105 protein-coding genes, 3 tRNA genes and 1 other RNA gene are annotated in these 97,491 nt (G+C 42.9%); 49 read left to right on the top strand and 60 right to left on the bottom strand.

The annotated features are described in order from the left end of the window. A partial coding sequence (locus KAU88_06060; protein MCK4478072.1) for a hypothetical protein occupies positions 1-251 on the bottom strand: 251 nt, incomplete at its 3' end. A gap of 341 nt (positions 252-592) precedes the next feature. Here KAU88_06060 and KAU88_06055 point away from each other — a divergent pair. Then, positions 593-1,321 carry a hypothetical protein gene (locus KAU88_06055; protein ID MCK4478071.1) on the top strand — a complete coding sequence of 243 codons (729 nt, stop codon included), beginning with the start codon at positions 593-595 and terminating at the stop codon, positions 1,319-1,321. A 160-nt stretch (positions 1,322-1,481) separates the two neighbouring features. Here the strand turns inward: KAU88_06055 and KAU88_06050 are convergent, their stop codons facing one another. After that, positions 1,482-1,745 (bottom strand): hypothetical protein, encoded by a 264-nt coding sequence (locus KAU88_06050; GenBank protein ID MCK4478070.1) that lies wholly within the window; start codon positions 1,743-1,745, stop codon positions 1,482-1,484. A gap of 232 nt (positions 1,746-1,977) precedes the next feature. On the opposite strand from KAU88_06050, the gene KAU88_06045 reads away from it, so the two are divergent. Further along, positions 1,978-2,793, top strand: a complete 816-nt coding sequence (locus tag KAU88_06045) for a hypothetical protein (GenBank protein ID MCK4478069.1) — start codon at positions 1,978-1,980, stop codon at positions 2,791-2,793. Between the two features lies 1 nt (position 2,794). Continuing rightward, on the top strand, positions 2,795-3,751 hold the full coding sequence (locus tag KAU88_06040) for a nucleotidyl transferase AbiEii/AbiGii toxin family protein (GenBank protein ID MCK4478068.1): 957 nt from the start codon (positions 2,795-2,797) through the stop codon (positions 3,749-3,751). A 69-nt stretch (positions 3,752-3,820) separates the two neighbouring features. Here the strand turns inward: KAU88_06040 and KAU88_06035 are convergent, their stop codons facing one another. From KAU88_06035 to KAU88_06010, 6 genes are all read right to left on the bottom strand, one after another. Further along, positions 3,821-5,164: a tyrosine-type recombinase/integrase gene (locus KAU88_06035; protein ID MCK4478067.1), complete on the bottom strand. Its 1,344-nt coding sequence runs from the start codon at positions 5,162-5,164 to the stop codon at positions 3,821-3,823. A gap of 59 nt (positions 5,165-5,223) precedes the next feature. Further along, positions 5,224-5,528: RNase P RNA component (gene rnpB, locus KAU88_06030), an RNA gene on the bottom strand. Positions 5,529-5,753: 225 nt separating this feature from the next. Then, positions 5,754-6,881: an NAD(P)-binding protein gene (locus KAU88_06025; protein MCK4478066.1), complete on the bottom strand. Its 1,128-nt coding sequence runs from the start codon at positions 6,879-6,881 to the stop codon at positions 5,754-5,756. A gap of 272 nt (positions 6,882-7,153) precedes the next feature. After that, positions 7,154-7,366: a hypothetical protein gene (locus KAU88_06020; GenBank protein ID MCK4478065.1), complete on the bottom strand. Its 213-nt coding sequence runs from the start codon at positions 7,364-7,366 to the stop codon at positions 7,154-7,156. A 312-nt stretch (positions 7,367-7,678) separates the two neighbouring features. Then, positions 7,679-8,956: an ABC transporter permease gene (locus KAU88_06015; GenBank protein MCK4478064.1), complete on the bottom strand. Its 1,278-nt coding sequence runs from the start codon at positions 8,954-8,956 to the stop codon at positions 7,679-7,681. Further along, positions 8,949-9,680, bottom strand: a complete 732-nt coding sequence (locus KAU88_06010) for an ABC transporter ATP-binding protein (GenBank protein MCK4478063.1) — start codon at positions 9,678-9,680, stop codon at positions 8,949-8,951. Before KAU88_06010 ends, KAU88_06015 begins: the two co-directional genes overlap by 8 nt. 128 nt (positions 9,681-9,808) lie before the next feature. Here KAU88_06010 and KAU88_06005 point away from each other — a divergent pair, with 128 nt between their 5' ends. Continuing rightward, positions 9,809-10,987 carry an MFS transporter gene (locus KAU88_06005; GenBank protein ID MCK4478062.1) on the top strand — a complete coding sequence of 393 codons (1,179 nt, stop codon included), beginning with the start codon at positions 9,809-9,811 and terminating at the stop codon, positions 10,985-10,987. A 146-nt stretch (positions 10,988-11,133) separates the two neighbouring features. Here KAU88_06005 and KAU88_06000 read toward each other — a convergent pair whose 3' ends face one another. Both KAU88_06000 and KAU88_05995 read right to left on the bottom strand, forming a co-directional pair. Further along, entirely contained in the window at positions 11,134-11,337 is a 204-nt protein-coding gene (locus KAU88_06000; protein MCK4478061.1) for a hypothetical protein, read from the bottom strand. A gap of 59 nt (positions 11,338-11,396) precedes the next feature. Beyond that, positions 11,397-12,044 (bottom strand): PAC2 family protein, encoded by a 648-nt coding sequence (locus KAU88_05995; protein ID MCK4478060.1) that lies wholly within the window; start codon positions 12,042-12,044, stop codon positions 11,397-11,399. 106 nt (positions 12,045-12,150) lie between these two features. Between KAU88_05995 and KAU88_05990 the strand changes: the two genes are divergently transcribed. From KAU88_05990 to KAU88_05965, 6 genes are all read left to right on the top strand, one after another. Continuing rightward, positions 12,151-12,229, top strand: a tRNA-Met gene (locus KAU88_05990). Between the two features lie 249 nt (positions 12,230-12,478). Next, positions 12,479-12,886 (top strand): nickel-responsive transcriptional regulator NikR, encoded by a 408-nt coding sequence (gene nikR, locus KAU88_05985; protein MCK4478059.1) that lies wholly within the window; start codon positions 12,479-12,481, stop codon positions 12,884-12,886. Positions 12,887-13,069: 183 nt separating this feature from the next. Continuing rightward, positions 13,070-13,468, top strand: a complete 399-nt coding sequence (gene hypA, locus KAU88_05980; protein MCK4478058.1) for a hydrogenase nickel incorporation protein HypA — start codon at positions 13,070-13,072, stop codon at positions 13,466-13,468. A gap of 2 nt (positions 13,469-13,470) precedes the next feature. Then, positions 13,471-14,208: a P-loop NTPase gene (locus KAU88_05975; protein MCK4478057.1), complete on the top strand. Its 738-nt coding sequence runs from the start codon at positions 13,471-13,473 to the stop codon at positions 14,206-14,208. 97 nt (positions 14,209-14,305) lie between these two features. Then, complete coding sequence (locus KAU88_05970; GenBank protein ID MCK4478056.1) at positions 14,306-14,932, top strand: GNAT family N-acetyltransferase; 627 nt, start codon at positions 14,306-14,308, stop codon at positions 14,930-14,932. A 24-nt stretch (positions 14,933-14,956) separates the two neighbouring features. Further along, on the top strand, positions 14,957-15,571 hold the full coding sequence (locus KAU88_05965; GenBank protein MCK4478055.1) for an NAAT family transporter: 615 nt from the start codon (positions 14,957-14,959) through the stop codon (positions 15,569-15,571). Positions 15,572-15,583: 12 nt separating this feature from the next. Here KAU88_05965 and KAU88_05960 read toward each other — a convergent pair whose 3' ends face one another. The 9 genes from KAU88_05960 to KAU88_05920 form a co-directional block, all read right to left on the bottom strand. After that, on the bottom strand, positions 15,584-16,813 hold the full coding sequence (locus KAU88_05960; protein MCK4478054.1) for a phosphoglycerate kinase: 1,230 nt from the start codon (positions 16,811-16,813) through the stop codon (positions 15,584-15,586). A gap of 68 nt (positions 16,814-16,881) precedes the next feature. Next, entirely contained in the window at positions 16,882-17,895 is a 1,014-nt protein-coding gene (gene gap, locus KAU88_05955; protein MCK4478053.1) for a type I glyceraldehyde-3-phosphate dehydrogenase, read from the bottom strand. A gap of 104 nt (positions 17,896-17,999) precedes the next feature. Next, a complete protein-coding gene (locus KAU88_05950) occupies positions 18,000-19,346 on the bottom strand; it encodes an FAD-dependent oxidoreductase (protein MCK4478052.1) in 1,347 nt (448 codons plus the stop codon). A gap of 14 nt (positions 19,347-19,360) precedes the next feature. Next, positions 19,361-19,762 carry a glycine cleavage system protein GcvH gene (gcvH, locus tag KAU88_05945; GenBank protein MCK4478051.1) on the bottom strand — a complete coding sequence of 134 codons (402 nt, stop codon included), beginning with the start codon at positions 19,760-19,762 and terminating at the stop codon, positions 19,361-19,363. A 379-nt stretch (positions 19,763-20,141) separates the two neighbouring features. Beyond that, positions 20,142-20,402: a 50S ribosomal protein L23 gene (locus KAU88_05940; protein MCK4478050.1), complete on the bottom strand. Its 261-nt coding sequence runs from the start codon at positions 20,400-20,402 to the stop codon at positions 20,142-20,144. A 2-nt stretch (positions 20,403-20,404) separates the two neighbouring features. Next, positions 20,405-21,178 (bottom strand): 50S ribosomal protein L4, encoded by a 774-nt coding sequence (locus KAU88_05935; GenBank protein ID MCK4478049.1) that lies wholly within the window; start codon positions 21,176-21,178, stop codon positions 20,405-20,407. 27 nt (positions 21,179-21,205) lie between these two features. Beyond that, complete coding sequence (locus KAU88_05930) at positions 21,206-22,213, bottom strand: 50S ribosomal protein L3 (GenBank protein ID MCK4478048.1); 1,008 nt, start codon at positions 22,211-22,213, stop codon at positions 21,206-21,208. Between the two features lie 45 nt (positions 22,214-22,258). After that, positions 22,259-23,047 carry a hypothetical protein gene (locus tag KAU88_05925; protein MCK4478047.1) on the bottom strand — a complete coding sequence of 263 codons (789 nt, stop codon included), beginning with the start codon at positions 23,045-23,047 and terminating at the stop codon, positions 22,259-22,261. A gap of 26 nt (positions 23,048-23,073) precedes the next feature. Beyond that, a complete protein-coding gene (locus KAU88_05920) occupies positions 23,074-23,931 on the bottom strand; it encodes an RNA-binding protein (protein ID MCK4478046.1) in 858 nt (285 codons plus the stop codon). Between the two features lie 106 nt (positions 23,932-24,037). Between KAU88_05920 and KAU88_05915 the strand changes: the two genes are divergently transcribed. The 9 genes from KAU88_05915 to gatE all read left to right on the top strand — a co-directional run bounded on the left by KAU88_05915 (position 24,038) and on the right by gatE (position 35,090). Further along, on the top strand, positions 24,038-25,141 hold the full coding sequence (locus tag KAU88_05915) for a bifunctional phosphoglucose/phosphomannose isomerase (GenBank protein ID MCK4478045.1): 1,104 nt from the start codon (positions 24,038-24,040) through the stop codon (positions 25,139-25,141). Between the two features lie 95 nt (positions 25,142-25,236). Next, the gene (gene glyS / locus KAU88_05910; GenBank protein MCK4478044.1) at positions 25,237-26,982 is read left to right on the top strand and encodes a glycine--tRNA ligase; all 1,746 of its coding nucleotides are present in this window, start codon (positions 25,237-25,239) and stop codon (positions 26,980-26,982) included. A gap of 84 nt (positions 26,983-27,066) precedes the next feature. Continuing rightward, positions 27,067-27,726, top strand: coding sequence for a DUF47 family protein (locus tag KAU88_05905; GenBank protein ID MCK4478043.1), 660 nt, complete (start codon positions 27,067-27,069; stop codon positions 27,724-27,726). A 28-nt stretch (positions 27,727-27,754) separates the two neighbouring features. Beyond that, positions 27,755-28,300 carry a tRNA-intron lyase gene (gene endA, locus KAU88_05900; GenBank protein ID MCK4478042.1) on the top strand — a complete coding sequence of 182 codons (546 nt, stop codon included), beginning with the start codon at positions 27,755-27,757 and terminating at the stop codon, positions 28,298-28,300. Positions 28,301-28,419: 119 nt separating this feature from the next. Continuing rightward, entirely contained in the window at positions 28,420-28,593 is a 174-nt protein-coding gene (locus KAU88_05895) for a 30S ribosomal protein S30e (protein ID MCK4478041.1), read from the top strand. 82 nt (positions 28,594-28,675) lie between these two features. Then, positions 28,676-30,205, top strand: coding sequence for an amidohydrolase (locus tag KAU88_05890; GenBank protein MCK4478040.1), 1,530 nt, complete (start codon positions 28,676-28,678; stop codon positions 30,203-30,205). Between the two features lie 55 nt (positions 30,206-30,260). Continuing rightward, the gene (locus KAU88_05885) at positions 30,261-31,853 is read left to right on the top strand and encodes a tRNA uridine(34) 5-carboxymethylaminomethyl modification radical SAM/GNAT enzyme Elp3 (GenBank protein ID MCK4478039.1); all 1,593 of its coding nucleotides are present in this window, start codon (positions 30,261-30,263) and stop codon (positions 31,851-31,853) included. A gap of 47 nt (positions 31,854-31,900) precedes the next feature. Then, positions 31,901-33,202, top strand: coding sequence for a Glu-tRNA(Gln) amidotransferase subunit GatD (gene gatD / locus KAU88_05880; protein ID MCK4478038.1), 1,302 nt, complete (start codon positions 31,901-31,903; stop codon positions 33,200-33,202). Continuing rightward, positions 33,147-35,090, top strand: a complete 1,944-nt coding sequence (gatE, locus tag KAU88_05875) for a Glu-tRNA(Gln) amidotransferase subunit GatE (protein MCK4478037.1) — start codon at positions 33,147-33,149, stop codon at positions 35,088-35,090. The genes gatD and gatE overlap by 56 nt, the downstream gene beginning before the upstream one ends. Positions 35,091-35,246: 156 nt before the next feature. Here gatE and KAU88_05870 read toward each other — a convergent pair whose 3' ends face one another. From KAU88_05870 to KAU88_05840, 7 genes are all read right to left on the bottom strand, one after another. After that, positions 35,247-35,663 (bottom strand): DUF1893 domain-containing protein, encoded by a 417-nt coding sequence (locus KAU88_05870; GenBank protein MCK4478036.1) that lies wholly within the window; start codon positions 35,661-35,663, stop codon positions 35,247-35,249. Between the two features lie 43 nt (positions 35,664-35,706). After that, a complete protein-coding gene (locus KAU88_05865) occupies positions 35,707-36,132 on the bottom strand; it encodes a formylmethanofuran dehydrogenase subunit E family protein (protein MCK4478035.1) in 426 nt (141 codons plus the stop codon). A 20-nt stretch (positions 36,133-36,152) separates the two neighbouring features. After that, a complete protein-coding gene (locus KAU88_05860; GenBank protein MCK4478034.1) occupies positions 36,153-36,737 on the bottom strand; it encodes a hypothetical protein in 585 nt (194 codons plus the stop codon). 186 nt (positions 36,738-36,923) lie between these two features. After that, positions 36,924-37,835, bottom strand: a complete 912-nt coding sequence (gene nadA / locus KAU88_05855) for a quinolinate synthase NadA (GenBank protein MCK4478033.1) — start codon at positions 37,833-37,835, stop codon at positions 36,924-36,926. A gap of 154 nt (positions 37,836-37,989) precedes the next feature. After that, a complete protein-coding gene (locus KAU88_05850) occupies positions 37,990-39,117 on the bottom strand; it encodes an MFS transporter (protein ID MCK4478032.1) in 1,128 nt (375 codons plus the stop codon). A gap of 330 nt (positions 39,118-39,447) precedes the next feature. Then, positions 39,448-40,485 carry a polyprenyl synthetase family protein gene (locus KAU88_05845; GenBank protein MCK4478031.1) on the bottom strand — a complete coding sequence of 346 codons (1,038 nt, stop codon included), beginning with the start codon at positions 40,483-40,485 and terminating at the stop codon, positions 39,448-39,450. A gap of 64 nt (positions 40,486-40,549) precedes the next feature. Continuing rightward, entirely contained in the window at positions 40,550-40,894 is a 345-nt protein-coding gene (locus KAU88_05840; GenBank protein ID MCK4478030.1) for a PadR family transcriptional regulator, read from the bottom strand. A 229-nt stretch (positions 40,895-41,123) separates the two neighbouring features. On the opposite strand from KAU88_05840, the gene KAU88_05835 reads away from it, so the two are divergent. The 5 genes from KAU88_05835 (at position 41,124) to KAU88_05815 (ending at position 44,961) form a co-directional block, all read left to right on the top strand. Beyond that, the gene (locus tag KAU88_05835; protein ID MCK4478029.1) at positions 41,124-41,525 is read left to right on the top strand and encodes a PadR family transcriptional regulator; all 402 of its coding nucleotides are present in this window, start codon (positions 41,124-41,126) and stop codon (positions 41,523-41,525) included. A gap of 341 nt (positions 41,526-41,866) precedes the next feature. Further along, entirely contained in the window at positions 41,867-42,322 is a 456-nt protein-coding gene (locus tag KAU88_05830; protein ID MCK4478028.1) for an amidohydrolase family protein, read from the top strand. A 95-nt stretch (positions 42,323-42,417) separates the two neighbouring features. After that, a complete protein-coding gene (locus KAU88_05825; GenBank protein MCK4478027.1) occupies positions 42,418-43,383 on the top strand; it encodes an ATP-binding cassette domain-containing protein in 966 nt (321 codons plus the stop codon). 45 nt (positions 43,384-43,428) lie between these two features. After that, a complete protein-coding gene (locus tag KAU88_05820) occupies positions 43,429-44,178 on the top strand; it encodes an ABC transporter permease (GenBank protein MCK4478026.1) in 750 nt (249 codons plus the stop codon). Further along, positions 44,179-44,961, top strand: coding sequence for an ABC transporter permease (locus tag KAU88_05815; GenBank protein MCK4478025.1), 783 nt, complete (start codon positions 44,179-44,181; stop codon positions 44,959-44,961). 28 nt (positions 44,962-44,989) lie between these two features. On the opposite strand, the gene KAU88_05810 is transcribed toward KAU88_05815, so the two are convergent. The 3 genes from KAU88_05810 to KAU88_05800 all read right to left on the bottom strand — a co-directional run bounded on the left by KAU88_05810 (position 44,990) and on the right by KAU88_05800 (position 46,294). After that, positions 44,990-45,616: a DUF2085 domain-containing protein gene (locus KAU88_05810; protein ID MCK4478024.1), complete on the bottom strand. Its 627-nt coding sequence runs from the start codon at positions 45,614-45,616 to the stop codon at positions 44,990-44,992. A 108-nt stretch (positions 45,617-45,724) separates the two neighbouring features. Further along, positions 45,725-45,922, bottom strand: a complete 198-nt coding sequence (locus tag KAU88_05805) for a PLDc N-terminal domain-containing protein (GenBank protein ID MCK4478023.1) — start codon at positions 45,920-45,922, stop codon at positions 45,725-45,727. A 216-nt stretch (positions 45,923-46,138) separates the two neighbouring features. Further along, complete coding sequence (locus tag KAU88_05800) at positions 46,139-46,294, bottom strand: hypothetical protein (protein ID MCK4478022.1); 156 nt, start codon at positions 46,292-46,294, stop codon at positions 46,139-46,141. Positions 46,295-46,389: 95 nt separating this feature from the next. Here KAU88_05800 and KAU88_05795 point away from each other — a divergent pair, with 95 nt between their 5' ends. Together KAU88_05795 and KAU88_05790 are read left to right on the top strand one after the other, a co-directional pair. Further along, complete coding sequence (locus tag KAU88_05795) at positions 46,390-48,096, top strand: hypothetical protein (GenBank protein ID MCK4478021.1); 1,707 nt, start codon at positions 46,390-46,392, stop codon at positions 48,094-48,096. An 834-nt stretch (positions 48,097-48,930) separates the two neighbouring features. Beyond that, positions 48,931-49,389 (top strand): hypothetical protein, encoded by a 459-nt coding sequence (locus tag KAU88_05790; protein ID MCK4478020.1) that lies wholly within the window; start codon positions 48,931-48,933, stop codon positions 49,387-49,389. 153 nt (positions 49,390-49,542) lie between these two features. Here KAU88_05790 and KAU88_05785 read toward each other — a convergent pair whose 3' ends face one another. Beyond that, on the bottom strand, positions 49,543-50,829 hold the full coding sequence (locus KAU88_05785) for a hypothetical protein (protein MCK4478019.1): 1,287 nt from the start codon (positions 50,827-50,829) through the stop codon (positions 49,543-49,545). Positions 50,830-51,001: 172 nt separating this feature from the next. Between KAU88_05785 and dapA the strand changes: the two genes are divergently transcribed. The 4 genes from dapA (at position 51,002) to KAU88_05765 (ending at position 57,533) form a co-directional block, all read left to right on the top strand. After that, positions 51,002-52,480 (top strand): 4-hydroxy-tetrahydrodipicolinate synthase, encoded by a 1,479-nt coding sequence (gene dapA / locus KAU88_05780; protein ID MCK4478018.1) that lies wholly within the window; start codon positions 51,002-51,004, stop codon positions 52,478-52,480. Between the two features lie 471 nt (positions 52,481-52,951). Continuing rightward, a complete protein-coding gene (locus KAU88_05775) occupies positions 52,952-55,621 on the top strand; it encodes a UvrD-helicase domain-containing protein (GenBank protein ID MCK4478017.1) in 2,670 nt (889 codons plus the stop codon). Positions 55,622-55,838: 217 nt separating this feature from the next. After that, positions 55,839-56,309 (top strand): tRNA (N6-threonylcarbamoyladenosine(37)-N6)-methyltransferase TrmO, encoded by a 471-nt coding sequence (gene tsaA, locus KAU88_05770; GenBank protein ID MCK4478016.1) that lies wholly within the window; start codon positions 55,839-55,841, stop codon positions 56,307-56,309. A 156-nt stretch (positions 56,310-56,465) separates the two neighbouring features. Beyond that, positions 56,466-57,533 carry a hypothetical protein gene (locus tag KAU88_05765; GenBank protein ID MCK4478015.1) on the top strand — a complete coding sequence of 356 codons (1,068 nt, stop codon included), beginning with the start codon at positions 56,466-56,468 and terminating at the stop codon, positions 57,531-57,533. A 298-nt stretch (positions 57,534-57,831) separates the two neighbouring features. On the opposite strand, the gene KAU88_05760 is transcribed toward KAU88_05765, so the two are convergent. The 4 genes from KAU88_05760 to KAU88_05745 all read right to left on the bottom strand — a co-directional run bounded on the left by KAU88_05760 (position 57,832) and on the right by KAU88_05745 (position 62,032). Then, complete coding sequence (locus KAU88_05760; protein ID MCK4478014.1) at positions 57,832-58,356, bottom strand: 2-oxoacid:acceptor oxidoreductase family protein; 525 nt, start codon at positions 58,354-58,356, stop codon at positions 57,832-57,834. Further along, entirely contained in the window at positions 58,353-59,174 is an 822-nt protein-coding gene (locus KAU88_05755) for a 2-oxoacid:ferredoxin oxidoreductase subunit beta (protein ID MCK4478013.1), read from the bottom strand. The genes KAU88_05760 and KAU88_05755 overlap by 4 nt, the downstream gene beginning before the upstream one ends. After that, the gene (locus KAU88_05750; protein ID MCK4478012.1) at positions 59,171-60,319 is read right to left on the bottom strand and encodes a 2-oxoacid:acceptor oxidoreductase subunit alpha; all 1,149 of its coding nucleotides are present in this window, start codon (positions 60,317-60,319) and stop codon (positions 59,171-59,173) included. The genes KAU88_05755 and KAU88_05750 overlap by 4 nt, the downstream gene beginning before the upstream one ends. Before the next feature lie 90 nt (positions 60,320-60,409). Continuing rightward, a complete protein-coding gene (locus KAU88_05745; protein MCK4478011.1) occupies positions 60,410-62,032 on the bottom strand; it encodes a hypothetical protein in 1,623 nt (540 codons plus the stop codon). A gap of 174 nt (positions 62,033-62,206) precedes the next feature. On the opposite strand from KAU88_05745, the gene KAU88_05740 reads away from it, so the two are divergent. The 3 genes from KAU88_05740 to KAU88_05730 all read left to right on the top strand — a co-directional run bounded on the left by KAU88_05740 (position 62,207) and on the right by KAU88_05730 (position 67,067). After that, positions 62,207-63,625, top strand: a complete 1,419-nt coding sequence (locus tag KAU88_05740) for a TldD/PmbA family protein (GenBank protein MCK4478010.1) — start codon at positions 62,207-62,209, stop codon at positions 63,623-63,625. Further along, positions 63,622-64,944 (top strand): TldD/PmbA family protein, encoded by a 1,323-nt coding sequence (locus KAU88_05735; protein ID MCK4478009.1) that lies wholly within the window; start codon positions 63,622-63,624, stop codon positions 64,942-64,944. Before KAU88_05740 ends, KAU88_05735 begins: the two co-directional genes overlap by 4 nt. Before the next feature lie 74 nt (positions 64,945-65,018). Next, the gene (locus KAU88_05730) at positions 65,019-67,067 is read left to right on the top strand and encodes a PqqD family peptide modification chaperone (protein MCK4478008.1); all 2,049 of its coding nucleotides are present in this window, start codon (positions 65,019-65,021) and stop codon (positions 67,065-67,067) included. 104 nt (positions 67,068-67,171) lie between these two features. Here KAU88_05730 and hxlB read toward each other — a convergent pair whose 3' ends face one another. The 12 genes from hxlB to KAU88_05670 form a co-directional block, all read right to left on the bottom strand. Then, the gene (gene hxlB, locus KAU88_05725) at positions 67,172-67,765 is read right to left on the bottom strand and encodes a 6-phospho-3-hexuloisomerase (protein ID MCK4478007.1); all 594 of its coding nucleotides are present in this window, start codon (positions 67,763-67,765) and stop codon (positions 67,172-67,174) included. A gap of 97 nt (positions 67,766-67,862) precedes the next feature. After that, positions 67,863-68,651 carry an energy-coupling factor transporter transmembrane protein EcfT gene (locus KAU88_05720; protein ID MCK4478006.1) on the bottom strand — a complete coding sequence of 263 codons (789 nt, stop codon included), beginning with the start codon at positions 68,649-68,651 and terminating at the stop codon, positions 67,863-67,865. Continuing rightward, the gene (locus KAU88_05715) at positions 68,648-69,466 is read right to left on the bottom strand and encodes an ABC transporter ATP-binding protein (GenBank protein ID MCK4478005.1); all 819 of its coding nucleotides are present in this window, start codon (positions 69,464-69,466) and stop codon (positions 68,648-68,650) included. Before KAU88_05715 ends, KAU88_05720 begins: the two co-directional genes overlap by 4 nt. Next, positions 69,463-70,311, bottom strand: coding sequence for an ATP-binding cassette domain-containing protein (locus KAU88_05710; protein ID MCK4478004.1), 849 nt, complete (start codon positions 70,309-70,311; stop codon positions 69,463-69,465). Before KAU88_05710 ends, KAU88_05715 begins: the two co-directional genes overlap by 4 nt. Before the next feature lie 141 nt (positions 70,312-70,452). Beyond that, on the bottom strand, positions 70,453-71,244 hold the full coding sequence (locus tag KAU88_05705) for a site-specific integrase (GenBank protein ID MCK4478003.1): 792 nt from the start codon (positions 71,242-71,244) through the stop codon (positions 70,453-70,455). A gap of 132 nt (positions 71,245-71,376) precedes the next feature. Continuing rightward, positions 71,377-72,243: a hypothetical protein gene (locus KAU88_05700; protein ID MCK4478002.1), complete on the bottom strand. Its 867-nt coding sequence runs from the start codon at positions 72,241-72,243 to the stop codon at positions 71,377-71,379. A 197-nt stretch (positions 72,244-72,440) separates the two neighbouring features. Beyond that, entirely contained in the window at positions 72,441-72,821 is a 381-nt protein-coding gene (locus tag KAU88_05695) for a hypothetical protein (protein ID MCK4478001.1), read from the bottom strand. Further along, positions 72,818-73,033, bottom strand: coding sequence for a hypothetical protein (locus tag KAU88_05690; protein ID MCK4478000.1), 216 nt, complete (start codon positions 73,031-73,033; stop codon positions 72,818-72,820). The genes KAU88_05695 and KAU88_05690 overlap by 4 nt, the downstream gene beginning before the upstream one ends. Before the next feature lie 3 nt (positions 73,034-73,036). After that, entirely contained in the window at positions 73,037-73,213 is a 177-nt protein-coding gene (locus tag KAU88_05685) for a hypothetical protein (protein MCK4477999.1), read from the bottom strand. Between the two features lies 1 nt (position 73,214). Next, complete coding sequence (locus tag KAU88_05680) at positions 73,215-73,622, bottom strand: hypothetical protein (protein MCK4477998.1); 408 nt, start codon at positions 73,620-73,622, stop codon at positions 73,215-73,217. Positions 73,623-73,681: 59 nt separating this feature from the next. Beyond that, positions 73,682-74,089: a hypothetical protein gene (locus KAU88_05675; protein MCK4477997.1), complete on the bottom strand. Its 408-nt coding sequence runs from the start codon at positions 74,087-74,089 to the stop codon at positions 73,682-73,684. After that, positions 74,082-74,939, bottom strand: a complete 858-nt coding sequence (locus KAU88_05670; protein MCK4477996.1) for a hypothetical protein — start codon at positions 74,937-74,939, stop codon at positions 74,082-74,084. Before KAU88_05670 ends, KAU88_05675 begins: the two co-directional genes overlap by 8 nt. Positions 74,940-75,013: 74 nt before the next feature. On the opposite strand from KAU88_05670, the gene KAU88_05665 reads away from it, so the two are divergent. The 4 genes from KAU88_05665 to KAU88_05650 all read left to right on the top strand — a co-directional run bounded on the left by KAU88_05665 (position 75,014) and on the right by KAU88_05650 (position 77,102). Next, complete coding sequence (locus KAU88_05665; GenBank protein ID MCK4477995.1) at positions 75,014-75,205, top strand: hypothetical protein; 192 nt, start codon at positions 75,014-75,016, stop codon at positions 75,203-75,205. Continuing rightward, a complete protein-coding gene (locus KAU88_05660; protein MCK4477994.1) occupies positions 75,202-75,591 on the top strand; it encodes a hypothetical protein in 390 nt (129 codons plus the stop codon). The genes KAU88_05665 and KAU88_05660 overlap by 4 nt, the downstream gene beginning before the upstream one ends. Positions 75,592-76,272: 681 nt before the next feature. Then, entirely contained in the window at positions 76,273-76,761 is a 489-nt protein-coding gene (locus KAU88_05655) for a GNAT family N-acetyltransferase (protein ID MCK4477993.1), read from the top strand. A 38-nt stretch (positions 76,762-76,799) separates the two neighbouring features. Further along, the gene (locus tag KAU88_05650; GenBank protein ID MCK4477992.1) at positions 76,800-77,102 is read left to right on the top strand and encodes a hypothetical protein; all 303 of its coding nucleotides are present in this window, start codon (positions 76,800-76,802) and stop codon (positions 77,100-77,102) included. A 35-nt stretch (positions 77,103-77,137) separates the two neighbouring features. Here the strand turns inward: KAU88_05650 and KAU88_05645 are convergent, their stop codons facing one another. Together KAU88_05645 and KAU88_05640 are read right to left on the bottom strand one after the other, a co-directional pair. Continuing rightward, positions 77,138-77,635, bottom strand: a complete 498-nt coding sequence (locus KAU88_05645) for a hypothetical protein (protein MCK4477991.1) — start codon at positions 77,633-77,635, stop codon at positions 77,138-77,140. 117 nt (positions 77,636-77,752) lie between these two features. Further along, positions 77,753-78,475, bottom strand: a complete 723-nt coding sequence (locus tag KAU88_05640; protein ID MCK4477990.1) for a hypothetical protein — start codon at positions 78,473-78,475, stop codon at positions 77,753-77,755. Positions 78,476-78,954: 479 nt separating this feature from the next. Here KAU88_05640 and KAU88_05635 point away from each other — a divergent pair, with 479 nt between their 5' ends. Continuing rightward, positions 78,955-81,228 (top strand): hypothetical protein, encoded by a 2,274-nt coding sequence (locus KAU88_05635; protein MCK4477989.1) that lies wholly within the window; start codon positions 78,955-78,957, stop codon positions 81,226-81,228. Between the two features lie 220 nt (positions 81,229-81,448). Here the strand turns inward: KAU88_05635 and KAU88_05630 are convergent, their stop codons facing one another. Further along, positions 81,449-82,708 carry an MBL fold metallo-hydrolase gene (locus tag KAU88_05630; GenBank protein ID MCK4477988.1) on the bottom strand — a complete coding sequence of 420 codons (1,260 nt, stop codon included), beginning with the start codon at positions 82,706-82,708 and terminating at the stop codon, positions 81,449-81,451. Between the two features lie 320 nt (positions 82,709-83,028). Between KAU88_05630 and KAU88_05625 the strand changes: the two genes are divergently transcribed. Next, complete coding sequence (locus KAU88_05625) at positions 83,029-83,628, top strand: LURP-one-related family protein (protein MCK4477987.1); 600 nt, start codon at positions 83,029-83,031, stop codon at positions 83,626-83,628. A gap of 170 nt (positions 83,629-83,798) precedes the next feature. Then, positions 83,799-84,608 carry a class I SAM-dependent methyltransferase gene (locus tag KAU88_05620; GenBank protein MCK4477986.1) on the top strand — a complete coding sequence of 270 codons (810 nt, stop codon included), beginning with the start codon at positions 83,799-83,801 and terminating at the stop codon, positions 84,606-84,608. 63 nt (positions 84,609-84,671) lie between these two features. On the opposite strand, the gene KAU88_05615 is transcribed toward KAU88_05620, so the two are convergent. The 7 genes from KAU88_05615 to KAU88_05585 all read right to left on the bottom strand — a co-directional run bounded on the left by KAU88_05615 (position 84,672) and on the right by KAU88_05585 (position 88,461). Further along, on the bottom strand, positions 84,672-85,283 hold the full coding sequence (locus KAU88_05615; protein MCK4477985.1) for a GNAT family N-acetyltransferase: 612 nt from the start codon (positions 85,281-85,283) through the stop codon (positions 84,672-84,674). Positions 85,284-85,337: 54 nt separating this feature from the next. Next, on the bottom strand, positions 85,338-85,805 hold the full coding sequence (locus KAU88_05610; GenBank protein ID MCK4477984.1) for a hypothetical protein: 468 nt from the start codon (positions 85,803-85,805) through the stop codon (positions 85,338-85,340). Positions 85,806-85,886: 81 nt separating this feature from the next. Further along, positions 85,887-86,879 carry a DHH family phosphoesterase gene (locus KAU88_05605; GenBank protein ID MCK4477983.1) on the bottom strand — a complete coding sequence of 331 codons (993 nt, stop codon included), beginning with the start codon at positions 86,877-86,879 and terminating at the stop codon, positions 85,887-85,889. Further along, the gene (locus KAU88_05600) at positions 86,861-87,163 is read right to left on the bottom strand and encodes a DUF3194 domain-containing protein (protein MCK4477982.1); all 303 of its coding nucleotides are present in this window, start codon (positions 87,161-87,163) and stop codon (positions 86,861-86,863) included. Before KAU88_05600 ends, KAU88_05605 begins: the two co-directional genes overlap by 19 nt. 16 nt (positions 87,164-87,179) lie before the next feature. Further along, a complete protein-coding gene (locus KAU88_05595; protein ID MCK4477981.1) occupies positions 87,180-87,545 on the bottom strand; it encodes a prefoldin subunit beta in 366 nt (121 codons plus the stop codon). Between the two features lie 77 nt (positions 87,546-87,622). Further along, positions 87,623-87,886, bottom strand: a complete 264-nt coding sequence (locus KAU88_05590; GenBank protein ID MCK4477980.1) for a hypothetical protein — start codon at positions 87,884-87,886, stop codon at positions 87,623-87,625. Beyond that, the gene (locus KAU88_05585; protein ID MCK4477979.1) at positions 87,883-88,461 is read right to left on the bottom strand and encodes a hypothetical protein; all 579 of its coding nucleotides are present in this window, start codon (positions 88,459-88,461) and stop codon (positions 87,883-87,885) included. Before KAU88_05585 ends, KAU88_05590 begins: the two co-directional genes overlap by 4 nt. 192 nt (positions 88,462-88,653) lie before the next feature. On the opposite strand from KAU88_05585, the gene KAU88_05580 reads away from it, so the two are divergent. Then, positions 88,654-88,730: transfer RNA gene (locus KAU88_05580), tRNA-Gly, on the top strand. Positions 88,731-88,926: 196 nt separating this feature from the next. Continuing rightward, entirely contained in the window at positions 88,927-89,328 is a 402-nt protein-coding gene (locus KAU88_05575; GenBank protein ID MCK4477978.1) for a single-stranded DNA-binding protein, read from the top strand. A 623-nt stretch (positions 89,329-89,951) separates the two neighbouring features. Here KAU88_05575 and KAU88_05570 read toward each other — a convergent pair. Next, positions 89,952-90,110, bottom strand: a complete 159-nt coding sequence (locus KAU88_05570) for a hypothetical protein (GenBank protein ID MCK4477977.1) — start codon at positions 90,108-90,110, stop codon at positions 89,952-89,954. Between the two features lie 148 nt (positions 90,111-90,258). Between KAU88_05570 and KAU88_05565 the strand changes: the two genes are divergently transcribed. Further along, positions 90,259-91,341, top strand: a complete 1,083-nt coding sequence (locus KAU88_05565) for a DUF11 domain-containing protein (GenBank protein ID MCK4477976.1) — start codon at positions 90,259-90,261, stop codon at positions 91,339-91,341. Between the two features lie 112 nt (positions 91,342-91,453). Here KAU88_05565 and KAU88_05560 read toward each other — a convergent pair whose 3' ends face one another. After that, a complete protein-coding gene (locus KAU88_05560; protein ID MCK4477975.1) occupies positions 91,454-91,648 on the bottom strand; it encodes a DUF3096 domain-containing protein in 195 nt (64 codons plus the stop codon). A 225-nt stretch (positions 91,649-91,873) separates the two neighbouring features. Between KAU88_05560 and KAU88_05555 the strand changes: the two genes are divergently transcribed. The 3 genes from KAU88_05555 to KAU88_05545 all read left to right on the top strand — a co-directional run bounded on the left by KAU88_05555 (position 91,874) and on the right by KAU88_05545 (position 95,774). Beyond that, the gene (locus tag KAU88_05555; protein MCK4477974.1) at positions 91,874-92,500 is read left to right on the top strand and encodes a LysE family translocator; all 627 of its coding nucleotides are present in this window, start codon (positions 91,874-91,876) and stop codon (positions 92,498-92,500) included. A 208-nt stretch (positions 92,501-92,708) separates the two neighbouring features. Further along, positions 92,709-92,999 carry a GYD domain-containing protein gene (locus KAU88_05550; protein ID MCK4477973.1) on the top strand — a complete coding sequence of 97 codons (291 nt, stop codon included), beginning with the start codon at positions 92,709-92,711 and terminating at the stop codon, positions 92,997-92,999. A 93-nt stretch (positions 93,000-93,092) separates the two neighbouring features. Then, positions 93,093-95,774: a bifunctional acetate--CoA ligase family protein/GNAT family N-acetyltransferase gene (locus KAU88_05545; protein ID MCK4477972.1), complete on the top strand. Its 2,682-nt coding sequence runs from the start codon at positions 93,093-93,095 to the stop codon at positions 95,772-95,774. A gap of 7 nt (positions 95,775-95,781) precedes the next feature. Here KAU88_05545 and KAU88_05540 read toward each other — a convergent pair whose 3' ends face one another. Beyond that, positions 95,782-96,516 (bottom strand): HAD family hydrolase, encoded by a 735-nt coding sequence (locus KAU88_05540; protein MCK4477971.1) that lies wholly within the window; start codon positions 96,514-96,516, stop codon positions 95,782-95,784. 79 nt (positions 96,517-96,595) lie between these two features. Here KAU88_05540 and KAU88_05535 point away from each other — a divergent pair. The 3 genes from KAU88_05535 (at position 96,596) to KAU88_05525 (ending at position 97,088) form a co-directional block, all read left to right on the top strand. Further along, positions 96,596-96,673, top strand: a tRNA-Gly gene (locus KAU88_05535). Between the two features lie 3 nt (positions 96,674-96,676). Then, positions 96,677-96,961, top strand: coding sequence for a GrpB family protein (locus KAU88_05530; GenBank protein ID MCK4477970.1), 285 nt, complete (start codon positions 96,677-96,679; stop codon positions 96,959-96,961). A gap of 28 nt (positions 96,962-96,989) precedes the next feature. After that, positions 96,990-97,088, top strand: coding sequence for a GrpB family protein (locus KAU88_05525; GenBank protein MCK4477969.1), 99 nt, complete (start codon positions 96,990-96,992; stop codon positions 97,086-97,088). Between the two features lie 142 nt (positions 97,089-97,230). On the opposite strand, the gene KAU88_05520 is transcribed toward KAU88_05525, so the two are convergent. Further along, on the bottom strand, positions 97,231-97,491 hold a 261-nt coding region (locus tag KAU88_05520; GenBank protein ID MCK4477968.1), incomplete at its 5' end, for a hypothetical protein.

Here is a 97,491-nt window from a genome sequence, read left to right as displayed (position 1 = left end):
CCTTGAACAGTGTAGCCTGCCCCATCAACCACAATGTCGTCCCTCTCAACCACAATTTCATCATAAATATCGTCAGTGAAAGTATAGGTGATATTGTCACTGCTTGAAATAGGTGCTGTGTCAGGGTCAACGCTTCCGTCAGCCCTAATGTAAATAGTTGCAGTCGCTCCTACAGGTTGAATACTAAAAGCCAAGGCTAACATGCTTGTTAAGAGAAGAATAACCATTATCCCTGAAAACGTTCGCTTCATCCTTAAACCCAACACGTAACACTACACGGTGGAAGCTAATTATCGTTTATGGAAGAAAGTTCTATTCAATGTCAATGAAATCCTTAAAGGCTACGGCATGAGAGCAGATGATGAAATGGTAGAATAGAACTGAATTTATAATATCTATTTCCCATAAGTAAACCATTTTAGGCGATTCTCTTTAATTTAAGAATGTGGTTTTCGTGGTCTCTAAAACCTGGATGTTGTGCGAGTTTCTTCTTGCTTTCTTTTTAGGTTTGGGCTTATGGGTATCGTGTTTTCTTTTAAGGCTGTTTAACTATTTTTATGTCAGCACTGTTTTCGCTCTGTTGCTCATAGCGATGATTGTTGTCTTTTGGGCTGCCACAGGATTTGCTCATCTTGGAGTCTTGCGAGAACTAAAGGATGACATGAGGAAAAGGATAGTGATCTTGCTTACTTACGTGATTTTGGGCACATCAAGTGTTTTGCTAATAACTGTTTACAACTTTGTGCACCCGCTTAATGCACATAGAATCTATCTCTCCTCGCATTCCCCTATTTTCTTCTTCGAAGGTGGACCACTCATGTTATTTTTGTTCACTTGGGGATGCTCAGTTTCTCTTTTGGCATTAGGCTTCATCGGTCTTACTGCCAGAGAAAAACGACTTGAAGACCACTTTCTTTGTGGCAAATATCTCGGGGAATTCGGGATGGTTCTCTGTGTTGTTGGAATGCTTTTGCCAATCTCAACAGCTGTATTTTCCTATTTCTTCCGCTTTCTTGAGAGTGTTCCGTCTGGTCCCGCGGGAATTTGGGTGTTTCCATATCTGCCTCACGGAATCGTTCTATTCTGTGTAGGTGCACTGTTCTTGGCAACAAGTGTGATTCTGTCTAGACGTCTAGCATTCTCGAGCAATCAGCTTGGCATATGGAGATTAGTCGGTGGTTCAGTATTGCTTTTTGTTTGGTTGTTGTCTCCAGAATGGTTGGCTTACCTCTTTGGATTTGCGGCGATGTTTTTTTCGATTTCAACAGCCTCACACTTCATCATATTTCCTTTACAATCGGAGAAAGTATGGAGGACATAGTTTTGAATAGGACTCTTGGATATGGAGAAGATGCTCTTATTTTGTGAGCATTGAGACACAAAATAAACGACATTTTAAAAGCTTACATTGAATCAGTTGTAACCATTCTTTAGTATGAACCGGTCATTAGACAGCTCTTTAACAAGGTTCCAACCTTCACTCATATAATTAGCTTTTGTTCTCCTTGAACTATTGTGATTTCACTTTTTCTGCAGTTTCCTTTTCCATTATAATTATTCACGCTGTTTCTTTCGTCGCTTTCTTTGTGGGATTCAAGGCTTAGCTTCTTGATCTCTTCAAGCGCTTCATCCACACGTTCATACTTGGCTAACGTCTCTTCAACCTTCTTTATTCTATCCTCAGAAAAGCCTAGAAGCTGCTTTAGGAGTAAGCTTAACCAAATCGTCAGGCCTTTTTCCAGCAAACCTACACAACGCCTTCAAAGTTATGCAAACATTCTCACGAGTCCGCTCACTTCGCACCTTGCGACCATAATGCCTCCACTAACATGCTAGCGCTTGCAGATTTTTTAATGTAGTATGCCAATTTTTGGGTAACAGCATTAATTTTTGCAAATTCTTCTAGGCGGCAACTTTTAAATATTTTAATGTGGTATGCCATAAAATGGGTAACTACTTTAAAAAGCGTGAAAAAACATGGCAACAAAAACTGAGGCATTATACAATGTTCTTCTATCGATGAAAGTGGTAAGTTTTGACGACATCGTAGAAAAAGCCTTAAGCATTATCAAAGCCACTTCCAGCCGCAGATACATTTACCGCAAATACGTAAACAGACTGGTTGAAAGCGGCAAGCTTCAACGAGTCCGAAGGGGATTATACATAGTTTTATCGCCTCTTGAAGAACCAAAAAGACATGTAGTAGACAAACTTTTAATTGCCTCCAAAATCAGAGACGAATACTATTTGGGCTTCCACACGGCACTAGAGTACTACGGATGTGCGAGCTCTTTCTACAATGAAGCCTGCGTATGTGTGAAAGCAAAGGACAGATTTGACCCGTTCCAGTATAGACGTTTCAGCTTTAGACCAGTATTCGTCGAAGATGTTACCCTACAAGTAGAGAAAAAACACTACCAAGGAAGCCTCCTGAAGGTTAGCAGCAAAGAGAGAACATTCATCGAGTGTGTCAACAGGGTTCAATATGCCGGAGGATGGGAAGAATGCATCAAAAGCCTACAAGGCCTTGGAGGCATTGACACGCAAAAGCTACTAACCATGCTGGGCAAGTGCAGAAGTGACATCTTGTTTAGACGAGTTGGCTACGTCCTAGAACTCCTAAAAAGGAGTTCACCATTCTATGAACACGTAAACAACCACTTATTGAATGAAGTCGAGAAGCGGATTACGAGGCCGCCACGGTACCTGATATACGGAGCGAAAGGTGCCTTGAACAGAAGATGGAATCTGTACATTCCAAAAGGTTTTGAGGAAAAACTTAGAGGCGTCTAAATTGAAAAGAGAGTATGACTTTAACGAGCTTGCACTCAAACATGGCTTTGACGTTCGTGAAATAGAAAAAGTCTGTAGAATTTCTGACTTCCTTGAAGACATTTCAGCCATAAAATTCCTTAGGGACCGCCTCTCCCTTTATGGCGGAACAGCCTTCACGTTTATCTACTCGAAGGAAATCCTACGTCTCTCCACCGATTTGGACCTAAACTACCGCCACTTAGACATGAAGGACTGGGGAGAAGTAAGAAGCGAAATTGACGAGAGAATGAAAGCTCTACTCTACAGACAAAGATACGAAAAATCCAACATAGCCATAAGCCCAAGTTATCCGCTGTCGAGAATCACCGTAAAATACACGAATACTCTTGGAACAAAGGATAACTTCACCATCGAGACAGGATACATGAGAAGAATCCCGATCCTCAAAACGGACACACTGGCAGCTTTCAAACATGTAGGCACACAGGAAACATTCCCGATAAAAACTCCAATAAAAGAGGAGCTCTTCGCGAACAAATGGTGCACCCTTCTCTATCGAGGAACACCAAGAGACCTCTTCGATGTTTACAAAATGACGCCAACGAAAATGGACCCCGAAGTATTCCGAAAATGCGCAATCATTGATAGTCTAATGCGCAGAAAACCAAGGCTCTACGAGATTAACATTGAGGAGACAATCAGCGGAATTCCCATAGACTCCAGCCTGAGAAACTTGTTGCAGACAAGGAAACTTGCGGAATACAACTTCAACGAGATGAAGGAAAAAACCACAAAATTCAGCAACGAAGTAATCGCAAATCTAACAAAAAATGAGGTGAAGGCGATTAGCCAATTTTTTGAACTTAAAGCATTTGAGCCAAACTTAGTCGATGAAAAAGGAATTTTCCACGAAAAGATAAAGGCGCATCCTGCTATCTTGTGGGCTCTGGCTAAACTGACCCAACACATGCTTTGATGATTTGGCAGGCAAAAGTCTGCTATTTGCTGAACTTTCCACGATATACTAGACATTTAGAAGTTCGTGCTAGTCAAAGCTTTTCTTTAATACAAAACGGTCATCAGACAATTCTTTCACTAGATCCCAGCCGTCAGTTAAGGATCTGACGAGCCTTTTCTCCCCTCTGACTACTTGGACTTCATGCTTCTTGCAGTTATCCTCAACATCACAGTCTTCGTGGCTATTTCTTTGATTGCGTACTTTGTGGGGTTGAAGGCTTAGCTTCTTGATCTCTTCAAGTGCTTCGTCTACTTTTTCGTACTTGGCTAGGGCTTCTTCAACTTTCTTTATTTTCTCGTCTGAAAACCCAAGTAGCTTCGCCATGTCTACAACTTGTTTCTTTCTTAATTGTTCGATAGAAGTGTGCACGTGTGCCCAATTCAGTTTCATATATCTCTGAGCTAGGACGTCTACGTTTGCGTTGTGATATGGCGCCTTGGCTCCTGGAAGCTTGTGCCCCATCAGATACTCTTTGTCATCTTCAGCCATTTGTCCCCCGTCGACATACCCACTGTCTAGAACAGATCTGAATGTTTTCCTTAGACTATGAGCTCTTACGGTATGCCACTTCTTGATTCCTGCTCTCCGAGCAGCTTTCTTTACAATCCTCGTTAAATGCCATTGGTCCATGGGCTTCTTCAGCCGATCCTCTTTGCTTAAGCTTCTTGAATCAGAAGGAAACAGCAGCTCGTCCTCTTCGGTCTTTCCACGTTTTTCCCTTCTCCAATTCACATATTGTCTTAATGCCTCGCTTGCCTCAGCGCCGAAGAATGTCCAGTAATCCACGCCTTCCTTGCAGGCATCTGGGAGTACCTTTCTAAGCTCACTGGTTATGTGGACTCTTATTGGAAATCCTTCGCTTTCCAGCTGATCCTTAACCATTTCATACGTCAAAGCTCTTAACGCACTATTCCTCAAGCCAGATTGAAAAAGGCACAAAATTATTGCCCTCCACTTCAAGCCGCAAACAGTAGCCATTCTGTAAACTTCTTCCTTATTAGGCACATATTCAGGTCTCTTCATAATTCTGTAGGAACTGTCAAGTTCTAACTCCTCGAGCTTAAACTTGTTAGCCTTCAAAAAACTCTTCAAAGCCTTCATAGCATTCAAAGCCGTGCTGTTCTTACCATCATCACTAAACCTGTCACAAAAGCTTTGAACCTTAGAAGCCACATCGTCCTTTGGCAACTTGACAAAAGCGTCAGGGGAAAGTCCTGTAAACTTAACAAACCAAGCCAGCAACTTGAAATAGGCCATTGAAGTTGAGACGGATCCTCTGCGACGCAACCTGCGAATCCACATCTCGACACTAGCATACTCAGAAGTTCTCCAATCAGAATCTAACTTCAGCAACTCTTCAAAGAACCGCATTTCAACTCAAAAAACTAGTGCAGCAGAGATATTTAAAGGTTCCCAACCTTCTAGGGCTGGTGTGCTGGTCGTAACCCGCCTTCTGTTCAAAGATGGCATTCAGCTAATCGGGCTACCCACGCTTCATGCAGTCCTCATAAGCGTCTATTTGCCCTTTCACCTTGCAGGACAGCCGTTTCACCGCTTCACATCCAGCATCCTTCAGCAACTTATCATGCATCATCGTCACACGCATGGATGGACGTTTCGTTTCTGTTCTGTTGCCAGGACTCTCGCCCTACATCCTTAACGGATATTGCAAGTCTGCACGGTGGACGGAGTTTCCTCAAGCTTTCAGTAAGCTCGGAGCCATCCGCCAGCTCACCAGCCCTCAAAAAATAAGATAGTTACGGCGTCTCTTAAAGTTTAAACTCGCAAATACAAAAATCAACGTTGCCCCGCTCCCATGCACGCGCCACTTATGTAAATAGTACCAAGCCAGAGCAAAATGTCAACAATTACTAATATCCGAAGAAAATATCGAAACCTTATTTCTCTCTACCCAAGTTTACGCACGCTCGCATATATTACTGGGCCGCATGTACGCGCGTCAACTCGATGTTATAATGTTACGAACATATTCAGATAGGATTTTTGGTAATTCATGAAGTATTCTTTTATAAAACATTTGATGCTCTAATTCATGATTTATTATATCACATATTATCTTGCCATGGGATCTACTACCAGCAGCTAATCTAACCGATATCTCAAGAACATGAGTGTTGTACAACAGATCTCTTAGCTTTATTGCTGCTATCAAGTTTTGCCCATACTCGGTCCTCCAAAAAGTATCGAAAAGAGCAATATCACCCTTTTCTAATGCTCTCGCAAGCAATTCGCCATCCCATAAAGCATAAAGTATACCCTCGCCAGTAATAGGATCAACATGACCCGCAGCATCACCAATTAGCCCCCAATTATCACCTGCACAGGGAAGTCTTAAGAACCCCGGATCTTTTACGGAGGGTATAGTTGCTGCCCATTCAGAAATGATTTTTAAACCACGATAATGAACCCTAGTAAATCGATTCAAAACTGGTTTTAAGCACTTTCCATACCTAAAATCGCTTCCTATTCCTATGCTTGTATGGTCTTCTCTTGGGAAAGACCATATGAAACCAGGGATATCTTCTAGGTATTTTATCAACATAGGCTTACGTCCTGTCACAAAATAACCAAAGCATATTCCTAGATTCTCAGGAGGTATACGACCTAGAATTTTCCTTCGCACTGTAGAGTTAACGCCGTCTGCTCCAATCAGAAACTTTGACCTAATTTTCCTTCTTTTAGTTGCCAATACCCAATTTGTATCTTCTCTTGTGATGGTCAAAACTCTTTCCTTTATATGTACTGACCCTGCATCTATTGCTGTATCCAGAAGAAATCTGTCTAATTGCATTCTCGAGATATTCATTCCAATCTTCCCGAAAACGGGAGCTTTCGCTCCTTTAGGAGAAACTAAACAACATCTATTAACATAGATTTTTGATTTTGGAACATTATGCAATATTGGAAATTTTCTAAGCGCAAAAGGAGAAACCCTTCCACCACAAGGTTTTTCGCGAGGGTGAGAGGCGTCAAAGATTGATGGGTAACTACCATGTTTCGCCAGATTGTATGCGCAGAAGGCACCAGCAGGTCCACCACCAACAATAGCTATTTCAATATGTTCCATAACTACACATGCATCCTAAGCTTTAGTTGCTTTGCCTTTTATTTGCGTTGGGGCCATTCACATATGCTCGCGATATTTGGAATCAATGGTGGTTTTGGCTGACTATCGGACTATGTATAACAAATCTTGCCTCCACTTTCTTCGCATTTTGGTATCGTCGTATGCATACCTCTATAGCCTTTTCTTTATTTTACCTTTGATGAAGCTCTGTTACTTGGACCATCTCCTCTCGCAACAAAAACTCCAATATTCCCTCCGACAACTTCTGAGATCTATGCAACTTCTTTATGGAAAAATCCAGGACAGAGTATGAAGGAATCGACTTTTTCTTTTCTGACAAGGTTTCTGCACACTTCAACTGCTTGTTTTTGACTCTTGACCACAACCACAAAGAGTTTACACTTTGAAGTCTTGACAACACATATATTCTTCTCTGGATCAGCATCAGAAGCATGAGCCAGAAAAAAACCTCTTTTGAATGCCACTCTCATCAACTCCATTTCAGTGCACTAAAAGGTATTCAAAGTGAAATATTTATGCGTGCGCAAAAACGTTATGCATGAAGCCTCTTTTCCCTATGCAAGCCCTATTTTCCCTTCCTGCATCCTAAAAAAAATACGCACATACGTATACTATTATAACAATAATGATAACTCAAACCCCTATGCCCTTTTATGTCCCATATGCTCCTCAGTAACTGCCCTGTAATCAGTGGAATGCTTCTGCATGTCAGTGTTGGGTGGCATGGCTCAGCGCAGCGTTAATTTTGGGGGGGCTTAAAGTTTGAACCTTGGATGCTAGCTTTTCTTCTTTCCAAGCCTTAAACCTCTGAACTTCAACTTTGCAGTCAAAATCTTTTCTGTGGCAAACAGTTTTGCAGCTATGTAAAGCAAGGCAACCGTGAATATTGCAACGTAGACAACACCAAAAACCGCAGTTAAATAGTTTCCAGTGAGAGTAGCCTGTGCTGCTAGCATTGGATGAGTATACGGAATGGCAAGCAGAACGATCCTGGCTACTAAAGGTAGAGAATTGAAGTCAGCAAACATGATGATGAACATGGGTAGCATAATAATGACATTAAGATAGCCGACGACTGACTGCGCACCTCGAACATCCTCTGCAAAAGCCGATATAATTATCGCTAAAGCAAGAGCTGAAAGGAGAGACATGAAAACCGAAGCTCCTAGAATCAGGTATCCCAGAGGAGTTGGAGCCAAACCAATAGCTGCAAGGTCTACTGAAACACCCATGTCGCCCATAACCATGAAGGACCCCATGTAATAGTTAAACCCTATAATGATGGCGATAGCGCCTACAGCTGCCACGATAGTTGATCCTGCGAGCTTTCCAAACAATATAGTAAAACGGCTTATAGGCAGACTTAACAGCGTTTCAAGAGTCTTCTCTTCCTTTTCCGATGCCACGGAAGTTGCAGCAATTTGCATAGAAAAAACAAGCAATATACTTATGGTAATAGGCAAAGCGAAAACTTGCGAGTACATTATGCTGAAGAGCACGCCAGGCGGGACATCTGTAGGTTTACCTTTAATAATTGACTTTGATGCCGTTTGAAATGGATTGGGCGCCAACTGCCTTTTGAAGGCCTCCAAATACCCACTGACAACTGAGGAACTCGCCGTCTCAGCGATTCCGCCACTGCCAGTAAAAACACTGTAAACTTCAATGGTGACGGGATAGTTTTTTGGATCTCCCTTCGACACATTTTCGGTGAATCCTGAAGGAACCACAATGAGGTCGGTTGCATTTGTCTCTGTTTGCAAAATCTCTACGGCTTCATCCACGTTTGAAGCGTTGATGTTGATGATTGTCATTGTAGAAGAGCTATTTAGGAAATTTGTCAAGTTCTTAGCGATGACGCCGTGGTCAAAATCTACAAGACCTACTTGGAGGCTTTGAAGGCGCTCTTCTGTTGATTCTATAGATCCTCTCATAACAAATCCCATGATTGGGAGCATCACAAGTGGGAAAACAATCATTCCAATTAGAATTTTCGGATCGCGCAGCAGTTCTTTGAGTTCTTTTACAACAACATTTCCTAAGCCTTTAAGCAAGATCAACCACCTTCGCGAAAGCCTCTTCCAAATTCTCAACATTATTCTCTGACTTTAGCTCTTCTGGAGTGCCCTCTGCCACAATTCTTCCTTGATTAATCAAGGCAACTCTTTCACACAAATATTCGACCTCCAACATGTTGTGGCTTGAGAGCAAAACGGCAACGTTGTGCCTTTTTACATATTGCTTAATGGTATCTCTGACATGAACCGAATGAAGAACATCCAACCCACTCGTCGGTTCATCCAACACCGCCAACTTCGGCTTTGTCATAAGCGCCCTAGCTACGAGAAGTCGACGTTTCATACCTTTACTATAAGTCTTCACCTTATCGCGCAGGCGATCACCAAGCCCAGAAATCACAGCAGCGCTTCTAACAGTCTCCTCAAGAGCTTCGTTGTTTTCTGAGCTAAACCTTGCCATAAACCTCAGATACTCTTCTCCAGAAAGATTCTTGTAAGCTCCTGCTTCTTCCGGAAGATAAGCTATGAGCCTACGAACCTCTGAAGCCTCCCTAACCACATCGTAATCGTATACTTTCGCTGAACCAGAGGATGGCATGATTAATGTAGAGATAATTCTAAGCGCCGTAGTTTTCCCGGCACCATTAGGGCCAATAAGTCCATAAATCTCGCCACGTTTGATTTCAAAACTCAAACCATCCAAAGCTCTAATACTACCAAAAACTTTGACAAGATTCTCTGCCACAACAGCAAAACTCAAACCCACATTCACCAATCAAGCCCCATAGAATCCTCTATCACTTAAAAAGCTAATGCCACTTCAAAGCAATCAATCTGAACCTACAACACTTAAAAGCACAATCAATCTCCAAAAAGACAGGCACAACAATGAAAGACAAAACGAAAGAAAAGAGCAGAAGATTCCTGACAGTGTTCTCACTAGCCTCTTTCCTAAACGACTTAGGCTCAGACATGATATACCCTATCTGGCCAAAATACGTCATACTTCTCTCAGGCGGAAACATAGCCATTCTAGGATTAATCGACGGCCTAGGCAACGCCATAGCCTCCATCTCACAAGCACTCTCAGGATACGTCTCCGACCGCCTAGGAAAAAGAAAAATCTTCATCTGGACGGGATACCTATTCGGCTCAACATCAAGAATAGGCTACGCCCTATCCACCACGTGGCAACACCTAATCCCATACCGCATCCTAGATAGATTCGGAAAAATCAGAGGAGCACCACGCGACGCAATAATCGCAGACATGTCAACTGCAAAAAACCGCGGAAGAAACTTTGGCCTATTGAGAGCCATGGATAACTCAGGCGCCGTTTGCGGCATAATCATCTCCATCTTGTTATTCAACCTTCTAGGCTACACAAATCTATTTTTGCTCGCATCAGTACCATCCCTAATCAGCGCCTTGCTTATCCTCACTTTCATCAAAGACAGAAAAACTGAAAAACTTTTCAAGGGTCTCTCACTGAGAGATCTAACACGCAACCTCAAACTATTCCTCTTCCTAAACGCCATCTTCACTCTAGGCGCCTTCAGCTATTCTTTCCTACTTATTTACACGGACTTTCTAGGTTTCGAAATTCCATTCGCCCTTTTTGAACTCCCCAGCATCGCAGTTTTCTATTTTATTTTCACAGTAGTTGCTTCTCTCATGTCACTGCCTTTCGGAAAACTTGCCGACATAGTAGGTAGAAAAGCAGTTTTGCTCTTATCCTATGTTTTTTGGGGAACACTGTGCTGGGGATTCGTTTATGTCCGTTCCTTGGCAGGAATAGTGCTATTGTTTGTTTTGTACGGTTTACATATGGCTGCTGCTGAACCTGTCCAGAGAGCTTTCGTTTCTGAGCTTGCACCTGAAAAATATAGGGCAAGTGTACTAGGCGCTTACCAACTTGTCGTGGGGTTATTTGCCCTACCGGCTTCTGTAATCGCTGGAATTTTGTGGGTCAATTTCGGAATGTATACAATGTTCTACTTTTCTTTCATTTCAACATGTTTGGCAACCCTGCTGTTGCTATTTGTGCGAGAAAGGAAAGAGTCCTAGAAAAGAAGACTTGGAAGAACTCTGCAATATGCATGCTTCAGAGGCTAATAACGATTCCAAAGTAGAACTAATGTGAAAAAGGCATTGTAGTTTTGCCGACAAAACGCTGTTCTTCTTTGATTCCCGAAATATGGCTAATTTCTAATTCATTCTTTAACTAGTTTAAGCACAAGAACAATTCCAATCAGGAAACAGACAAGACCCAAAGCCATTGCATATATTTGAGGAATAATTTTGCTCACCGCAGCTACAAGATATGTCGGGCCAACAAAACACAGTAGTGCAGCTAAAACAACATGCAACATTTGCTTGACTTCTTTCCTCGCAAACCTGCTAATAGCTTTCACCAAGCAAGTATCCTCCATTCGTGAAACATACGTTAAGACTTCACTATTAACCTTTTTCTTTTCTACTGCCCCAGCTTATTTCCTGTCCCCAGAATCTTCGTTAACAAGTTGAATGCCGCAAACCCTGCATCCTTATCTGACTGCAACCCCTCAGTCGCACCTAAAAGACAAATTCCATCAATCCCCCGCTCCTTAGCTAACCCGAGTAGCAACCCAGTAGCCCCCAAAATTCGCCCCTTCCCATAAATTATGCCGCCCTCTTCCATAACTTTTGCAGCCAACTCGTTTGATGTAGCTGCCACAAAAACTTCTTTCCTCTCAGTTGAAACAGGCACGCCGCCAATAGTTACCACAAATTTACAGCCCAACTTCTGGGCGAAATCTAGAAGTTCTTCGCATATTTTATAGTGAGCCACGACATTATCCAGCGGTGGCTGCAAATTTCCAGTTAAAACGACGGCATTCAACTTTTCTCTAGATAGAGGTGCATAAAACTCGTAACGTGGAGGACTACAAATCCCATCGCCGCTAATGGTGACGTAATCTGGGAAAAATGGTGAATAATATTCTGCAAACAGTTTAGCTTCACTAAATTGAATTAGCAATTGTGCCGCAATCTTTCCTACATCTCCAAATCCTGGAAGCCCTTCTACGAAGATGGGCTTGTCAAGTTTTGGATGAAATCGTTGATGGATATACGAGTTTTGCAAATCGATGCACAGCTAAAACAAACATGGCAGATGTTATAATGTTTTTCGCAGGCAATGATACCTCAAAACATTTAAAGCATGCTATGATATCAAACTTGAAAAGTGAAGCGGGGTGGGGTAGCCAGGTTTAACCCGCTGGGCTCATAACCCAGAGATCAGTAGTTCAAATCTACTCCCCGCTACCAAAACCTGCTTTTTCGCATTAAATTAAAAAAAAACAGAAGATTTCTAATCATGTGATTCCTCTTTAAATTCGGGGAGACAAGGTATCTAAGAAGCAGAAGAAGCATGATTTCGATATTTTTGGTTTCTTCGAAGACCACTTAATTATCTCAAACTGTTTTAATCACTTTCCGTGTCAAGCGCTGATGAAGCAAAAGATATTAAGAAATAAAAGCAAACATGCTAAACCTATTATCGAGTAGTGAATAGATATGGGAACAATTGTTCGTGTTGGTGTCACTTTTCCGTCTGAGCTTCTTTCTGATTTTGACAGAATAATAAGAGATATAGGCTACGGAAGTCGGTCTAAAGCAATTCAGGACACAGTTCGCACCTTTGTTAATGAACAGAAATGGCTTGCAGACGTAAAAGGAACAAAGGCAGGGTCAATAACTCTGATATACGACCATGAAACAAGAAAGTTAGAATCCGATTTAACCAACATCCAACACCACTTCGAATCTGTAATTTGTGCTACGATGCACGTCCATTTAAGCAAAGAGAAATGTTTAGAGACAATTGCAGTGAAAGGTGAGGCTAAGGAAATAAAATGGTTGGCAGAAAAGTTGAAAGCCATGAGGGGCGTAGAAGAAGTGAGGTTGAACATCTTTTCAATATAAACGCGCCTGCTCGAAGATGCTAGTGAAGCCTTTTTTGTCCAGTTTTTGTGCGATTTAGAACAGACGTGCTAACCAAATATGAATGGCAGCAAATAAAAATCTGAGATAAACCCAACTGACCAAAAGTTTCAATTGCGCATAAAGTTACAATACTTTTAGACACAACTAGTCTGAGGTTTCAGTATGCATGAATGGGCTTTAGCAGAAGCAGTGGTTTCCACAATTCTTAAAATAGCCGGAGAAGAAGGCCTTAAAGATATTACTGAAGTCAAAATCAAGATTGGCGAACTACAACAGATAGATCAAGAGATTTTCGAGTTTGCTCTCTCTCAACTCCATTCGCCCCTTCTCAAAAACGCAAAGTTCAATTTTGAAACTATAAAAGCTGAATTGAAATGCAAAGTTTGTGGGCATCAATGGAGTTTTAGCGCGGAAAACCTGAGCGAAGATGTCTCAGAAGCAATTCACTTCATTCCTGAAATCGCTCACACATACCTGAAATGTCATAAATGTGGCAGCCCAGACTTTGAAATATCCATGGGGCGTGGAATTTGGTTAGGCTCCATAAAAGGAGTGAAGTAGCCATGGTTGATCCCAGGTTAAACATAATTGACAAAAGATTGGCAAAGATAGGGAAGATAATAGCAGTGTCAAGTGGCAAAGGAGGAGTAGGTAAGAGCTTAATCGCATCTACTCTAGCGCTTACTCTTTCAAGAAGCGGCTGCAAAGTGGGTCTGCTAGACTTGGATTTCTCCAGCCCGTCTACCCATGTAATACTGAAAATTGAGGGGTTGTACCCGAAAGAGGAAAAGGGAATTGTCCCGCCTGTGGCTCACGGTTTAATGTACATGTCGATCATCTATTACTCCGGTGATGATCCGACGCCTTTGAGAGGCGCCGACATCTCTAACGCAATAATAGAGTTGCTGGCTATCACTCAGTGGGGCTCGTTGGATTTCCTAGTGATTGATATGCCTCCTGGCATCGGAGATGCGACATTAGATATGATAAGACTCGTCAAAGGCATCAACTTTCTCGTGGTTACGACTTCATCTAAAGTGGCATTTGAAACAGTGAGAAAATTGATTAGGTTACTGAGGGATTTGAATGTGCCTATCATTGGTGTTGTGGAGAACATGAAGATGACCGATTCATCGTTCATCCGTGAAAATGTTGAAGAGTTCAAGGTGTCCTTTTTAGGGAAGATAAAATTTGACTATGAGCTAGAGAACTCTATAGGGGATGTAAATAAACTGTTAGAAACAGACTTCGCAAGAAGCTTAGAAAAGTTAGTCTCTCAAAGACCTGAAATAAAGTCTTAAAAAGTACTTGTTGGAAACTGGCTCTGACCACCGTATCATAACTAAAGTTAATAATTTGCAGTGCCTAAAGCGTTGTGGATTCGGGTAGTGAGTCTGTATGTTTGAGTTTGGAAACCTTAGGTTTAGACCTACTGAAAGAGAAGATTTGAAGCTGCTGCACGCGTGGGAAAACGATTCTGAACTAATAATGTACTCACGAAGTAACCCATTGAACTTCGTAAATATGGCTCAGCTGGAGAAACAATACGAAGAGTGGGTCAAAGACGAGAAACAGCTTCACCTTATCGTTGAACTCATTGATTCAAAAGAGTCTGTTGGGATTGCTCGTATACGACGAGAAGAATGGGGCAACGTAAAGACCGCAGACATTGGAATATACATTGGCAAGAAAGAATTATGGGGAAAAGGTTTGGGTAAACAAATTACCGTAGCTCTGATGGAAATGTCCTTCAACCAACTGAACATGGAACGGTGCGAAGCATGGAGCGTAGAATACAATCACCGTGCTCACAAGGCTTTGAAAGCATGCGGTTTCAAAAAAGGTGGAGTAGTGAGGCAAGCAGCTTTCGTTAATGGACGAAAATGGGACGGCTTTCACTTCGACATCCTTCAAGGCGAATACCTAAAAATACGAATGAACTTGCTAAAACAAGTGTTGGGACACAAACTGGAGGAATACCTTAAAAAGCACTGCACTATCGAAGGATATGAAGAACACCTATAGGAACCTTACGAGGTTTCAAACATTATGATTGGCTCACTAGAGTTTGTCATTCTAGCGATTACCTCGATTACGGCTGTGATTGAACCCGCCAGCACCATCGTAGCCTACATTACTCTTGCAAAGGATTTAAACGAAAGTGAAAAACGCCAAATTGTCAGACAATCTATTAGCGTTTCTTTCTGGGTCTTAGTGTTCTTCGCCTTAACAGGACAACTGCTATTCTCGATTTTCAACATAACAATAGCAGCGTTCCAAATCGCAGGCGGAATCCTGTTGGTTTCAGTTGCAATCCGCATACTCCATCCAAAAGGAAAAGAATACTCAGAGGCAGAACGAGAGAACATTGCCATCGTTCCATTAGCCTTTCCGCTTACAGCTGGTCCCGGCACAATCACAACTGTGATACTCCTCAGTTCTCAAGCTGAAACACTGCTACACACATTTCTGGTGTTTGTCGGAATCGCGGTTGGAATATTAGTACTGTATCTCGGTATGAGGTACGCCTCAAAAATTTCAAAACTTGTATCCGACGAAGGGCTACGTGCAGTTAATCAATTAATGGCCATAATCGTTCTAGCAATCGCCATACAGTTCGTGATAAACGGTATTACCGCAGCCATTCCCCAAATTCTTCAATAAAAAAAAAGGAAGTTAGAGTTGCCTTTTTGCGGCGGCTTCTAAAGCAGCCACCCCAGGCAGTTTTTCACCCATTAGAAACTCTATTAACGCTCCACCAGCTGTGCTTATGTAACCCATTTTCTTTTCAAGCCCCAACTGTTCAACTGCCGCTACTGTGTGACCTCCTCCAACAAGAGAGAAGGCTTTCGAGTCTGCTACAGCTTCTAGGATTTCCCTAGTTCCCTTCATGAATTCTTTGTTTTCGAAAATTCCCATAGGCCCGCTGACAACGATAGACTTGGCTTTTCGTATAATTTCTCCATAGTGCTGAATGGTTTTCGTTCCAATGTCGTATATTGGATAGTTTGTCGGAAGTTTTTCTACGGCTATTTCTTCCCGTTTACCATCTACATCTAAGGCTAGGTCAAAAGGCGTTTTAACTTGGTCTGGATAGCTTCTTATCAATTCTTTAATGCCAGAGACGAAGCCTAGTAATTCTTTCTTTTTGAGAAACTTTATGTTTGGTTTTCCAAGGCCTAAGCCTTTTGCAGATAGGAATAGATGCCCCGCCACACCACCTGTTAAAACGTTGTCAGCGATGTTGTTATCCAATACGTACTTCGAAATTCTAAGGGCATCGTCTGCCTTGGCACCGCCCAAAATGTAGATGCAAGGTCTCTCTGGCGATTCAAGGGCTTTGCTTAAGGCATTGAGTTCTCTCTCCATGATTCGTCCCGCAACACTAGGTAGAACAGCTGTGAAGCCCACGATGGAAACGTGGGAGCGGTGGGCAGCTGCAAAGGCGTCGTTGATGAACACGTCAGATAGCGGTGCCAGCGTTTTTACAAAATCTGTTTTTGCGTGTTTTTCAGGGGTTTCCTTATTTCGTTCTTCGGGGTATGTTCTAACGTTTTTTAGAACCAGAATTTCTCCGTTTTTCAATTCTTTTATGGCATTCTTAGCTTTCTCTCCAAAAAGGTCATCCACGTACTTGACGGGCTTATTCAGTATCTTGCTCAGGATCTTTGCATGTTGCTCAAGCGGGATGAAGTCGGTTTCTCCAGGTCTTCCTTGATGAGCTAGCACCACTACTTTTGCGCCTTTCTGGGCAAGTTCTTTAATTGTTGTTTCTCCATGTGCTCTAATCCTTACGTCTTCTAGGACCTTCTTCGTTTGGGGATCAAGTGGAGAGTTGAAGTCCACTCTTACCAGAGCAGTTTTGTTTCTGAAGTCGAAGTTATTCATGGTTAAGATTTTCGACATTTTTTATCAACCAAAAAAATAGAGGGCGAATGCCTCTAAGGGCATTTTTCGGGAATGTTTTGCGTTGTTTAGAAGCCGGCTTTTTTACCTATGAGTTCGATGAGTTCTACCATGCGGCAGGAGAAGCCCCATTCATTGTCGTACCAAGCAAGCACCTTTGCCAAGTTGCCGCCGACTACCATAGTGGATAATGCATCGATTGTTGCCGAGTACGGGTTGTGGTTAAAATCGACTGACACAAGCTGCTCTTCAGTGTAGTCCATTATTCCCTTCAGCGGTCCTTCTGCAGCTGCCTTAAATGCAGAGTTAATCTCCTCTGCCGTTGTTTCCTTTTCTAGTAATACCGTAAAGTCAACTATTGAGACGTTTGGCACTGGAATCCTCAAAGCAAGACCATTCATCCTTCCTGCAAGCTCTGGAAGCACGACTGTGGCAGCCACAGCGGCACCCGTTGTTGTAGGTATGATTGATACTGCTCCTGCTCTGCCCCTGCGGAGTTTTCTATGAACTAGATCTTGGATTCTTTGGTCATTTGTATAGGCGTGGGCAGTAGTCATGAGCGCCTTCTTTAAGCCGAAGTTGTCGTTCAATACTTTGGCAACTGGAGAGACGCAGTTTGTCGTGCATGAAGCATTTGAGATGATGTTATGGTTTGCATGGTCATACTTCTCGTGGTTCACGCCCAACACCACAGTTACATCGGGGTTTTTGGCGGGTGCAGAGATCAAAACTTTCTTGGCGCCTGATTGTAGGTGCAGCGAAGCTTTTTCTCTGGCTGTGAATAAGCCAGTTGATTCAACTGCCAAGTAAACGCCCAGATCTTTCCAGGGCAATTTGCCGGGGTCTCTTTCTGATAACACTTTTATTGGTTTGCCATCTACGATTATCGTGTCTTCTTCAACCTTTACGTCGAATGGGGGATGTCCATGCACTGAGTCGTTCTTGAGGAGGTACGCTAAGGTTTTCGGGGGTGCGAGGTCGTTTAATGCTACAAAGTCTATGTTGGCTTTTCTTTCCGTTGCAGCTCTAAAAAGCAAACGTCCAATTCTACCAAACCCGTTTATAGCTACTTTTATTGCCATCCTAAATCACCATTGTTTCACACTTTTGCATTACTGTAAATACCCTTTCCATATTAATTTTCCTACTGTATCATGTTTTGGGAAAAAGAGGGGAATCAATGTTTCTAGCGGAGTTTCCTCAGTGCAACTTCTGCGGCTAAGACCATAGGTTCCCACGTTTCGTTCAAGGGCGGTGCATATGCTGTGTCCGCTTTCGCTAGTTCTCGGATAGTCATCTGTTTTTGCATGGCGAAGGATAGGGCGTTTATGCGTTGGGTGGTATCTTCTCCAGCTATGATTTGGCCTCCAATGATGCGTTGTGATTCTTTTTCAACAATTAGTTTCACTTTTATTGGCTTAGCGTCGGGATAATAATCTGCTCTTGTCTTAGAAGTGATTGTTCCAGCCACGGTCTCCATTCCTTCTCTTCTTGCAAAGAATTCCGTCAAGCCTGTGACGCCGATTTGCGTGTCGAAGAATTGCGTCACTGCTGAACCGAGAGCTCCTATAAACAGCGCGTATCCCCCTGCAGCGTTGATTCCCGCAACTTTTGCATGTCTTACTGCTACTGTGCCTAGTTGAGGACAAACAGGTTTTTTGGTGATTATATTGATGCTTTCGGCGCAGTCGCCTGCGGCGTAGATGTCTTTAATATTTGTTTCCATTCTTGCGTTTGTTTTTATGGCCCGTGTTTCGCCTGTAGCTATGCCTGTATTTGTTGCGAGCTCTGTATTGGCTCTTACTCCTGTTGCGACTACAACCGTGTCCACTGGGATTTGTTCGCCTGCGACTGAAATGGCTACCACTTTTTCTGCCCCAAGAATTTCGTCGACGCCTTTTCCCACGATTATCCTTAATCCTTTTTGTTCAAGCATTTCGTGGACAAGTTTCGCCATTTCTTTGTCCAGCATGACAGGCAGAACTTGGGGTAAAAGTTCTATCACCGTCGTGTTTACTCCTCTTTCCTTTAAGGCTATGGCTGTCTCTAAGCCAATTAGTCCGGCACCGATGACAGCAGCGTTTCTTGCTCCATTTCTTATTGCTTGATCGATTTGTTGGCCATCTTCTATTGTGCGAAGAGAGTAGACGGCTTGTTTTTCTCTGCCTTTTATTGGAGGGATGAAGGAGTAGGCGCCTATGGCGAGGATTAGGCTGTCGTAGGGTATTGTTTCAGTGTTGCCTGTTTTGTCGGTTGTGTCGATTGTTTTGTTTGTGGGGTTGATGTTTGTGGCTGTTGTTTCTGTTTTTAGGTTTAGTTTCATCATTTGGTAGAAGCTTGGGGGGAAGACTATGAGGTTGTTGAAGTTTGGTATGTGGCCGCCGATGACGAAGGGTAGGCCGCAGCGGGAATATCCGCTGTGTTTTTCTTTGTTTATGAGTGTAATTTCGGCGGTGCGGTCAGTTTTTCTAGCGGCTGAGGCTGCATCAACGCCGGCAGCGTTAGCGCCGATGATGACTATTTTTCGGGGCACTGTCTAACCTTCTTCTAAAGGCTTTTGTGCCATTCTACTGCTTGGGCATAGTCCATTATGTTTTTTAGTTCGTCCATGTTGGAGGGGGTTATCACAAGTAGCCAACCTTTGCCGTAAGGGTCTTCATTCAGGAGTTCTGGACGGTTTTGCACTTCTGTGTTTACTTGTTCGATTGTGCCGCTTAAGGGTGCTATGAGGTCTGACACTGCTTTGACGGATTCTACTGTGCCGAAGGGTTCGTTTTGCGTTATTGTGTCGCCTTGTGCGGGTAGTTCCGCGTAGACGATCTCGCGCAATTGTTTTTGGGCGTAGTCTGTTACGCCTATGCGTGCTTTGCTATCTTCGATTTTCACCCATTCGTAGTCTTTTGTATAGTATAGTCCTTCTGGGACTTCTGTATCATTCACTTTTACCATGTTTGTTTTTTCTCCTTTTTTGTATTGAGGGATTATTTTAAGGATGTCATGTTTTAAAAGATTGTCTATGTGTTTTTTGAGGGCCGTTGGCTTCTATATATGCGCATATGGAACGCGAAAAATGCTTGTTGGCATGTTCTGAGACTTTCTTACTCATGAGGATGTTCCATATACATGCTTCGGATCGACTTGCAACTAGGTAAAATCTGAATAACAGGGGCGCTATTCATACGTATCCTCTCCTTATTGAGACATGTTGGTGCAGGTCTTTGACAGTCTATTAGCAGATTTTGATTGGTAAAAACTAGTTGTTGTCGCCTGTCTTAACTTTTCGCGTGTGCATGTAGGCACTATTAGTTTTTCGGAGGAAGCACAGAGACTAGAGGATTCCCAGTTTTATTGCCACGTCCACAGCCTTATAGTCTGGGTGTAGCTTGACAAACGCCTTTTTCTCTCCCCGAGGCGTAATAAGAACATTAACTTTCTTTACCCCCACTTCATATAACTCCTCAACTGCTTTCCTAATATCCACTTTCGACGCCTTCAAATTAACCATGAAAATCAACTTATTCTCTGTCTCAAGCAGTCTGCTAGCAACTTCAGTCATCAACGGATACAAAACAACATCGTATGGGTCCAAAATTACGCAACCTCCCCCAACTTCTCGCCAAGTCTCTCCAAAGCCGAGTTACTCCACACCGTAAGCCTACCAGCATGGGTCCCAGGCGCCAGCAACTCCACATTCAACCCCTCAACTAACACAACATCAACGCCTGGCAAATTCCGCCCAGCCTCAACAATCCCTTTATTCTCAACCACGACAATCAAAGGACCAACAGCCTGCTTATACCTTCGCCCACGTGTCTTCCCCCGTCCAGCCCGCACACTCCTGCTCTCCTTCACCCGAAAAACATCAGCCCAAACACCCAACTCCAAAAGAACCCCCTCCACATCCTTCGTGCGCCGCAAGTCTTCCACATCATCAACCACTACCAACGGAAAATCCCGAACATCATCAACCAAATGCCCTCTACCAGTAACAACATCCTTCGCACCTGTGGCGGCAACTGCAGAACGCAAAGCTAATCCCATCTCCTTCCGCGGAATCCTCTTTACAATCCTCTTCTCCGAACGAGGAGGATTAGCACGATGACCCCCAACAATACTCACACCAAAAGCAGCCCGATTTCTATCCTTCATCCTGGGAACCCTAGCAATACCTAAACCAACCCCCCGAGATTCAGCCGTGGTCCTCTTACCTGCCATCGGATCCCTCCCCTGAGGTTGAAAACGACGAGACTGCAAAGCAACGACAGCCCGCTTAATGACATCCGGGCGCAAAGGAGTACGGAAAACCTTAGGAAGCTTAACTTTCCCAACAGCCTTCCCCTTCAAATCAAAAACTTTCGACGTCACCTTACCCATAAATCACACCTTCATTATCTACCCTTGCTGCGACGCCAAAGAAATCTCAACAATCTTCGGAGGCTCCACAGGCACTGTCGTAGACGGTCGCGCAGGAACACGAAGCCGAATCAAACGTTTCCGAGGACCAGGCACACTCCCCTTCAACAAAAGAAACGTACTCTTTACAACTCCATATCTCACGAAGCCACCGCTAGGCGTCACTTCTTTACCATCAACTCCTATCTTTAAAATGCGCTTATTATACTCAGTTCTCTTATGATACCCCATCTGCCCGGCCCTAGGAACAGTATATAAAACTCGAGGCGGCCTCCAAGGCCCAATACACGCCACACCCCTCTTAATTTTCCTAGACTTACGAGACAAAATCCTAATACCCCACCGCTTCACGGGCCCTTGAAACCCCTTCCCTTTAGAAATCGCAATCGCGTCCACAAGCTGACCTTCCTTAAAAACCTCAGTAACCCCCACCGTCTTACCCAGCAACCCCCGAGCATACTCAAATAACTCCTTTATCGACGCCCCGTCAACCTTTATCTCCATAAGCTCTGGCTTCTTCTTCGGAACACTCGTCAGTCGAGGCTGAGTAATCGTTAAAAGGCGAAACTCAACAATGCTGTCCAAGTTTTCTTCAATCTTCTTTAACCCGTTCTCAGGGGCGAAATTATCTGGCAAAGTGAAAATTCGTTCCAAGTCCTTCGGAGGATCTTTCATCCAAGCTTCTGTGAATGTTTTCAAACCATAGTCAGTTTTGATATAAGCGCGGACTCCACAAATCAGAATTGGCGGAGTTTCAATAACTGTGCTCGGCTGATTTACTTCCTTTCCAAAATTTGGGGAGCGAGGATGGTCTTCCACGTAAAAGAGGTGGGTCATTCCAGCTTTGTAGCCCATAAACCCGAGAAGTTTAGGGCCTTCAGTTGTGGGAGGCCAGTAGCGTATTCTGCCAGTTTCTCGAGCGGCACGTCCCCTAGGCAAATATGCTAAGGAACCGCGTTTTGGAGCACTTTTCTTTCTATGCCCCATAATTTCCACTCGTCTTTGTTCAATACAAGCATCAAGTTATAAAGGTTACGAAGCGCGTTTTTGCTCAATAATGAGGTGTAGCCCTAGACCTAGAAGCCATCCACCAACCACTACAAGAGTGGCAGGGAAGAAGCTAGCAAACTCGTAATAGAAGAGTGCAATTTCGAAGAGAAAGAAAGCGAAGCCTACTGATATGGCAGATGTGATTCCTGCCCTTCTGCTGTACTTCTGGGCAGTTTGAATGGCAAGTAAACCAGCTAAAAATATGTCTCCCAACCCCAAGCCAATCCACTTTTCTGTAGGGAAAGTGGGAACATAGATTAGTACAGGTAGTTTAAGTTTAATGAATTTGCCGGCAGCCTCGCCCATAAATCCTGTTCCGAAAACTTGGATGAAATCCATAACAGTAATCAACCCAGCAAAAACTAAGACAGTTGTCCATGAAAACAAACCGCCAAGATAAACTGAGATAAATACAGCGAAAATTACTGCAAATATGTTAAGTAAGATGATGTCCCAAAAGAAAAGGTATAGTGCCACAAAAACAATGGGCGGCAACACGGCAAAATACAACTTCTCAGTTGCAACGTAAGTAAAAAGGAACAGAACGAAAGAGTAAGCCGTCAAAAACAAAACTTTGATGGCTTGCTGAGGAACAAACACGATGACTGTAACCATAACTCCCATGGCGATTACAAGAAAGACAACATCCCGAATCTGAAATTCTTTTTCTTCAAAAAGCGACTTTATCCTAGTTTCAAACTTTTCATACAGCCAAACTGTAGCTATTGTGATAATGGTGATGATTAATGGAAGCACGATGTCGAATTGCATGCGCCACTATATAATGCGGTGGGATTTTAACCTTTAGCAACCATGTAGTTCAGAATTCCCAAGGTCACGAGGAGTGCTTCTTCGGTGCGCACGGTTTCAACATTTTGATTAGGGATTGTGTTTATCACAAAATCAGCAACGTTGTCCAAGTTCAAGTTCTCCTGTTTAGCAATCTCGTATAGTCCTCTTGTAGGCGCGCCAAAAGCCACAAGGATTTTGCGAGAAGCCTTCCAGCGATTTGTCAACTCTTCCGAAATGTCAACGAAAGGTTTTCCGTACTTAGACGTTGCTATAACTAAATCGAAAGCATTTTTCTTCAAAAGTTTTCCAAACGTCAAGCGTGAACGAGTTACTTTGTATCCCCAATACTCTGCGATTTCGCTGCGGTTTACAACATCCGCTCCCAACAGCCGCTTTGTTTTTCTTATCCTTACTGTGACACGTGTGTTAATCTGCATTTTCTTGTTCCGTATCAAGGCGTGTCGTTCAACACCTACATCCACAAGAGTCCCATCCTGCGTATGAGCTATAACTGCACCTTCGCGATATTCACCATCAACCAAGTCTTTCACACGATTCTGCAAAGGATGATGCGGCGTACGAAGAGGCGGCAACACCCCCGCAAATCTTAACTCCGGCTTTATTTTGAACAATTGCTTCCGCAAGTACTGCGGCGTCTCCATATAAGAAAGAATTGAAGCGATGAGGTTAAACTCTCGATTTTGGTTCCTCTCTGGCACATCTGAGAAAATAATAATTTCATCTACACCGAAAATTGCGGCGGCTCTCCCCACCATTCCAACTCTCAAAGTTTTCTCCCTAAGATGTGGAATGTCAAAAACCAGTGAAGCAGGAATAGCCATCGAAAACTCGCGATTAGACACCAATTCTTATACTCTCCTTTCCACAGAATAGAAATGACGTCTCTCCTTAAAGCTACCTCTGCTTTTAAAAGCTTAGACACAGAAAATACGGTGAGTTGATGACGTAATGCCAAAACCTACAGTTCTAGACCAACCAGACAAAGTTAGGGCAATAGACAAGAGCAACATGCTTGAACTATGCGAGAAGACTCCAGACTTCTGCAGAGACGCCATCAAACGAGCTGAAAAACTGAAAATGCCATACAAGACACCCAAAAACGTCATTGTCGCCGGAATGGGCGGCTCAGCCATAGGCGGAGAACTACTCAAAGACTGGCTACGTGACAGAGCTTTAATTCCCATTGAAATTTGCAGAGACTACGTCTTACCTGCATACGCCAATGGAAACAGCCTGGTGATTGCCGTCAGTTACTCGGGAGAAACCGAAGAAACCCTAAGCGCCTTCCTAGAAGCCGTAAAGCGGCACTGCATGGTCATAACGATATCCTCTGGAGGACACCTTCAAGCATTTTCACAAAAACTAAAAATTCCCCACATTTCCATACCTCCTGGCCTTCCTCCACGTGCTGCAATTGCTTACACTTTCTTTCCACTTGTAGTGTTGATGGAAAAATTACATATTGTCAAAAAAGCGAAGGAAGAAATTGAAGAGGCTTTGCATGTTTTGCAAAAAATCAGCGAAGAAAGCAAGCTTCGAATTCCTCTGAAAGACAACAGAGCAAAAAAACTTGCTTTGCGAATAGAAGGCACCATTCCGATAATTTACGGATTCAGACAATACAGCGCCGTAGCACGACGCCTAAAATGTCAATTTAATGAAAACAGCAAAGTTCCAAGTAAGTTCGATACATTTTCGGAACTTAACCACAATGAAGTTGTCGGATGGGCAGCACCTGAAAACTTCACAAAAAACTTCTCTATAATACTCATCCGAGACCCAAAAGAGCCACCCGAAATCAGAAAAAGAATTGAAATAACAAAACAAATCACATCTAAAAAGGTTCACAATATTTTGGAAATTCAAGCTGTTGGCAAACAGAAGCTGGCAAAAATGCTTTCAACCATGTACATAGGTGATTTTGCAAGTATATACTTGGCGTTGTTGAGAGGTATTGATCCAACGCCCACGAAGACAATAGTGCATCTAAAGCAGGAAATGAAGAGGAAACTTGATACGATAATGAAACTTGAAAAGAAGTTAATGAAGTGACATGGAGAAATTTCCAAAAACTGTACGTTTGTTTTATTATGAAGAAATACATTATAGCTGCAAATAACGACGGATAAAGGGGGATTTGAAGCTTAATGCAGAAACCTGATAAGTACGAAATTATCAGCGAGCTCGCCAGACGCCGAGGTTTCTTTTGGCCTTCCTACGAGATTTACGGCGGCGTCAGCGGTTTCTATACATATGGACCCCTAGGCTCACTGCTTAAACAAAGAATAGAAGCAAAATTCAGAGATTTCTTCATCAAACCTCTTAACATCCTCGAAATGGAGTCTTCTATTGTAACGCCGGCAAAAGTGTTTGAAGCATCTGGCCATGTGAAAGCCTTTCAAGAGCCTATGGTAGAATGTCTGAAATGTAAGAAAAAGTTTCGAGCGGACCACCTACTTCAAGAACAAGCCAAAATGAGTGATACACAAACTGAAAAACTTAGCCTTCAGGAAATAGCCACAGAAATAAAGAAACACAACATAGAGTGCCCCGAATGTGGTAGCGAGTTAGGCAAGCCAAAATACTTCATGACCATGTTTACCACAACAATTGGGCCTTATTCAGACGCGGTTGGCTACGGTAGACCAGAAGCGGCACAGGGTATTTTCGTCGAGTTTAGACGCCTCTACGAAACTGCCAGAGAGAGATTTCCCCTAGGAGTTGCTCAAATTGGGCATGCTCTGAGAAATGAAATATCACCCAGACAAGGTCTCATCAGACAAAGGGAGTTCACTATCGCGGACATAGAATTCTTTTTTGATCCGAAAGATCCCAAATGTCCTCTGATGAAGGAGGTTGAGGAAGAAACTTTGTGCCTCATACCTGCAGAGCTGAGACAGAAAGATGCAAAAAAAGCAGTGGACGTGACGGTGAAAAAAGCACTGCAAAAAGGCTACATCAAAACAGAATGGCAAGCATACTTTATGGTCTTGGCTAAATACTTCCTAAATGTGCTTGGGGTTCCAGATGATAAGCAACGTTTCATTGAAAAATTGGAATGGGAAAGAGCGCATTATTCCGAGCAGGGCTATGACCAAGAAATCTACTTGGACCGCTGGGGCTGGACAGAAGTTTCAGGTCACAACTACCGCTCAGACTACGATTTGAAACAGCATATGGAACACAGTGGTGTGGACATGCAAGTTTTCAAAGAATACGACAAACCTAAAATGACGGAAAAAGTTGTTGTTGAACCGGTCTTGGCTGAGATTGGTCCAGCATTCAAAAAAGACGCCTCAAGAGTAATGGCTTTACTTCTAGAAGCCGATGTTGAAGAAGTCAAAAAATCTCTGCGAGAAAACGGGTACTACATGGCAAAGTCGTTTAAAATTTTACCTGAACATGTTAAGATTGTCTGTAAGGATATAGAAGAAACGGGAAGACGGTTTATCCCTCACGTCGTTGAGCCAAGTTTTGGAATAGACAGGATTGTGTATGTGGCTTTAGAATACGCCTACGGTAAACGAGAGGGTAGAACGCTTCTGAGGTTTCCAAGGGAACTGGCGCCTGTACAGGTTGGGTTGTATCCTTTAGTCACCAAAGACGGTTTGGCAGAAAAAGCAAAAAAGCTACACAAAATGTTGATGATTGAAGGTTTTATGGTGGAGTATGACGAAGCTGGCTCCATTGGAAGGCGCTATGCTCGAGCCGATGAAGCCGGCACACCCCTCTGCATCACGATTGACTATCAAACATTAAACGATGACACAGTAACCGTGCGAGACCGTGACTCATGGAAACAAGTCCGCACAAAAATGGAAAACCTGCCTAAAAGTTTACATGCCTACTTCAGCCACAAAAAAGATTTCAAAGACATTGGAAAAAGCATATAAAAACAGCGACAAGTTTCGTTAAATTTTTTAATGAATTCGCATATTCTATGATAGTGTCTACAGAGGCATTTCCGCGGTGAGAACTTGGTACTTCCGGTTGAAACAGAAGAGCGTGTAAAGCGAAGAGCACTTAGCGTTTGTCAAGACCATCTACGCAAGGTGCTGGAGATTGCACGTAAAGTTCCTCAAATGGTTGATTGCTTTGCCGCTGACGACAAAGACACTGCAAGACAAGTTTTCGTCGAGATAAAGAAAACGGAAGAAGAAGTAGATAAAGCCAGACGAATCGTTTCGCAGGAACTTGCACAGATAGGTGCTATACTCATAAATCGAGAAGACTTTCTACGCTTTACTAATTTAACTAGCGAAATCGCAGATTTCTGTGAAGGCTTAGCGTTTTGGCTGCTTTCTATTATGGAACGTGGATGGAAGGTGCCTGCGGACATTAAGAATGACCTCGTAAAACTTGCAGAAGCAACGTTGGATACCGTGATAAAGCTTAGAGAAACTGCTATAACACTTTCTTATGGATCTGAGAAGACTTTGGAGAAAGCCAGAGAGGTTGAAACAGCAGAACGAACAGTAGACGAGATATACAGAAAATTGGAAGTAAAAATAATAAATAGCAACCTAGAGATTCCAGTAATGTTGCTCTTAAAAGACATAACTCAACTTCTCGAAAACGCAGCCGACAAAGCTGAAGATGCCTCAGACGCAGCACGTATATTATCCTTTGCCATGTAACAAAGCTGAGATTACAATGAGTAAGCGTATTACAGTCGAATTTATTGAAAATTTTCTAGTCGTGTGGGACTCGGCACAGAGTTCAAAGCTATATAAAATGGGATATTACGGTAAGCCTTTAGGAATACCTAAGCCGAAAGTAGCCGAGTTCAACGTTCCTCTAGTTCTAGACCTTATGGAAGGACTATACCTTACTGAAAACAAAATTATAGATGTGCGGGAAGGCTCAAAAAATAGGAAGGTAGGGTTGGAGAAGCTTAAGCGAAGAGCCCGTAAGCTTTACGAGGAATTTGACTTAAAGTATGCGGTTTACCGCGACTTAAGAGATAACGGCTTCATCGTTACTCCAGGCATCAAGTACGGATGCGATTTTGCCGTTTACAAGCATGGACCGGGAATTGAACATGCGCCTTACATGGTGTCGGTGAAAAAAAGCGAAGAGGACGTGACGGCAACTGAAATTGTGAAAGTTGGAAGACTCGCCACAACGGTGCGAAAGAGATTCATCGTTGCAATACCTGACTTTGGGACAAAAGAGATTCAATACTTGATATTCAAGTGGTTCAAGGCTTAGGACTTGTCTTTCTGCGGTTCGAAAGTGGGCTAAGTTAAGAAGCGGTCTAAAGAAGGCTAGGAAACGCTTAAAAGACTCCAAACGATATTTTTCAGCAGCAAAGGAGATGATAAGCGAAAATGCCAACTCACGGATCACTTTCAAAAGCGGGTAAAGTACGTAGCCAAACGCCTAAAATGCAATCCACACCAAAGAAGAGCGCAATTCCTAGAAGACGGGCAAGACGAAACTATGAAAAGCGCATAATTCTACAGCGAAAAGCTGGCCAGAACTGGGGAAGAAGGCGTTACTAACAAACCTTTTAACACTGCAGCCTGATACATTCCGTTAATGCTTTACGCTGACTTGGTTCTTGTAAATGGTAATATAATTCCTATGAATCCTAAGCAGTTGAAAGCACAAGCAATAGCAATAAAGCATGGCAAATTTGAGGCAGTTGGTACTAACAAGCAAATTTTTTCATATGTAGGCAAAAGCACCAAAAAAATTGACCTTAAAGGCAAGACGGTTGTTCCCGGCTTTATTGACACCCATGTACACGGTGTATCGCTGGGGCGGGTAATGTCTCAAATCAACGTGCGCAACGCAGAATCGATAAAAGAAATTCAGCAAAAAGTCAAGCAAAAGGCAAAGGAAACCCCAAAAGGTGGGTGGATAATCGGCAGAGGGTGGGACCAAGACAAACTTGCAGAACGTCGATATCCTTCACGCTTCGACCTTGACAAAGCAGCACCTAATCATCCAGTTTTTTTACTACGAGTATGCGGACATCTTGGCGTGGCTAACTCAAAAGCTATTAAACTTGCTGGAGTCACAAGAAAGACCAAGCCTCCCAAGAGTGGACGTATAGACCGAGACCCGAAGACTGGCGAGTTGAATGGTATTCTACGAGAAAACGCTCTTAATTTCATTTATGAGATCTTGCCAAAATCCACTGAAGAAGGCCTTGCAGACAAATGTTTATTGGCTTGTCAAAGAATGGTTGGGGAAGGCATAACCACTGCTCATTGGATAATCAACTCAGCAAACGAGATGCGTGTGCTTCAAAAATTGAGCAATCGCAATATGCTGCCACTGCGTATCTACTTGTTAATACCTGTGGGGTATCTTGATAACCTTGCCGAGTTAGGTTTATCAACAGGATTTGGCAGTGACAAGATTAAGATTGGCAGTGTCAAAATATTGGCAGATGGCTCTCTGGGGGCAAGAACCGCAGCATTAAGACAACCTTATGAGGATGCGACGAAAACTGAAGGAATGCTGCTTTACTCGCAAAAACAACTAGAGAAATTCGTAGAAAAAGCGCACAAAGCAAATCTGCAGTTAGCCATCCACACAATAGGTGACAGAACAGTTGAAATAGTGTTGAAAATCTTTAAGAAAGTGCTTAGAAAGACACCGAAAGAGAATCATCGTCACCGATTGGAGCATGTTTCTGTTCTTAATCCAAAATTAATAAAGAAAATGAAAGAACTCAGCGTTATAGCATCTGTGCAACCTCATTTTGTAGTTTCTGACTTTTGGATAACAGATCGCTTAGGGGAAACCAGAGCTAGATGGACTTATGCGTTCAAAAGTCTCCTAAAAGAAGGTGTAATTACAATGGGAGGTTCTGACGCTCCAGTAGAACCTGTAAGCCCAATTTTAGGAATTTATGCTGCAGTTGCAAGAAAAAAGTTTCCACAAGAACGATTAACTGTCGACGAAGCTTTATGTCTATATACTATTAATGCTGCCTATGGCTCCTTCGAAGAAGACGTTAAGGGGGCCATAGAGAAAGGCAAACTTGCCGACTTGGTGGTACTTTCAGAGGATCCTCACAAGATTACACCTGAACAAATTAGAAATGTAAAGGTGGAGATGACAATCGTCAGTGGCAACATCGTGTACACCAGAAAGCAGTAACTCGGTAGCTACATCTTTATTTTAAAGGACAACCGCATAATCAGATGAGATTATCATGAATAGAGCAGCTTGCCGAGAGATCATCGAATCCTTGATGCAGATTCCTCAACCCACAAAAGACGACGTTAACATAATCAAAGTGAAAATTGCAGGCAAGCAAGGCTTGGCTTGTGTTATTCCTAACTCGGAACTAATACAATGTCTAAACCCACATGAAAAGCGAAGACTTCTGCCTGTGCTGAGAAGGAAAGCCACCCGCACCATCTCCGGCGTGACGATAATCGCTGTGATGACGAAACCATGGCCCTGTCCTCACGATGCTCCATGCGCCTATTGTCCAGGAGGGCCTTCTCAAGGAGTTCCGCAAAGCTATACGGGTCATGAGCCAGCCGCTATGAGAGGAATACAAAACCAATATGACCCATACATGCAAGTCAGGAGTCGCATGATACAGCTAGAAGCGATTGGTCATGTGGTTGACAAGGTGGAGCTGATAGTTATGGGAGGCACGTTTCCAAGCACGCCTACAAACTATCAGGAAGGGTTCGTTAATGGATGCTTAGATGCGCTGATAGAAACTGAAACGCGGAGTCTTGAGGAGGCTAAAAAACTTGCAGAGACTAGCAGGATTCGTAATGTGGGCATCACCGTTGAAACTAGGCCTGATTGGGCTAAGAGAAAGCAAGTTGACCACATGCTTTCCATGGGCGTTACTCGTGTAGAGCTTGGAGTTCAGAACATTTATGACGACATCTATCGCCTCGTTAAACGAGGTCACACGGTCAAAGATGTAATTGAAGCAACACGCACGCTAAAAGACTCGGGATTAAAAGTGCTCTATCATCTTATGCCAGGTTTGCCCGGGTCCAGTTTTGAAAGGGATTTAGAAGGATTTGAAACGGTTTTTACCAACGCGGATTTCAAGCCCGACATGATTAAGATTTATCCATGTCTTGTTTTGAAAGGCACTAAGGCTTATGAGTGGTGGAAGAACGACGAATACACCCCATACTCTACGGAAGAAGCAGTTCAGCTCATAGCTAAGATGAAGAAGTTTGTGCCTCGCTGGGTTCGTATTATGCGGATCCAGCGGGATATTCCAGCTTATTTGGTGGAAGCGGGAGTTAAAAAGAGCAATCTCAGACAGCTTGTTTTAGAAAAGCTAGAGCAAGAGGGATTGCGGTGTCGTTGCATAAGGTGTCGTGAGGTTGGGCATCGGTGGCTTAAAGACAAAGTTGAACCCGATCCAGAAAACATCCAAATCTTCTCGATGAGAGAGAAAGCTTCAGGGGGAGTTGACCTGTTCATTTCTGCCGAAGACCCTGGTAATGACGTTCTAGTGGGATATCTACGATTACGTATACCTTCAGAAGATGCCCATCGCCCGGAAATAGTGGCAGAGCAATCTTCGATTGTGCGTGAACTCCATGTATATGGCTCTCTTGTTCCAGTTGGGAAGCACATAGCTAAAGCGTGGCAACATAAAGGCTATGGAGCTATTCTGCTATCCGAGGCGGAAAAACTTTCAGAGGAAGAGTATGATAAACAAAAAGTTGTAGTTATAAGCGCTTTAGGAACAAAGAGATACTATATGCGTTTCGGCTACAAATACGACGGTCCCTACATGTCTAAAATATTGGAGAAGTAGGAAAGTTGAGCGAAAAATTTCCAGGTTATAAAGGCAAAGCGCTGAAAATGTTGAAAGAAGTTAGAGCTGAGATTGGAGACCTTATTCGTGTTTTGAAGGATGAAGAAATATTCGAAGGCGTACTTATTCCACGGTCAGAATTTGGTGACGATAAACACATAGTAGTCAAGCTGAAAAACGGCTACAACATTGGAATCCTAGTAACTCGAGAAACAAAGATCGAAAAAATCGGAGCGGGAGCAAAACCTACTTTTTCAAGCCCACCTTCACCTAAACAGAAACCAGGCTTACCCATAGTAGCCATTCTCAGCACGGGAGGCACAATCGCAAGCAGAGTGGACTATAGAACAGGTGGAGTAAGACCCGCACTCACCGCAAACGACCTATACACTGTTGTCCCAGAACTTTCCGACATAGCCACAATAAACGCAGAGATTCTTTTCAGTATATTCAGCGAAAACATCAACTCAAAACATTGGTCACAAACCGCAAAACACGTTGCCAACCACATTGAAAACGGTGCTGCCGGGGTCGTTGTGGCACACGGAACTGACACCATGGGTTATACCGCAGCCGCGCTGAGCTTTGCGTTACGAGACTTACCCGTGCCTGTGGTTCTAGTAGGTTCTCAGCGCTCCGCAGACAGGCCAAGCTCTGACGCTGCAACAAACCTAATTGGAGCTGTAAAAGCTGCAGCAGACGCACCTTTTGCGGAAGTTGTTGTTGCTATGCACGAAACGGTTTCTGACAAGTCAATTGTTTTTCACCGCGGGACTAAGGTGAGAAAATGCCACACCAGCCGCCGCGATGCTTTCAAGTCAATAAACACATTGCCGATAGCTAGGTTTGAAAGTGGCAAAATCAGAATGTTAACGAAAAGTTATCATGAACGGAATTCTAAACAAAAGTTGACTTTGAAGTCGGTGTTCGAAGAAAAAGTTGCCCTCATAAAATTCTATCCTAGTATAGACGCAAGTGTTGTCAAGTGGCATGTTGACAAAGGCTTCAAGGGTATCGTTTTGGAAGGAACTGGTTTGGGGCACGTAGGTAACTATTGCTTCTCTGCAATAAAAAAGGCGATCGCAGAAAATATAATCGTCGGCATGACCTCTCAATGCGTCTGGGGACGGGTAAACATGAACGTCTACGACACAGGAAGAGATCTTTTAAGAATTGGTGTAATCCCCCTCGACGACATGTTGCCTGAAACAGCGCTTGTAAAAATAATGTGGGTGCTGGGACAAACACAGGATGTTAAAGAAGCAAAGAAACTCCTTACAGAAAACGTCGCTAATGAATTTTCCAGCCGAACAATGCTTGAAGAAGGTGAAAAATGTGACGACTATTGATTACAAGAAGGTAGGCTTGAAAGTAGGCTTGGAAATACACCAACAGTTAAACTCCAAAAAGAAACTTTTTTGCAGCTGCAAAACTGAGCTTTTCAAAGAAGAACCTGAAATCACTTTTCTGCGAAGACTGCGTCCAACACAAAGCGAGCTCGGCCAAATCGACCCAGCTGCTTTTTTCGAGTTTCAGAAAGGTGTTAGAATTCTATATGAGGCTAACAAGGACACGACATGCCTTGTGGAGATGGATGAAGAACCACCTCACGACTTGAATCGTGAAGCTCTAGAAACAGCACTCATCATTTCACTTATGCTGAAGGCGAAGCCTATTGATGAAATTCATATCATGCGGAAAACCGTCATAGACGGCTCAAACACCACTGGTTTCCAGCGGACCTGTGTAGTAGCCTTTAACGGTAAGGTTGAAACCAAGAAGACTATTCCAATTCAGCACGTGGGCCTTGAAGAAGATGCAGCTCGAAAGATGGGCGAAGATAATAATATCCTTCGATATCGCATTGACCGTCTTTGCATTCCTCTTGTCGAGGTTGCAACCGCTCCGGTTATTTATACGCCTCAAGAAGCGGAAGAGGTTGCGCTGGCTATTGGACGGATTCTGCGGGCATCGGGGAGGGTGAAAAGGGGCTTGGGCACTATACGCCAAGACCTGAACATTTCTATTCGCGACGGTGCCCTTGTGGAGGTTAAAGGAGTGCAGGAGCTTGAGCTTGTTTCTTTGGTTGTTGAGAACGAGGTTCAGCGGCAGCTTAATCTTCTAAAAATAAGAGATGAATTGGCGAAGCGTGGAGTTGGAGAAGAAGACATCAAGGACGAGTTTGTAGATGTAACATATGTTTTCGCGACCACTAAATGCAAAGTCATTTGTGTTGCTGCAGAGAGAAACAAGAGAGTTCTAGCTGTTAAATTGCCAAAATTTGAAGGCCTCTTGAAGAAAGAATTGATACCCGGCGTTAGGTTAGGAACAGAGATGGCATATAGGGCTCGTTTTTGGGGGCGCGTAGGCGGCATCTTCCACACAGACGAGTTGCCTGCTTATGGAATCACGGCAGAAGAACTTGACAAGTTAAAACGCGTCATGAATGTAAAGTCAGGCGATGCTGTAGTTTTTGTTGCGGATTTTTTAGAAAACGCGTCTGATGCTTTGAGGGCAGTAAACGAGCGGGCAAAGGAAACCTTGAAGGAAGTACCGCAGGAAACCCGTGCTGCAAAACCAGATGGATCAACTCGCTATATGCGACCTAGGCCTGGCGCCGCTCGCATGTACCCAGAAACCGATGTACCCCCCATCCAAATAGCCAAAAGTTACATAGTTCGATTATTCTCTCATCTTCCGAAATTACCTAAAGCATATAGAATCGAGCTGAAGGAAATTCTAAAATTAAGTGACAAACTAATTGATCAATTAGAGAGATCAAGGAAACAGAGACTTTTTGACACGATTGTGAAAACCACAAACGCTTCACCTAAATTAGTTGCTGTTGTTTTGACTGAGACATTGAAAGCTTTGAAGCGTGACGGTGTGGAAGTTGGGAATGTGTCTGACGAGCAACTTATCGAGTTGTTTTATCTAATGGGTTTAGGCGAAGTTGCAAAGGAAGCTACTTCAGATATAATTGTTTGGCTGTCGGAGCATGAAGGGGCAAAGGTTGTTGAGGCTGTTGACGCTCTAGGTTTGGATATACTTTCGCAGAGTGAACTTGAAAGAATTGTTGATAGCCTAATTGAGGAGAATCGGGGTCTTTTAGTAGAGCGTGGAGAGAAAGCTTTTGGGTTACTCATGGGTTTGGTGATGAAAAGGGTGCGGGGCAGAGTCAAAGGTGGACTTGTTAGCGAGATTGTGAAGAAAAGGCTCAAAGATTTCCCAGAATAATTTTCGCAGTGTGTGTTACTCTAGATTAGGCTCTTTGCTATGAGCTTCAAAATGGCGGTTAATAGACCCCAAAATATGAGTAGCTCATGGAAAACGTGTTTGCTGCACACTCACTAGTTATTGGCTGAGATTTTATTGTGATGTGTGCATTTATGGTTACAAGCAGCAAAATCGGCTTATTTTTTCATAGGCTTCTTCAGAATTAGTAATGTTTGCCACAAGCTTTTCAAGAGGGCACTTGTCGGTTTTTTTCACGTTAAGAATTGTTGGAACGAGGTTTTCAAATTCGTGACGGATATTATATGTTTTTAAAATTTCTAGACCGCCTTTACTCAGTGTAACTGTAAAAGCTGCTGCGACATCTGAATAAGCGCAGAGTAGTGCTGCGGCTTTGCCGATAATTTTGTCTGCAACTGAGGCACCTAAGAGATTGCCATCCAATTCCTTTATCGCCTCTAAAAAACCGTGGAGTCCATCTGTTTTCGTCTCGAAGATTGGTCTGAAGTTTTTCACAAATACCAAGTTTAGATTTTTGTCTTTTAGCCTTTGCTTAGCGATTTCCAAGTCGTCCATAATAACCGTTTAAGGAGAAGCAGACTATTTTCTTAAATGTTTTCTAGGTTATGACGAAGAGTTCGGTTTCGGGTACAGTAGCAACTTTCCAAGCTAGCTCGCGAACCTTTTCGTCTGGCAATGTTTCTTGCAAAAGCTGAGATTTTAGCTTTTCAAACGTTGACTGATTCAAAGCGACAACTATTTTTCGTCCATTGTCCTTTCTTGTGAACTTTGCTTGAATTTTCTCTGAGTCTTTTAGGGTGAGTTTTCGATTGCCAATAGTACAGCTTGTTGTGATTTGAAGACCGTCTATAATGCATGAAAAAGGAACGCGAAGCGGTAATGACGCTGCAATTGTTAGCGATTTATTTTTTATTATTTCCAACTGGTTTAGTCCGGTTAGTCCCATTTTAACGCCGATAGCCAGAAATGGCCCTAGATGCCCATGAAACTCTGCAGCCCTCTCCAAAATAGATGTGAACTCCAAGGATATATTGCGCTCAAGAGTCACCCTGACCCTTCCTTCAAGCCTTCGGTGCCTTTCAATATTTCAACTTTTGCAGTTATGCCTCTAGCAATTAGAGCATTCATTAAGGTTACGCCTATTGCGCCGCCTATAACACCGCCTACAGCGTGTAACCCTGCCCACCCTAATACTCCTCCCCATTTTGTTATGGCTGTTGGCGTCATGAATAATGACCCTATGATTAAGCCTGCCACAGCTGCCGAGAAAACAGAGATTGCAAATAGGCTGATTGAACCTAAGAGTCTCTTTTCAAATAATCGTTTGTATCCAATGAAGAATGCGAGAACGTCAAATACAATAGCGGCGGCAAAGAAGCCGAAGAAGTGGAGAGCTGTTGGTCTGACAGTCATGTTGATTATCAGTGCGATTAAGCCTACAAATGTGGCTGTTCCGACTTTTCTTGTCCACCATATCGCCAGTATCAAGGTCGAAAAACCTATTAGGTCGCAACAGAAGGGCAAGTGAAATACTTGGAAGAAGGCGGGCGATACAGTTACGTTTAGGACCCCCCATAATGCTGCAAACATTGCTATCCCTGCTAACTCGCGGGTTCCGAAGTAAGCCATGAAATCACTCTCAAGTAATACTTTTTCAAAGAAACGTAACACTCTTATTTAAACTTTCACAGTTCTGATACATCTCTTCTTCATTAACCAGATTTTGTGGCCTAGCCAATCATAAATAGAAAATTGTCTGTAGCCAAAAATGCTGAAAATGGACACTGCAGCATTATTTAGCCCATATGTTTCAAGTTATTTAGTTAATGCAAACATTTTCTCCAAAGCTCTTTTTGCTCTCTCTGCAATGCTACTTGAAACAGTAATGAGGTTCTGTTCCTCTTTGAGCGAGCGATAAAGCCTTTCTAAGGTGGTGAGTTTCATAGCGTTGCATGTGGCATCTTCATAGGCGGGAACGAATTGTTTATGCGGGTTTTCCTTTCTCAGTTTGTGAAGAATCCCAACTTCGGTGCCGATGATAAACTTCTTTGCAGTTGAAGTTTTTGCGTATCTGCAGATTTGTGAGGTGCTTCCGATGAAGTCTGCAATTCCTCTGACCTCCTCAGAGCATTCTGGATGCACTGCCACAACAGCGTCTGAGTGGGTTTGCTTTTGCGCCATGATGTCTTCTTTCATGAACAGTATGTGTGTAGGGCAGAAGCCTTGAGGAGGAATGGGAATGACTTTTTTTCCGGTTTTCTCTTGGACATATTCTGCTAGGTTATAGTCAGGACCGAAAAGCACGGTCTCTGCATCAAGAGCTTCAACAATTTTCACTGCGTTTGCAGAGGTGCAGCAGATGTCGCATTCTGCTTTGGCTTCCGCTAAGGTATTGACGTAAAGCACGACCGGCGTATCTGGATATTTTTGTTTCCATGCTTGCACCTGTTCGGCCGGAAGCATGTAAGCCATGGGGCATCTTGAACCAGTGCATGGTAATAGCACTTTTTTTTCTGGGTTGAGAATGGCAGCTGATTCAGCCATAAAATTCACGGCAGCGAACACTATTATTTTTGCATCTTGTTCTTCTTTTGCCCGGCGACTAAGCTCTATGCTATCGCCTACATAGTCTGCAATGTCTTGGATTTCTGGGCGTTGATAATTGTGAGCTAGAATTATTGCTTCCTTTTCGCGTTTGATTTTAAGAATGTCATCGATGAGTGTCATGCTTTTCCTTCCAAAGAGGATGGTAGTAAGCGTATTGGATAATATATCTTTAGCGTACTTAAGGCTGGATCGACGAGTAGGCAGCTAATAGATGTAAGAGGTCAAGTTTTCGGTATAGAAAAACTTGGGGTATTGATTAGGATTGGAGGTAGTGTTACTTTGATTTCTGTTCAACTTTTTGTCTCAGTTTGAGAGCTTCTTCAGTATATATCTCGAGTTGGCGTTGTTGAATTTTCTTTTCAGGCAAAGTTTCTCGTACATATAATAAGGGTATTACTGCTATGAAGAGAAAGAACGCTGCCAAAGAGAACGCGCTGGTTTCAGGAATCAACGCAACATAAGGGGCAAACAGCAGAGAAGCTATCATAGTTAAAAAGAATGGAGCCTCTCCAACAGCATAATATTTTTCAGTATTAAACCTTGACAGTTCTCCCCAGATTACTATCGTAAACATCATCCACAATAATCCAATTGCAATACCATCTATAGCAAAATACAAAAACCATGAGATCCATAGCTGTGAAGCTATTCCTAGGATCGCATAGGCAATACCCAATGATACAAAACCAAAGACTATTACTCTTTTTCGTCCCATACGATCAGCTACTACTCCTCCAATTAGCGCCGAAAATCCTGCAAAGATAGGCTCGACAACATTCATAGCAAAACCAAGTCCCTCTTTGTGCAGGAATGTGATACGAGCCTCAAAGCCGTCTACCATAGAGAACATAAGCCACGCCAGAAAATACAAGACAAAGGCCTTATTATTAAATATGCTACGAAAAGATGTTTTCCTTTCATAATGAAGCTGGGATTTACTTTTTTTTGGGAATGCGAGTAGTATGGGTATGCTCCAACTCCTCCAAATTGCGAAGAACATCGCGCTTTGTACTAGATCCAACATCGACATAGTTACTATAACAAAAGGCGCGCTAGCTGTAACCATAAAAAACGTGATTCCACCAATCGTTCCTCGGTTTTCAATAGGTACAGATTCTGTAAAAGAACGTAAGAGTGAGGGCATGCCAAATCCCAATGAGATGCCCAATACAACAATGACGATAATTGCGCCGGCAAATGAGTTGCCAATTGGAACTGCTGGAAATAGCGAGGCAATGGTTCCAAAAAACAACCAAATGTAAAAGAAACTGGTTTTTCGAGCTCTTAACCAAAAAATTGACCCGATCAAAGCGGACACAATTATGGAAAGAGGAAAAGCTGACCTCAAGTAAAGATTTGTAAGGCTGTTCTCAGCGACAACGCTAGCGAGTTTGTCGACCATTAATAATCCTAGAAAATACCAAGAAAATGAGTTAAACAAAAGAAGCAGAGCTATGATATGATGTCTTGTGAAACTGTGGTTTTTTCCAAATTGGAAGGGCATCACTTGCACTACGTAAGTAATTTACGAGTCTATCTTGAACTCATCGCTTAAATTAAAGTTAAGAACTGGAAATACACATCAAGGATTCAGATTCTAATAGTGTTCATGTGTAGAACAAAAGGCTTAAATAAACAGTTCTACACAAATACAGTTTGGGATTAAAATGGCGAGAGAGAAGAAGGCTCCAAAGGTTCCAGCAAGGCCCATATCAGACTGGGGTAGATACTTCTAGTTTGAAAGTAGTGGTCTCCACTCTTTCGAGCTTATAAGGGACGATGTCCCAATTATTTTTAGCTCTTTACTTCTAAAGGATTTAGCATAAGCGCATGATTCTTGAGCCATTCTATCAATAAGGTTTGCTATGTATTCAATTCCACCGGAACGATCTGAGAGCTTTGAAATGTTTCGCAAGTCTCTTTTAGTCAATTTTGACTTTGTGATAAGTGAGATAAGTTGGGGTCTTATTCGTTGGTCTTGCAATGCATAGATTATGGGTAATGGCAAAGATTCTCTTCGTATACGATGCCTTAGCATGTTAAACTCTAACATATCTATCAACTCATTTCTTAGAATGCTCATCATGCCAACGAGTCTTCCATAGGCACCCAAATCTTCTATTTGTTTTCTTGATCCATCACCGAGAATCCCACCTATGCGCGTGCACGCTTCCATCTCCGACGCTCTCATTCGAATTTTTTCGAGACATGCTTTGGACGTTACATCTGTTGATCCCCTAGATTGAATTTCAAGCGTTTCTCCTGCACTTTGCTCAAACCATATTTTCTCTATTGTTTCCAAAATTTCTACAAGTCTTCCAACAGATATTTCAGAGTCCAATGTTTTTCTTAACAGTGTGAAACCTTTAAAAAAGAGAACATCACTTAAAATCAAAGCAAGATCTTTGCCGAATTTTCCCAGAACAGTAGGATGTTTATTCTTCATTCTTGATCGATCAATTATGTCGTCATGTATGCCAATAGCCCATGCGAACAATGTCAAGGCTGCCCCAGTGGGAATCGTAGTCTTCGGATTTCCTCCCACGGCTTTGCAACAGAAAGAAAGGAGTGCTGGTCTGAAGTAGTCAGGCTTGTACTTGAGCATCATGTATTCAATGATTTCTTGAAGTTTTGGACTGTCTGCTTTTTCCTTCAGCATTGTCTTCTGTGCTAGCTTCCACCCCTCCAGCCCTTCATTTTCACATAGCCTTCTGACTTTTTCAAGAAGTTTTTCTCCTGTTTCCTCAGTTACGCTTTTTTTTTCTTTCATAGCAAACCCCTGGACTTCAACAACAGTCTATCTGATGTACTTTTCTTAAAAACCAATATGTTACTTAATTTGCTGTTCTACTGTCTTGTTTTTGTATTTGTTCCTTCAAGAACTCGTTGTATGCTTCCACTAGCTGTATGCCCTTCGACGTTATTTCATAAACTTTCCTTACACGTCCTCCTTTAGCCTCTTTTCTGCTTCTTAAAAATCCCTTCTTTTCCAAGTTATTAAGTAAAGGATACAGTGCACCATGGCGCAGTGTTATTTCATGTTGTTCTTCCACACATTTAATAATCTTGTAGCCCCACATCGACTCGATCTGCACCAGTCTTAAAACCATCACGTCAAGAAAGCTTCTGAATATGCGTCGAACAATTCCCTTCTTGAAGCTCTCAGACATAGGTGTCATGTTTCAGACATCTCATATTTCAGCGTTTTAATGTGTTTCCCTTATAGGGATCATTCAGTTTTTAGAATAAGTATACTGGGTTAATATGCTCTTTTATGACTTGTAGTCACATTAACCCTTATATTGCTGTTTAATGTATAATAAGTCTTGAGATATGTCTCTTGAGAGACATATTGTATATGCGATGAACAGCCTAACTGTTCAACGCGTCTACAAGAGGTAAAAAAAAATGGGACAACAAAAAAGAGAAGTTCAGAACAAACTGATGAAGGGGCTTCTAGACCTCGTCATACTTCAATTCCTAAACGCAAAACCGATGCACGGATACCAAATAATCTCAAGTATACGCAAAAACTTCGGAGTCTACTTTGGTCCCAGCACAATATACCCTCTCCTAAGCAGCCTAGAAAAGAAAGGCTACATCAAAAGTCAATGGGACCTCAGCAACGAAAGACCAAGGAAAGTTTACAATCTTACAAATGAAGGAATAAACCTTCTAAGTTTCACTGAAAACTCGCTGAATCATATCTGCCGCAAAATCAGCAATATAGGCCTGAGCAAAGATTTAGTCAATGGCATTCTGCAAAAACCAATATGCTCAACAATGAAGAACCCTGCTGCTAAAGGGTAATTTTCCTTCTCTCAAATCTTTCACCCTGCTATACGAGTCCCCTTTTCACTATTTACCTTCATGGTTAACAGAGCAAATAATCTTTTAACACTCCATTGATTGTATTTTGATCAGCTAAAACTGTTATTAAGGTTGGAGATAGGTGAGATCTGAGGAAGTCGACCTAATCATAAAGAATTGTGCAATGCATGCATGACGCTTTTTCGAGGCTTAGCTGAAGACGCAACGTTGAAGACATGGCCTAGTGAAATCATTTGGCCTTTGAAGGCAAAACTCAGATCTCAAGATGTTTATGATTGTTCTCTTCTGGGCCTGTTTCGAACCTAAAGTTGGCTCAGAGTGTGGCGAAGGTTGAGGAGTTGATGGATGCGGGCGTGACTGTTGGTCTTGGCACTGATGGGGCTGCAAGCAATAACAGTTTTGGCATGTTTGAAAGCATGAAAGTTGCCGCGTTACTTCAAAAGGCGATATCTGGAGATCCTTCTGCTCTATCTAGTAGGGAAGTTTTGGAGATGGCGACCATCCGAGGAGCTGAAGCTTTGGGGCTGGAGGAGAAAGTTGGTTCACTTGAGGTTGGGAAGCGGGCAGATATTATTTTGATTGATTTTAAGAAACCAAATTTAGTGCCATTACATGATTTGTGTGCTGGTCTTGTTTATTCTGCTCATGGATGCGATGTTGACGGTGTGATCGTAGATGGTGAAGTAGTGATGGAAAATCGTGAAGTGAAGACGCTTGATGAAGAAGCGGTTATAGAAGGGGCGCAAGATGCTGCGTTTAGTTTGTTAGAACGCTAATTAATTGCAGGGTTTAACTCTACGATATGCTTATCAGTTGAGGGCTTCATTATTTCTGGTTCCAATAAAATCTGTAAATCAACGAAGGTGTATCCATGCCTATTATTCACACAATTGATTTGACAAAGCGTTTCGAAGACTTGGTTGCAGTGGACCATCTGAACTTGAGCATCGAGGATGGAGAAATTTTTGGATTGCTAGGTCCTAATGGCGCTGGGAAAACAACTACTGTTCTCATGCTTACAACAGTGATTAAGCCAACCGCAGGCACGGCTATTGTCGGCGAATATGACGTTAGGAAGCGACCTGATGATGTGCGGAAGCTTATTGGGATTTGTTTTCAAGAGCCTAAGCTTCTCTGGGTTAGTACGCCATGGGATGTTTTGAATTGGCACGCAAAAATTTGTGGTCTTTCAACGCAAGAACGGAAGAGAAGAGTCAGGCAGGTATTGGAAGACGTAAATATCTGGGATTACAGAAAGAAGAAAGTTCATGGTCTTTCTGGCGGAATGAGAAAGCGCGTTGAGATTGCTAAGATTCTAATTCAAAGACCCAAAATAGCCTTCATTGACGAACCTACCGCCCAAATAGATGTTGTTGGCAAACACAAGATTTGGGCTATGATTCGAGAACTTCGAGACGAAGGCTCCACGATAATTTTGGCTACTAACGAGCTTTATGAGGCAGACATGCTTTCTGATCGCGTTGGTATTATGCATAAAGGTAAGTTGCTAGTTTGTGACACGCCTAAAACGTTGAAAGACAGCATTCCTGGAGGCGATGTAGTTGAGATTCGGCTTGAAAAAGAAGTACCGCAAAATGCTTTGGAAGAGCTGAAAAGTTTTCAAGAAGTTGTAGACGTAGTATTACTAAAGCCTAACGACTTGAGAGTACATTTGAATAAAGTGGAAGAAGTTGTTCCTCAAATTATGAAGCTATTTATGAAAAACGACTTACCAATTCTATCAATAAATATGAGCGAACCATCACTTGATGACGTGTTTGTGCATTACACAGGGTTGACCATTGAAGCAGCAGAGCAAAAGGGCCCTCCGGGGTGAAAATAAACGAAGAAATTGTTATTCGTTGTTGAAAGAGATCTACGGATGTTCTTGCAGTACAAGTTCCTTATAATCCTGCGAGCCATATGGTTTGCAACTCAAATCGCTTTCTTCGGCTTAATTGCCTCTCGCATGGTTGTGCCTGAGTTAGCAGATATTTATTTTGAGTATTATGTTGCAGGCGTCGTAATAATGATGTTGTATTCAGCTTCTGTGTTTATTGGGTATGACATCTTTGAAGAGGCTGAACACGGAGTTTTCGAGTATCTGCTTAGTCTTCCAGTTTCCCGAAAAGAACTTGTGTTGGGAAGATCCGTTGGTGGTGAAATACGTAGCTTCATTTTTGTGGGCCCGCTCATGGCGATAGCATTATTTGTGATTGGGCTGGCAAATCCGCTTAGCTTTCTAATTGCTCTTTCAGCCCTTTTCTTGTTCGCTTTTGGCGTTTCTGGGATGAGCATTACGATTGCGGTTGCATTGAAATCTGGTGACCGCTTTGACATTCTCATGGGAGTTATAAATGCCTTCATAATTCGTCTTAGCACAGCTATGTACCCTCAAGTTTTCGTTCAAGACGCAAGTCAAGTATATGCATCTCTGACAAATTTCAATCCAGTTACTTTTGCTTCTGATCTGTTTCGTTGGGGTGTAGGTATTGAAGGTATTGAAGAATACTTAACTTTGAATCCGATGCCGTTAGCAGCGATAATTGGCTTGGTCATATTCTTTTTCACATTCGTGTTTATCAGCGTAACAGTCTATGAGAGACGCCTTGAGGGCGGAGGTTGGCAATAGGTGAAAGCGATTCTACATGTAATTGAACATGATTTCAGAAACTTCTTTCGTTACAAATGGTGGTTAGCCGCTCTCATAAGTATGAATCTTGCCGATCTATTTGTTATGGCCGTAGTGTACAATCAGATGGTGAGCCAAGAGATAATGAAGGAAATCACGAGTTATTTCAACTTTTTTGCCCCAGGCGTCACCATAGTGGGTTTATTTGCTTCAGCCTTCATGATTGGTCGGGAAATAAATATGGAGGTTCGTCGCCAAATTCACCATTACCTGCTCAGCCTTCCCATTACACGTTTGGAACTCGCCATTGGCAGGTTGCTTGCAGGTGGATTGAGGGGAATGGTGTACATGTCGCCGCTGCTCTTGACAACTTTTCTTTTTCTTGGCTTTCCATCATTGTTGCAGCTACTTGTAATTTTGTTCGCCCTTTTCATGTTGGCAACTGGAATTTCAGGTTTGAGCATAGCCACGGCAGTTTCCACAACGAGCTTTGAGAAATTCGTTACTGCAAGAGGCTTAGTTTACTATGTACTGTTTTTCTGTAGCAGCATCTTTTATCCGTTGTCGCTTATCCAAACGCTTGGAGCGGAAGGTGTGATGCCTCAGCCTATAGTGATGTTGGCTGAACTTAACCCTCTAACCAGTGGCGCAGACCTTATCAGATCGTTTCTTCTAGGGACCCCGCCTTTCACGTTTGACATGATAAGAAATCTAGTGGTTTTCTCAATGGTTTTTGCTACGGCTGGCACGTTTGCCTACATGAAGATAATTGAACGAAAGTGACTCATTTGTACAAGTGTGCTGAGCTGAATTACTTTCTTACATGAGCAAAGAACGAAATCACTAGATAAATCGGTAGAAGAAAAATGTGCAAAGCGATAGAGATGATGATTAGAGGGCTCAACAACCAGTAGAAAAGATAATTGGCAGATCCGACGATTGAGTTGATAAAAAAGAATAGAGTAACAGCGATTAGCAAACCAAGTCCTAGAGCTTTACCACCAAGCCAAGAGTCTTTATCATCAAACCTAACGCTCTCAGGAAGGAAATTCCGCAGAATAGGAAGTTTTCTGCTCATTGGAATCTGTGATAGTGAATATACCAGCAACGGAGCCAGAGCCAATCCAAACAGTAGTCCGGTTATTAGCCTAAGCTCGTTTGTGCTTGTTCTCAAGCCAACCCATTGAGTTATAACATCAATTGTAATTGGCGCAAGCATGAGAAGTGTGACCCAGAGGTTGGGGGGACCACATGCTTCTTCTCTACGCATAGGCAGCAGAAGATAGCCTAAGTAGAAACCAAGGTATGCACCCGTACATCTGGCGCATACAGGAAGATAGTAGTTGCCGATAATGAGCGTTCGGTTTGGTATCTGATGACATACTAGGTGGCCAACAGAATTGAAAATATCGACAAAAACATCTTCGATGGGTGGCATAGTGACACAAATAGTTGTTGATATTATACTCTAATTTAAAACAATCGTAGCTCTACCTATGAGAACGTTAACCCTTAACCGTTACTGGGACAAACTCTAGTCATATTTCTAAGCAGGGGGGCTAGGAGGCACTGAAGAGCTAGGACTCTTGTCTTTTCTCACGATTAGGTATATGATTAACCCGAAGATGCCAGTGATTAGAACAATGATAAGCCAAAGCGTGCCATTCATTCCTCGTGATTCAGCGTCCCTATATACCCAAACGCATAGTAGGATTGCTATGAGAAAGAAGACGACCGGTATAATGCAAAAGAGCCCAGCTAACCCAGCGACTTCCCATTCTGCTTGTAATATCGTTATCAAATTCAGATGCTTTCACCTTAGCTATCCTTTTCTTTTGACCTTCCTTATAAGATTTATATATGTGCCATTATTGGAGAAATGTAGCTCACTTGTTATATTTGGAAACCCACTATGCGTGTTGCAGATATCTCCGTCATTACTTCGACCTTTTTTCTGTTTCTATGATCTCATCTTTTGTAGATAGGTATAGAGTTCTTTGGCGTAGTTTGAGAGGTTGTCAAGGCGTTTGGTGAGTTCCTCAACTTTAACTTCAAGTCGCACAACTCTTTCAAGAAGATTTGAAGCATCTTTTCCAGTTTCACCTTCTTTGGCCACACAATCACCTCTTTGATGTTGTTAAGGAAATGGCATATTTATACTTTGAAGATAGCTTTTAAGCACGATAAAATCTTATAGTCTATGCGGCAGCAATGACCCGACTTGTCAGCAACGAGGCAGTTGAAAAAGAACAAATTCTAAAACTGTGCAAAGAGATTGTAAGCTCTAAAGATATTTTTGCTGCTTGCTTTTATGGTCCGAGAGTATACGGATGCGCCGATAAAAAAAAGGGCATAAACGCCTTAATAATAATACCCAACTACTCTCCCAAGATACGCAATTTGACCAAACAAGTAAACAATGTCAATCTCTCTATTCTAGCAATCGACCGAAAAGCGTTCGAAAGCGACATAGAACATGGAAAACTCGGCGAATTCACTGCAGAAATAATCACTGTACCTTACAAACCATGGAAAAACCCCACCTATTTGAAAGAAATGGAGGTGAAAATGAAAAAACGGTTTGCGTTGGAGCTCCTAAAAAGCATAATCCTGCAATACCCCGAATTATCCGTGGAGCTTCTCATTAAACCAGAGTACTTCATGTATGAAGTTATACGAAGAAGGGCGAGACTTTTCCCACCTTTAAGGTACAGCGTCTTAAACATGTTCAAGAGAAAGACGAGAAAACAAAATGTCAATTTTATTATGAATGGCTACCTAAAAGCTCTAAGGGAATTAGAAACAGAAAACTACATAGCGTTTTCTAATGGCTACATAAGAGTTGACAAAGATTTTATAGAAGCAACAAAACGCAAGAGAACAAAAATTTCCAACATCTCCATGTCCATCCAAAAAGCTCTATTGCCCTATATTCAAAGCATCTCCTTAAAAATAACAACGGCTTTCCTACAAGACCAAAGCTTCTTTGCAAGAAGTTCTCATCAAAGAACAGGAAAAAAATTACTTCGAGAACTAGAAGAAACAGAAAAATATCTATTAATGCCCACACCTCTCGGTCCAGTTCCTTTTTCCGACAAAACAAACATCCAAGACTTCGTACGAAAGACTGTGCCTGGCGGAGAAGCGTTAAAAATGACAATTGAAAAAATAGGCGGCGTTCTAAATAGTGTCTTCTTACTTTGCCTTCAAAAAAATCATGAAACACAGAAGATCGTAGTAAAAAAGTTCGACGATTGGCTGGGTTTAAAATGGTTTCCCTTAGCCCTTTGGACTCTAGGTACTCAATCATTTGCTATGCTTGGAAAAACGCGGCTCGAAAGAGAATACTCCATCAACCAGTTTCTTAGCAAACACGGCGTCGCTGTTCCCCACATTCTTTACGTCAGCCTTAAAGAGCGTTTGATTTTCGAAGAGTATATCGAAGGAGAAAAACTAGGTGAAATAATCAAACAAATAATTACCTCATCAACAAAAGAAGGCAGAATAAAGAACAGTGAAATTATTAAAGCAGTTGGAAACGAAATCGCAGAGATACATTCGTTGGGTGTAGCTCTCGGAGACTGCAAGCCTGAAAACATACTTGTTACAGGTGACGGCGAAATATGCTTTTTGGACCTTGAACAAGCAACAAGAAACGGAAACCAACCTTGGGACATTGCAGAGTTCCTTTACTACTCAGGCCATTACATTCTTCCAATTCACTCTGGCGAACCCGCTAGAATAATTGCTTCTTCTTTTGTAGAAGGCTATCTAGAGGCAGGAGGAAGAAGAGAAAATATAAAGAAGGCTGCTTCCGCAAAATACACAAAAATCTTCAGCGTATTCACCTTACCTCACATTATTCTAGTAATAGCAAACATCTGCAAAAAAATGGGAAAAAAGAGAAACAATGAATAAGATAAACCTAACTTTTTTCGGTGGAATCAACGAGATAGGCGGCAACAATTCTTCTCCAAGACAGAGACACTAAAGTCTTTTTAGACTTCGGCTTATCGTTCTCCAAACAAGCGAAATACTTTGCAGGGTACCTCTATCCGCGAAAGGTGAACGGAGCATCCAACTCTGTTCAAGAAACTATTCAGCAAATATTCCGTAAAGCTTACAGAAGAAGGAAAAAGATTTCTCTTTAGAGAATGAGCCGTAGCTATTCAAAATCTAAAGAAGGAATTATTATGTTACATTTTATGTTTGGTTTCGTAAACCTTAAGATAAGCGATTTGCTATTGTATTCTTGATAGACTTGTTTAACGTGAGAGTTGACCAACGCTTACGACAATTTGTCCACTGTTTGGGATTTAGCTGTATTGGAGGAGCTATATTTCTGCAGATTCTTGTTTTCTCGGACATTGTTATGAAAGGCTACTTTTTCGCAGTGGAGCATAACCAGCTGATTTTGTCGTTTGAAGTCGTGCTTACTTTATTTGCTCTTATTTACTTCCTGTATGTATACCAACGCTTTATACGCGCATTGGAATAGCAGATTTTCGATAGCAAAAATTAAAAATACGCTTAAAATAGTTCTAATTTTTCAAAATAATGTTAGAAAACCGTTAAATACCGTTTGATAGAACCAAATAAGCACTTCTAAAAGGTGGAAGAAAATTGAACACTAAACGATTAGTATCTTTACTGATAGCAACAGTGATTCTTACAACTATATGCGTGAGTGCACCCGTATTCTCGGAAACTGAGGAAAGACAAACATACTCATTTACTCAAGGGGGTCTACTCATGGAAGTAGTGTCTCCAATTCAAGCTTGGCCTGGAGATAAAATAAATATCACCATAAGGGTCAACGCGTCAGCAAAAATCCACATAGATTTCATCAACGGAAACATTTCTTGCTTGACGGAGAATCTGACTGAAACTTCAATCAAATACATAAACTTCCTCGAAAACTTCGACTTCGATTTAGGACAAACCTACGAGCAGCACTATGAAATGGTCATACCTGTGGATGCCTTGCCCGGCTTGATTTCTGGCAAGTTGAGGTACAAGTGGGACATCAAAGGAGATATACCCACACCTGTGAATAACGTCCATGGTTTTCAGGCCACATTTATCCAAAATAAGGCCTACGAAAATCTGAGACAAGCTTATGATTCGCTGAACAGTTTCCGTGATGACTTGCAGGCCAACTATACTTCGCTGGAGGCAAACTATACCGATTTACAGCAGAAGTATCAATAGTTAGAAGGTCAGCAGATCGGTGAGAATAACTCAACAGGTTTGATGTACATCTTCATAATAACTACAGGAATCTTCGTTGTAACAACGATTTTCTTAATGGTAAGGCGTCCTAAGACGACAACGTGGTAAGCTTCGCTGTAAGCATCAGTACCCTTATTTCTTGTGCAGTTTCTGAGCGGCGATGAAGGTTAATCCTCGTTCGGTGAGGGCTTTGGCAGTTCTGTTCATCGAGTCATGCTTGTCCAGATAGTTGATTGTTAGTTTCGGCATCAAATTCTGCGCAAGAATGTCCTTTTGGGGGACAAAGTATTCCAAGATGTCCGAGGGGTGTTCCCGAGTTTTCTCAACTTCGAGCACCCCGCCCTCATGTTTAGCGCTAATGTTCTTCACATGGTCGGCGATTTCCAGAAGTTCGTCAAGTCGGTCGTATGGCTGTCTGACAATGCTTTTGTAAGTTTCTACTATGTGATGCTCAATGCGTACAATGTCTTCAAAGTCGAAAGCTTTTCGTATATAGGCTGAAATTTCAATTGTCTCGTTGTTGACGGAATTTGCAAGGTTGAAGCCTACAAGTGGGCTGGTGCTGTCGTCACGACTAAAGAGCTTAGCGGTCATTAGCGTCCAGAAGCAAGAGTAAGGGTTATCGTTGCCTAGATATACTGAAATTTTGAATTCGATGTCGATTCCAAGCTTGTGGAGCCAGTATCCCAGCATTACGCTTCCTATGTTTATATTCAACACCTGTTGAATGCCGTATTTAGTGTAATAGTGCAGAAATTCATCAACCCACTTCAAAGCGTATTCGTTTGGCATCCCGACGCCGCCAAAATATCCGGTGATAGTCTCGGGTCCACCTAGGTGAACGTTAATGGGTAGGCCATCGGGTCCAGGTAGAGTTCCCTTTGTATCTAACGTTTCCACGTACGAAGCGCCTACAATCTGCATTGCTGCTGCAAACGCCAAGAGTTCATTGTCTTCATTTTGCTCTTTCATGGAGTGGACGCGAATAAAGCGACTGGGCATAAGGTCCTGCTGTGCAATGGCTTTTTTTGCTTCTTCTATAACCCAAGGGAAAAAGTTGCACGCGCTGATTTCGAGGGTGACGGCGAATGACTCATTGAACGTCGTAGAATCTGCTTTATCTCCTAGAATTTTCCTGCGATAATTGGGAATGCTGATAAAAGCGTCGTTGTCCCGTTGTTCAATAAGCCACTCAAGATCTCTTACAAAGGGTGAGTTCTTTGCCTTTAGTTGACTCATGAGGTTTTCGAGTTTACGGGCTTCTCGAGCCTTTCGGTTAATCTCTTCGACACTGCCATATTTTTCAATAATTTTAAGTAAATTGTCTACAAGAGGGTTGTCTTCTTTTAGAAGGAAATCGTTAATTTTCTTTAGATTTTCTTCCTTGATTCTCAATTTATGTTTGAGGTTGTTCAACACATGCTCCTCCAAGTTTTCTATTGACTTTTAAGGGCGCCTTATGTTGCGTTATAATGTTAGCAGTATTTATAAGAATAGCTCTGCGAAATCAGTGTCAATTCACACTGGTCAACGTAGAGTGAAGGACTTAAATGTGTACAAGACACGATAAATTGTAAAGGAGTTGGAGTTGATGTTCAAGCCTAAAGGGATCATGCCTGCCTTAGTGACACCTTTTGCTGATGACAGAAAGCAGGTTGATGAAGAGCAAATGCGTGTGCTTGTTAATCACTGTATTGAGCTCGGCGTTAGCGGTGTTGTTCCTTGTGGGACTACTGGTGAGTTCATAAACATGACTATCAAAGAAAGGAAGCATGTTATTGACGTTGTTGTTGATGAAGTTAACGGCAGAGTTTCCGTTGTAGCGGGCACCGGAGCAAGCGGAACCGAACAAGCGTTAGAGATGACAAAGTATGCAAAGGATGCTGGTGCTGACGCAGCTTTAATTGTGACACCTTACTACCTAAAGCCTACCAGCAGAGGAATTTACGAGCACTATTTCACCATTGCGTCTAAGGTGGATTTGCCATTAATCCTCTACAACATACCTCAATGCACCGGACTACCCTTGCCATGGCAGATGGTGGAAGACCTCGCGCAGATACCCAACATAGTCGGCGTCAAAGACAGCAGCGGGCAACTTAGCTTCATTTTGGCAGTTTTAGAAAAGGTTCGCGACAAAATTAACGTGATGTGTGGTCATGACGAGGTGGTCATGGCGGCTTTGGCTGCTGGAGCCAGTGGAGCAATCTTGGCAAGTGCCAACTTCATTCCTGATATTTGGGTTGAAATTTACAACAACGTACAAAAGGGCGATTTGCAGAGGGCTCGTGAGCTGCAATACAAGGTTCAGAAAATCGCAAGGATTACGGCTCAGAGTGGCGCGGTGGGCGCTAAGGAGGCTTTGAACATGATAGGAATTAAGGTTGGGCGTGTAAGATTGCCGCTTAGCGTTGGCGGTGAGCTTACGTATGAGGCGAGGGAAGAGTTGCGGCTGGATTTGGAGAAGATTGGCAAGATAAAGGCTAAACCAGTTAAGTTTGAGATTGAGGAGAAAGCTTTGGAAGAAAGGTTTACGGCTGTTCACATAACACCTGAAGTAATTCATGATTTCAAACTGCGTGTGGGTGAGGCTTTGGCTGGGAAGGATGCAGAAGTGGCGCACATCGACCTGATGATTGGCAAGAAAGACGGTCCCGTTGGTGAGGCATACGCGAAGGCGAAGGCAAATCCGACTCCGGGACATGAGGCGCTTGTAGCTATTCTGGAGCCCAATGTCTTGGTAAAGCCTGTCACGTTGATGGTTCCCACGGTGACAATTAAGAACATGCGGCAGGCGAGTATGGTTTATGGACCGGCGCAGGCCGGCGTGGCTAAAGCAGTCGCGGACAGTTTGGCGGATGGCAGCATTCCAAAAGGGGCTGCAGAAGATTTGATTATTATTGCGAATGTTTTCGTACATCCGTCGGCGGTTAATCGGCAAAGAGTGTACATTAATAATTACAAGGCTATGCGGCACGCTATTCGAAGAGCTATTGAGGGAAGACCATCGGCAGATGAGGTTACGGAGAATAAGGACCGGTCGAAGCACCCCTTCAAATACACACCTTAGTTGATGCTTCATTTACTTATGCGTAGCCTTACAACCTTGAGTTTCTCTTCAAAACCAGAGTCAGTGAAGGCGTAGGCAGAGTGTTTCCAGAGGGTCAGAAGGACAGGCAGAGAAGTTTCTGGACAAGTATGAGGGAATCAGGCTTGATGATTTTAAGATCTCCACATTGAAAGGACGAGAGGTTTTGCGATGTCACTTTCGAGTATTGAAACGAGCGCGCGCGCGTCAGATCTGGATGAAAACTCAAACCCCGATAATTTAAACCGAAGTTTTAAACCTAACCCCTTGATCTTTAGGAATAAAAAAGATAGGTTTGCGGGGGAAATTCCGTAGGAATTTGCCGGTGTTGGGTGATATCTCCTTTTTCTATAGTTCAAATCATGCGCCCCTCCACAATGAAACGGGAACGCACACGCATGACAGGACTAATTTTTTAGGTCAACACGACAAAATGAATTGGGAGCCTGACTCTTGGATCTCTTGCTGTATATAGTCTTAATCTTCGTTGCAGTAGCCTTATTGGTCATATTCAGTACACATCGAAAACATCAATTAGCGCATCTGCAACAGAAGCTAAATGAGAAGCGGGAAGAGATTTTAAACGCAGTTGCATCATTTCGCTCAGTACTCGATTCTAAATACTACATATCAAAAGCTGAATATTCAGATTGGCATGCTAGTTGGAATTATCTGCGACCTCTCGTTCAGCAATACAGTCAAAAGGATATAGAAACCGGATTTGATGACGAGTTAAAAGCGCTGGAATCCGCATTTGAAAATGGAGCAACTCTAATCAAGAAAAAGAATGAAGAATATATTCAGCACGAACTGCAAAAATACCAAGATTTCTTTGATGATGTGGAGGTGCATCCTCTTACCGAGAGTCAGAGGCGTGCAATAATAACAGATGAAAAACACAACTTAGTCGTAGCTGGAGCTGGAACTGGGAAAACTAGCACTATTATTGGTAAGGCGGCGTATCTACTAGAGAAAAAACTGGCCAAGTCCAATGAAATCCTGTTGATCTCCTTCGCCAGAGAAGTCAGGAAAGAGCTGAAAAACAGAGTTTACAAGTTAAAGCATCGCCCAAGAGAACTCGAAGCAAAGACGTTTCATAGCCTTGGTTTGAAAATCATTAACAGCGTTGAGGGCAAAGTCCCATCGGTCTCCGAACTATCTCGGGATAAGCTCAAACTTCGCAAAGCGATTCAAGGGTTCATTGACAAGAGAAATGAAAATCGGGAGTTTCTTGACAAGTTAAATAGGTATTTTGCATTTCATAGAACACCATATAAAAGCGAATTCAACTTCAAATCAAAAGGCGAATACATTGATTTTCTCCGTAACAATCAAGTTCGCTCGCTTAACGGAGACTTAGTTAAAAGCCTTGAAGAATGTGAGATAGCCAACTTCTTGTACATGAATGAAATTGACTACGAGTATGAACGCGACTACGAGGTTGATCTCTCCTCAAAATGGCGTCGACAATATAAGCCTGATTTTTACCTACCAGAATACCATATTTACATAGAGCATTTTGGCGTAGATAGGAACAATAATACTGCGTCCTTCATCGATAGAAAAGAATACATTGCAGAGATGAATTGGAAACGGCAGGCGCATCACAAGAATCAAACCACATTGATAGAAACCTATAGTTGGGAGAAACTTGAGGGAATTTTGCTCGAGGAGCTTAAAAGTAAACTCGCTTCGGAAGGCGTAGAATTCAACCCAATTCCCCCGGAACAGATGTTTGATAGGTTAAATGGACTGGGATTGGTACACCCCTTTGTCGGATTATTGGCAACCTTTCTCAATCTATTCAAGTCTTCGCATAAGTCTACACGCGAGTTGCTTGAGCAGTCAAGGGAACTGCCAGATCGCAGACGATACGAGGCATTTCTCGAAATTTTCTCTGAGATTTACCATGACTATGAGGAGAGCCTTGGCGAAGAGATTGACTTTGACGATATGATAAACAGGGCGGAAAAATATGTAACTGAGCATTCATACAGTTCTGAATTCAAGTATATTCTTGTGGATGAATTCCAGGACATTTCATATAGTAGATTCAGGTTGTTGAAGGCTTTAGTTGACTGCAACCCCTCTGCAAAGCTGTTTTGCGTGGGAGACGACTGGCAGGCCATCTACAGGTTTAATGGGGGTGATATATCTATCATGACTGATTTCGAGGATCACTTTGAGCCATCTGAAAATCTAATCTTAGACAAAACCTTTAGATTTGACAACAAACTCTGCGATTTCTCGACGAAGTTCATTCTGAAGAATCCTAATCAGATTAAGAAGCAGCTCACTTCTTATGTCGAGTCTGCTGATCCACCGGTTACCTTGTTGTGGACAGAGACTGATGAAGATGCGTGTATGCATGCTGTGCTGAAACGTATCGAATCCTCCGAAGAGGAGGGTGCCCATGTATTCGTAATCGGGAGATATAACCATCAAGAACCTGCTAATCTTTCTCAACTTCGAGAGAAATTCCCCAAGCTAAGGATTGAATATTCAACTGCACATAGCTCCAAAGGAAAAGAGGCGGATTATGTTATTGTCATTGGATTGACTTCCCAGCGTTTTGCGTTCCCATCGCAAATCCAAGATGACCCTGTATTAGACCTTGTTCTGGCAAAGAAGGAGCAAATTCCAAACGCTGAAGAGAGGAGGTTATTTTATGTCGCCGTAACAAGGGCCAAGAAGCATGTGTACTTAATTGCCGACAAGAATGATCCATCAACTTTTGTTTGTGAGATTGAAAGTAGTGACTATGAAGTTATAGTTGAGGGCAGCAGAGGAGATGGTACTGTTTTGTGTCCTAAGTGTAAAACAGGGGTCATTGTGCTTCGACAAGGTGAATATGGAAAGTTCCATTCGTGTAATAACTATCCATACTGTGAATACAAACCGCATGTTTGTCCTCAATGTGGTGTGGGTTTTCTCCATGAAAATCCAGACCCTGACGAGTTTGCAATGTACTATATTTGCTCAAATAGAAGTTGCTCATTTAAGGGCACGAAATGTCCTCATTGTGAAGATGGATATCTCGTTTTGAGAAGAGGTAGATATTCAAAATTCTTTGGCTGCAGCAATTATCCAGCTTGCAGGTATACAAGATCAATTTCTAAATAATTAACGTCTAAGAGACGCGTGTAGGACAGGGTATACTAGAAAAAAGAGGAGATTGGGTGATATCTCTCGTGTGTGGGGGGTTCAAATCCCAGCGACTTCACTTCAACATCTTGGACAGCTACCTTCCTGACTCTCTTTTTCTGAAAATGCTTCTTAAGCCGCAGAGTTATAAGGTTCGAGTGCTAGTATCTGAATTCCAACTAAAGGAGTGATTGACATGACCAGCAAAAGTAGCGAACGTTCTTTTCAGATGTTTCCAATCGGGTATATCCGAAGAAATGAGAAAAACATCAACCTAGAGATTTCTGAACCTTTCAAACCAGCTTTAAAGCAACTCGATCACTTCAGCCACGTAATGGTGTTTTGGTGGGCGCACAAACATGACAACGAAAAGAGTCGGACCATACTTCAGTGCGAGCCTCCTTATGCTAAAGGAAAAATAACAGGCGTGTTCGCAACTCGAGCAGAATACCGTCCAAATCCAATTGCCATGACAACATGCAAAATCCTCCAAGTAGACGAAATGAAAGGAATCATTAGAGTTGCAGATATTGATGCCTATGATGGCACACCGATTGTCGATCTAAAGGCTTACTTCCCCGTGTGTGATCGAGTGAAAAGGGCAAAGATTCCTGAATGGCTTTCAGATTGGTCAGAATGGATGCCGGAAGAAGGAATAGGGCTCTAGATATAGTTATGCGCGCGCATGTTCTGATTCTTGAAAGTGGAAGGCACACCGACAATTTTATTTTAAACCTCAACTATGATACATATGGGAAGAATTGAGGAGACCGTCGAATTCTCCGGTTCAAAAAATATCTGAGAATAGTGATGAGAAGTGAAGATGAAAAGAGCCTTTTATGCATTGGTTGTTCCCATAACCTTCCTCCTTTCCTTATTGTCCTTTGTGCCTTGGACATTCACGGTAGGGGAGCCAACAGCTCGTGTACGCTTGATTCCTAGTTTCACCGTGCTTGACCATCCTGGCGAGGAGGTCACTATTGCCTGTATAGTTGAGAATGCTTACAATCTATCGGGTTTGGATATAGAAATCAGCTGGAATGCAAACCATCTTTTCCATGAAAATCACACGGTGACCGTTCCAGTGGAAGATTACCCAACACCCATTCCCCCAAGTCCTTATGGTGGTGTTCTTCATGTACCCGAAATTAAACTGGCAGATACTGTAACTAGTGGAACCTACCATGTGACTTATGGTACACTTGGACCATCTTTCAATGGTAATGGAACAGTTTTCGTCATGACCTTTGTGATGGTGGGTCATCCGCAGACTTTTGTTGACGTTAATGTTCATTTTGAGATTTGCGATCTTGTTTACATTGATTGCGTTTGTGAAGATGCTGTGGTGAGATTGTTAGGGTGGAATGTGGAAAATCATGATTTAGCAGTACTGGAGGTTTCAACATCAAAGAATGGTTGCTTGCCGTTTCCTGTAGTTGGTCAGGGATACAGTACTGATGTGATCGTAGTCGTTGAAAATCAAGGCGAATACCTCGAGACATTCGACATAGCAGTTTATGCGAACTATACACGAGTTAACACACTACATGGATTCACCTTGTCTCAAGGAAGCGTTGAAGCATTTACAGTACCACTAGACACTTCGGGTCTTGTTAAAGGAAATTGGGTAGTTCATGCAATAGTGGAATCCACCACTGATATCGAAACAGCTGACAACTCAATAACCAATGGCGCAATATTTGTTACTCTACCAGGAGATGTTGACGGAGACCGTGACGTTGACATATTTGACATAGTTCGCATGGCTGGCGTCTACGGCGTAACAATCCAAGATCAACGATACGATCCAAACAACGACATAGACGACGACGGTTACATCGACATCTACGACATAGTAACTGCAGCAGGAAACTACGGCGAAAGTTGGTAGCCAAAACCACTCAGGGTTAGCTCGTGCGTCCGCTCCATGTTAGGAAACATTTCAGCGAATGTGCCAAAAAAGAGGGAATTTGCGGGAGACATCTCCACTGGGGTCAGTGTCCAAGCTGGACGACTCTTTTGAAAAAAGAGGATTGGTTTACACCCTTCCAGAAGGGCTCCAAATATGATTGTGGGTTTCGGTGTATGCGTTTGTGGCTAAACCTCTCTAGGTTTTATTTGGGAATCAAATAGGTTCCCTATAAACCTCAAATATGGGTTGTTTTCTTAGGCGGCGTGACATGTGCATTTTATAGGTTGATGCCTTCTTCGAAGGCGCATAGATTTGTTTTTATAGTGTCTGCTCTGACGCTGGTTGTGATGGCTTTTTTCATAGCTTCTTTACTTACGATTTTAGTGATTTCTGTTAATGCGCCGAGCATTACGACATTTGCGTACATCTTAGATCTTAATTGTGTTTCAGCAACTTTGGTTGTTGGCAGGTTGTAGACTTTGGCTTTGATTTCTGGGATTTGCTTCACTAAATCTTTATCGACTAGCAAGGTGGCGTTTTCTTTCAAGTCTTTAATGTGTGCATTTATGGCGCTCTGGCTCATTGCCACGAGGATGTCACATTTTCTCACCATCGGATAGCCTATTTTCTGGTCTGAGATTATTACTTCGCTTTTTGCGGCGCTTCCTCTGGCTTCTGCTCCGTAGCTCTGGGTTTGCACCACGTTTTTTCCGTCGTAGACTGCAGCACGCCCAAGTATTTGGCCTGCAAGGACGACTCCTTGTCCTCCAAGTCCGCAGATTCGCACTTCAACACTAGTCATCGCCTCTTTGCCTCCTTTGACATTGCTCGGATGTTTTCAGTTAAAGATGGATGCCTTCTGGAAGCGAATTCGCCGACAACTATCTTCTCTTCTAGTTCCTTTTCAGTCAGCTTCTCTGCCTCCTCAACCGTTATGCTTTGCTTCTTTAACCAAAGAAGCATCTCTCCAGCGTTCTTGAAACCAACGCGGCGACCATAAGCCGTTGGGCACTGACTTATTGCTTCAACGAAGCTGAAACCTTTCGTAGTCAACGCCTTCTTAATGACTTCTTTTAGCTGATTTACGTGCGCTGTGGTCGACCTTGCAGCATAACATGCTCCCGCAGAGACGACGAGGTGAACGGCGTCTAAGGGGCGTTCAAAGCCGCCGTAAGGAGTAGTAGTGGTTTTCGTCTTCAAAGGAGTTGTTGCAGCCACTTGCCCACCAGTCATGCCATAAATCATGTTGTTCACCATAATCACGGTAATGTCAAGGTTTCTTCTCGCCGCGTGGATCAAATGGCTTAGCCCTATTCCGACAATGTCACCGTCGCCGCCAAAAACAACCACATCCAAGTCAGGTCGCATAAGCTTGATGCCGGTCGCGACTGGAATGCTTCGCCCATGTGTAGTATGGATAGAATCTGCCTTAAAGTGTGGTGATGGAATCCACGAAGAACAGCCGATGCCGCTGCAGAAGACGAATCCTTGGAGATCTCGGTGACCAAGCTCGTGAACAGCCCTGAGAAAGCAAGTAGCCACGGTGGTGCCGCCGCATCCTTCACAGAAGGGGAATCGTATATCTCGAAGATAATTTTTGCTGGAAAAAGCTTCGCTCATTGTTTCTCGACGCTCCTTTTGATTTCATAAAAAAGTTCCTCAGGCGTCAACATTTCTCCGCCACCAATCTTGTTAACAGAAACAACTTCTGCAGCACCACAAACAACTCTCTGCACCTCAAAGAAAATCTGCTGCAAGTTCATCTCAGGTACAATAATTGTCTCAGCTTTCTGCGCCATCATTTGGATGGGTTTTTCAGGAAAAGGCCAAATCGTCTTCAACCTAATAAAACCAGCTTTAATCCCGCTCTCTGTGGCCATTTCTACTGCCTTATAAACTGCACGAGAAGTACTTCCAAAAGTGACAATGCCAACCTCGCAGCTATCCATATTAAAGGCTTCGAAATCCGTTAATGATTCAGCATTATTCCTGATTTTTCCGACAAGCCGCGTTACAAGACGGCGGTGAACTTCCGGGTCGGCTGTGAAACGCATTCCAAACTCGTCGTGAGTTGAACCCGTCACAGCAACGTCGTGGCCTTCACCTACGGACGGCATAGGTGGCACCTCCTCACCACCAAAGAATGACTCGTCTCCAGGTTTCGGCTTCCGTCTGTCAATGATCTCTATTTCTTCTAGAGGTGGTACAAACATTTGCTCTCTCATGTGAGCTACAATTTCGTCACCAAGTAAAATAACGGGTGCGCGATATTTCTCAGCCAGATTAAAAGCACGAACGGTTAGGTCAAACATTTCCTGCACCGAATTCGGAGATAACACTATTGATGCATAATCCCCATGGGTGCCCCAGCGAGCCTGCATAACATCGCCCTGACCACACTTCGTAGCCTGTCCCGTGCTTGGTCCGGCTCTTTGGATATCAGCTATAACGCATGGAGTTTCAGTCATGAAAGCATATCCAATGTTTTCTTGCATGAGGCTGAAGCCAGGACCAGAAGTTGCGGTCATCACCTTGGCGCCTGTCCAGCTTGCTCCAATCAAAGCCGCCATCGAAGCTATTTCATCTTCCATTTGAATCATGATTCCATCAACTTGTGGAAGACGTTTTGCCATGTGCTCAGCGATTTCACTGGCGGGAGTAATCGGGTAGCCAGCAAAAAATCTGCATCCAGCAATGATTGCAGCTTCGGCTAAGGCTTTGTTTCCTTGCATGAAATGCATGCCTGGAGAGAGTTGTTTAGCCATTCTCGTGTCTCCTAGGTGTTTTGTTTGTGTCCACTGTCTAGCTTAAAGATTTATCTGAATAGCTAAAAACCTATGCAGAATAGTTGCGTGCTACTGTCTTCTTCGAATCATAACCGCAATAATTGCTACCGTAAACGCTGCACCGACACCAGCATAAATATACATCGAATACTTGACCATAAAAGAAGGTTCTACGACAACAAACTGGAAGGTATCGCTGAAGGATTCATATCGCACATCGTCTTCCACGAACTGTGCTCGTACACTCCAAGGGCCAAGAAACGGTGGTTTAAAGCCTGCTGAAAAGTTTCCGTCTGTTTGCACGTAGCAGATTTGCTCAACGATTGACCCGTTTGAAGATGTGAAAACTAGTTTTACACGTGCATCCTCACTTTCTGGCGCGGGTCGCGCGAAGCCGCTTATTGACACGTTTTCTCCAAGCGTTACGGCTTCACTGCTTAAAGTGAAGTTCACATGAGTTGGGTGCTTTACTGTGTAGCTGCCGCTAAGATTCATCATGTTATCGAGGAAATCAAAGGCTTCCACACGGTAATCCACCGTTATGCCAGCTTCTTGTCCAGAAATTGTTCCGTTGCAAGTGCGGTTGCTTACCAATATCTCTGTAACACTGGAGGTGTTCCAGTTGTTGATGGAATAGTAGAGGAAAGCTTGCTGAATGTTCGAGTTGTTTGAAACTGCGGTGATAACGGTTTCGTTGTTGGGATAGACTTTCTGAATGGGAGTTGCCAGTTGTAACACCGAATCCCCAAAGTTTGTTTTAACTCTAAAGCTTACGTTTCCTGAGCCAAGCTCGCCAATCAAAACAAGATGATAGAGACTTTCTTCCTTGTACGGCGCTGTGTAGTTGATTAACATGTCTTGCCCAAAATACTCGCAGCTCGCATAAGCTTCACCTCTAGGACCTTCACTGTCCAGGTTGTAACCGCCAAAAAAACCACTTATTTCGCCATAGAGTCCCGGCTCCCAAGCCAAAGGAACATCATTCAACCGTTCGCCCATATTGTTTGCAGGGTTTGCCATAAAATACAGCCTTGCCTCGTACATATCCAAAGTGTCAGGTACTTCAACTTGAATTTCAATGCGTTCGCTGCTGGCAGTGAACTCATATGCCCAACTAGTGTTTTCCACAGACATGTTTCCCTGTTTTCCTTCGATGAAACGGCTGTGCCACATATTTGGTTTAACATGCTCAATCACCATGAGCGTGGCGGCGTCTGCAGCTTGGCTTTCTCTGGGATCGTTTCGGATGACGAAGCTGTAGTTGCCCGAATACTTCGGCGTGAAAAAAGGATAGTCTACGGTGGTTCCTAAGTGCTCAGGAAGCCCTGCGGCCTCAGTGTGATAGCCCTCTAGTTCTCCTTGGGGGTTATAGACGTATATGTCGTAGTCGGTTTCTGGTGTAGCCCCGTCATTTATCCAATCTCCATAGCAATAGACGTGATAAGTGTGATTTGCGGCTAAGGCGTAGACGTATGTCCAATTGGCGCCAATTTGAATCTGAGATGCATTAATCTTCATAGGGCTGGCTGGTCTGCGCGCAAAAGTCCAGTTGCCGTAAGGTGGCTCGTTGATGTAGTTAAAGGTCCAATCCTTCTCATAGATAAGACCTGAGGCGATGATGGTGAGCGAAGAGGCTAAGATACATGCTAGCAAGGGCAAGAACATCAGCGTTTTAGCTAACTTCATGGACAATGGTTGTTCCTTCGCACAGTGAAGCTTTGTATCTAAGTTATTTTATGAGGGCAATAATCGTTATGAAGAAGCGGTAAGGATTCTGAATTAGAATCGAATCGCAAGTTGAAGATTTCTTTTGGAAACATATTTACCCTCGTACATTAGCTAGATTAAGCATAGGTGAAAACACGTTTGGATAAGGACATAGTGGACTATGCATTGGATTATGCCCGAAGCAAGAAAGTCGAGTACGCAGAAGCAAGAGCCCACAGCACAAAACACGAAGAACTGGTGATTAAAAACGGTGCTCTAGACGCTTTTGTCTCAACTATCGACAGCGGGTTCTGTGTAAGAATACTTGCCAACGGCGGACTTGGTTTTGCGTCAACTAACAAATGGACAAAAGATGAAGCAAAAACAGTCGTGGAGACGGCGTACAGGTTTGCCACGATGGCAAGGCGCAAAGACAAGATTACCTTTGCAGACGAAAAAGGCGTCAAAACGAAATGGAGCGTTGAACAGAAAGAAAAGATTGAAGATATTCCGCCGGAAAAGAAGATAGACGAGTTGATGGAAGTCGACAAAACCCTTGCGTCTCAAAAAATTAAAATTCCTGGAAGAATGATGGCTTGCTCAATAAACCTCATAGAAAAATACTTTGTGAACTCTGAAGGTTCAGCAATTTCGTCCTTCGTGCCACAAATAGCAGCCTTCGCCTTCATAACCGTAGTTGAAAATGGCAAGCCAGAACAAGCTTACAAGCAATTTGGACGCAGCGGAGGATGGGAATCTTTCGGCGAGTGGAAGATGGCTGAGGCACTGCTCTATGAAGCGAAGGTGCTGCAAAAGTTAATCAAAGAAGGAAAAGCTGTCAAATCTGGAAAGATGGATTTAGTTTGCGGAAGAGAAGTTACAGGCATTGCCTCCCACGAGTCTTGTGGGCACCCAATTGAAGCAGATCGCATACTTGGACGAGAAATGAGCCAGGCAGGGCGTTCCTTCATATATCTTGGAGGTCCATACTGGATAGGGACTAGAATTGGCAACGATATAGTGACCATAGTAGATGACCCAACTGTGACAAACAGTTATGGTTATTATGAGTATGATGACGAAGGAATCAAAGCAAGACGAAGATACCTGTATAAAGATGGCATAATAAACGAGTTCCTACAGAACAGAGAAACTGCAGCCAAACTTGGCACGAGAAGTAACGGTTCTTCTAGGGCAAATAGTTATTCTAGAGAAGCCATTGTGCGAATGGCGAACACCTTCTTGCTGCCTGGCGACTGGACAGAAGAAGAAATTATCGAAGATGTAAAACATGGAATCTACATGAAATCCTTCACAGAATGGAACATAGACGATAGACGTTTCAATCAACGCTATGTAGGCAGAGAGGCTTACCTAATAGAAAACGGAGAACTGAAACATCCGGTTGCAAGACCTGTTATCGAAACCTCTACCAAGACTTGGTGGAGCAGTGTTGACGCTATATCTAAAAAAGTTGAATTTGAAGCGGCAACATGTGGTAAAGGCGACCCGGCGCAGGGAATTCCTGTCTATACAGGCGGTTCAGTTATTCGTTTAGGAGAGGTGTACGTAAAATGAGTGAAGTCTTAGCGAAAACAGAAGCCATAATAAAGAAAGGTAAAACTCTAGGCGCAGATGAAGTTCTCGCCAAAACAACCTTTGGACTGTACAGACAAACACGGTTCAGCAACAACCAAATAGACATCACAGTGGCGTGGAACGACTATGTAACAGACGTTGCACTAGCATGGAACAAACGATTAGTCGCGACCCAAATACGAAACTTCCAAAACACAGACAAAACCATAGAACAACTATTCAAGCTAGCTAAGGTGTCAAAGGAAAACCCAACGTACGGCGGAATAGCCAAAGGTACATTCAAATACCCAAAGGCAACGGCAGACAAGAAGCTCCGAGAACTGGAAAACCCCTCTGGATACGTCTTCGAGGCTATAGAAGCCGCAGAAAAAGAAGCCGGAGAAGTCGACGCAGGAGGCATCCTCTACACGAAGTATGAAGACGTTTACCTTGTCTCTTCTGAAGGTCCGACTGGGCAAGATGCAAGGTCGGCAATCGAGTTGTCAATCAGAGCTTTCTCGCAGAGAGACGCCTCAGGACACGGCGTAGAGTGCTGTTCGTCACTAAAGGATTTCAACCCTTCTAGAGCTGGAGAAAAAGCTGGCGAAATCGCGAAGTTAGCTAGGAATCCAAAGCAAGGCGAGGATGGCAAGTATGACGTTATCTTTGACCCACTGTTCTTTGGTTCAATGTTGGGCACATGGGGTGGAATGGCATCTGCGTATAGCGTTATGATTCAGTTGTCGATATTTGTGAAAAAACTCGGCCAGAAAGTTGCGTCTGACATAGTCACACTACGGGATAAACCTGCAGAGTACTCAGTAAGTAACTGTGTCTTTGATGATGAAGGTTTTCCTGTTCAGGAGAACATATTCATAGATAAAGGCGTGCTTAAGACATACCTTCACAACACGTCAACTGCAAAAATCTTCAAGACTAAAACAACGGGCAACGCTGGATTGGTGCAGCCGGCAGCGTGGAACATTGAAATGGATCCAGGAGATATGAGCAAAGATGAGCTTTTCAGCCAAGTAAAACGTGGCTTGTACCTCACTAACACGTGGTACACCCGATTCCAAAACTACGCAACTGGAGACTTTTCCACAATCCCGCGAGACGGCATATTCCTAATAGAAAACGGTGAAATTAAGCAGTCATTGAAAGACTTGCGGCTAAGCGACAACGCCCTTAGACTACTAAGCCAAATCACAGGGATATCAAAGGAAAGGCAGCATGTACATTGGTGGCTTGAAGCTGAACCCCCATCACTAGCGCCATACGTTCTGGCAAAAGACATACAATTAACAAGGCCAAAGTAACCGCTTTTTTCCCTTTTCCTTTTGCAAAAATCTTAAACACGCAAGAGTGGTTGATGAGGAATAGAGGGTTTTCCATGAAAGTAACGTTTGAAAAGATAGTGAAAGATGAACTTTCCGGAGAAGTTGCCAAGTCTTACGTCATCCAAATCACCTGTTTCCACCGAATTCAAGCATCCACAATGTTCCACAAAGCCGCCGAATACGTCAGAGACACACTGCACAGACTCGGTCTCAAAGATGCCAAAATCGAACAATTCACCTCAGATGGCGCCAAAAAATATTGGACATGGACTTCTCCAATTGGATGGGAAGTCAAAAGCGCCGAACTACACTTGGTTGAACCTGAAAAGAAACTCATTGTCAGATACGAAGATGTGCCTACATGTCTCCACGCTTACAGCAAAGCCACACCAACTCAAGGCATAACAGCCGAGCTAATTGATGTAGGCGAAGGAACCAAACCAAAACATTATGAGGGAAAGGACGTAAGAGGCAAATTCGTTTTGGCAACTGGTAGAGCAAAAAAGGTTCATGAACAAGCAGTCTACAAGTATGGCGCCGCCGGGGTCATAACTGACACCATAACGCATGAGATGGAAAACGTTCGGGAAAGCGTTGACATACCTGACGCCCACGCCTACCAATCCATCTGGCCTACAAAAGAAGAATTAGACAAGGTAAGTTTCGGTTTTTCCCTCAGCAAGCGACAAGGAAACCACTTGCGAGCGTTACTCAAAGGCGACAAATCTATAATGCTGAAAGCTAAAGTCGACGCGAAACTATTCCCCGGCAACTTAGATGTCGTAACAGCTACAATACAAGGCAACTTAAAGCCAAACGAAGAAATCTTTCTAGTTGCACACCTCTGTCATCCAAAACCAAGCGCAAACGACAACGCCTCTGGCAGCGGCTTACTTCTAGAAATCGCCCGTACCATACAGAGGCTTATAGAGTCTGGCAAAATCGAGAGGCCAGCAAGAACCATACGCTTTCTTTGGGTACCGGAAACTTTCGGTACAATCGCGTTTCTATATCACCATGAAGATTTAGCGTCCAAGTTAGTAGCTGGTATAAATCTTGACATGGTAGGTCAAAATCAAGAGCTCTGCAAGTCTACTCTAAACCTAGACAAAACTCCAGATTCTAATCCATCGTATCTTAACGACTACGTTTTCAGCCTCCTTGAACGCTCTGTAGAGGAGTTTGACCCGAAAACAGCATTTGGCTCAGCATCCACATTCCGATACTCCATCAACGCCTTCAGCGGTGGAAGCGACCATGCAGAATTCAACGACTCCACCTTTGCTGTTCCATGCATTATGCTGCTTCAGTGGCCAGACCTTTACTACCATTCAAGCATGGATTCAATTGACAAAGTTAGTGAAAACAGCTTAAAACGTGTCGGCTGGATAGCTACGGTTGCAGCCCTAACCCTTGCCAACGCCACTGTTGGAGATGCAATTTTCATGGCAAACCTAACGAGGTGGGGAGCGATGGCTAGACTGCGGGAAGCAGCCGAAGAAGCTGTTACAACTTTGTTCCAGAAGAAGAACAGCTTTGACTCTGCCGAGTTGGCAGAAGAACTTGCCAAAACAGCATTCAACTTCAAGAATAAAGTGGAGCATATAGTTTGGCGGGAAAAAGAGGCAATAAACTCGGTGAAAAGGCTAGGAGGTAGCCCAGAGTTAGAAAACATCATCGCGAAATACACGGAAGACGTAGAGCGTTATAGCCAACTTGAAATTGAACGATTCAAAGAAACCCTAGCCCATGCCACGAAAATAGCAAAAATCACTCTTCCTACTCAGCTGAAAGAAAGCGAAGCAGCAAGAGAAGCAAAAAGTTTAACTCCAAAACGATTGTTCAAAGGCCCCCTCAATGTAGACGCTTTGAAGAAAGCGTTGGGCGAGAAAGAGTACGAATGGTATGAGGAGATTGGAAAGAAAGACAAAGGCTTCAGAAAGAAAACGTATGAAATCTTAAATTTTATGGACGGAAAACGTACAGTGTACAAGATTACAAGGGCAGTTTCAGCGGAGTACGGTGAAACAAGTGCAGAACACGTGTTGAAATTTATACGTGATCTTGAAAAGGCAAATTTTGTTTCCTTGGCTGATAGCTAAACGGAAAACTGAGGACTATTTGTACCTCTTCCTTCGCCGCTCCCGCTTTCTCTTCTCCCGCTTCATTCGTTTCTTTTTCCATTTAGCCCGCATCGCATCTGCCTCTATTCTATTGTTGCATGTTTTTGCCTTAATTCTTCCTCGGTCTTATTTAAACGGTACATAAGCTCTACAATAAAGCTGTCAAGGAATATCATGCAGTTATTTTCGAAGATACTGCCGAGAGGACTTAGGGGTTCACGTTCGCCCAAGATCTGTCTTGAAAGATAATTCTCTTCTCTGGGCCAGCCCATCTTTGTTCGACCTGTAAGAACAACCACGTGGTCTGCGATGTCTCCTAGAGAAGACTTGTCATAAGTAGTAACAGCGATGACCTTTGCACCAACATCCTTTGCAGCCGTACTTGCGATTAACACCATCTTCGTCATGCCAGTTCCCGAGATGGCGATGACTAAATCGTTTTTTCCTGCTGCTGGTGTTATAGTCTCGCCTAAGAAATACACATTAAACCCTAGATTCATCAAGCGCAACGCGAAGGAACGGCCGACAAACCCGCTCCTGCCCATGCCTACAATGAAGATTCTCTTGTCTTGGGATTTGATTATCATCTTTAGCATCGTTTCTACTTGGTCAGAATCCAGTGCTGCTATGGCTTTTTGTGCGCCGACGAGGATTTCCTTGGCTGCGGCTTCAAGCATCTTCAATCTTTTTCGCCGAAAGAGGCAATACTTTCCTACTTTTTAAAAATCTTGTGGTTACCGTTTAGTTTAACAGTACAAGTTTTTCGCGGAAGTTTTACAGCCCTAAGAAGTCGGAAAATGATGGTACAAACACGTAAAGCTTTATGTAAACACCGGCAATCAGTATAAAAATGGAAATTAGAATTAGCAAATAGTCAGCTTTCCTTATTTTCAAAATGTACAGGTTAGTACGTTTATCAATGGCACCCCAAGCCCTTGATTCCATAGCTTCTGCAAGCTCGAGACTTCTACGGATGGCGCTGATGATTAGAGGGATGAGAATTGGAATGTAGTTTCGTACTCTCTTCAAAAAATTGCCCTTCTCAAGCTCTAGTCCCCTCGACTTCTGAGCATCCATAATCGTTTGGGCCTCATCAGCTAAGACCGGAACGAACCGTACAGCGGTGGTGAAAGCGAAACAGAACTCGTATGGAACGCGGCTTTGTTCTAAAGCCAAGCCCAAATGGTCTGGTGAGGTAGTTAAAAAGAATATTGAGAAAGACTCGATAAGCACCACGAAGCGCAACATCATCGCTGAAGCATATTCAACATCGTGAACCATTAACGTGTAGTTTGCATATATAAATCTGAAAATGAGGTTTGTACTGAAAATAATCGCAGCTAGAAATGCTGCTCCTCTGAGAGACCGTACCCATTCTTTCTGAACACGTGCCAAAAGAACAAATGGAATCTGCATCAGAAACAAGATGATCAGTGGGAGCAACTCCCAGAAAATTATGGCAACTACGAAAATTGAGCAAACATAGAGAAACTTGATTCGCGGATCCAGCATGTGGATGGGTGACGAAACTCTTCTAAACCTTAAGCCATCAAAAACGCTCATTTTTTACCCAACCGTTTAAGTAAAATTTCTCGTGCCTCGTAAATGTCAATTATGTCAACTGGTAGTCCAAAATCTGCTAATTGCATAAAAATTTGAGTTATTTGCGGTGGCACTATGGAAGCTTGAGTTAAACGGTCAACATCTGTGAGTACTTTGTTCCCGACACCGTCTGCGACAATTTTTCCTTCAGACATTAGTATAACACGGGGGTTACATTCTGCCACAAACTCTACATCATGAGTAACTACTACAACGGTTTTTCCTTGGGTGTTCAATTGGATTATGAATTGGCGAAGTATTTCTTTCTGCTGGTAGTCTTGTCCTATTGTAGGTTCATCCATTACCACAACTTTCGGGTTCCACGCAAGTACCGACGCTAAAGCAACGCGTTTTCTTTCACCTCCGCTTAGCATGAAAGGCGAAGTTTTCCGATATTCTGTTAGCCCTAGCAGGTTTAGAGCCCACGTTACTCTCTTTTTCCATGTAGTTTCTTTGAAGCCAAAATTTTTGAGGGCGAAAGCAACTTCTTCCTCCACCGTTTCGCAGAAAAGTTGATTGTCAGGATTTTGAAAGACGAATCCCACGTTTCTAGCGAGCTTAGCTACACTTGTGTTTTTTGTGTTTACACCGTCAACTAAGACTTCTCCCTTTGTCGGTTTCAGCAGCCCATTAAAATGTTTTATTAATGTTGTTTTTCCAGCGCCGTTTTGACCCATTATGGCTATGAATTCGCCGTCTTTGATTGTTAGAGAGACGCCTTTTAGCGCTTCGATGCCTATTGGATAAGTGAAGTGAATATCTTCGACTTCTATCACGTTTTCAAAACCTCCCGCAAGAGCACTGCGATTTCGTCTGCTGTCACGGGCACTTTTTCTGTGCTCAGTCCGTTTTCTTCTTTAAGAATTTGATATAGTCTTGTTGCTTTCGGTATTCCAACCCCTAGTAAACGAGCTTTTTGAGAGTTTAAAACCGTTCTGGGGTCGCCGTCTAAGACAATTTCTCCTTTATCCATTACAATAACGTGGTTGGCGTATCTTGCCGCCAAATCTAATCGGTGCTCAACCAAGATTACCGTCATACCTAAAGACTTGTTTAGTTCATCTATGACTTTGAAGATTTTTTGGGCGCCAAGAGGGTCTAGAAAGGAGGTTGGTTCGTCCAGCACCATAATTTCTGGGTGCATTGCTATGATGCTTGCAATGGTTACTCGTTGCTGTTGTCCTCCAGAAAGCTCGTGTGGTGCTCTTTCTCGCAGGTCATAGATGCCAGCAGTCTCCAGGGCCCAATCCACCTGTTTGCGCATTTTTTCTCTTGGGACGCCAAGGTTTTCTAGCCCGAACGCAACGTCTTTTTCAACAGATAAAGCGAACAATTGATTTTCTGGATTCTGAAATACAAGTCCAACGTGAGAGGCAAGTTTGTGAATTGGAGTGTCTGCTACGTCTAGGCCGACGACTTGAATTTCGCCTTTTAGATCTCCTTGGTAGAAGTGTGGAATCAAACCGTTAAGGCATCGGCATAGAGTGGTTTTTCCACATCCGCTTGGGCCTGTTAAGATGACGAACTCGCCTTTTTCTATTTTCAGGGAGATTTCTTGAATAGCAGGTTTTGTGGCGTTCGGATAAGTGTACGTTAAGCCCTTAGCTTTGATGACTGCCAACCTAGGTCGCTCACCATAACTGCGAAACTCTCTTTCATTTAAGAGTAGCTACTTAAAAACTAGTCAACTATTCCTCATTTTCCATACTTCGTATCTACTCTTAAACGAAAGAAAGTTTTGAGACATTGACGGCCACATATTCTAAAACCACGTTTTCATATCTTCGACAGATTTGTGTGCGTATCGCATGGCTATCTCTGTAGTTTTCCAACCGAAGAACCGCATAATCTTCTCTAGATTCCACTTTAGCACTGATCCCAGATAGCTTGCTCTTTCGCTTCTAATTCTATGTGGCCACATAGCGCCTCTAGTTATTGGTTCACCGTTCCGCATTATCAAGTTGCCTTCTCTATCTATGATTTGCTGGTTGTGTCCTGCTACTAGGCTTAGATCGTCTATGATTTGATAGATTCTTGTCGGGTGTAAGTGTGGAAATTTGCCGTTGCGTCTTGAGGGGAATAAGTAATCTTCTGCTTGATCTATCCATTGGACTACAAATTCAGCTAGAGGTTCATCACGTTTGAAGGTAAGGGTTCTGAAATCTTTTATCGACTTAGTAACTACAATGACTTCTCCAGTGGCTTTGTCGGTTAGCTTTGTTCTTTTGTAGCGTTTAACCAATGGCATGTCTCTGACAATTACGAACTCTTCATCTACGTCAAACATTTCTTTGCGTAGCATAGCAACCTCTAGTTCTCGGCCTCCAGTTTCAAAGAGACAAGACAAGAGAGCCTTATCTCTTTCACTGCAATACGGATATTCGTATGGGCTATAGCGATCCTTATTGTCTGCAGCTTCTATCATGTCATAGAATATTTGCATGCCACAGAAACTTCGCACTTCCAAATCTTCTATAGAACGCCTATGAAAACTTCTGTCATTCCAATAACCTTCTTTCCCTTTGTTTCCATGTTGTTCCGTCAGGCTTTGCATCTTTTCACCAGTTAGCCTAGCCTTACTAGGCTCAAAATATTATACTGCAAAGACTTCATTTAAGATTATGTTGAGACTCAATGACGAGACTACATGCACACATGAATTGGTAATCAATGGGCCGATCCTAATCTAAAATGAAGAGGCCAGCTTTTCACGAATTTTAATGACTTCTTTCTTGAAGGTAGAGCAATGTTCCTTGAGATTTTTTTTAGTGTGGCTTTTCTGCAACCATTTTTTGGAAGACTCTTCGGCGACTTCTATCGCTGTGAGTTGTTCATTCGTCGTGCAAATCCAAGTATACCACTTTCGAGCGAATTTATAGAATATGGGATCTTCTTCAAGATAGCGATGAGTCATAAGCAATTCAAGTGAACATGATTGTAGACGCCATGTTGGAATCCTTCCTTTTTCTTTGATGACTTCATAAAGAGAATTTATCACACTCTCATTCCACTCGGTTTCAATAATCAATCCCTCCACTCGCCGTAAGGCTTCACCTCGCCTTAAGATTTGATACAGTGTTCCTCTGCCCGAAATAGTCTCTAAGACATGGCTGTCTGGGGTGTCTGGATGAGACAAACAGTCTCCGACAGCTGTCTTAAATCGTTTAGAGAATTCTGCATTTTTTATGTGATTTTTGGGATAGTAAAATAAAACGCCCTTGACAGTCATATCAAATGGAATCTCTGTGCCAATCTCGGCAACTGTAATTGTGCCATGCTTGAAACTTTGACGAACTCCAAGTTCCCAAAAAACATTAGGGTTTCTATCTGTTAGATCTGCGACAACTATAGGAGAAATAACAAGCTCGGTGATTATTTGTTTTAGAACATCTCCTCGTAATGGTTCCGAGCGGTATGCTTTAACCTCTCGACTTTCTTCGATAAGAGGCTTCAAGAATGATTTGAAATGCCTTGTCCAATATTCCTCTGTGTGCTCTTTGCTGGTTTGAGAAAAAGGCATAATTACAAAACAACGCTTCCAGATTTTTGGCATTCTATCCGCTTCTTTCCAATCATTTCACATTTGCCGTAATACTTTACTACGTTGTTATGGAATCAATTTAAGTTTATGCTTCTACTCTTAAATAACCATGTTTTACAAGCTTTCAATTCAAAAGAAAGCCTTTTTCTCTCTAGAATAGAGATACTATCAATTAATGTGTATATACGCGATTGTGACAAGTTCAACGTTTATGGGCGCTTTCCTTCTTCAAGAACTGCCTTAAGGTCAGAATAACCCCAACTAGACACGCCCAACGGTCGGCCAGCCTTGCCCCGCAACATGGATTCATACCTTCTGGTTAGATAGTGCAAAACACGTGAGTATCTGAACATCTTTACGAAGTGTTGTTGACTTTTCAAAAAAGAAAGGCGAGACTTCATATATTTGAACCCGTCTCTAAACTCGAAATACGAGTAGTTAATCAATTTCCACCTCCACTTCTTAACCCACACTTCCAAGAGGTCGATTTCATGTTGCAGGTCTTCCATTTCAACGTCATGTCTTTCCTTCTCCTTATGCAACAAGTTTAGGATAAATTGAACATCTGCCTCTTTTAATCTAGCCCTCAATCTGATCCCCTACTCTTCAAGAACAGAATAAAACCAACCAAGCCAGCTAGCACCAGGGGAACAGCAAACAAGACATAAGTAGATATTTGAAACGCTACGTTACCATGAATCACTGTGGCGCTTCTCATCACTGAAGGCAGCGCAACCCAGCAGAAGAGAGAGACTAAGCCTAGAATAACGAGCAACGCTAGCGCGGGTTTCGGATCTGCCATTTTTTACTCTCTCCTTTTCACTTTCCAAATCGGCGCGGTCTTCGCCTTCCCCTCAAGCACAAGCTTCAAATCCTTCAAAGAAACAAAGCACGTGATAAAGCCGAGATACGAAAGCTTGCAGGATTTTCCAGAACTAGACAACGTCAACGTGCCAACATCCTCGAATTTTGAATCCGTCATGTTAAGTCACCACCTTAATAGCCATTGGTTCTTCAGATTTACAGACAGTACCAATAACTTTTTCTAACATCTCACGTTTTCTTTTGAGACAAGCCAAAACTCTATGACTATCACAGCAAAACTTAGCGTCTTTACGCCTTGCTTGAAACTCTTTCCCACAGTAGCCACATTTTTTCTTTCTAGCAAGTTTGCGATAAGCTCTACGTCGTTCTATCCAAGCGTCGTTCCTACACCTATAGGAACAGTAACGCCTTGAACTACACTTAGCAATGAAAGTCTCACCACAATACCAACAAGTAAGTTTATGCCAACAAGGAGAGCCATACATCTCTACGTTTTTCTCGTATTCTTCTAGGCTTACCCAATTCTCTATTTGTTTGGGAAATTTCCACTTTCCAATATTCGCCATTTTTTAACACCTTTAGGTTAGGGTCAATTTGCCTCAACCCATATCCGTTAAAGTCGTGTTTACATCAACTCCGCAAGACTCGACCCAGCAGAAACAACCTTAGCAGCTCCAATTCTCAACGGTTTCTCACGATCCAAAATGCTATGAATTTTATAGCCCAACTCAATAAGCAAGTTTGCCGTCTCGTAATCCAAAGGAAGATACCCACTTTCCATGCGGTAATAAGTATGCTGCTTATCTGTACGTGGCTCAACAACGGGAGGAACACGACTCAAAGTGACAAATTGAAGCTCGCGGCCATACCGATAACTGTTAATAATAGCGTCTATGCAGAAATCAGCGTTCTTAAACGACAGCTTCCGATTCAAGTCAATAGTAGCAGTGGCAACACGCTTACTGGGAATAGGCCACTTAGCTAGGTGAAAGCTAGTGAACCCGTTATAGGTAACCTTAGGAATACTAACCACCAGGATCGCCTCTCTTAGAAACCGCGTCTGCGAGTCTGCGCATTTGACTAACCGCATCAACAACGAGCCTATTCTGAAACTGAGTAGCCTCAACATACTTCTTAGTCTCCTGAAAATTCGCAAAAAGAAGTTGCACTATGTTGTAAGTGGACACTCCACCTTGCATAAGAGCTAAAACATCTGCTACACTTTTTGACCCAACAACCTTAACTTCATCACGCAACCCAAACCGCTTATTGTAAATCCTGTGAAAGCTGCCGTCAAAAGCCTTCAAAGTAACACCTTGAACACCATCCAATTTGATACCGTGAAAATCATAGTTAAACTCGAAATTTGTGACCCTACAAGAAGCCCAATTTGGACTCCGAACCTCTTTCTGAATACAATCCATGACAAGTCTGAAAGCGGGATAATCTAAACTAACATCTCCTATACAGTCAACAAACACCAAAGCAGATCTATTCTTATACACCGTAAAAGTAACCTTAACCACACTTCCAAACACCCGAACCCAACTACGAGGCCACAAACCAACATCCACAAACCTCAATCGGATACTATGAAGCATAGGAGCAACAGCACCAAACGCACCGACCACGCTACTACTTTTAGTTGGTACGTTCTTGACAGAAACGTAATGCCCCCGATACTTGCGGCGTACAAACCCGCCTTTTTCAAGCTTTCTTAGATAGAATCTGACCGTAGCATGCTTGAATTTCGTTAAGGCGCTTACTTCCGTAGGTGTTATCGGATAAGAGCAGCTATCAACAATTTTTACAACTTGCTTCTCTTTATCTGTAAGCTCTCTACCATAGTGAAAGTTGCAACTTTTAGTTGGTGTATTGCTCATGGATTATGTAATCTCAATATACTAAACACATTTATATTATAAAAGGATTATGTAATCTTAGAGAAGATTTACATATGCCACGAAAAAACCGCGAATCCTACAATGAGTATATGCGTGAGTATCGTAGGCGTAAGAAGGATGAATTTGACCGCATTATGGCGAGGATGTCGCAGTTGGATAAGAAGTTTTTGAATAATGTGCTTGGCAGCAGGCCAAATGCGAAGCCAAAGAAGAGGAAAACTCGTAAGAAGGGGCGTAAAAAATGAAGTTTCCAAAACTGTTCAACCGCAACCGCGTCAGCATTATAAAAGCCAAACAAGTCACTATTCCCCCCGACTATGTTTCCGTCTTCGTAAGCAAAAAAGAAATCTTAAGGCAACCGCAAATCTTCAACTTGAAAGATAGAATTATCGCCATGGACGAAAATGAAGATGTTATTCTAATCCACTTAAAACGCAACGCTGTACCTGAGATTTTGCCAGCTTGCAGTATCGAGATGGATTGGGTTAGGCGCGAGAAAGTTGAGTTACCAATGTCAGCGCTGGTCATGTTGGCTTTGCGGGATGATCTTCCTTTGGTTGAATTACAGGATCGCTTTATCACTTTGACGAATCCTGTTTTTTGGGCTAAAAAGGAAGAAGAGGCAAGTTAGAAACTGCAACTCTTGAGTGGTGAAAAGGCAAGTTCAACGCAACAACATTTCTGAAAGCATGCATGCTCTGTTTTTGCGTGATGGGGGTCATGGCTATGATTCTCATTAGCAAGAGCAGAAACAGCTAAGTCCTCTCTTTTTTTTATTTTCGTTTGCGGTAAAGCCAACGAGCTACATAAAATATCACTAAACCGATCAGTATGTAGCCTATAACGTTGCCTAAGATGTAGCTGGGCGATAGACCATTAAAACTCAAACACTTTCACCCGCTTCTCTCTATCCCACAATAAATTATAAATATAACTCTTTTTTTCTTGCAGAATTGGATTAACTTCATGCATGCATGCATAGCTTCTTGAACTAAGATCTGTTTCACTCTTCTCTCTGCTTTGCCATTTGTCGTTACTTCAAAGTCTCTAAATACCCTCTTCTGAAAAGAAGACACTATGTCTGATACGTGTCTAACCAAGCCTTGTTATTTTTGTGGACAAAGAATCACTGGAGCTAATCGGCATTGTCTCCAGTGCAACATCTGCATATGTTTCCTATGCGGAGTCAGCATGAAAGAATATCCTGCGGCTTGTCCAAAATGCGGAAGAAAGCTCTCTTAAATAATTGCGTTAGAAGTTGCTTCCACAAGTCATAAAACTGAAGCTTAATCTTTGATATGTGGGATTATTGTTGATGGATTCTAGTTCAATAAGAGAAGCTAGAGTTGAAGATGTTCCAGATATTGTTGACATGATAAGGGCTGGTTCGGATGAGGGGATGTTTCATTCTCAAGGTTTTTCATTGGAAGAGCTAAGGAAATCATTTAGAAAATTTGCCTTTGAGGAAAGATTAGAGGGCTATCAAGTTCTAGTTTATCGGGTTGGAAGCACAATTGTGGGTTATATTGATTATCGGGTGAGAAGGGGAGTAGGACACATTCTGGGCATCTATGTGAAGCAAGACTACAGAAGGAAAGGTTTTGGAAAGCAGCTTATGGAAAAAACATTTTTTGATTGTAAAAAGAAAGGCTGTCACAAGACAAGGCTAGAAGTCTTTGCACACAACAAAGTAGCAGCTAAGTTCTATAGACATCTTGGCTTTGATCAAGAAGGCTTCCTCCATAAGGATGAAGAGAAGAAAGACATGATAATACTAAGCAAGTTTTTCCACAAGTCATAAAAACTGAGACAGAAAAACATTAAGAGGGAAAGAAGCTCTTGCTGAAAAAACCTGATTTTGATAGTGGTTGGCTGTCTTTGTCTCCAGGAGACAAAGAAATCGTTCACTCCTTGAACACAACAGAAGTCGTTGTCTACATGACAGGTAAGAAGACTTTGAAAAGGGCACCTCATCAAATGGAGTACGGAGGATTTGTGAATACTATAGGAGTAGTTGCAAACGATTATCGAGGAGTTTACTGGCACAAACTAACACCTAACAGTATCACTATACATAAGCATGGTAATGATGAAAATTGGGAATATGTACGTGTCATGCTCTGGAAAATCTCAGAACCATAAAACAACCCCTTCTTTTTTCTAGTAGCATGCGCAGATTATCCAACTAATATCCATACAAGATACGTTGTGGCAATAGCAAGAATTATGCATAAAAGGACTCCAAGTGACATCTGTAACCGTCGCCACCTTCTGCCTTCTGTGGAAAGAAACATGCAACAAGGAATAACAACAAACATTCTACGACTCAACACGTCACGCATTACAGCATCAAAAATCCTATCGAAAAGATGTTCTTTTCCTGATCTTGGTTTTGCGTGTATCGCAACATCAAGTAGTTTTCCATACACGAAATGTCTCAAAAACAAGTACCATAAAGCGAAACCTATTAGAAATATGCCGAAGTAAAATATACAAAACTGTGTAACCGAGATTGAGAGCGCGTATTCTAGCATCCTCACCCTGATTTCTAAAAAAGTAAGTAGTATAATAGCGAAACCTATAATCAGTTGCCCATGTGTTCTCAATTGCGCTGAATAAGTGTCCACTAGAAGCTTACGGCACTGAATTTCTTCGGGTTCTTGGTTGTTTCCCATTATAATCACATATTTCACTGCATGCTATATGTTCCATGGCTCTTCAATTCTTTTAATCAATTCGTCTCTGATGTTGACACATATTTTCTTCAGTTCCTCGTTTTCTTTCCAGATATGTCAAAGCTTTATGTTTCTCTTTGCTCTCTCTAAGCTTTTTTCCCAATATTCCTCGAAACGTCGAAGGTCGCTTCTATCATATTGACCTTCACCACCTGTAATCTCGACATCAGCACTTTGAATTGAATAGCCTGGCCAGATTTCCAAAGCTGCTTCCTTCGGGTGCTTTCTTCTTAGAACGCACTCAACCAAATCAATGTCTCGACGAGCTGTCCCTCGTTTTCCTCTTCCTAGAACAACATTAAGTTTTGCAAAGCCTAATTCCCCTTCAATCCCAAACGCTTTTCTTGTTTCCTCAACCAAAAAATCGGAAATAAAATCTCTAGCTCTTGAGATGGAATCAGAGAAGGTGCTAAGCCTTGAATCGAAGAAATCTATCTTTCTTCTAAATTCTTTATCAACCATAAAATATTTGTAACTTCTCTTTATCTCGCTCCACTCCATTAAATGAACGTGATGGGCCACCTTCTTTTCCAATTCAGCTAAAACATTTTGGAATTCCTTGAAAAGCGCACCATAGACTTCCTCTACAATTTTGACAGAATACTCCCGTTTCCACGCTCTCTTTTGAGTTCTAGACTGAACAAAATAGGATACACCCAACCCGACAAGAGTGCCTATCAAAACCGCAAAAACCTCAGAAGAGACTAGTAGGCTTGCGCCTACAGCTAATCCAGTTGAAATTGAACCTATGAGCCAATCCCAATTCCCGCGCAAAGTCATAGAGAACCTCAACAAGAGATTGGCTTTTATTCTTTAAAGTTTTTATTCATAGAAGAACAAGCCCGAAGGTGCGACTTCAGCAACACAAAAAAAAGGGGGGATTTTAAGAGTAGCTACTTAAAAACTAGTCAACTATTTTTCAGTTTCCATCACGTTGGATGCCGCTGAGCATATGCATGAAAAAATTTCTGGATCTGAAATGTACATATTTAAGGGTAAAGGTCATCTTCCATCCATTACCGCAGCAGACAAGTTCAACAAAATACCAAAGGAGTTTATAACGACTGGTTAGCTCATAACAGACTAACCGCGCACGCGTTCACGCAATAGATATTTAATGATAAGTTCCTTTACTTATGGAACTTATCATAAGTAAAGAACAGATGACTCCCGTTTAGGGTTCATAGAAGAATGTTACACAAATAATTAATATCACTCTGTGAAAGTGTTAAAGTGGACAAAAAAGGGAGAAGAAATTATTGGGAAAAGTTGAGAAGGTAAGTCCTTTAGTGTTAACGCTGATTTTGGTATTTTCCTTGTCAGCAATTTCGGAGGCTGCCAAGGCCGCATCACCAACAAGAGGACCTAGAACTGAAGACCTCATCATCAACTTCTACGGTAACATTTCAAGCGCATATGCTGCACTAAAGACTGCAGAAATCGACATTGTTGGTTATGAAATCACAAAGGAACTTTATGAGGACGCAATCGCTGACTCAAATATCGTGTTGGCACCAGTTGCTGATTCTCTGATGTACCAGTTTGATATCAACAATAACTGCACGATTGCCACTTATCCTGGAATACGCTCGCCTACGAACTACCAAGGCTTCAGGCAAGCTTTAGCGTGGCTAACTGACAAAGAATACATTATAGAGGAAGCGTGTGAAGGTTTTGCCGAAAGGATTGACCAGCCTATTGCAGCTCCGTATAAAGGTTGGAGAAACGAGTCGATGTGGTATCCCAACTATCCGTACGAGTATAACCCCGTCGCGGCGGTAGCCACTTTGGACGCAGAGGGATTCGTACAGGGCGAGACGCCGAACCCATACTACGATGCTGTTTTTCCAGGCTCAGCCGAGTACATTCGAACCTATCCTGCAGGCCACTCTAAGGCTGGACAGGACTTGGACAATTTGATTTTTGTGATTAGATTTGGTGACGTAAGAAGATTAGAAGCTGGCAATCATCTTGTTGACAACATGAGAAAGCACGGCATACCTGTGACAGTACCGTACCCAGTTCTCACGGAAAGGGTGTTTCGTGACATGGATTACCACATTTACACGGGGGGCTGGAGCGTGGGAGGGTTCCCACCAATAACCTTGTACCAATTGTATTGCCACGAGTTTTGGTATCCCTATGGACCTAACTACGTTACTGGCGTTGACTGCAACGGAGACCCAAACCATCCCAAGCTTTTTCCGCTTCTACATGATGCCTGGCATGGCATCATTCCCTATGAGGAAGCCCTCGAAAATACAAAAAAAGCTTTGGGCTACTTCACCGAACAATGCATAACCATTCCATTGTGGAGCAGCTGCGATTTTTGGGCTTACAGCAGAAACGTTTTAGGCATTGTCAACATGGAAGGTAAGGGACCTGAAAACTCCTACACCTTCATGAATGCCTACAAACAAGATGGAACAGCCATCAGATTTGGAATGAAAAGTGCACCTAATGCCATGAATATCATCTACTCAACCTGGTTCTATGATTATCAATGTTTGAATAGAATGAACCTTTACAGTGGCTTCGATGCGCCTCCTTATGACCTTTCAGTTGAGCAAGCTGGCTTTGTTCGGGACTGGGAGATTAGCACTTGGAACGATGATAATCAGGATAAGACAAAGGTTACATGGTGGTTCAGGGACAATTGCTACTTTGCCGAACCCGTAACTGGCAACCAAAAAGCCAACGTCAACGCCAGCCACTACTTCTTCAGCGCTTGGTACAGCATTCAAGCCCCAGCAGACTGGTGGAGTTCCACGTTCGACTCCCTTCATCACATTGACATTGTCGATACGCAACAGGTTGACATTTACTTCGACTCCTTAAGCTACCGGAACACCTACAAAGCTGCCGGGTACATTCTACCAATGGATACATGGATGCAGCAACCCACACTCGGAAGCCAGAGCACGGAAACTTTCGTTGAAGGAATCAACCTTACAACTCCAGGCCCTGTCAACTTAAGCGGCAAGCCAGTCTGGATAAACTCGGTAACAGTGAACGGTACCCCCATAAACATATTCAGTGATTACAACATAATTGAACAAAACGAATTGCCATATGACCCAGAGGGTAAGCTGGAAGTTTTCGTAAATCTGACAGCCAACGCAATAGTTGTTGTAGACTACTGGCAATATGGAGACTCCATCGGCTACACACCTGGCGATTTGCCTTGGCAGACAATCTTTGAGGGGGCTGGGATGTACTACGCAACCGACTTTTCACCTGGAGTAGGTGGAAGCCTAACGTTGAAGCGTAACCCTTACTACTGGATGGAAACACCGCTGCTGGGCGAGGTTGACTTCGTCTGGAAGTGGGAGAGTGGGCCAAAGCCACGGAACGGCAGCTACAAGATCGACATTTACGACATTGTTATTGCAGCAGGAGCCTACGGCAGCCAAGGAACTGGTGTGCCGGACAAGAAGTGGTTTCCAGGTGCCGATCTATCTCCTTCAGGCGGCAAGGTTGACATCTTCGACATAGTTACCATGGCCAGCAAATACGGACGAGAATGGGGTTAAACACAAAAATCACCGTGTTGAGACTTCGAAAACTCCAAAAACGCGCGCGCATTACTAGATAGATTATAAAATTGATAGTAAATCCTATCAAAAAGCTGTCAAAGCCTGCAACCATGTAATGCAACAATAGCTCATAGGACGGTACACATGCGCTCTTCAAACTCTAACTCGGCTTTGACATTCACGCATGCATGCAGCATACCTGTGTTCGAGATAGTTGTTATATGAAGATTGTTTCTCTTGTCTCTGGTATGTGCACTTCGGTTATTCCAGAAATCTCTTTTGAAAGAGCTTGCGCTTGCTCTAGTTCTCCGTGGACTAGGAATGTGCTCTTCGGCCTTAACGTTTCCACTAGTTGAATCAATTCTACTTGGTCAGCGTGTCCAGAGAGTTCTATTTGTTCAACTTCTGCTCGCACAGGGACTTTGGTTCCGTTCTTGATGAGTTCTCCTTTTTCCTTGGCAACTTTCAGCGGGCTTTCCGGAGGAAGGTAGCCTGAGTTTATGATTACGGAGTTGTTCTCGTCCGCTGCCCACTCGTTTAGCAAGTGAAGGCTTGCACCCGCGTGGCCGAAACCTGAGGTGCATATGACTATTGCAGGTTCTTTAATCTGCTCGGTTCGACGAAGTTGCCTTACATGTCGATAGTTGAATGGTTCGTTTTCCTTTTGGATGTTTTTAGTGAAGAGTTGCTTTTGGCTGTTGAAGTATCCTGTGATTTTATGGGCCAGCTTGGATATTGTGTAAACGTGGTATTTTGGCAGGACGCCATCTTCCATGGCTTGGTCGATTCTCTTTGCCATCTCCTGACTTCTGTGGAAGGCGAATGCAGGGATCAAAACATTTCCCTTTCTCTCAATTGTGCAGAGAATTCGCTCCAGAAGCTGGTCAACAAGTTCGCTTCTTCGCAGCCTAATTGTCCCCCCGTAAGTTGACTCGACAATTAGTGCTTCAGGTTCTTTTGGCAGGTTCTCTAGTTTACTTCCTTCCAGAATTTCTGTGTCGTGAAGACAAAAGTCTCCTGTATAGAGTATCTCTTTGCCCTCAGTTTGGATGCCGATCATTCTTGCTCCAGCAACGTGTCCTGCTGGGTATAAGCGAATTAGCATTCCGGGCAATGCAACAGAATCCCGAATCCACCACGATTTCTTTACATTGTCTGCGTCATGATTATTATATGGGAAGTTGTTTCCATTCATGCGTTGAATCTTTACCATATCACGTAAAAGGTCAGTGGTGACATCGCGAGTCATCCTTGACCCAACTATCACAGAGTTTGTGCGGGATAAGTCTAAGAGACTGCCTGAATGATCTAAATGGGCGTGGCTGATGATCACCGCGTCGAAATCCCTTGGAAACTGATTAGCAGTTTTCTCTCCAATCTTGATTCCATAATCTAGGGCAACTTTCCCGTAGTTAGTTTCGATGGCGATGCAAGAGCCGCCTACTTCTCGGACTCCTCCGAGGAAATGAATTTTCATATGTATGCCTCCTTATTTTTATAAAACGGCAACTCCTTAAAAATCGGATAAGTGCTCACATTCCGACTAGAAGACTGTCACAGCAAAACTGTGTGAAATCAGTGCGTTTTACTTACTCATGACAAGAAACGGCAGTATATTAACCTATTGTACAGTGCTCGAGCGCGCAAGCTAGACGACGAACTTTTCTCTAGGTTTTTGAGAGCAATCAAGGGATAAAGCTGGTCATGCAAAAAATGGATTCTCCCTTCACAAACTATTTGTTGACTCCATCTCATAGCTTCGCAACATATTGATAGAAAATGGGTTGTTGTGATAATATGGAATCCAATTTGAATGTAAATGTCGATGTGACGAAAATGGATTCTGTTGCTGGCATGGGGCTCCTTAGTCCCGAATTGAATTACTACGTACTCAAGGAGAAGTGGTGGGATTGGGGAAGCGGCGACATCTTCAATCAAGATGGTACCTCTGTGGGGAAAATGCACAGACGAGTCATATCACTAAGAGCTCTAACAGAAGTGTCTGAGGTAGATGGAACTCAGGTTTTTACCATTAACAAGAAGCTGGTTTCCATGCGACCATCTTATATGATCAAAGATGTCGAAGGGCGGTTGCTGGGGAGGACAAATCGGAAGATTCTAACTCTATTCCGTCCAAAACTCTGGTTGGAAGACAACGAAGGACGAAAGCTTCTGGAAGCTAAAGGCAACTTCTTAGGAAAAAGCTTTGAGGTGAAAGACATGGATGGCAAGTTGAAGGCAAAAATAGGCAAAAGCGACTTCTTCAAAGACCTAGTGTTGGGCGGTCTCTTCGATTTTTCAGATACCTACGCCATCAAAATTCTGGATTCTAATTACGATAAAAGGCTGCTCCTTGGATTCGTAATCGCCATAGATAACAGCGTTCATGACAAGTAGACACTCATAGAACCTAACCGCAACATGAAGATGCCATTTCTTCAGCGCCGTTTTTCGTGCGCAAGAACAGAAAAAAGGTTGTTTGCGCTTCGAGATGTGATTTTTAAATACTGATTTCATCAAATACTTAGCCACTTGAAATGGTAGTGTGTATTGAAGGTTAAGTGAATATGGAGAGCGAACCTGTAGACGTTTCAATTTGCTCCAATGAGGAAGCTTCTTGGGATACTATCTGGAAGTGGGACTGGTTCTTAAAGACAACTTGGAAATTGAATTTTAGAAAGGAAATTGAAGATTTACGTCGTGCACTGTATTCAATTCTCCCCGAATTCCAGGTTAACAGCATCCTAGATTGCTCTTGTGGACTTGGCTTAAAGACAATCATTTTAGCCGAAATGGGTTATGAAGTCGAAGGTTCCGATAGTAGTCCAATTGCCATAAGATATGCACCGCAGCTTGCAAAAGAGGAGGGATTGAATATTAGATTTTTTCATTCTCGTTACGAAGACTTGGGTAGTATATGTGAGCGCAAGTTTGACTGTGTCTATAGTGATGCATTTGATTGGATTAGAACACGTGAAACTTTGAAAGCATCAGCCAAAGGCGTCCATTCTGTGCTAAACGAAGATGGTATTTTTGTTCTTCACGGGGTTCTTCCTGAATGGTCTAAGTCAAATTTAAGAAAACTAATCGAAGAGGAATGGAAAAAACATAGGCAATTTGAAATTCTTCCACCTTATGAGAAAAACGGAACAAAACTAACAATGCTTACAGTCTATGATAAAACTTTAGAAGGTGTCCTTGAAAACCGCATCTATATACTTGAAGAACACAGGGAAATGCGCGCAGAAATTGCCTTCATAATGAATCTTATTAAGTGGACATGGCGAGACTACACCGAAGTATTGAAAGAAGCAGGATTCAGAGAAGTCAACTGCATCAAAAAAGAAGGAATAATATTCAATATAGGGATAAAATGAAACTGTCACTCTGCGCACGCAAAGCAGGACCTTGGAATTTGTGGATAATCAGTAAATCCTGTCTTACTGCAATGTGTACTGTAGAGTTAAGCCTAGTTCCAGCCTAACTTCCTTCTTTTCTATGTCCTCGTTGGAATAATGCATTGTGTCAAAGCCGATAAGCTCGAATCCATGCTTTAAATAGAAGTTGATTGATGGAACATTACAAGTCTGTGTTTCCAGAACCAGCGTTCTTGCCCTTCTTTCCTTGGCGATTTTGATGGCTTGTTTCATCAACAGCGTTCCTATGCCTCTTCTACGAAACTCTTCTTTGACAAGACACTGCCAGACCCTCATCCTTTTGTTCCATTTGTGATATCCTATCTCAATCCAGCCTATCTGTTCGCCATCTAATTCGGCAGCGAACACTCTTGATTCTTTGACGTATTCACTGAAAAGCTTGGATTCATGACCTTTGTTTAAGGTTTTCTCAAAAGGTTTTAGAGTTAATTCTATTCTCCAAGATTCTGCTTTGTGGCAGATCGACAAGTCATAGTAGTTGGATGTTACATATCTATACTTCAATTTTGGCGGAGCATTGTTTCTGGTGAGTTCAATTATCTTAACTTTCTTCTTAATGTCCTGATCCATGGTTATCCCAAGAAGTTCTACATGTATGTTCCTAAGCCTTCCCACTAACTTATTTCTGTTGTGAGATAATAACTGGCAATAGGTAGTTATTTCTCAGTGTTAACATGGAATGGTTTTGAGTTCACTAAAGAAATACTTTTTATCCTCTTTGCCTTTTATTTGCTCTCCAGCTTCCTTAGCCAAATCAACGTATTTCTTACACTCTGCTTTCTCTCCTGCAACAGCGTATGCTCTTGCCATTGCTTCATAAGCAAAAGCGATGTCAAAATCTCCAATGCTGTTCTTTTTGCAGATTTCTAAACACCTCTCCGCGTGATAGAGCGTTGATTGAGGCTTTTTCAGAACTGAGTATACACGGGAAATCTGCCATTCACCCCTCTCAAATTCAACAGCTGTTCCGATTTCACCCCAATGGAATCGTGAAGCGTGAGCAGCATGCACCATTTTATCATCTTCTTCTTTAGTTCTATCTTTCTTATCTAAGAGGCTCCATACAAGGTTAAAGCAGTTAACTGCAAACTTTCTGTGCCATTCCTGCGCTGCATCTTTTTTTTTCTCTTCAGTCATTATGTCAACCCTGTTCCATTACTATTTTAGTCAAGCCACTTTTTATCTTAAAATATTTACGGTTCCACTTCTCTGCGCTTATCAACTGCCCTTCAATTTTTCTTTCAATAATCTAACACAGTGCTTAAGGCAAGCTTTCAAATCGCCTTCTCCGTTAGCTCCTGCAGAAATCGCATGACCACCACCCATGCCTCCAAAATACTCGCCTAGTGGCTTCGCCAAGTCACGACCAAGGTGTAAGCCAGTTGCTTGATAGAATTTGCGAGACGCTCGCATGCTAATTCTCAATTTTTCATCTCTTTGACCCGCTACGATGGCCACGTGGGCACCCAACGAGATTAAGGCTCTGGCAGCAGAAGCTTGATAAGAACCCACATGCGAAAATGCAATAATCCAGTCTCCAACTTTGAGAAGCTTAACTCTCTTTGATGCCTTCAACCGCGCTATACGCTCAGACTCTTCCATCGGCAAAGAAAGAAGACCCAAAGCTTCCCTTGCATTTACACCTGCATCAATCAAATCAGCAGCAATTTTGAGCGTTACAGAGTTTGCCAAAATAAAATGACGTGTATCAAAGGCTATGCCTAGAAACAGCGATTTAGCTTCCGCCTCCGAGAATCGAACGTTCATGTCCATGAAAAACTTGTAGATGATTTCGCAAGTAGACGACGCGTTTTCATCTGCCACAGTAAGAGTTGCCAACCGCTCTGTCTCTGGGTGACTAGCATGGTGGTCAATTACGATTATTGGAGCATCAGAAGCTTCAACTCTTTTTGCCCAATCGTCCAGCTGCTGAATGGTATTTGTATCCAACAACACAATTGCATCAGCTTCCTCAATGGGGGGATTGGGTGTTAGCTTTATCGGTAAACTGGTGAGCAAGTGTTTGGATAAGCGGCTGGGACCTTGTGCTGCTGCGATTTCTGTTTGTAATCGGGGACGAAGGCGCTCGAGCAAACTGGAAAAGGCGAAGGCGGCTCCAATTGCGTCCGGGTCTGCATTATGATGGCATAATAAAACAACAAGTCTGGCGTCAATTTTATCTAAGAGAGCGGTTATGTCTTGGATTTGCAACTTAGCTCCCTTAAACACTGTTCTATTGCTTCGAAGGCTCTTTCTGTAGCCTCGCTAACAAGTTTTTCTGCACTGGCTTTCTTTATTAGCGGAGATAAGGTCAGATCAACGTCAACTGAAACTGTGACGGGCTTGGAGCCCACGGTTTCGACAGCGATGTCCAACGTTAAAATTTTCCGTTGAGGAACCTTTGATAAAACATGATTTCGGGCAGCTTTTTCTGCGATTTCCGATAATGCTTGCATTTGGTCTTCAGTAAGCTCAGGTATGCCTATCTCCAGCAAGAATCTCACCAGAGGGCTAAGGTGTTGTGGAGCTTGAAAGGCCAGCGCCCAGATCGCGTTTGAGTTTTGCTTGTAATTGATTGAGTTGGTTGCGTAGTCTTTCTTCTTGTTTGCTTAGGACTTCTACGCGTGTATTTAGAAGTTCTTTGCGTTCTTTTAGTTCGGTCGCGACTTTGGTTTTTTTGGACTGTACTAGGAGTGAGCCGATGGATTTGTAGACTACGGCGTTTTTAGTTAGGTTTTTCAATTCGGTTAAGGCTTGTTCGGTTTCATTTAATTCTAATTCTACTTGTTGTTTCTGTGCTAAAATTGCTTGGGTGTTGCGTTGAAGCTGTTGTAGTCTGAGTAATCGTTCTTGAACGTGAGGGGGAAGCTGTGATATGTCGCTCATTTTTATTCCTCAAAACGTTGCATGCAGCTCTTTTCTCAGCAATATAATGTCGTGTTAATTAAGTGTTTTTACACTGTCTTTTCAAGGCTCACTGCGGCCTCGTACGTGTCTTTTGCAAGGGCAGCCCATCGAAGGTACGAATTTAGCGTTGCTCTGAGGGCTGAGGTGTCTTTAGCTTCGATTCGTATAATTAGCTTCTTGCCTTCGCCTTTAATAGAGACTTTCGATCTAGATGTCGCTGGTTTTTTTGTCTCAGGCATCAAAGCATTTAACAAGATTTCTAACTGTTTTTTTGAGGCAAGTTCAAAGTGGATAACTGCGTTTCTCTTCATTTCTGTGTCTTCCAAATTAGGTGCGAGACTGTTATTCGCGGACCGACTTCTATTTCTTGTTTTGCATCTATGAATGTGATTTGGATGCGCCGTGTGGGGTTGAGTGAGATATGCATCGACGCTTGCATGTTTTGAGGTGGTGCTTCATCGATGGATAGTTTTGGAATATTGAAGAACTTGGAGAGGGCTTTTGCGAGCTTGTGAGCTTTGAATGGGATTTTGGCTTCTGTTTGGAGAATTAAGGATTTGGCTGCTTCGGTTTGTGCATGTCTGAATGTTTTCTGAAGTCTCACGTTTTTCACGTATATTATAGGGTGGAATTGAACCAAGCCAGCATCGCCAAGTGTGAACAGTTGGATTTTTCCTAGGCCGCCTTTCCAGCGATCGGCCATTATGATTTTTTCAGCTTCGTGTTCTAATGCTTTTACTGCTACGGCGTCCAGGTTTGACTTGCCACGGTTGATTCTTATAGAGTTTGGTATAGAACGATTTAGGTCGTTGCAGAAGCTTCTTAATGCCTGATTAGGACTGCGTGACGTGGTTATCAAGAATTTTGGCGTCGTTGTGTTTTTCAAGAGTTGCATTTGCTCCTGTATGGTTGGAGATTATGGGCGAGTAGTGGTTTCTAAAGCTTTGTGAAGGCTTGGGAGTATGTGGCATCTGGACGGGACTGTTCCATTTGGCTTTAGATAGGCTTCTAACATGTTTGATTGTTTGGAGATGAAAAGGTTTTATTTTTTTGTTGGTTATATTGAATGGATGTGTGTGCGGCCGTAGTCTAGCATGGTTAGGACACTGGCCTCCCAAGCCGGCGACCCGGGTTCAAATCTCGGCGGCCGCACCAACAATGCCATACACTTTTCATATTCAATAAACCCAAACGGAATTTTCCGCCAACAATGGATACATTAGGGTATCCGTGCGCGCCCATGCTGCTTGTACCGCAACTCTTAAGAACTGTGTTCTTGATGAGTCTAATAGAAACGAGCGTTGAAGATATGTCAGATAAAGAACAACCCGAAAGTGAAGAGTTGCTGAAAATAGAGAAATTAACTACAAATTCGAGAGAAGTGAACACGATTGTGAAGGTGATTTCCAAAAGTGAAGTTAGAAACGTCACGGGGAGAGATTATTCCGTACGGAAAGTTGCAGACGCCTTGGTTGGAGATGAAACAGGATGTGTATACATGACGGTCTGGGATGACAACATAGACAAAATAAACGAGGGATCTTCCCTGCGCATCACTAACGGTTACGTAAACCTGTTCAGAGGAAACATGCGCCTGAACATAGGAAGATATGGCAGCTTCGAACTTCTGGAAGAATCCCCCATTACAGAAGTCAACACAGAAAACAACTTGTCTAATAAACGATACGAACAGGAAAGGCGATATCGCAGAGACGGTGAAAGAAGAAGTTATCAGCAAGGAAGAAGATACTAAACATACAGGTAGAATCCTCGACTATTTTACAAGTTTGTTCGGATTCCTTTCAAATTTCTTTTTGCATTTTACCTTATAGAAATAGTATGTTTCTCCGTAATAACTCATCTTAAATTTAGATGCGGGTGCGCAGAGTATAATACAGTTAAGTATTATCGGGGTTTTCGTGAGTAACGCAGATAGTCGCGGGGTGCGTAATGCAAGATTGTTTCAATTAGGAAGAAATTGCTTGAAACCCTCATCCCACAGACCACCACTCCGAAGAGTAGAATGGCTAAAGCATAATCAAGACTATTCCTGCAATTAACTGGATTGAACCGAGCAATTCCAGCTTCAAATTCTCATTCACGCCCCAACTGCGTCCTTCGACTGTTCTTATCCTTAAATCGTCATAAGAAACTTTCCATAAACTGGGCCGGGTTTGAACCCGCGACTAATGGAGATATCACCCAATCTCCCCCATTTTTTTACCTGTTTGACCCAGGTGTATATGCCTATATGTATATGAAATATGTTTAAAGTCAGAATTTGTCAATTGCAGAAACATGTTCCTATTTGAAGTATCTAATCTGCCAACTGCGATGTGCCAAAAAAAAATAAAAAAATGTTGGAAGGCGCAGGGGCTATTTCTTCTTTTTCTTCTCTTCTCCTTTGACGCCCTTCACTATTCCCTTTCCGATGCCTTTGGCTATCCCAAAACCTTTCTTAATGCCTTTTCCAACTGCTTCGCCAGTCTTCTCTGCGGCTTCCTCGACTTTTTTTGTCTTTTTCTTTCCCATCATATCACCTCATCACTCACACTTTGAGAAGCAAAACAATAAAACTTAATCGGTCTGACCATTTAGTTAAAGCAAGAATAGAGAGATCTTCTAGAAGGAATATAGGGGAATACTGAAATAATTGCTAGTCTCAGAGTAGTAGATGATAAACATGATTGGTATCAGAAAATCTGTAGTGTTGGCTGTCACAATTGTGCTAGTGGGTGCTTCGCTTGCGTATGTTTTTGCCACTCAGCTGCAAACGCCTTTTCATGGTGTTGGAGTGCTCAAGAATGCTGACAGCTTTGCGTATGTAGGCGACATCGTCGAGTATCAGATAAAAGTCTATAATCCCTCTGACTATGACCTGTACAACATCAATGTAACTGATCCCATGCTTGGATTTAACGACACCATTCCCTTCCTAGAGGCAAGAAACATGACAGGCATGACCTACACCTTCCATAGAGAAGCCATCGACACCGACCCCAATCCTCTGGTCAACGAGGTTTTTGTAGAATGTGTCGATTCTTCAGGGGCATACTCATCCAGTTCCACTCAAGCAGTTACAATAATAGCTGAGCGCTACCTCACAATTGTAAAGGTTGGACCCGAATGTGCCCGAAAAGGTGAAGCAATAGAATATACGATTACAGTGACCAACACTGGTGAAGATGATCTCTTTGATGTCCTTGTGGAAGATGAAATGCTCGGGTTCGCTTGGAAAGGAGACCTGAACACGGGAGAAACCAACATTTTCAACCTAACTTACACGATCCCCTGCAGCATTGAAGGCAACCTAACGAACACAGCTACTGTCTGGGGCCAGCTAAACGAAACAACATTTTATGCCGAAGCATCCTGGACCACCAAGATTGTCCATCCTTGTCTTTACCCGCACAGTATGGGGTATTGGAAGAATCATCCTGACGCATGGTCTATGGACTGGATAGAAATCGGAGACACGAATTACACGAAAGAAGAGGCCATCGATATACTGGAAGGAGCTAATGCAAAGGATGCAACCCGAATGCTCGCTGCCCAGCTTATCGCAGCAAAATTGAACAGACTGTCTGGAGCTTGTCCGGATTTCTGTTACTGTGATGAATCAGTGGATGTTGACGAAGTAATCGAAGACGCTGATGAATTCCTAGCAGAATACCCCCTTGGCTCTGACCCCCAAGATGAGAACAGGCAAAATGCTCTTCAGCTAAAGGATTTGCTAGATGCGTACAACAACTCCAAATGTGACTAACTAGTTACGCGCACACTGATGTAAGAAGAAACAGTTGCTGCAAAGAAGAATAGTGGTTGCAAAAGGGCTAGAAAAAGAGAAAGGGTTGTGAAGGCTTACAGTAGATTTCTCGCTATCCTTTCCTCAGCTCGAGGTAGTCGACGAAGAATAGCAAACCTTGTATTATGAAGTACAATCCGATGATCCATTGGAGGAGATCTGGAAAGACTATTACTAGAATGCCGAAGATTATGGCAATCAGAGCAAGGATAGGCTTTGAGACGGTGACGCCAAATTTCTTAAGTCCCCTTTCAATCGTTTCACCCATTAGGATTCCTCAAAACTGTAGTTACAGTTGGAGGGTATATAAAAATATGACGAGTCTCCTTTTGAGTTGTAATTGTGGGTCGGGAGAGATTTTGAACCGGCAACAAAGGGAGATATCACCCGTTAACTCTCATTCTTTCCACTTTCCATTGATATCCTATTGTCAAAGGATTAAATTGTGTGTGTGCGCACCAATAATGCAAGGTTTCGTGTGGTGTCTCTTGATATGGCTAGTGGGCTTGAGTTTCTAGGTTTAGGCGTATTTTTCGGTTTGGTTGCGGGAGTTTCTCCAGGTCCTCTTTCGGCTTTGGTTTTTTCTGAGACTTTAAAGTTTGGGAGGAGGGAGGGAGTTAAGGTTGCGATTGCGCCTTTGGTTACTGATGTACCGATTGTTCTGTTTGTTTTATTTGTGTTATCTAACTTGGCTGGACATAGTTTTGTCATAGGGGCAGTTTCTTTGCTTGGTGCTGGTTATTTAGTTTATTTGGGTGTTGAGAATTTGAGGGTGAGAGTTGATGAATTTGAAGTTAGACTTGGAAAAAAGAATGCTCTGAGGCGAGGTGTTGTTGCGAACTTCTCAAGTCCTTCTCCTTACCTGTTTTGGCTTTCCATTGGTGGTCCAATAATTTTCAAGAGCTTGGATGTTCACTTTTCGGCAATGGGCCTTTTCGTTTTGGGGTTTTACAGTTTACTTGTCGGATCGAAGATAGGTATCACTTTGATTGTGGATAAATCTAAGGGTTTTCTTGAAAGCAAGTATTATCTGTGGGTTGTTCGTGCCTTAGGGATTGTGCTAATCTTGTTTTCATTAATTTTTGTAAAAGATGGGCTAGCGTTAATCGGTGTGCTTTAGTCAAGTGTTTATATTTACACATGCTGAAATGTTAACCGTACATAATGAACTGATAGGATTTCTCAGACCAAAACTGCTGTTTTAACAAAAAATCAACTGTTACCGTGTTAGAACAGTGACAGACATCACGTCAGACTAGGCAGCTTTGTTTTTCCAAAAAGCACAAATCTAAAGACAGCTAAATAGAGTCGTTGGAGAAAGAAACTACATGCCACGCTATATTCTACTTTCAAAGCTAACCAATGAAGGCTGGAAAACTGTTAGAGAGAGACCTGAAAGAATCAAAGAAGTTAACAGAGAACTCGAAGCTTTTGGCGTCAAAGTGCTCTCGCAATACGCAACATTGGGCAACTATGACTTCGTTAATATAGTTGAAGCCCCAGACAACAAAACTGTCGCCAAAGTCTCCATAGAGTTGGGCTCTCGAGGAACCATACAAATAACAACAATACCCGCTATCCCCATAGACGAGTTCATCGCATCCATAAAGAAAAAATAAACCCCTCAGAATCTCCATCTTTTTTTTCCAAAAAGCTAATTCATTACGAGAACATAACCCTACCTATCACTCTTGTAAAGGAGTTTGCACAAGATGAGCCTCCGAACACTAGACAAAATCTTCAACCCAGACAGCATAGCCATAATCGGCGCCAGCGATGAAGAAGGGTCCGTCGGTTATAGACTCCTGCGCAACCTCATCGGTGTTGGCTACCGTGGAGTGGTCTACCCCGTAAACCCAAAAAAACCAAGTGTACAAGGCATACAAGCCTACCTAAACGTCGAAAACCTTCCAAAACAGGTGGACTTGGCGATAATCGCGACACCAGCCAGAATCGTTCCAGATATAGTGGAACAATGTGGCAAAGCGGGAATACAAGGCATTATAATTATCTCTGCGGGGTTCAAAGAGGTAGGCGCGGAAGGAAAAGCATTAGAAGACAAAATTCTTGAAATTAAGAAAAAATACAACATGAGAATCATAGGACCCAACTGCTTAGGTGTAATACGCCCCCACAACAGGCTCAACGCTAGCTTCGCAGCTAAGATGGCATTGCCCGGCAACATAGCTTTCATCTCTCAAAGTGGTGCTTTGTGCACCGCAATCTTAGACTGGGCAAACAGCGAAAACATAGGGTTCAGCAATTTCGTTTCCATAGGGTCCATGATAGACGTAGATTTTGGGGACCTCATTGACTATTTCGGCACCGACCCGCGGACACGAAGCATAATCATGTACATTGAAGGTCTCACCAACGCCAGAAAATTTATGAGCGCCGCCCGTCACTTCGCCAGAACCAAACCCATAATCGTCGTAAAAGCAGGAAAATTTAGCGAAAGCGCCAAAGCAGCAACAAGCCACACAGGTTCTCTAACGGGCAAAGACGAAGTCTACGACGCTGCATTCCGAAGAGCCGGCATTACTAGAGTCGAAGAAATCGAAGATCTTTTCAACTGCTCTGAAGTCTTAGGGATGCAACCCACCCCTAAGGGACCTAACTTGGCGATAATAACCAACGCTGGCGGTCCCGGCGTCATGGCAACTGACGCCCTAATCGCTCAAAGCGGGGAACTAGCACAGCTAAACCCAGACACGATACAAGCATTGAACCAAGTTCTGCCCCATTACTGGAGCAGAGGGAACCCCATCGATATTCTGGGAGATGCCACACCCGAAAGATATGCTGAAGTCATCAAGATATGCCGCCAAGACGATAACATCGACGGTCTGCTAATGATATTCACACCTCAAGGCGTCACAGATCCCGCAGAGGTAGCTATGGCAGTGGTGGAAGCCTGTAGAGGCGCTGCCAAAACTATTTTGACATCTTGGATGGGAAAGGAAGATGTCGAAGAAGCCAACGGAATTCTTAACCGCAATAGGCTTCCGACGTATGCAACGCCTGAGCAAGCTGTTAGGACTTACCTGTATATGTATCAGCATACGCGAAATTTGGAGCAGCTCTACGAGACTCCTGAAGAATTGCCAATTGAACTTCACACGCCTAAACAGCCTTTAATGAACATGATGCAGAAGGTGGCAAAAGAAGGTCGTGAGATTCTTACCGAAACAGAAGCTAAAGCATTTCTAGAAGCCTATGGCATCCCCACTGTAAAGACCCAACTGGCAAAAACAGAAGACGAAGCTGCTTCAACAGCCACTCAGATGGGATACCCTGTTGTCTTGAAGGTTTATTCGCCGCAAGTCACGCATAAAACCGATGTTGGCGGTGTAGTGCTGAACTTGAAGGATGAAGCAGAGCTAAGAGAAGCCTACCAGAAAATCGTTAAAAACGTGAAGAAGAATGTTCCCTCAGCAGAAATTCAAGGCGTGACAGTGCAGCCTATGATAACAAAGAGAGGCTATGAGGTCATCATCGGCTCAAAAAAGGACCTGCTTTTCGGGCACGTCGTTCTTTTTGGAATGGGTGGAGTTTTTGTTGAATTGTTCCGAGACAGGGCCATAGGATTTCCACCGCTTAACAGGACACTGGCTCGAAGGATAATGGAGCGCACCAAAGTATATCAGCTTCTTAAAGGCTTCAGAGGTATGCCACCTGCAAACACCAAACGCCTTGAAGAAATAATGGTCAAATTTTCCGAGATGCTCGTGGACTTCCCCCAAATAAAAGAAGTGGACATCAACCCGTTGATTGTTGACAGCGAAGACGCTATAGCCCTAGACGCCCGTATGATCATAGACAACGATCTCGTTTTTAAAGAGCTTCCGCCTCACGATCATTTAATCATATGTCCCTACCCGAAAAAGTACGAGTGGCAATGGAAACTCAAAGACAACAGACCTGTGTTGCTTCGTCCAATAATGCCTGAAGATGAACCGTTAGAGAATGAACTATGGAAAACGTTTTCAGATGAGACACAGCGTTTTCGCTTCTTCAGTCCCATGAGGGTGTGGTCGCATGCAACTCTAGTAAGGTACACGAACATCGACTACGACAGAGAAATTGCCATAATCGCCGAGTTAACTGAGGACGGAGAAAAGAAGATGATAGGCGTAGTGCGTATGATACTGGAGCCTCCAGACTTTAAGACAGCTGAAGTTGCCATCGTTGTAGGTGATCCTTGGCAGAGACTTAGCCTAGGTTCAAAGATGATGGACTGCATAATCGAGATTGCCAGAGATAAAAACCTTGAATCTATCTATGGACTTATTCTACGTGATAACAGCCGTTCTATCGAACTGTTCCAGAAGAAAGGGTTTGCAATTGACTTTTCCTCAATAAAAAAAATCGTTAAAGCAACACTTGAGCCTTGAGAGTGCGTTAAGACGGGAGCATCTTGACGATTCTGGTGATGTCGCTGAGTTTTTCTATGACATAATCTGCGGACTGATCTGCCTTTTGCATGTCCTCTGAGCTGTTGAACTGGGATGGGATGAATACTGTTTTCATGCCAACGCTTTTAGCTCCTTGAATATCTTCCAGTGGGTTGTCACCCACATAAATGGTCTCGTAAGCTTTCACACGCAATCTTTTCAAAGCTTCCTGGAAAACCTTTGGGTTTGGTTTACGCCAGCCAACTGCTTCCGAAACAAGCACAGCATCGAAAAAACCGTTAATCCTCAGCTTTCCTAGCCCTGCATAAATGACAGGCGCATAAGTGAAATTGGAAAGAAGTCCAAGCTTGTAGTTTTGAGACAGTCTTTGCAGCGTTGATTTAGCGAAAGGTCGCAGTCTCAATGCCTTTAGATAGCCCTGAAAAAAAACATTTACTGCAGTTTTGATGCTCTCCTCCTGCGGCGTGGTGGCGTATCCTAGATAGCTTAAGGCTTCAGAAACCCAAACCGCGTTGGCAACCTCGATCAATTGCTCGTAGCGGATTTCACGATATTTTTGGCATGCTTTTTTATAGGCTTTGAGGAAGCTTTCGCAGTTGATATTGTAACCGTCTGTAACAAGACTTCTGAACAGTTTTTTTTCTGCCTTTTCAAGGGAGTACCCGACTAATTCTGTCAACGTGCCGATGAAATCGAAAATCACTGCCTTAATCTTCGTCATTTTTCTCAGAGCCTCACAGGAAGATAGATACGCGAAATTTTAATTTAAAGCACAGTGTTTTATTACTAGCTAGCGATGAGCGGCCGTGGTCTAGTCTGGTTTAGGACGTCGGCCTTCCAAGCCGTTAACCCGGGTCCAAATCCCGGCGGCCGCACCAACAATGCCAGACACTTATTTTATTTTTAATAAACCCAAACCAAGCGGATTTTTTTTATCAGCAATGGATACCTTAAATTATCAATTTCTCAAAAGTGACGCGCGTGCAAAACCAATGATCGATGTCACTGTTGCAGTTAATCACCAAGATGACGCTGAGAAATGTATTGAACCCCTTGCTAGTATTGACTATGAGTACGTTCCGGAATATGGAGAGTCAATGTCTGAAAGACGCTATTTCCAAAGGCAAACCAACAAGAGAACAACATTATCACTTGCATATGGTTGAACCGACAAGCGATTTCTAGAAAAGACATTTGCACTTTCGTGATTACCTTCGAACTCATCCTGAAGTTGCTCAAGAGTATTACGAGTTGAAGAAAAGGACTGGCAGCGAAGTATGGTTCAGATCGTGAAGGTTATGTTAAGGCGAAAACGTCTTTCATCGAGTCTGTAGTTGAAAAAGCAAAAAACCGAAAACGCGCGCATTCCTGAGATGGTGGAGAAACAATGGAAAGCTATCAAATTGAGTTGCGCGCGCGATAAGCACATTAACCATCATTGCTGAGATGCGCTCATGGTGAAGAAAACTATGCCTCCGAATTGGCTGATCCGCTTGCCTGCTGAGGTTTCCGCGTTGACTACTCTTGTCTTCACTTTTCTGTTCTTTGAGATCTGCAAAAGCCTATGAACCCTGTCCTTCTCCTTGCTGGAGGCGAGGTACTGATCTGTGAGCAGCAGATGGCTCATTCTCAGGTTGTTCTGTCCTTTTGGGCCATATATCATGTCCTCGATTTCTCTTAGGGTGTATAGGACTAC

The organism is Candidatus Bathyarchaeota archaeon (assembly GCA_023131225.1).
Taxonomy (GTDB): Archaea; Thermoproteota; Bathyarchaeia; order Bathyarchaeales; family SOJC01; genus JAGLZW01.
This window is presented reverse-complemented; position numbering and strand designations above follow the sequence as displayed.

Coding starts and splice junctions, on each gene's coding strand:
- KAU88_05915 (MCK4478045.1), top strand. CDS start 24,038: ATGCCAAAACCTACAGTTCTAGACCAACCAGACAAAGTTAGGGCAATA.
- KAU88_05590 (MCK4477980.1), bottom strand. CDS start 87,886: ATGAAGAGAAACGCAGTTATCCACTTTGAACTTGCCTCAAAAAAACAG.
- KAU88_05820 (MCK4478026.1), top strand. CDS start 43,429: ATGTTCTTGCAGTACAAGTTCCTTATAATCCTGCGAGCCATATGGTTT.
- KAU88_05685 (MCK4477999.1), bottom strand. CDS start 73,213: ATGACGGATTCAAAATTCGAGGATGTTGGCACGTTGACGTTGTCTAGT.
- KAU88_05795 (MCK4478021.1), top strand. CDS start 46,390: ATGACCCGACTTGTCAGCAACGAGGCAGTTGAAAAAGAACAAATTCTA.
- tsaA (MCK4478016.1), top strand. CDS start 55,839: ATGACCAGCAAAAGTAGCGAACGTTCTTTTCAGATGTTTCCAATCGGG.
- gap (MCK4478053.1), bottom strand. CDS start 17,895: ATGGCAATAAAAGTAGCTATAAACGGGTTTGGTAGAATTGGACGTTTG.
- KAU88_05960 (MCK4478054.1), bottom strand. CDS start 16,813: ATGTCGAAAATCTTAACCATGAATAACTTCGACTTCAGAAACAAAACT.
- KAU88_05975 (MCK4478057.1), top strand. CDS start 13,471: ATGGTTGATCCCAGGTTAAACATAATTGACAAAAGATTGGCAAAGATA.
- KAU88_05570 (MCK4477977.1), bottom strand. CDS start 90,110: ATGATGGGAAAGAAAAAGACAAAAAAAGTCGAGGAAGCCGCAGAGAAG.
- KAU88_05750 (MCK4478012.1), bottom strand. CDS start 60,319: ATGGCTAAACAACTCTCTCCAGGCATGCATTTCATGCAAGGAAACAAA.
- KAU88_06055 (MCK4478071.1), top strand. CDS start 593: ATGATTGTTGTCTTTTGGGCTGCCACAGGATTTGCTCATCTTGGAGTC.
- KAU88_05550 (MCK4477973.1), top strand. CDS start 92,709: ATGCCACGCTATATTCTACTTTCAAAGCTAACCAATGAAGGCTGGAAA.
- KAU88_05555 (MCK4477974.1), top strand. CDS start 91,874: ATGGCTAGTGGGCTTGAGTTTCTAGGTTTAGGCGTATTTTTCGGTTTG.
- KAU88_05850 (MCK4478032.1), bottom strand. CDS start 39,117: ATGGTCGACAAACTCGCTAGCGTTGTCGCTGAGAACAGCCTTACAAAT.
- KAU88_05835 (MCK4478029.1), top strand. CDS start 41,124: ATGGGACAACAAAAAAGAGAAGTTCAGAACAAACTGATGAAGGGGCTT.
- KAU88_05680 (MCK4477998.1), bottom strand. CDS start 73,622: ATGGCGAATATTGGAAAGTGGAAATTTCCCAAACAAATAGAGAATTGG.
- KAU88_05630 (MCK4477988.1), bottom strand. CDS start 82,708: ATGAAAATTCATTTCCTCGGAGGAGTCCGAGAAGTAGGCGGCTCTTGC.
- KAU88_05840 (MCK4478030.1), bottom strand. CDS start 40,894: ATGACACCTATGTCTGAGAGCTTCAAGAAGGGAATTGTTCGACGCATA.
- KAU88_05530 (MCK4477970.1), top strand. CDS start 96,677: ATGCCAGACACTTATTTTATTTTTAATAAACCCAAACCAAGCGGATTT.
- KAU88_05665 (MCK4477995.1), top strand. CDS start 75,014: ATGCCACGAAAAAACCGCGAATCCTACAATGAGTATATGCGTGAGTAT.
- KAU88_05560 (MCK4477975.1), bottom strand. CDS start 91,648: ATGGGTGAAACGATTGAAAGGGGACTTAAGAAATTTGGCGTCACCGTC.
- KAU88_05790 (MCK4478020.1), top strand. CDS start 48,931: ATGGAAGTAGTGTCTCCAATTCAAGCTTGGCCTGGAGATAAAATAAAT.
- KAU88_05720 (MCK4478006.1), bottom strand. CDS start 68,651: ATGAGCGTTTTTGATGGCTTAAGGTTTAGAAGAGTTTCGTCACCCATC.
- KAU88_05545 (MCK4477972.1), top strand. CDS start 93,093: ATGAGCCTCCGAACACTAGACAAAATCTTCAACCCAGACAGCATAGCC.
- KAU88_05645 (MCK4477991.1), bottom strand. CDS start 77,635: ATGGGAAACAACCAAGAACCCGAAGAAATTCAGTGCCGTAAGCTTCTA.
- KAU88_05755 (MCK4478013.1), bottom strand. CDS start 59,174: ATGAGCGAAGCTTTTTCCAGCAAAAATTATCTTCGAGATATACGATTC.
- KAU88_05735 (MCK4478009.1), top strand. CDS start 63,622: ATGAGTGAAGTCTTAGCGAAAACAGAAGCCATAATAAAGAAAGGTAAA.
- KAU88_05895 (MCK4478041.1), top strand. CDS start 28,420: ATGCCAACTCACGGATCACTTTCAAAAGCGGGTAAAGTACGTAGCCAA.
- gatD (MCK4478038.1), top strand. CDS start 31,901: ATGTTGAAAGAAGTTAGAGCTGAGATTGGAGACCTTATTCGTGTTTTG.
- KAU88_05860 (MCK4478034.1), bottom strand. CDS start 36,737: ATGGCTTACTTCGGAACCCGCGAGTTAGCAGGGATAGCAATGTTTGCA.
- KAU88_05730 (MCK4478008.1), top strand. CDS start 65,019: ATGAAAGTAACGTTTGAAAAGATAGTGAAAGATGAACTTTCCGGAGAA.
- KAU88_05890 (MCK4478040.1), top strand. CDS start 28,676: ATGAATCCTAAGCAGTTGAAAGCACAAGCAATAGCAATAAAGCATGGC.
- glyS (MCK4478044.1), top strand. CDS start 25,237: ATGCAGAAACCTGATAAGTACGAAATTATCAGCGAGCTCGCCAGACGC.
- KAU88_05610 (MCK4477984.1), bottom strand. CDS start 85,805: ATGACTGAAGAGAAAAAAAAAGATGCAGCGCAGGAATGGCACAGAAAG.
- KAU88_05825 (MCK4478027.1), top strand. CDS start 42,418: ATGCCTATTATTCACACAATTGATTTGACAAAGCGTTTCGAAGACTTG.
- KAU88_05925 (MCK4478047.1), bottom strand. CDS start 23,047: ATGCAATTCGACATCGTGCTTCCATTAATCATCACCATTATCACAATA.
- KAU88_05765 (MCK4478015.1), top strand. CDS start 56,466: ATGAAAAGAGCCTTTTATGCATTGGTTGTTCCCATAACCTTCCTCCTT.
- KAU88_05660 (MCK4477994.1), top strand. CDS start 75,202: ATGAAGTTTCCAAAACTGTTCAACCGCAACCGCGTCAGCATTATAAAA.
- KAU88_05810 (MCK4478024.1), bottom strand. CDS start 45,616: ATGCCACCCATCGAAGATGTTTTTGTCGATATTTTCAATTCTGTTGGC.
- gatE (MCK4478037.1), top strand. CDS start 33,147: ATGAATTTTCCAGCCGAACAATGCTTGAAGAAGGTGAAAAATGTGACG.
- KAU88_05845 (MCK4478031.1), bottom strand. CDS start 40,485: ATGAAAGAAAAAAAAAGCGTAACTGAGGAAACAGGAGAAAAACTTCTT.
- KAU88_05705 (MCK4478003.1), bottom strand. CDS start 71,244: ATGCAAAGCCTGACGGAACAACATGGAAACAAAGGGAAAGAAGGTTAT.
- KAU88_05620 (MCK4477986.1), top strand. CDS start 83,799: ATGGAGAGCGAACCTGTAGACGTTTCAATTTGCTCCAATGAGGAAGCT.
- hypA (MCK4478058.1), top strand. CDS start 13,070: ATGCATGAATGGGCTTTAGCAGAAGCAGTGGTTTCCACAATTCTTAAA.
- KAU88_05700 (MCK4478002.1), bottom strand. CDS start 72,243: ATGCCAAAAATCTGGAAGCGTTGTTTTGTAATTATGCCTTTTTCTCAA.
- KAU88_05640 (MCK4477990.1), bottom strand. CDS start 78,475: ATGACTTTGCGCGGGAATTGGGATTGGCTCATAGGTTCAATTTCAACT.
- KAU88_06025 (MCK4478066.1), bottom strand. CDS start 6,881: ATGGAACATATTGAAATAGCTATTGTTGGTGGTGGACCTGCTGGTGCC.
- KAU88_05760 (MCK4478014.1), bottom strand. CDS start 58,356: ATGACTAGTGTTGAAGTGCGAATCTGCGGACTTGGAGGACAAGGAGTC.
- nikR (MCK4478059.1), top strand. CDS start 12,479: ATGGGAACAATTGTTCGTGTTGGTGTCACTTTTCCGTCTGAGCTTCTT.
- KAU88_05885 (MCK4478039.1), top strand. CDS start 30,261: ATGAATAGAGCAGCTTGCCGAGAGATCATCGAATCCTTGATGCAGATT.
- dapA (MCK4478018.1), top strand. CDS start 51,002: ATGTTCAAGCCTAAAGGGATCATGCCTGCCTTAGTGACACCTTTTGCT.
- gcvH (MCK4478051.1), bottom strand. CDS start 19,762: ATGGTAAAAGTGAATGATACAGAAGTCCCAGAAGGACTATACTATACA.
- nadA (MCK4478033.1), bottom strand. CDS start 37,835: ATGACACTCATCGATGACATTCTTAAAATCAAACGCGAAAAGGAAGCA.
- KAU88_05965 (MCK4478055.1), top strand. CDS start 14,957: ATGATTGGCTCACTAGAGTTTGTCATTCTAGCGATTACCTCGATTACG.
- KAU88_06035 (MCK4478067.1), bottom strand. CDS start 5,164: ATGCGGTTCTTTGAAGAGTTGCTGAAGTTAGATTCTGATTGGAGAACT.
- KAU88_05870 (MCK4478036.1), bottom strand. CDS start 35,663: ATGGACGACTTGGAAATCGCTAAGCAAAGGCTAAAAGACAAAAATCTA.
- KAU88_05565 (MCK4477976.1), top strand. CDS start 90,259: ATGATTGGTATCAGAAAATCTGTAGTGTTGGCTGTCACAATTGTGCTA.
- hxlB (MCK4478007.1), bottom strand. CDS start 67,765: ATGCTTGAAGCCGCAGCCAAGGAAATCCTCGTCGGCGCACAAAAAGCC.
- KAU88_06005 (MCK4478062.1), top strand. CDS start 9,809: ATGAAAGACAAAACGAAAGAAAAGAGCAGAAGATTCCTGACAGTGTTC.
- KAU88_05625 (MCK4477987.1), top strand. CDS start 83,029: ATGGAATCCAATTTGAATGTAAATGTCGATGTGACGAAAATGGATTCT.
- KAU88_05970 (MCK4478056.1), top strand. CDS start 14,306: ATGTTTGAGTTTGGAAACCTTAGGTTTAGACCTACTGAAAGAGAAGAT.
- KAU88_05930 (MCK4478048.1), bottom strand. CDS start 22,213: ATGGGGCATAGAAAGAAAAGTGCTCCAAAACGCGGTTCCTTAGCATAT.
- KAU88_05670 (MCK4477996.1), bottom strand. CDS start 74,939: ATGAGCAATACACCAACTAAAAGTTGCAACTTTCACTATGGTAGAGAG.
- KAU88_05690 (MCK4478000.1), bottom strand. CDS start 73,033: ATGGCAGATCCGAAACCCGCGCTAGCGTTGCTCGTTATTCTAGGCTTA.
- KAU88_06045 (MCK4478069.1), top strand. CDS start 1,978: ATGGCAACAAAAACTGAGGCATTATACAATGTTCTTCTATCGATGAAA.
- KAU88_05540 (MCK4477971.1), bottom strand. CDS start 96,516: ATGACGAAGATTAAGGCAGTGATTTTCGATTTCATCGGCACGTTGACA.